The sequence below is a fragment of the Paenibacillus jamilae genome, assembly GCF_050482105.1.
Lineage (GTDB): Bacteria > Bacillota > Bacilli > Paenibacillales > Paenibacillaceae > Paenibacillus > Paenibacillus jamilae_B.
Genome location: NZ_JBCNHI010000018.1, coordinates 230685 through 345006 on the forward strand (window position 1 = coordinate 230685; position 114322 = coordinate 345006).

Consider the following 114322-nt stretch of genomic DNA (forward strand, 5'->3'; position numbering starts at 1 on the left):
AAGGACAGCTACCTTAATTTTACGAACCTGATGAGTGTTGCTACATTGACTGAATGTGATGCCATTCATCCAGGTTACGGATTTTTGGCGGAAAATGCAGACTTCGCTGAAATTTGCGAATCGTGCAATATTACGTTTATTGGCCCTTCTCCTGATGCAATTAACAAAATGGGAGATAAGGCTGTCGCCAAGCAGACCATGAAGAATGCCGGAGTTCCGGTTATTCCAGGTTCAGACGGACTGGTTGAGGATGTGCAGGATGCAATCAGCATCGCACGTGATATCGGATATCCGGTAATTATCAAGGCCACTGCAGGTGGTGGTGGTAAAGGTATTCGTATCGCTGAAGATGAGGATAACCTTATCCAGCAAATCACGACTGCTCAGCAGGAAGCGCAAAAGGCCTTTGGCAATGCGGGTGTGTATCTGGAAAAATATCTGACCGGTATGAAACACGTGGAAATACAGATCATTGCGGACAAGCATGGTAATGTTGCCTATTTGGGCGAACGGGACTGCTCTGTGCAGCGTCGTCGTCAGAAGTTATTGGAGGAAGCACCATGCCCAGTACTTTCGCAGGATGTTCGTGAAGAAATGGGACAGGCAGCTGTTCGTGCAGCTTTGGCGGTTCAATACTCTGGCGCAGGCACGCTTGAATTTTTGCTTGGTCCAGACAATAAATTCTATTTCATGGAAATGAACACACGTATTCAGGTAGAACATCCAGTCACAGAAATGATTACTGGTGTAGACCTGATTAAAGAGATGATTTCGGTCGCTGAAGGGCATCCGCTTTCCTTTACTCAGGAAGAAGTCACGATTAATGGGTGGGCAATAGAATGCCGCATTAACGCTGAGGACCCTGATCGTAATTTTATGCCTGCACCGGGAAAAATCGGATTTTATCTGCCTCCAGGCGGTCCTGGAGTACGGGTAGACAGCGCTGCTTATCCAGGTTATAGCATTCCTCCTTATTATGACTCTATGATTGCCAAGCTGATTGTATGGGCGCCTACACGGCAGGAGGCGATTGCCAAAATGAAGCGGGCTTTGGCTGAGTTTGCTATTGAGGGCATACCCACTACGATTTCTTTTCACCAGCGTTTGCTGGAGCATCCGACCTTTATTGAAGGCGATTTTGATATTAAATTTTTGGAGGAAAACGAAGTTTAATCGGTATATTTCCTCAGTTTGTCATAATGAACGCCAAATGATATAGTATGGATAATAAGTGAGCATGTCTGCTTTGATATCCAAAGCTGGAATGAAACTTATTTTGACCGAAAGGTGTTGAAGGTATGAGCACAGTGCCAACCGAATTCGAACGTACAGAAATTGGGGAAATTCAAATTGCCCCGGAAGTTATTGAAGTCATTGCCGGACTGGCTACCGTTGAGGTACCAGGCGTAGCGGGAATGAGTGGCGGATTTGCTGGCGGATTTGCCGAACTGCTAGGCCGCAAAAATTTATCTAAAGGTGTAAAAGTGGAAGTCGGACAGCGTGAAGCTGCTGTAGACGTATCCGTCATTATTGAGTATGGTAACCGTCTGCCTGAGGTGGCTGCTGCTATTCAGCATAATGTTAAGCGTTCCATTGAAAACATGACAGGTCTTAACGTGGTAGAAGTGAACGTGCAAATTCATGATGTTCAATTCAAAAATGCTGAAAAAGTAGAAGAGCCGGAAGTGCTGGGCGCCGGACGGGTTAAATAGAGTGATACTTTGTACAAACCCCCGACCCTTATGGGTCGAGGGTTTACTCTAATTTAAGGAGGCTGTGCGTTTCGTGGCTAAAGTTATGGACAGACTTCTGCTGTTCTTGTACAGCTTAAGTATCGGAATTATCTCCATTCTCGCCATCCTCCTTCTGAGCGGGGCCATTCCGTATGTTTTAAGTATTGAGGATGAGCGAGTGGTGTGGTTTACCAGCTTGATTATTGCGGGAGTTCTGTTGTTATTGAGCCTTCGGGTATTTTATATCTCAATTCGACGGAACCAAACCGTACAGCATTCTATTGATCAGCGAACCGAATACGGTGATATTCAGATTTCGGTGGATACCATCGAAAACCTGTGCCTCAAAGCGGCTTCCCGATTTCGCGGGATGCAGGATCTGAAAGCACGCGTTCGTGTGTTGGAATCGGGACTTGATATTACGATTCGGGCGATTGTTGACGGGGAAAGCTCCATTCCAGTGTTAACCTCCGAGGTACAAAAGGGGGTACATGACCATGTGGAAGAAATTACAGGAATTCCAGTGTCCAATGTGTCAGTGTACATCGCTAATGTTTCTCAGTCACCAAGCTTTAAGAGTCGTGTGGAATAGAGGTGATTTTCCCTGATGCCCTGGAAAGAAATATGGGGAAGTTACAAGGGCCGGATCATGGGGATCACGGCTGGTATTTTTTTCGGCTTTATTTATTTGTGGGCAGGCTTTTGGAATATGTTGTTCTTTGCATTGATGGTGTTCATCGGATATACGCTAGGAAGACGTAGCGATTCAGCGCTTGGTTCGTTCCTCCCTTGGAAAGAATGGAGCGAGTGGTTGTCGCAACGTTGGCGTCCTTTTAAATGAACCCTGTGATACGTGTTCTCCAAAATAGAGCTGTAGCTTATTTGCGCCCAACGGTTTTGGAGGATGCGTTCACAGGTTTTTTTGTGGAAATTGGTTAGAATGAAAAATAGATATAGGCAAGCGTAGGAGGCAGGGCATGAAAAGACGTCTGGCGAGGGAATTAGCGGTACAGAGTATGTACCATATGGAAATGAATGAAGTGGATGCAGCGGCAGCTGTAGACATGCTGCTTCAGGAAGCGGCTGAGGATAACGAAGCGGAAGTCGTGATTAAAAACGCAGCAGTGTTAAGAGCGTACGTTTTGGAGCATGTGCGTGGCACATGGGAGCACAAGGAAGCGATTGACGGGCTGCTGGCAGACTACCTGAAAGGCTGGCAGATCAGCCGACTTTCACGTGTGGATCGCCAAATTTTGAGACTTGCGGTATATGAAATGATTTTCCGCGAGGATGTTCCAGCCAAGGTAGCAGTCAATGAAGCAATTGAATTGTCGAAGCACTTTGGTACTGAGGAATCGGGTAAATTTGTCAATGGTGTACTGGGACGAGTTATACAAGAGCTGGAGCAATTGAAAGCACGTTTTTAATTAGAGACTACTGAATCAGGTTGGGGAGTGGATAAACATGTCAGCACCGATCATTGATGGTAAACAAATCTCTCAGGATATTCGGGCAAGCATTCAGCAAGAGGTCATTGGTTTGAAAGAACACCACTTTCAACCCGGACTGGCTGTTGTACTGGTAGGCGAAGATCCTGCTTCTCAGGTATACGTTAAAAATAAGGAAAAGGCGTGTCATGATCTCGGCTACTACTCTGAGGTTCATCGACTGGCGGCAGATACTTCACAAGAAGCATTACTGAAATTGGTGGATAAGCTAAATCATCAAAGTAATATCCATGGGATTTTGGTACAACTGCCGTTGCCAAAGCATATTCACGAAAAAGCTGTCATTGACGCGATTGCAGTGGAGAAAGATGTTGACGGATTTCATCCAGTAAATGTAGGGAATTTGGTCATCGGTGATGATAGCCTATTGCCATGTACTCCCGCTGGAGTCATTGAATTAGTCAAACGCGCTGGAGTAGAAATAGCTGGTAAACATGCAGTTGTTATTGGTCGCAGTAATATCGTGGGCAAGCCGGTATCATTATTGCTGCAGCGTGAAAATGCTACGGTTACGATGTGTCACTCTCGTACAGCGAATATTGCCGAGCTCAGTAAGCAAGCGGATATTTTGGTCGTTGCCATTGGTAAAGCCAATTTCATTGATGCTTCGTATGTAAAGCCGGGTGCAGTAGTTATCGATGTGGGAATGAACCGTCTGGAGAACGGAAAGCTGGCGGGTGACGTTGATTTTGAGAGCGTAAAGCAAGTATCCGGTCCGATTACGCCTGTTCCCGGCGGAGTAGGCCCAATGACGATTACAATGCTAATGCAAAATACGCTCGTAGCAGCCAAGCGCTCGCACGGTTTAGCATAAAGGCAGTTGCCTGTGGCAGAACAACAACGTATTTATTCTATAAAGGACCTGAATCGTTATATCCGGATGAAACTGGAATCCGATCAGGTGCTGTCAGATGTATGGATACGCGGGGAAATTTCTAACTTTACGCATCATTCGAGTGGTCATATGTACTTTACGCTCAAGGATGAGGGGAGCCGCATACGTTCGATTATGTTTGCGACCCATAATAGACGGCTCCCTTTCGTACCGAAAGAAGGTACGCGTGTTATCGCCCGGGGAAACGTATCCGTGTACGAACGGGATGGACAATATCAATTTTATGCGACTCAAATGCAGCCTGACGGTATAGGCAGCCTTTATCTGGCTTATGAACAACTCAAGCAAAAGCTTGATGCAGAAGGGTTGTTTGATACCGCTCGCAAACGTGACTTGCCAGCTCACCCGGCAACCATTGGCGTAATTACGTCACCGACCGGAGCAGCTGTGCGTGATATTATCACCACACTTCAACGGCGATACCCACAGGCCGGAATCGTATTGTATCCGGTTCTTGTGCAAGGAAAAGGTGCTGCCCCCTCGATCGTTAAGGCAATTGAAGCCATGAATCGTATGCAGGAGGTTCAGGTAATGATTGTCGGACGGGGCGGTGGCTCCTTGGAAGAACTGTGGGCGTTTAATGAGGAAGCGGTTGCGCGTGCCATTTACGCATCGGTCATTCCCGTGATTTCGGCAGTTGGACACGAAACGGATTTTACCATTGCTGACTTTGTGGCTGACTTGCGTGCAGCGACGCCGACCGCAGCAGCTGAGCTGGCCGTGCCTCATCAGGGAGAGCTTCGGGATCAACTACTTCAGCGGGAGCAGCGATTGCGCAATGCGCTCCGGCAGCGGTTGGAAACCAGCCGTGAACGCTTGATGAGGCTTCGGCGTTCGCCAGTACTGCTGCATCCGCGCCGCTACATGCTCCAGCATGCTGAGCGAATGGACATGCTGCATCAGCGTCTGATCCGGGCAGCGTCTAACCGTTCACGCTTAAACGCAGAGAAAAACGCGCGTATGTGGCAGGTACTAGAGCGATTTAATCCACGTGAGCAAATTCGTTCCGCGCGCAAGCAGACAGATATGGCACAACGTCAGCTGGAGTCTGCGATGCGTGCGATCGCCAAAACGGGACGGCAGCAGCTGCATACCGGAATTCGTCAGCTGGATGCGCTGAGTCCGCTCAAAGTCATGGCCCGAGGTTATAGCTTGGTATACGATGAGCAGGAGAAGCGGCTAATCAAATCGCTCAAAGACGTACAACCGGGAGATTCCATCAAGATAAAAGTGAGTGACGGGCAATTAGACTGTCAAGTATGGGGAATGAAGGAGGACGCGAAGCACGGTGGCGAATGAATCGGAATTGAATTTTGAAGCGGCGATGGCCGCTCTTGAAGAAATTGTCGGACAACTGGAGCATGGAGACGTTCCTCTGGAGCAAGCCATTGATTTGTTCCAGCGGGGGATGAAGCTGTCTCAGCTTTGCAGTCAGAAGCTGGAACAGGTCGAACGTAAAATTGAAATGATTGTGGAAGAAGATGGAGATTTGCGCAAGAAGCCTTTCGGCGGCGGATTGGATGAAAACGGCGGTGAAGGGCTTGAGTAGACCGTCGTTCAAGGAATATTTGACTGTGACAGCGGATGCGGTTTCGTCTGCATTGACCGAGCAGTTTCCAGCGCATTGGAACATTCCCGCTGTGCTTCTAGAATCTATGAATTATTCACTTACCGCAGGCGGAAAACGGCTGCGGCCTCTGCTTGTGATCGCCGCTGCTGAAGCATTTGGTGGAAGTAGGGAAGCTGCGTTGCCAGTAGCATGTGCGGTAGAAATGGTACATACGTATTCCCTCATTCACGACGATCTGCCAGCGATGGATGATGATGATTATCGGCGAGGAAAGCTGACGAATCACAAGGTATACGGTGAGGCGGTTGCTGTTCTTGCGGGCGATGCTTTGCTCACCCATGCGTTTTATAGTATCGTGCAAGCGGGACGCCGCCATGGTGTATCTTCCGATGCATTATTATCCATTGTTGAGGATTTATCCGAAATGAGCGGTGCTAGAGGCATGGTGGGTGGACAGGTCGCAGATATGTCAGGCGAGCAGGGAATGACGAGAATCGAGGAATTGGAATATATCCACCTTCATAAAACGGCTGATTTGATCATTTTCTCACTCTTAGCAGGTGGACGGATTGGTGGAGCGGACAAGGATCAACTAGAAGCACTTCGTCGTTTTGGACGAGATTTGGGCCTGGCTTTTCAAATTCAGGACGATATATTGGATCTTGTAGGCGATGAAAGCAAAATGGGTAAAAAAACGCAGAGCGATGTTGAACAGGAGAAGGTTACCTATCCTTATTTCATCGGTATGGACGCATCTCTGCGACAAGTGGAGGATCTCACTGCGTCTGCTAAAAAAGTGATTGCCGAAAGTGGTATTCCCGATTCTTCGCGTTTGCTGGAGATAGCGGATTACCTGATGAAGCGTGATCATTAATAGCATAAGAGCTAGTTTAACTTGTCTGCGTTTAAGCACAGCCCAAAAGTGTGATATAATATTTGTTAACTTTACACACAAACTTGAAGGAAAGCGGGGAGATATGCGTGCTGCTTCCACACATAAAGCAACCAGGCGATCTGAAATCACTGTCAGTTGAGGAGTTGGCTTCTCTGGCCGAGGAAATCAGGAGCTTTTTGATTGAGAAGCTGTCCGTGACTGGGGGGCATCTGGCATCGAATCTGGGAGTGGTTGAGCTCACGATCGCCCTGCATTATTGCTATAACAGTCCGAAGGACAAGATGATTTATGACGTTGGGCACCAAGCCTACGTACACAAAATATTGACAGGGCGAATGGATCGTTTTGATACACTTCGTCAGCGTGATGGACTTTGTGGGTTTGTAAAAAGAAGTGAGAGCGAGCATGATGTTTGGGAAGCTGGACACAGCAGCACTTCCCTTTCAGCTGCAATGGGAATGGCTTTGGCACGAGATTTGAAGGGCGAGGACAATAAAGTTATTGCGATGATCGGGGATGGAGCATTGACTGGAGGCATGGCCTTCGAAGCATTAAACCATATTGGTCATGAACGTAAAAACTTAATGGTCATTCTGAATGATAATGAAATGTCTATTGCTCCGAATGTAGGTGCCATGCATAATTATTTGAGCAAAATCCGCTCGGATCGCCACTATTTACGGGCAAAGGATGAGCTGGAAGTTTTGCTAAAAAAAATACCTGCCATAGGCGGTAAACTTGCCAAATCGGCTGGTCGTGTCAAGGACAGCCTTAAATATATGATGGTGCCAGGGGTCTTGTTTGAGGAACTGGGATTTACGTATCTCGGACCAGTGGACGGACATGACTTGTCCAAGTTAATCGAAACTTTCCAGCAGGCTGATAATGTTACTGGTCCCGTATTAGTGCATGTCGTCACCACTAAGGGTAAAGGCTATAAGCCTGCGGAGGCCGATTCGCACAAATGGCACGGCATCAGTCCCTATAAAATGGAATCAGGGCAGGTACTTAAAGCCGTAGGCAATCCGATGTATACGGAAATTTTCGGTAGAACACTGATTGAACTGGCTGAGAAGGACGAGCGTATCATTGCAGTCACACCTGCAATGCCTGGTGGATCAGGACTAGTGCCGTTTAGTAAAGAGTTTCCTACACGGATGATTGATGTCGGTATTGCTGAGCAGCATGCTGCAACCATGTGTGCAGCGTTAGCAATGGAAGGAATGAAGCCGATATTTGCGGTGTATTCCACTTTTATGCAGCGTGCATATGACCAAATTGTGCACGATATTTGCCGCCATAATGCCAACGTAATGTTCGCGATTGATCGTGCCGGTTTTGTTGGCGCTGACGGTGAAACTCATCATGGCGTATTTGATGTGGCATTCTTGCGACATATCCCAAATCTAGTACTGATGATGCCGAAGGATGAAAACGAGCTGCGCCATATGATGAAAACAGCACTCGACTACGAAGATGGTCCAATTGCTTATCGTTATCCACGTGTTAATGTGGTTGGTGTGCCGTTGGATAAAGAATTGCGGTCCATTCCTATCGGCAGCTGGGAGCTTCTCCGTAAGGGTGAGGGCTTTGCTGTTATTGCTTCGGGGCCGATGCTTCAGGTGGCGACAGAGGCGGCAGAGACAATGAAACGTGAGGGTATGCAAGTGGGTGTCGTGAATGCTCGTTTCCTCAAGCCTCTGGACGAGGAGATGTTGCGTGAGCTGGCTCGCCAGCATACGAAGCTGATTGTATTGGAAGAAGCTTCGGAAGCGGGAAGTATGGGTAGCGCTGTACTGGAATTTTACGCCAAAGAAGAAATACAAGATGCACAGGTGCGCTTAATGGGCATTCCCGATATGTTTGTGGAGCACGGCTCCATCAAAGAGCAACGCGCAGAAGTGGGGCTTACCGTTGAAGCAGTATGCTTAAAGCTGCGTAAATGGTCTGCTGAGCCAGCATATGGCATGGGCCAATCTGTATAGAGTAACTTAAAGTAATAACATGATATTATAAAAAGTATGACAAGAGCAGCCTGGCTGCCTAAAGGGAGATTAACATGTCTGTTCCGAAGGAACGCATTGATGTATTGCTGGTAGAACAAGGCTTTTTTGAAAGCCGTGAAAAGGCTAAAGCTGCGATCATGGCAGGTTTAGTGTTGGCAGATAGCGAACGGATCGAGAAAGCGGGAATGAAGGTACCACGCTCCAGCGAGCTTAAAGTTAAAGGTGCAGTGCATCCGTATGTAAGCCGTGGAGGGTTGAAGCTCGAAAAGGCCATCCGTCAATTTGAGCTAGACATGAAGGGTAGGACGATGTTGGACATCGGTTCATCAACCGGAGGTTTTACGGATTGTGCGCTTCAGCATGGAGTGGAGTATGTATATGCTATTGATGTGGGGTACAATCAGCTCGATTGGTCCCTTCGTAATGATGAACGTGTATGTGTGATGGAGAAAACGAATTTCAGATATATGACACCTGCGGATTTGAACGGTCCTGTACCTAATTTCGCAAGTATTGATGTTTCTTTTATTTCTTTACGAATTATTTTGCCACCGTTGCTTGCACTGTTGCATCAACCTGCTGATATTGTAGCTCTGATTAAGCCTCAATTTGAAGCCGGACGCGAAAAGGTTGGGAAATCTGGTGTGGTCCGAGATCCTGCTACGCATAAAGAAGTGCTGCAGACTATTTTGATGTTTGCTCATGAGCTTGGCTTGACGTTACAAGGACTGGCCTATTCCCCTATTACAGGTGGCGAAGGAAATATTGAGTTTTTAGCGCATTGGCGTTTAGATGGTCTTCCGTCTGCAGAATCGCAGCTGGAGAAGTTGGATTTCGGTCCATTAATTGAACGAACCGTTCAGGAAGCAAGTCAGACTTTCCATAACGGTCCATCGCGTAAGTGACATTCAGGGGTTCTCCTTGAGTTCTGTGAACTTAAGAGAACCTCTTTTTGGTGTGGGGGATTGCTTGTAGAACTCACGTTCGCCTATAATGAGATGTACAAATGAAAAGGAATTTTACTTCTTGTCCTAGAATATGTCCATGAGGTGATCGGTCCATGGATACTCGATACGATACGGTTATCATCACTGTAATCGGGGTGATATTAGGAGTGTGGGCTTTATATAGCTTACGTGCCTGGTTAAAGGAGCCGGGACCGCTTGTGCTAAAAACGATACCGATTAACGAAGATTTGAACGAGGGACCTGCTGTGGATCAACTAGAGGAAGCAGGATATGAAGTGGTGGGCGGGAAAATGAAAATACCGCTTGCTTTTAAAGTGAATGGACATATCGTGTATAGCCGTTTGTTTATAGACTACGTAGCTGTACGTAACGGTTCGACATATATGGTCAAAACGTCACGCCGCAAGCAACCCATGGAGTGGAACGGTCCAGCTTTACGGGACAGGCTGCTGCCTTATTTGTTGCTCTATCCCGGCTGTGCGGGGGTATTGTACGTCGATACGGACGAGAAGAGTATTCGCCTTATTACATTGGTGGAAGACCTCGAAGAAGAGGAATATGAAGATTAATCCATAGGAGAGATTATATGAAGGGTCAACGACATATTAAAATCAGGGAAATTATTTCACAACAAGAAATTGAAACTCAGGATGATCTCGTTGAAGCATTGCGTAAGGCTGGCTTCCAGGTCACGCAGGCAACTGTATCCCGTGATATCAAAGAACTGTTGCTCATAAAGGTTCCAATGGACGACGGCAGATATAAATATTCGATGCCTTCAGACCAGCGCTATAATCCGACGCAGAAACTGAAGCGTACATTGGTTGACAACTTCTTGCATATTGACTACACAACCAATCTGATTGTGATGAAGTGCCTGCCGGGAACAGCTAACTCGATTGCGGCTTTGTTAGATAATATTGAATGGCCCGAGGTTATGGGGACGATTAGTGGGGATGACACCATTTTAATTATTTGCCGTTCGGAAGAAAACAGCGAAACTATCGTGAATCGTCTTATGGGCTACATTTCCTAATTATAATGGCTACGCATAATAGGCGTTTTAATTTGTACATCATAGAGGTGAAAGAACGATGCTGGTCACATTGTCTATACGGAATTTGGCAGTCGTAGAGGCTGTTGATGTTCATTTTTATAAAGGGTTTCATGTGTTGAGCGGGGAAACAGGTGCTGGTAAGTCCATTATTATCGACGCACTTGGGCTGATTGCGGGCGGCAGGGGCTCTGCGGACCTCGTGCGGTACGGCTGTGATAAAGCAGAAATGGAAGCCTTGTTTGAACTGCCGGCCAAACATCCCGTTTGGATTACATTGGAGGAACAAGGAATTAAGGCTAATCCAGAAGAGCATTTGCTGATTCGTCGTGAACTTACGGTTCAGGGGAAAAGCTCATCTCGAATTAACGGTCAGATGGTTAATTTAACGATGTTGCGTGAGGTAGGTGAGCAACTCGTTAATATCCACGGGCAGCATGAGCATCAAAGCTTGTTACGCGCAGATCGCCATCTGGCGCTGCTGGATACGTTCGGTGATTCGGTCATTGGTCCAGTCAAAGCGCTTTATAGAGAGCGCTACAATGCCTTTGTGAAAGCGGAAAAAGAAGTAAGAGAATTGCAAAGCTCCAGTCAAAAGGCTTATCAGCTATTGGATATGTACCGATTCCAATTGGAAGAAATTGCAGCAGCGGAGTTAAAATTGGGTGAAGATGAATTATTGGCAGAGGAACGGGTCAAGCTATCCCATAGTGAGAAAATGATGGATGGAATATCAGGAGCATACGAGCTGTTAAGTGGCAGAGGTGGGCTGGATACGGTCAATAACGTGTTGTCCAGATTAAATGATGTTCAGAGCTACGATAGTAAAAGCCTTCAACCCATTGCAGAGCAGATTCAATCTGCTTTTTACCAGTTAGAGGATGCAGCATTTCAATTACGTTCTTATCGTGAGGATATTGAATTTAATCCAGGTAAGCTGCATGAGGTGGAGCAACGTTTAAATCAAATTACCGGTTTACAGCGAAAATATGGTGATAGTATAGAGCAGATTTTGGAATACTATAGCCGTATTGAGCAGGAAACTGATCTGTTGGAAAATAAAGATGAGCGGCTGGAGCAGCTCATTGCAAAACGGGATGAGTTGCTTTCGAGTTTGCTGGAGATTGCTGAAGAGCTTACAGAAGCGCGCGAAATTTGTGCTGAAGAACTTGCAGAGCAAGTAGAGCAGGAATTAAAAGATCTCCAAATGGAAAGAACGTCACTCAAGGTGCGCATTGATCCAATTGAAGATCCACGGGGATACGAATATAAAGGTCTAAAGGTACGACCTACCAAACAAGGGATAGATAATGCGGAATTTCTAATTTCACCCAATCCAGGTGAGCCACTTCGTCCACTCGGTAAGATCGCTTCCGGTGGTGAGTTATCACGCATCATGTTGGCCATGAAAAGTATCTTTGCGCGTCATGATCAAATTCCGGTACTCATTTTTGACGAGGTGGATACCGGGGTGAGTGGACGTGCAGCTCAGTCTATTGCCGAGAAGCTGTATCGTTTGTCTTCCGTTTGTCAGGTGTTTTCCATTACTCATTTGCCGCAGGTGGCATGTATGGCAGATCATCAGTACTTGATTGAGAAGAACGTTCATGATGGACGGACCATGACTCAAATTGAGGGATTAACGGAGGAAGGTCGCGTTAAGGAATTGGCACGGATGTTGGGCGGCGTGGAAATTACCGAAAAAACATTGCATCACGCACAGGAAATGTTGAATTTGGCGGAAGGAAAGAAAGCCTGAAAAGAGCGGCTGGCGTAATGATTAACAGTTATAAAAGCCTGGGGGCAAGGTTACCTTATAGGTACGCAATTGGCGACCACCTTTACTCGTCAAGCGAAAGAAGCAAAGGGAGCGTGACAGCCATTGAATTTTTACTCCAGGATCAAATTGCTCGGTCTTTTGCTTGTTTTTCTTATGTGTTCTCTCGGTAACGTTCAGCATGTGCAAGCAGCGCTGCCTCTACAAGCTTCTTTGGATTTGTTCGGCTCTAAAAGCGTGAAGACAGCCCAAGAAAGCGTGATTCCCGATTTAAAAGTATATCCGGGGGGGCAGACGATCGGGGTCAAGGTAAAATCTTCAGGTGTGCTTGTCGTTGGTCACCATATCATTCAGGAAACCAGTGATCGCAAGGTGTCACCTGGTGAGACAGCCGGTATTCGCCTAGGGGACCGGATTACACACATGAACGGCAAGCCCCTCAATAGTCTCGGCAAGGTAGCAGAAGCCGTAGACGAGGCAGGTAAAAACAAGAAGCCGCTTGACATTACGCTTTGTCGAGGCGAGCAGACGATTTCTACCAAGTTAACACCAGCATATGATAAGGATGATAAAGCATGGCGACTTGGGTTGTATATTAGAGACTCGGCTGCAGGTGTAGGAACATTAACATTTTATGCACCGGATCAGGGTGTGTATGGGGCCTTGGGCCATGTAATTACCGATATGAATACTCAAACGCCTATTGTCGTGGGAAGCGGAGAGATTGTGCAATCCAATGTGACGTCAATTGCGAAGAGCCAGAGTGGGGAACCAGGAGAAAAACGTGCTCACTTTCTCAAAGATCATCGGATCTTGGGAAATATTGAACGAAATACGAGCTTCGGAATATTTGGGAAAATGTCAGATGAGCCGCAAAATGGATTGTATTCGACGCCCATTCCGGTGGGCCTTGCGAATGAAGTAAAAGAAGGACCCGCAGAAATTTTGACTGTACTGGAAGGCCAACAAATTCAGCGTTTTCAAGCGGAAATTGTACACATCTCTCAACAGGATAAACCGGCAACCAAAGGGCTTGTGATTCGAGTTGTAGATCCAAAGCTATTAGAAAAGACTGGCGGAATCGTGCAAGGAATGAGCGGGAGTCCGATTATCCAAAATGGTAAGCTGATCGGAGCTGTAACACATGTATTTGTTAATGACCCTAAATCAGGTTACGGGTGTTTTATCGAATGGATGTTGCGTGATGCAGGAATCATGCATAATAAACTGAGCTTGGAGTCTTCCTCAAATCTTAAGGCGAGCTAGTGGCCTTAAGATTTTTTTGTCGAAAAGTAGAGGAATAACTCAGAACTGCAAGATAAAAATTCAATTATAATTGAATTTATAAAAAAAATAAATAAAAATAATTTTCGACAGAAGGAATTCATAATTCGATGTCGAAATCATATACTCCGACAAGAAATATTTATTAAATGCAAACAGATGTCCCAATGGAATAACACTCAATAAGGAGGAAGTACATTGCAAAAAATTGAGGTATTGTTGGCTGATGACAACCGGGAATTTACGAATTTGCTTGCTGAATATATTTCCGATCAGGAGGATATGGAAGTAACAGGAATCGCTTTCAATGGCGAAGAAGTGCTTCAACGCATCGCAGAATCCCGCAACATACCTGATGTACTTATTTTAGATATTATTATGCCTCATCTGGATGGTCTCGGTGTATTGGAGCGTTTGAGAGAAATGAACCTGACTCCACAGCCGAAAATCATTATGCTGACTGCATTCGGTCAAGAAAATATTACACAGAGGGCCGTTCAACTCGGGGCATCTTATTATATTTTGAAGCCGTTTGACATGGAAGTACTTGCTAACCGTATACGTCAATTGGTAGGACCGCAATTAGTCAGCAACAGCCCGGTGACCGTTTCGTCGATGCGATCCAACGTTGTGCCTATGGGCAAGACGAAAAACCTAGATGCCAGTATTACGGCCATCATCCATGAGATTGGTGTACCAGCCCATATCAAAGGCTATCAATATCTGCGCGAAGCGATTACGATGGTGTACAATAATATCGAAATTTTAGGAGCCATCACCAAAACTTTGTATCCAGCAATCGCCGAAAAATTCAAAACGACGGCATCTCGCGTAGAACGCGCCATTCGCCATGCTATTGAGGTAGCATGGACCCGTGGAAATATCGACAGCATCTCCCACCTGTTCGGTTACACTATTAATATTAGCAAGTCCAAACCAACCAACTCAGAATTCATTGCGATGGTTGCAGACAAGCTGCGGATTGAGAATAAAGTGTCCTGAAAAGGTTGGGAAAATTGATGTAACAAGGGATTTCGGGGATTGGAACCCATTTACAGCTAAAACAATTTTGGCGGTAAATATCCGAGATAGCCTGTTTTGAACCGATAAACTTATATGAAGCATACCAACTGATACCGTTATTTATTGGGTTTGTCCAAATCCAATGAAGGGCGGTATTTTTGTTATGACAGATTTTAAATTTCAACTAGATAATTTTATGCTTTATTGCCCCTCTAAAAATTTGTCACGTAAGACACTGGCAAGCTACGAACAAACGTTAAAACTTTTTGTTGCCCATCTTAAAAAGGAATTTCAAGTCGAAGAAGTTAAAAAAGTGCAATCTGGTCATTTGCGGCAATACATCAAACACTTGAAGGAGAGAGGAAAATATACAGTCGTCAACAAGGACGAATCAAGACAGATTAATCATCCTGAAAACAGGAAAGATTACAAGAAAGAAATTTCAACAACAACAATTGCTAATTACATTCGTAATATAAAAGTGTTCTTTAATTATCTGTATGAGGTTGAAAGGGAGATTCCTAAAAACCCCGTAGAAAAATTAGAAAACCCTAAAGTGGAACGGAAAATGAAGAAGACTTTAACTCCAGACGAGCTAAAAAGAGTTTTTAATCAATTTGAAACAAGTACATTCCACGGCTATAGAAATTATGTGATCTCTCGACTTCTTTTGGATACAGGAATGAGGATCGGTGAGTGTTTAAGCATCTACCAGAGAATATTGACTTCCAGCACAAAAGTATCCATATTATCAATGCAAAGAATAAGCAAGAGCGTTTTGTTTATTTCTCCTATAAATCAGCTAATGAACTAAAACAGTGGCTTCGATACAAGGACAGATACTCAGAAAGTCCATTTATGTTTCCAACAACTAAAGGAACACAACTTGATGTAAGGAATTACGAGCGTGCATTGCGTGTGGCTGGTGAGAATGTTGGTATCCATATTCACCCTCATCAGCTTCGAAATAATTTTACCAAATATTATATCTTAAATAATGGAGATTGGTTCTCTCTTTGTAGAATATTGGGGCATTCTTCCGTAGAGGTCACGCAAAAGGCTTATTTGGACTTTTCGGATGAGGAAATTGCTAAGAAGTATCAAAAGCATAGTCCTATAACGTTTATGGAGGGACTATGATATGACTGATATAACCGAAGAACAACAAAAATTATTTAAAGAGTTTCAGGAACTAAACGCTGATAGGAATATGCTGATACTTGAGCAGATGACCTACAATGTTCTTTTTGATGGCTTATTCGCAACAGTGCGTAGTAGGGGAGAGCATCTTAATCAAAGAACTTTAGCCAAAATTATTTTGGAATTGCAAGATACGGTGAATACAATAAATAGGCGGTTGGTATTAGTGGAACTTGACAAGGAAATCGCATCAAGCAAACTTGGTGATAGCTTATGGATTTTGTTAGAGAAAGCTGATTTGATATAAATTGAAAAGAATTATTTTCAATGGTCTTTATGTTTGTGAATGGCATATAATGCTCTGCAAAACATTTGTTATGATTTACCCTCCATCTAGCTCAGACGAGCTAGAGCATGTTGGTAAGGTAATTGAGTAGAAGACAGGAGTCCAATGGATGATTGAAAAGGAAACGTCTGAGGAAAGATACAACCGCTTAAAGAGGGAACGAGATAAATTAATGAGAGCACTTGAAGTATACACTGAAATAATTGAAATGGTAATTAAACACCACCAATATCATGCAGATAGCGCTCTGTATACTGTAGAGACAGAAAAAGCTCTTGCTTTGCTGAACGAATTAAGATATAAGACAAGTGCAGAACTAATTATAGTTAAGCTAAAACTTGGGAGGATGTTATACCAATTCAAAAAATTCAGTGATTCAGTAGATTAGTAAGGATGCAGAACTGAGAGCGTCTTTTCATTTCAAATCTCCTGAGAAGAGCTCATGTATAGTCGTACGCTTTGCTAGCTGTTGATGTATAAAATTGCTTCTTATGCAAACGAGCGCTTAAAGCGCCTCTGCACACGAATAATTCCATAATCCAAATAATTTAATTGAATATAAATTTTTGTCAATCAGTAAGCTACAGAGTATTTAACTAAAAATTTTTTAATCGAAGCGACTCTCAAGAGTCCCTTTTTTATTGTGTATAACTTTGTTCTATAAGCAGTACCAAAGAATCATTTTCCAAAATACTAATAAAATTATACAGACATTTCCTATTTTTGTGATATAATGGTTAAGTATTCCGCATATTATAGAAAAGGAAGTGCTTTTCGTTGAAGAAAACAGCAATCATTCTTACAAGTGCATTGGCTTTAATGGCAGTAGCTCCTTTAGCCGCATCTGCCGCACCAGCCGCACCAGCTATGGGGATTGAAGTACCGAAGACTCATGGGGGCATAGTTATCCAATCAACTGGTCAAGAGGTACATGAGCTTCTTGGTGGGACAAGTCCGACGATGAGCTTAATTGTTGAAAAAGGTTATGGACATGTAAGGATTAAAGTTCAGAATAGAGGAAAATCAGACCTCACTTGGAGCTTGCAAAGTAACGGGAAAGAGTATGTCTATAAAACTGTTGGCAAAGGGGACACATTAACGTGGACTAGCGTTAATTCATTCCCTAATGGGATGCCTTCAGGGAAATATATAGTTCAATTCAGAGCTAACGGTAACGAAGTTAGGGGCGATGCTTGGGGTACTACGGGTCAGTTCACAGGAGATATTAGCTAACCGTTACTAAAGCAGGGGAGCGTCTTGGATTTAAATCCAAGACGCTTTATATATTCAATACATATGTACAAAACTATAAAGTAAAAACGCTATGTAACAATATCTTAAAAATAGCTTTTTGCTGGTGACTCTTAAAGATGTGTTGGGAGCTACCAACATTATTTTTACAAAAACATCTTTTGATATACTTGTTTTGTCAATTTTGCTTCATATGATAATACATAAGACAAATACTTTAAGGAGGATTCATGACAAATTCTTTTTTATCAATATTGACATATAGCATACAAACAATCGCAATTTTACTAATTATCTATTATTTGTTGAGAAGAAACAAGCAAAAAATAGGTTGGGGTTCACTTTCGCTGCTGTTATCCCTTCTTGGTATAGCTGTTTCTTTTGAATTTGGAGATTACATACTTGGTGATCATTTTCTTTTCCTTTTAGGATTCTCCACATGGTCTAATGTTAACAATACTGGGTTTCACTACACCATTTTTCTATTCAGCATTTTCTTTATCCCTAGTTTAATCATTGGATACAAAAAGCCTAATGATTTTGGAGCTAAAATCCAGAATTCATTGCGATGGTTGCAGATAAGCTGCGGATTGAGAATAAGGTGTCCTGAAAGCCTGATGCGACTACGTGTAAAAATGAACATGAGTAAAACGCAAGTTTGCAATAATTTACCGATCGTTGCGAATAACGCTTATCTCTTTGGAGATGGGCGTTATTTTTTTGCAAGATGCCCAAATTTTCATATCCATCGATTAATAGTAACCAATAGAGTGACTCCTATATAAAAACTCATCGTATGAACGTTCAAAGAGGAATTACAGGTGAGCAATTAAAGATATCAAGTATTTGAGAATAAGCTTATAGGAAGGCTACGAAAGAGATAATTGCGAATCTCGCAATAGACCCTACGAATCATGCTGGCATTATATGTTCTCTGGACTATCGCATGACGCGCATCAGAATATGAATCTACCAGTATTATTATATTATTGACTTTACTTCCCATAAAAATGTAAGATATTAACATATACTACTAAGGAAGGTTGTTAGATGATGCGGGTGAAAATTTCAATAATTTTGTTAATGATTGTTTGGTTTTTCACTATTGGTGCTTCTGATCTACAAGCTAAACTGGATAGAGGAATAAAAAATACGGTTACATCTAATATGTTCGGTGCCAGTGGAGACGGGACTGATCAGACAAAAGCTATCCAGTCTGCGCTTGACTACCTCGAAAGAGTGGGAGGCGGCAAGCTTGTACTAGGCAAAGGGACGTATCTCCTTAGTATCGCTAAGAGTATTCACAGTAAAGCATGTATTGTAATACCCGCTGGAGTGATTATAGAAGGCTCTGGTATGGGTGTCACCATCCTCAAACGGATTAGTAGTGAACGGAAGCAAAACGGCGTATTGCTCGTAAATAAAGGCTACGACACAAAGGGAGGATATAAAGCAGCTGGCAATATCATGTTGCGAAATTTCACGATTACAGACGGTGATATCACCTCCAAGCCGAGGACTTACGGGGATTTGATTGCGCTGGGACATGCGGATAATGTACTTATTGAGCGTGTTCAATCGTTAAATCACGATCAACATTTCGTAGACATTTGCGGTTCGAGAAATATCACTGTGAGAGATTCTATCAGTAATAATCTTCAAGACACCTATGGGACATCCACAATTCAAGTTGATCGAGCTGAAAATCTAGGGATATGGGGATTGCTACTCGACGGGACTAATCCAAAGAATATAACTATAGAGAATAACAAAATTACCTCAATGTCCGAAATGGTGTTACAACTTGGGCATGATCAATCTATTGCAGAAGACATACGTGTAGTGAAAAACGCAATTAATTGCTTAAATAAGGCGAGAGCACAAATAGCAATCGGCAAGGACGAGGATACTTCAATATTGACTGCAAATATTAAAGACAATCAAATAAAACTCAATAATACAAATAGTGTAGGGATTAATTTGGTAACCAACACAGCCAACAAACTAGAAAATATCTTGATAGCTGGCAACACCATCACAAGTCAAAGGTCGTCAGCCACTATTGTAGGCAATTCTGTTGCATCTGCGGATTTTGAGGGCATTTTGTATTCACTTTACGTTGACTTGTCTTATGCAATAAAGGTACTCTATTAATATTATTTATTAATAAATACCTTTTGAAAAGGCGTTGAGTTGATTTTGCGTAGAAAGATAAACTTACTATTGGTGGCACTTATCCTGATTATGACTACATCCTTCGCTTATGCTAATATGGGGACCAATGAGTCGAACACATTTAAGCAGAATCTTATATCTGTTTATGGTATTCATTTGAATAGCGGCAAGTTACCGGATGCTCCTGAAATCCTCTATGGAGAACAAAAGAAGGTAGATGGGCTAGATGTAACAGATATAACCTTTTCTAGCTTTGATGGTCAAAAAATTCCTGGCGAAGTAATCTATCCAAAAGGCTTTAAAACAAATATTAAGTATCCTACGGTGCTAGTATTTTCTGGACATGGTGAAATGGAAGAACTTATTTCAAAGCGAGAGTCTTACCAACATGCAGGGGGAGTAGGGCTTGCTCAAAAGGGTTACCTTGTTTACACCATGGAGAATAGAGGTATGGGTAAGCTGGCAAAGATGGGAGATCACCTGGTATTAGATGCAGTATCGCGCTTACAAGGTGGTTCTTGGTATGGAGATATAACTACGGACGCCTTGTATCTTAGTGCTGCGGTAAACGCTATCCCCTACGTAGATAAACAAAAAATCGGGACCGCTGGCGTATCTACTGGCGGGGCGCTGAGTATGTTAGTTGCTGCGTTAGATGATCGAGTGAGCGCTGCGTACGTACAGGGTTATCTCGGTACATACGAAAAAACATTCACAGACGGTACGCATGATATCTGCAACAACATTAGCGGTATCCTTAACGTCGGGGAGATGTGGGACGTTGGTAATCTAATCGCGCCGCGTAAGGCTCTATATGTTAATGGTGAGATAGATCACTTCCATATCGCGGATGCACAGGTCTCTTACGCTAAAATAAAAGATCACTATACACAATTAGGTGCAGAAGGAAACGTATCTCTACTCTCACCACAAGGCGTAACGCATGAGTTTTCTACGCAAATTGCTGCGGATTTTTTCAAAAAATCTTTATAATATTACGTTAAGCGTGTCTCTATAGGTTATACTGTGGTTTTTGTACGGACTACTACGTTGCAGTTTTGTATTTAATATAACAATAAACGAAGCGCTCATCTCTTCAAAGGCAGGCGCTTTTTCTTTTTTATGAGCGTAACATCGTTCGAGCGGTAGCATACGCCGTCCAGGTAAGGTGGAACTGGTGGTATGTTCCTGACTTTGGACAAAAACAAAAGAATCAGGACAAATGCAGAACGATTTATGATTATGGCAAGGAAGTGAAATAGAAAGGGATACCCGTTTTGGGGTATCTCTTTTTTGCTTGCAATGTTTGAAAGATGAGTGGGATGGACGAAAAATAATTCTCAAGCGGTTTTAAAGTAAGTATGAATAGTTATTTAAACGATCACAAAGAAAAATTTACCTTTTGTAAACAGTTCTGATATTCTCTTTAAATTTGATATAAACAATGTGTCGATTCTTGTCGATATAATATCTAATCTATTATAAAGAGAACTGAGGAGCGAGTATATGAAATTTAACATTCGAACAAAATTGTTATTGGGTTTTCTTGCGGTAATAATCCTGTTGATCGGGATCAGTACAGTATCGATCTCAAAAATGAAAAATTTAGGCGATACTTCAATGGCAATTGATAGCCATTGGATGCCAAGCGTGACGATCCTCGGAACACTAAATGGGGATATATCTGATGTTGAGCGGCTTTCATTGAACATTATTGTAGAACGTGACCCCGAGGAAATGGAGAAGGTTCAGGCCGAATATGATAAGGTTTTAAAAAAAGTTGAAGAAGGACGAAAAACATACGAAAAATTAATTGCTACCCCTAAGGAACGTGAAATGTATGAAGAATTTTCTAAAACTTATACGGAGTATTTGGGTAAGTTACCAGAAGTGATTGCAGCTGGGCGAGCTAATGATTACGCTCAATCAAGCATTCTTCACCAAGAGTCCTATAAGTTATGGTATAGTTCAAACGATATGATCGCTCAGCTTATTAAGTTGAACGCAGATGGATCAAAACTGACTACGAAAGAGGCTGTTGATAACTTTATTTCAGGTAGACAATTAGTTATGGTTTTGAGCATTGCAGCCGTTGTACTAGCGTTGATCATGGCGATCATTATAGCTCAAATTATTTCTAAACCCATTTTACGCATCAGTCGTGCTGCTGAAAGCATTGCGTCCGGTGACCTTTCTGGGGAAGCCATTGTCGTAAAAGGCAAGGATGAGATTAGCACGCTGACCCATTCCTTTAATACGATGGTTGAAAACCTTCGTCAACTGATTCAGTCTGTTAGTAATACGACTGAACTGGTAACCACTTCCTCAGAGGAATTGACGGCCAGTGCAGAGCAAAATACCCAAGCAACTGCGCAAATTACCGAAACAGTCCAGGAAGTTGCTACAGGGACAGGCAATCAGGTGGATATGGTGACCAAATCGTCCCAGGCTATCGAGGAAATGTCCATTGGCGTCGAGCAAATTGCAATCCGTGCGCAAAATGTTTTTGCATCTGCTCAAGATGCGGCTCACAAATCCGCTGAGGGTAATCAGATGATCCAGCAGGCTGTTGTCCAAATGAATGGTGTGAATGACTCTATGAATAGCTTGGCTGAACTTATGGCTGGATTGGGAGAGCGTTCCGATGAAATCGGGAAGATTATTGACGTCATCACCAATATTTCGAGTCAAACTAATCTTCTAGCCTTGAACGCTGCCATTGAAGCGGCTCGTGCAGGAGAACATGGTAGCGGATTTGCTGTAGTTGCTGGTGAAGTTCGTAAGTTGGCTGAACAATCAGCTTATTCTGCTCAACAAATTACGGAACTGGTGGGATTGATACAAAAGGATACCTCGCATGCTATTGAGGCGGTGGCGTCCAATGGGCGAGATGTCATGACAGGTCGTGAAGTCGTGCAAAATGCAGGTGCATCCTTTGAACTCATTCAGGAAACCGTTAATAAAGTAGCCAGTGAAATTGAAGAGGTTTCTGCTGGATCGGAGCAAATGTCTGCAAGCACTGATGAGATTGTTGGCTTTGTTAGACAAATTTCAGCAATTGCAGAGGAGGCTGCAGCCGGGACACAGCACGTATCTGCTGCGACTCAAGAACAGCTGGCATCGATGGAGGAAATTGCTTCCTCCGCAAGAAATCTGTCCAAAATGGCAGAAGATTTGCAAGTGCAAATTGGTAAATTCAAAGTATAATTCGTATACTGCTTCTATCTTTCAGAGGAAAAAGCCGTTCTACTGTGAGCGGCTTTTTCTGATTTATTTTTAACTAATATTTTGAAATTAAAGGGTGGAAACATGAGGAGTCTATAGACTTGGAAAAATATGATATAATGGTGGGAAATTCTTGGATTGGAGTGACATCATGGACAATAAGACTGAACTTAAAGCAAGTGATCTACGTCAGTTAGCAATAGACAAAATCATAGCTACGCCGTTTTTGAATGATTTTAAATATCTGAAAAGCCGAAAAGTTTTGAAAAAAGAAAACAAGGAATTTGTATTTGAAATTTGTTTTGGCCCGACTAAATATAGTGCTTTAAAGGTTTACATTACCGTAGAATCTAAAAGAATAAAAAAGGAATATAATACAGGGGCTTGTTTTCACAGTGAGTTGATCGCCTTGACCAAGAAGTATACAGACAATAGGGATTACGTTGTGTCCACAAAAGCAGAAAGAGAACGAGTGATCCAAGAAATCATTGAAGATATCTATACTTTCGCGTTACCCTTTTTTAAGCGATTTGATCATGTTGAAACACTAGCAGAACAAGTACATAAGTCAGGCTTTTTACCCCATCGCAAACGCTTTGATAAGTTTAATCCGTTAACGAAAAGATTCATAGATGTTTATTATCAAGGGGAGTAATACAACCATCTTAGATATTTTTGTTCTTATCATCGGGAAGCAGACAAGCACTATATTAAGGAAAACGATTTCCATAGAGTGGATAGTGGATATTATCGTTTTTCAAAAGGATGATGTACAATTTGTAAAAAGGCTCAAAATTCATCTCAGGAATAAAGATGTTCTACCTAACATACTCAATTTTATTTGAATGAATAAAGTTATAGGCTGAGTCATTGCATCACACGGATTCGTATTAACGCTAAAGATTCTAAGCAAAGGCAGGGATGAGAGCATGTGGAATAGTCTGACTTGGGTAATCGTCGGCGTGTTATTGGTAGCGTTGGTTTGGATTGTTATGGCGCGGCGCGGACACAATAGCAATAAACAAGCGAATGAACATCAAGGCAGTAATGTCATTGAATTTCGTCCTCGTAAGCCCACCCGGCAATTCCGCACCGGAAATGAAATGAAGCCTAAAGTGTCTTCTGGTCCACGTGCGAATACAAAAGCAGCAGATCATAAGACTCAAGCTGGCTTTGGACTGTCTGACTCCATCCAAAACACAAGCAAGCAAAAATGCTCCTTTTGCAAAAAAGAAGAGAAGTTAACCTTTTACGCCGATGATAATGGCTCGCTGTATGGGGTATGTAAAGAATGTAAGCACAAGGCGGAAAGACAGGATATGTTGCCACTTTAATCTATACAGATTATGAAGAACCATCATTCAAGAAATTTTATAAATACAAACTCCCAACCGTATGTAAGTAAATTGGTTGGGAGTTTTTTGTTAGTATTTTACTACGCACTCTTGGGTTCTAACTGCATAATCAGCTCAGTTCCTGGGTATCCCGTACATATTCTGAGCCAGGCATAATTCAGTTTGCCGACCTTTCTAACTTACGAGTCGCAGTTCACTTTATGGGGAGGTATAAAGCATTTGCGACAACGAGGCTCATAGGCCTCAGAGTCGCCAATCATCACGATAGGTCCGACTGTGGAAGGCTTTCCATTGACCATACGTTGCGTAAATACTGCTTCCGAGCTGCCGCATACAGCGCAGAAGGAAGTCAGCTTCTCGATGTCATCTGCCATAGCGAGCAGACCGCCGATATAACCGAACTCCTTGCCTCGGTAATCCAGATTCAGCCCATCGGCAATGACATGCTTACCGCAATAAGCTAACTCTTGTATGAGCGCCATAATATGCCGACTGAAAAACTGGACTTCGTCAAAGGCAACTACATCGGCATCTTTCGTTTCTTGCAAAATACGCTGAACAAGCTCATCTGTAAGTTTTCTCGGAATAGAGATAGCGGGCAGCCGATATCCGATCCTGCTTACAATTTCATCCTCGGCATAACGGCTATCTTCAGCTGGTTTGTAAGCAACCACCTTGCGATGCCCGTATTGGATTAGTTTTTGACAACGGCGAATTAATTCGCCGGATTTTTCGCTGAACATGGGGCCTGTAATAATCGTAATTCGTCCTGTAGGCAAAGCGAATTCCCCTCTCTTAACATATACATAACGCTGTAAATCTTCATTACCGAAAGAAAACGCCATTATAGATTACCATAACGAGGCATATACAGACTAGAGAAAATATATTGTTTTTCGACATGTTTTTGTATGTCTATTCTTCAAACGTAAATGTGGTCGTCATTGCTCTGCCGCCGCGGGCATGATATGGTGAAGGGTAGTGGAATGAAGGGAAGAGTGGAAGGCATGGATGAAAAAAATACGGATTATAGTGCCAAAAAAAGAACATTACTGGAACAAGAACTGATTAGCCCCCAAGCTTTGCAGTTAATCACTGAGCTGGAGGCAGAGCTAAATCTTCTGTGCAAGCAAAATGAATCATTACGCAAGGCATTGCGATCCAAATCAGCACAAAGTCCAAGGATGTCTACCAAATTACGCGATGCGTTGTATGAATGATATGGGGAGATGTCTAGGTGGGAAAGATGAATCTAGCCTATGCCTAAACGCAATATTTTGTACAGTGAAATAAAGAGAGTACAATAAGCTATATATAATCAATGTTAATGGAGGAGAAACATGACTATACATTGTGATGTCGCTATTTTAGGTGGGGGAACTGGAGGGTATGTAGCAGCTATTCGCGCAGCCCAGCTCGGCAAGGAAGTCGTTATCATCGAAAAGGACAAGCTTGGCGGAACCTGTCTGCACCGTGGTTGTATTCCAAGCAAGGCTTTGCTGCGCAGTGCGGAAGTATACGCAACGATTAAAGAAAGTGCGCAATATGGTATCGAGACATCGGGAGCACAGCTTGTATTTCCCAAGGTTCAGGAGCGTAAGGAAGCTGTAGTGGAGCAACTACACCAAGGCGTTCAATTTTTGATGCGCAAAAATAAAATTACGGTGCTAAGCGGTAAGGGCCGCGTAATTGGACCATCTATATTTTCTCCTAAAAGTGGAGCAGTGGCTGTGGAATTAGAAGATGGCGAGATGGAGACGGTTGTGCCTGCACATCTCATTATAGCTACGGGTTCACGTCCGCGTGTGCTGTCTGGACTGGAGCCAGATGGCGAATTTATTCTCAGCAGCGACGAAGCGTTGACGATGGAGAAGCTGCCGGCATCTCTAATCATCGTGGGTGGTGGTGTCATTGGCGTGGAATGGGCTTCTATGTTAAATGATTTTGGCGTGGAGGTTACGGTGGTTGAGGCCGCGAATCGGCTTATTCCTACGGAGGATGAGGACGTCTCGCGTGAAATGCAGCGCTTGTTAACCAAGCGTGGTGTCAAGGTGCTGACGGGGGCGCAGGTATTGGCTGAAACTTACGGCAAGGACGAGGAGGGCGTACAGATTGACGTGCAAAAAGGGGAGGAAACCGAAACCCTCAGTGCTGCCAAACTGCTCATTTCTGTAGGTCGTCAGGCGAATGTGGAAAACATCGGGCTGGAAAATACAGATATCCGCGTAGAGCGTGGCTTTATCTCGGTTAATGAGCATTTGCAGACGAATGAGCCACATATCTACGCCATCGGGGATTGCATTGGCGGCTTGCAACTGGCCCATGCGGCGAGTCACGAAGGTTTGCAGGCGGTTCATCATCTGGCGGGTGAAGAGTTTCACAGTGTACCCAACCATTTGATCCCGCGGTGTATTTACACACGTCCTGAAGCGGCAAGCGTCGGCTTGACGGAGCATGAAGCTCGTGAACGTGGGCATCAGGTGAAGACAGGGAAATTCCCTTTTCAAGCTATTGGAAAATCGCTAGTGTACGGCAGTCGGGATGGCTTCGTTAAAGTGGTGGCTGACCAGAAGACTAATGATATTCTCGGTGTACATATGATCGGTACGCATGTAACGGATCTGATCAGCGAGGCCGCTCTTGCGCAATTGCTGGATGCTACACCATGGGAAGTCGGACAGCTTATTCATCCGCATCCAACGTTGTCGGAGATTTTGGGAGAAGCGATGCTGGCCGTTGATGGACAAGCGATAGGTATATAAACGTTTCGAATAATCGGTGCTTTTCTTTTTGGGGAGAAAAGGATTATAATGGGGTTAGTCAGAGTTTAGTACCAGGTTTTAAGACGAGATGGTACTAGGTGCTGAAAGTAGGATGTTTGACATTTAAGGAGGTGCCTCAATGAGTTCTAAAGGCGCTGTAGACGCTGGCTTCAGACATGAACAGCTGGGACTTACTCACGGACAAGTTATTGATATGTACAGATATATGTTGCTCGCAAGAAGATTTGACGAGCGCAATATGCTCCTGCAACGGGCAGGGAAAATTAATTTCCACGTTTCCGGCATTGGACAGGAAGCGGCACAAGTAGGTGCAGCTTTCGCCCTAGATCGGGAAAAGGACTATTTCCTTCCCTATTATCGGGATTACGGATTCGTGCTTGCAGTTGGCATGACGCCGCGCGAATTGATGCTGTCCGCCTTTGCCAAGGCAGATGACCCCAACAGCGGAGGTCGCCAGATGCCAGGGCATTTTGGTAGTAAACGGCTGCGTATTGTGACAGGCTCCAGCCCAGTGACGACGCAGGTGCCGCATGCAGTGGGCGTAGCGTTGGCTGCCAAGATGCAGAAGAAGGATTTTGTATCATTTGTTACATTTGGTGAGGGCTCCAGCAATCAGGGAGATTTCCATGAAGGCTGTAACTTTGCAGGAGTACAGAAGCTCCCAGTCATCATTATGTGCGAGAATAATCAATATGCGATATCGGTTCCAATCCACAAACAGTTGGCGGGTAAGGTAAGCGACCGTGCATTGGGTTATGGGTTCCCAGGGATTCGTGTCGATGGTAATGATGCGCTGGCCGTATACGCCGCTGTGAAGGAAGCGCGTGAACGTGCTGTACGCGGTGAAGGTCCTACGCTGATCGAAGCGATGATGTACCGTCTGTCTCCTCACTCTACCTCGGATAATGATCTGGCTTACCGGACCAAGGAGGAAGTGGATGAGAACTGGGCCAAGGACGGCGTAGCCCGTATGAAGAGCTATTTGATCGAATGCGGCATTTGGGATGAGGCCAAAGATGCGGATCTGTCGGCAGAGCTGCTGCTTGAAGTCAAGGAAGCGATTGAATATGCAGATAATGCGCCTTTTCCAAAGCCCGAAGATACGCTACTGCATGTGTATGCTGATAGCGATGGGGAGGGCCGGTAACGATGGCGATTATGGAATATATTGATGCGATACGTCTTGCTATGAAAGAAGAAATGGAGCAGGATGAAACGGTTTTTGTATTAGGTGAGGATGTCGGCGTGAAGGGCGGCGTCTTTACTACAACTAAGGGTCTTATGGACCAATTTGGTGAGCAGCGTGTCATGGATACGCCATTGGCAGAGTCGGCGATTGCAGGGGTTGCCATTGGTGCGGCGATGTACGGGATGAAGCCGATTGCCGAAATGCAATATTCGGATTTCATGCTGCCAGCGACGAATCAGATTATTAGTGAAGCGGCTAAAATCCGTTACCGGTCTAACAACGATTGGAATTGTCCTGTGGTGATCCGCGCACCTATCGGTGGCGGTATTTTCGGTGGTTTGTATCACTCTCAGTGTCCGGAATCTATCTTTTTTGGTACACCAGGTCTAAAGATTGTTGCTCCATTTACACCTTATGACGCCAAAGGATTGCTGAAAGCAGCCATTCGTGACCCTGATCCAGTGCTGTTTTTTGAAAATAAAAAATCCTACAAGCTGATTAAGGGCGAAGTGCCCGAGGATGATTATATCGTTCCGATCGGCAAGGCTAATCTATTACGTGAGGGTGACGATATTACGGTCATCGGATATAGTCAGCCGTTGCATTTTGTCATGCAGGCCGCTGAGGAATTGGAGAAGGAAGAGGGCATAACCGCACATGTTGTGGATTTGCGCACACTCCAGCCATTGGATCGTGAAGCTATTATTGAAGCTGCTCGACATACAGGCAAGGTATTAATTGTTCATGAGGACAACAAAACGGGCGGAATCGGTGCCGAGGTATCGGCCATTATCAATGAAGAGTGTTTGTTTGAGCTGGATGCACCGATTGAGCGCCTGTGCGCACCTGATGTGCCAGCTATGCCGATCAGTCCACCGATGGAGAAGTTTTATATGTTAAACAAGGATAAAGTGAAGGAAGCCATGCGCCGTCTCGCCATGTATTAATATGGAGCAGAATTCAGGCGAAAGCATTCCAAAAGTGTAGCAGGGCAGCGATAAAACGCGCCCTTCTATGATGTTAAGGAGTTGAAAAAAATGTCAGACCAAACACAATGGAACGACGTGACTATGCCGCAATTAGCTGAATCGCTTGTATCAGCGACAATTGCCAAATGGTTGAAGCAACCTGGTGATTCGGTAGAGCAATTCGAGCCAATTTGCGAGGTTATTACAGATAAAGTGAACGCAGAAATCCCATCCACATTGGATGGCATTATGGGTGACCTGTTGGCTGAGGAAGGCCAGACGGTAGCAGTAGGAGAATTGATTTGCCGGATTCAGACGAAGTCCGCTGCACCAGCGGCATCACCAGCGACAACTTCTGCACCAGCATCCCCAAGCAACGCACAAGCACAATCCCAACAGGGAACGACTTCGGATCAGTCCATGCGAGGACGTTTTTCTCCAGCAGTTCAAACCCTCGCTGCTGAGCACAATGTGGACCTAAGCAGAGTGCCAGGCACAGGCATGGGGGGGAGAATTACCCGTAAAGACGTGCTGAATTTTGTGCAGCAGGGCGGCTCCACTCCAACTGGAGTGACTGACCAAACGACTGGGACGACCCAAGGGCAAGGATCTCCTTTTGCAGGAATACAGCAGTCTGCCGCTCAGCATAGTGCGCCTGTTCAAAATATGGACCCTACAATTCCGGTGCGCAACAGCGGCATTCATTTAACGGAAGCACCGAAAGTTCCTATGATCGAAGTTGAAGGTAATAACAATAACAGATCGGAATATTTTATTGATGTTACACCTATTCGCAGTGCAATCGCCCGTAATATGCGGCAAAGTGTTTCGGAGATTCCTCATGCCTGGACGACGATTGAAGTGGATGTGACCAACCTGGTGATGCTCCGCAACAAGATCAAAAACGAGTTCAAGCAAAAAGAAGGCATTAACATTACGTACCTTGCTTTTCTCATGAAAGCAGTCGTGAATGCAATCAAGGAATATCCGATCATGAATTCGGTGTGGGCAGTGGATAAAATTATCATCAAAAGAGACATCAATATTTCATTGGCCGTAGGTACGGAGGATTCTGTTCTTACTCCTGTTATTAAGAAAGCCGACCAGAAAAATATTGCTGGCTTAGCTCGTGAAATTGACGATTTGGCACGTAAAACTCGCGAAGGTACACTCAAACTGGATGACATGCAAGGCGGAACATTCACTGTAAACAATACCGGTTCCTTTGGTTCAATCTTATCTTATCCGGTGATTAACTATCCGCAGGCTGCCATTCTTACATTTGAATCCATTGTCAAACGACCAGTCGTTATTGATGATATGATTGCCGTGCGCTCGATGGCAAATTTGTGTCTGTCGCTGGATCATCGCATTTTAGACGGAGTAATTTGCGGACGATTCCTGCAACGGGTTAAAGAAAATCTGGAAGGCTACACCTTGGATACGAAGCTGTACTAATCATCCGAACAGTTAGGTAAATGGACGGAGAGGAAGTGACAGGCCGTGAACAGACGACCGCTTGATGTAACCTATATGAATAGGATGGAATATGGCCATGCCTGGGAGGTCCAGAAGGAGATTGTGGGAAAGCTGGATGCGGGAGAAGCGAGAGAAACACTTATGCTTCTCCAGCATCCGCCCACCTACACCATTGGTTCCCAGCGGCATCCTGAGCATTTGCTCCTTACACCAGAGCAGCTGAAAGAGCAGGGCATCAGTGTCTTTCAGATTGATCGCGGGGGAGACATTACATACCATGGACCCGGGCAACTTGTTGGATATCCCCTGCTTGTGCTTGGCAACCGAGAGGCTTTAAATCTGCACGGATACCTTCGAAATCTGGAAGAAGTAATCATTCAGTTGCTAGCATCTTATGGGATTGAAGGGAGCCGTAAGCCTGAATATACGGGGGTATGGATCGGGAATCTTAAAATTGCGGCCATTGGTGTCAAATTTAACAAATGTAAGCACCGTCGGGGCTTCGTAACCAGCCATGGCTTTGCCTTTAACATCAAGTCAGGAATACAACATGAAGGCTTTGAAGGCATTGTTCCGTGTGGAATTCAGGAATACGGTGTGACCTCATTAGAGGACTGTACACAGCAGTCTTTTTCGGTGGAGCAAATTGCGAAGGAAATTGTACCGTACTTTGAACAGCAATTTTCATTTGCTGCGCAATGGCAAACGCACTCCTTCCAATAAAGGTCAGGCGGGCTATTGTGTGATTGACACGGGAGCCCGCCTGTTTGCTTGTGCAGCAGCTTGTCCACACTAGCTTTAACGGATCATGGAGCAGTCCAAACTTGTGCGGTGTAGTTATTATAGTGGCATAATAAACGGTTCAATCACCATGAACAGCGTAGAGCCAATCATAGCTGCAAGCATAACGTAGACGAAAAAACGAACCCATTTTTTGTTAGACATGTGTAACTCCTTTAGGATAGGTTTAAGTCATAGATAAGAACATCTATCCGTATTGTAGCGTAATCGGGAAAGAGAGGAAAGTTTAATGACAGTAAAAATAGTAAAAGACCGAATCGTACAGGAATTTATGGAACTCGTACAGGTGGATAGTGAAACAAAGTATGAGCAGGAAATATCACGTGTTCTGAAAGAGAAGTTTAATGCACTTGGACTGGAAGTCGTAGAAGACGATTCTCGCGAAAGAACGGGACATGGTTCAGGCAATTTGATTGTCACCTGGAAGGCGGAAGGTGTGGAGCAGGCACCCAAAATATTTTTTACCTGTCACATGGATACCGTGACTCCGGGCAAAGGCATTAAGCCACAGTTGGGTGAGGATGGCTGGATTCGCAGTGATGGTTCAACAATTTTGGGGTCGGATGACAAGGCTGGGATTGCTGCTTTGTTCGAGGCGATTCGTGTTGTGCGCGAGCAGAACATCCCCCATGGTCAGATTCAGTTCGTGATCACGGCTGGTGAGGAATCGGGTTTAATGGGTGCACGGGCGATGAAGCCGGAAGTGCTGGATTCTGACTTCGGATATGCTTTGGATTCGAATGGAGAAGTCGGTTCTATTTGTATAGCTGCTCCCACGCAGGCACGTATTGAAATGAGAATTACTGGAAAGTCCGCTCATGCAGGAGTCAATCCTGAAGATGGCATTAGTGCCATTCAAGTCGCTTCTAAAGCAATTTCTAAAATGAAATTGGGGCGGATTGATAAGGAGACGACCGCTAACATCGGCAGTTTTGAAGGCGGCGGCGCGACAAATGTGGTGTGCGATTTTGTACTGGTCCGTGCGGAGGCTCGCAGTATTATACAGGAAAAGGTTAATCATCAAATCCAACATATGCGTGAAGCGCTCGAGACCACTACGCGTGAATTTGGTGCTCAGGGAGAGTTCCGCAGTGAGGTCATCTATCCGGCATTCAGCTTTACGGAGCATGATGAAGTTGTACAGGTTGCACAGCGTGCCATTCAAGGACTAGGACTAGCAACATCAACTTTTCATTCCGGTGGTGGCTCAGATGCTAATGTGTTCAACGGGCTTGGAATACCAACGGTGAATTTGGCTGTAGGCTACCAGAACATCCACACAACAGAGGAAAAGATCAAGGCCGATGATCTAGTGAAGGTTGCTGAAGTAGTCGTAGCCCTGATTCAAGAAACTACAAAATAAAACTTTCTTTCTTACATTTGCGATATACCGAAAAAGGGTTCAGGTTAAAGATAGGAACGGTGTTCCTCCTTTAAGCCTGAACCTTTTTTGGAACAGCTAACGAAGCAATAGTCGTTGTTGGTCCATATTCCTTTTGCCATTGGCGCAGAAGAGCTTGAATCTGCCAAGCTTTGCCGACGATATGGAGGGCGGTTTCAGTACGATAGCTTTTCATGTTCTGAAATCTCCTTATTACTAAAAGTTTGGTATTCTACCCCAAGCATATGTTCGAAGTGGACAAGTTAGACTAATGTTGGACATAATTATTAATGAAAAGAAAAGATAGAGGACGAAGGAGGAAACATGCCTGATGAATAACCAAACGAACAAGCAAGGGAACAATACAACAAATAATGTACTTCGCAAGCCGTATTCCAATCCTGCGCTGGAGGAAAAGACAGTGTCCACACAGCCTATCTTTGAAGGAAAGGTCATTACGGTACAGGTAGACACGGTAGAGCTTCCCGACGGTTCCACTGGGAAACGTGAAATTGTAAAGCATCCAGGTGCAGTGGCAGTCTTGGCTCTGCATGAGGGGAAAATGCTGGTGGTGGACCAGTACAGACAAGCTATGGGGCGCTGTGAGGTTGAAATCCCTGCAGGCAAGCTGGAGCGTGGTGAAGACCCCATGGAAGCAGCGGGTCGTGAACTGAGAGAAGAGACAGGCTATACAGCCAAATCATTGAAGCTGCTGCATTCTTTTTATACATCTCCTGGCTTTGCGGATGAAATCATACATCTGTATGTGGCAGAAGAACTGGAGCGAGGTGAGATGGCACCGGATGAGGATGAATTTCTGGAGCTATTTGAGGTGACGCTGGAAGAAGCACACACGCTTATTCATGAAGGACGCATTAGTGATGCCAAAACGATTCTGGCCGTCTATGCATGGCAGCTCAGCCAACAAACTGGGAGCTTCTAAGCGGATGGATACAAACATAATGGAACTTAACAACTACTTTGCAGACCTGCATATTCATATCGGCAGAACGGAGAAAGGTGCTCCGATCAAAATTAGCGGTAGTCGTGACCTAACGTTTGCCAACATAGCCAAGGAGGCTTCTGGTCGTAAAGGGATTGGACTCATCGGTATTATTGACTGCCATGCACCTAATGTGCAAGAAGACATTCGCAGCCATTTGCATACAGGTGAAATGGAAGAAATCAGCGGGGGCGGCATCGCATATAGGGATACAGTTATTCTGCTTGGTACGGAGCTGGAGATACGGGCTGAAGGTCGTCCCGAGGCACACGTACTGGCCTATTTTCCTGATCTGGCGGCAATGGAGGATTTTACCCAATGGCTGGCCCGGCATATGAAAAATGTCAATCTCAGCTCGCAACGGATCTATGCGCCGCCACGGGAGCTACAGCAGCAAATTTACGGGCGTGGAGGCATTATGGTGCCTGCGCACGTATTCACTCCGCATAAGGGCATTTACGGCAGTTCTGCAGCCCGTATGGAGGAACTGCTGGATATGGAGCTTATTAGCGGGGTGGAACTGGGGCTGAGCGCAGATTCATCTATGGCTAGTTTGATTTCAGAGCTGGATCGTTTTAGCTTTCTTACGAACTCAGACGCCCATTCACTCGGAAAAATTGGACGAGAATATAACAAATTATCACTGGCACAGCCGAGTTTTGATGAATTCAGGATGGCTTTGGAGCGGTGTGAAGGACGACGAGTGAGTGCCAACTACGGTTTGAATCCCAGACTTGGGAAATATCATCGCTCTTACTGTCAAAGCTGCGGTACGATTATTGACGAGCAGCAGATGGCGGACGAACGTTGCCCTAACTGTGGCCATACGAAGCTGGTGCGGGGGGTGCTCGATCGAATCTGGAGCATTGCTGACCGTGAAGAGCCCGTAATTCCCGCTCATCGTCCTCCATACATTTACCAGATTCCGCTGGAATTTATTCCAGGCTTGGGTAAAGCGAAGCTGAACCAGCTGTTAGCAGCATTCGGAACAGAAATGAATATTTTACATGAGGTTGCGGAGGAGGAGCTGTCCACTGTCGTCGGTAAAGTGCTAGCGGAGCAGATTGTGCTTTCACGTGAAGGACGCTTGGCGCTTGTATCCGGTGGTGGTGGAACATACGGAAAAATAGCGAAATCCTAGTAAAATACCCTAGTAATGTCTTGTCTCTGTAAAAAGGCATATCAGCGTCTGCTTGTTCATAACCTTAAAATATCTCTGCCGTTGGCTTGGCGCATCATTCGTGATGTTTGATTTGCAGCGAAAGCTGCCCCATTTCTAAGCCATCAGCCGTCGGACTACGGTTGTTTTTTGGACAAACAAGCAGATGAAAGGGGCAGGACACTGATGCAATGGTTTCGTCATACGTTAAAGGATCAGACGCCGTATTATGTTTTCTTAGCTGTGCTGTTTCTGGTGGGAGTTGTCTTTGGCGCATTAATGGTAAATGCACTCTCATTGGAACAGTTACAGGATTTGTCCCGTTACCTGAAGGATTTTTTTGTGACGGTCAATCAAAACAAACAGGGCTTTGCTGATTCGCAGGCGGCCTCGACCTTTTGGGACAGCGTCTCTCTACATCTTAAATGGGTGGGACTCATTTGGGTATGCGGACTTTCCGTCATTGGACTCCCGGGTATTCTTGTATTGAATTTTCTCAAGGGTGTGCTGATCGGATTTTCTGTAGGTTATATGGTAGGGCAATATTCGTGGAAGGGACTATTATTTTCGTTGGTTTCGGTTGCACCACATAACCTGCTCGTGATTCCGGTACTGCTCGTTTGTAGTGTGGCCGCAATGACCTTTTCCATTCATATGATCAAAACTAAAATACTCGCTAACCGGCCGTCAGATGGGATGTTGCGTCCGTTGCTGTCTTACGCAGGATTGACTGCTGTGATGATGGTGCTGCTCATTGGCAGTGCGTCTTTTGAAACATGGGTTACCCCGGTTATGATGCAATGGGTCACTCCCATGCTGACGGCTTCCGTAACATCTTGATCTCATTTCAAAATGTTTGACTTTATTTGTATACACCCCCTATAATAATAGGAGTGAAAAAAAGTGCAGTAGGCAGTAGCTTTGCAGGGGGAGGGAGACACATGGAAGCACGGATCGAAAAAATTAAGCAGCAGCTGCAATCCCAGGGCTACAAACTAACGCCTCAGCGGGAAGCCACCGTTAGAGTTTTACTTGAGAACGAAGATGATCATCTGAGTGCGGAAGATGTATTTATGCTCGTCAAAGAGAAAGCTCCCGAAATCGGTCTGGCAACCGTATACCGTACCCTAGAACTGCTAAGTGAACTGCATGTCGTGGAGAAAATTAATTTTGGCGATGGCGTTGCGCGTTACGATTTGCGCGGCGATACAACCAAACATCACCACCACCATTTGATATGTGTGCAGTGCGGCAGTGTAGATGAAATACTGGAAGATTGGCTTGGGCCGTTAGAGGAGCGTTTGGAACGGGAATATAATTTTACTGTGGTAGACCATCGTTTGGATTTCCACGGTATTTGTTATCGTTGTAAGGCGAAGAATGATACAACCGCTCAGAAACCCACGGGCAAAACCAAGAAAAACAAATCACAGGATTAATAAGCTGACTACCCAAGCTCTCACCGACGAAGACGCGTTCGGGAGAGCTTTTTTGGTTCATAATTTGCTCTATAGAACCAAGTGGTATAAAACGGAATAGCTTGTCATACCCTTTTCATAGAGAGCCCTAAATAGGGACTATATTTTGGGAGGCGGCTGATTCACATGGTACTATCTTTGCGGAGAGGACTAAAATGGCTGCGCTTGCTGATATTGTTTGGGGTGTTGGCATGTATGTTCTTTTATAGTCTCAAGCTGTTTACAGATTGGATAACACCTGTAGATCATTACCGAATACCAGAAGGACATGCAGTTAAGGTATTTGGCGAGCAAACAGTGAATGAAGGGTCTGAGCAACGAATCGGGTTATTGGAACGGTTACGTTTCTTTTATTGGTACGGTGAATAGTCTACGTAATTTCCATGATGAGATGATGATATGAAGGCGGCACACGAAGAAGCATACGCAACAACTGAATCGCTCTATGCAGGACAAGGAGACTTTTGGAACTCATGAAAATGTATATTCAACCTTTCGTTCAATTTATGGAAGAGGAGAAAGGGTTGTCACGCAGTACATTGGAAGCGTATCAGCGGGACATACAGCAGTTTGCCGAGTTCGCAGAAGGTTGTGGACTTGAACAGCCGGACAATGTACAGCGCTCACATTTGGTACTATATCTGGGGCGTCTGAAGGAACAAGGAAAAGCTGCGGCGACCATCTCACGTAGCGTCGCTTCAATTCGCTCCTTTTTCCATTTTCTTATTCGGGAGGGAATCACGAACCATGATCCATCCGTTCTGGTGGAACTACCCAAAGCCGCAAAAAAGAAACCCTCGGTATTAATGCAGGATGAGATAGAGCGATTACTGGCAGCGCCGGATGTGAGTGCCCCGCAAGGGGGACGAGATAAGGCTATGCTAGAGTTGCTGTATGCGACGGGAATCCGCGTATCAGAGCTGATTGCCCTCAATGTGCGTGATGTGCACATTGATTTGCGCTTTGTACACTGTGGCGGTGAGGCGGGCAAGGAGCGTGTTGTACCGATCAGTCGTGAAGCTTCACAGTGGACACAAGTCTACTTGGACGAGCAGCGTCCAGCGTTGCTGCGACCCAGGAAGGGTGAAGAGGCTCAGACAAAGCAGGAAGCCTTGTTCTTGAATGTATCGGGACAGCGTCTTAGTAGACAAGGGTTCTGGAAAATAATTAAGAAATACGCTCAGGAAGCAGGTATAAATAAGGATATCACGCCTCATACGCTGCGGCACTCCTTTGCGGTACATATGCTGGAGGGCGGAGCGGACTTGCGCTCTGTGCAGGAAATGCTGGGTCATGCTGATCTGTCAACAACACAGGTATATGCGCAGACAGCTAGACGGAACATGAAGGAAGTATATGAAATGCATCACCCGCACGGCGGCAACCGTACTTCTCATGAAAGCAAGAATTGAATGTAACGTCGCCTTGCTATCCTAGAAAATGTGATAATGACTATAACTTTACGATTGTACAAGTCAGGAGAGATATTTATGTCAACAGCCAACCAAGCTACAATTCAGGAAGCAGCAGATTATATCCGTGCCAAGAGTGGGATAAGCCCTGAGATTGGTCTTATTCTGGGATCGGGTCTCGGTATTCTGGCCGATTTGATTCAGGATGGAGTGAGTATTCCTTATCAGGATATTCCCCATTTTCCTGTATCAACGGTGGAGGGTCACGAGGGAGAATTACTATTAGGCACTATTGAAGGTCGCGCTGTCGTTATGATGAAGGGACGCTTTCATATGTATGAAGGCTATGGTCCGCAGCTGACGGCTTTCCCCGTTCGGGTGATGAAGCAGCTGGGAATTCAAAGCCTGCTGGTGACGAACGCGGCAGGTGGGGTAAATACTTCCTACAAAGCGGGGGACCTGATGGTCATCTCGGATCATCTGAATTTGACTGGACAAAATCCGCTAATTGGACCGAATGATGCTGCTCTGGGTGTTCGTTTTCCGGACATGTCAGAGGCGTACAGTCGCCGCTTACGTGAAATTGCCAAGCAAACGGCAAATCAACAAGGCTTCAGCCTGCAGGAAGGTGTATATGCCGGATTGCTGGGACCTAACTATGAAACACCTGCTGAAATCGTCATGCTGCGTACACTGGGGGCAGATGCAGTAGGGATGTCCACTGTGTCTGAAGTTATTGTAGCTCGTCATGCGGGGATTGAGGTATTGGGCTTCTCCTGTATCACCAACATGGCTGCTGGCATTCTGGATCAGCCTTTGTCCCATGGTGAAGTGATGGAGACGGCAGAGAAGGTTCGTGAACAATTTTTGAAATTGGTACTGGCGATTATTCCACAAATGTAGCTGTAGTATCAGTTTCCGTCGAAACGGTAGGAATATCCAAAGCACCCCATATCCGAGCGCCTTCTGTGGCGTGGGATACGGGGTGTTTTTTTACACATCGCAGTTGACTTGAGTATGATCGCCTAAGTGAAGAGAGCGTGTGCTCGATGCAGCTGTATTCACCTGTTCTGCTACACTCAGTCTATGACGCTCTTGCACCTTGATCACAATAACCATAAAAATAATCCAGTAAATGGCCAATGAATTCAGAAAACGGCTATCCGTTATATTGTTCAATACGATGAACAGGAAAAATACGACTGCCGTCAGCCATGTATACATATCTGTTTTGCCAATTTTGAATTTAATTAAGGTTGTTACGACGAGTATCACTGTTGCGAGTAATCCTACAAGCCCCACATCAATCCACAAATCCCGGAAGCCACTATGACTGCTTGTCAGATCAAAGCGAATGCCATTCGCATAGATGCTCGGTCGGGCGGCCCAGAAGGAGCCGTAGCCATGGCCGAACCAGTAGTGGCTCTGAATGGCACCTCCAATTCCCTGCCAGATTTCCGTTCTGCCAGTTAAGGTTGTTGTTTTTCCGAATTCTGATGCGATTGCATCTCCATAAGTAAAGATGAATGCCAAACCCAAAAGAACGAGTAAGCAAGAACAGCTAAGGAAGAAGCCGCGCAACGCGATGCTTCGAATTCTTTTGAATAGCAATATAAACAAAATAAATACGAAAAGTGAAGATGTCAGCACCAATGAGGTGGTAGACTGGCATTTGATGAGCAACAAGGCATTGAGTAAGATGAAGCCAATATGCCATGCCTTGTGTGTGCCCCTGAAAAAGTAAATGACATGTGAAACAAAGCTTAACAGTGAGAGGGTTCCGAGTGTATTTTTATGACCAGAGATTCCCTTCCACAGTCCAGTATGTTCAACACCGCCATGAATAGCAAAGGAAGGAACGAGTATAACGGCCAGTAGATTGAGTACGCTTAATATACTTAATGTAGCAACTAAGAGCCGTATGCAGCCCTGAGCTGTATAATGGGTGACCAGATAGAGCCCGAAGGTAGAAAAAGCAAGAAATTTGAGAACCATCAGCACGGAAGAGGTCTGCTCTTGTTCAGCCCACAAACAGGAGGCGGCGATGTACAGCATGAGTAAAGTAAGCAACGGGTTATCAGCCAGGATTGCAATTAATGACTTGAGTGAAGGCAGAAGCATGGTGTAGCTGAACAACAAGATAAGCAGAGAAATTGTGATAACTCTGGGAGACAAACCCTGACAGGCAAAGGGGATCGAGAAAGCCAGTAGACCGGCTACTGTGAGTATGTGTTTCACGGTTTCACCGCCTAGATACATTATGTATCTATAATATACAAAATGTATCTCCTTGTACAATCATAATAAAATATTTATATTTCTTGAGCCTAGAGCAAGCCCTATTGTGCATATACTCAGTTCAGCTAAGAGAATGAAGAATTCTTTGGCATTGTCTGAAGTATTTTTTATGCTTTTAAACATGGGGGTGTTTGGGTGGCCGATCATTTTACAGACCGTTTGAAGTTGAACTTGAGTGGTGCGGGCAAAGGTTTAACGCCTCAACAATTGAATGACAATTTCGAAGCCATTGAAAAAGAATTTATGGAGCGAAGTGTAAATGTAAGCTGGTTTGGGGCTGCTGGTGATGGTATTCAGGATGATACGGCAGCGTTGCAAGAATTAATTAACAAAACCCCCGATTACTCCATTCTTCACATCCCCAGTGGCCGATACAAAATAACATCTACCCTACAGATTCGCAAGCAGGGTGTGCGCATTTTTGGTATTCATAAGGGTAGATACCGACAGGGTAAGGGAGTTACGTCGATTGAATATTATGGCACGGGCCCTTGTTTTCAAATTGGAGACGAAAGCCTGCCATCGTTTAGTGGCTTTCAAAATGTGCAGTTCCATGACTTAGCAATCCGATACGAAGGGACTGATAGAGCCACCTTAAATAATCCGTTCTCGCAGTCTGTGAAGCGCGGGTATTATGGCAAGGGTACTGTGGGAATTCAGGATTGGAAAGGCGGCGGCGTTGTCCTGGATAACGTGCTGATTGAACATTTTGAAACAGCTTTTTGGGGCTATGAAAGTGATGTGAACTTATTAAAATGCACGGAAATAAATTACAACAAAATAGGGATTCACTTGCAGAATAGAAGTTCACAGTTTACAAGCATTGCGCTTTTTACGCTCGGGAACGATACAGCACTAGACCTGAATAGCTCTAACGGAGCGAGATTTATAGCTAGCCAGCACATTAAGGATGGAAGCCCGAGTGATATTCCCATTCTAATAGATGATTTTATGAATGCAGAATTTTTAGGCTGCTGGTTCGAGGGACTAAGCAGAGAACACAAGACGACAGTACCTTCTTTTATTCAAATTGGTGCTACCAAAGAAACCAAAAATGTCGCCCTGCGCGACTCTATTTTGGCGATAGCAGACAAATACGATGATACTCAATCTGTGTGCAATTATTTTGTGGATGTGGTGATTGGCAAAAAAGTTTTGGTGGACGAGGTAGGCGGATATCCCCGTAATCTAAAACAGCTTATTTGTTTCTCTGGCAGTTCCTCCACACAGCAGGTAACGCTTCGTTCACATCTGGATTTTAGCTATAGCAATAATCGTTATGACGAGAATAATGGGACAGGTCAGGCACTGTTGCTCGTCGAAAAATATTCGAATAACGGCATAGAGCATTTAAATGAAACCTTTGTCAAAGCCTACCTTGGGTCAAGGAAAAATATCCCTGCTGGTAGCTGGCAGAAAGTAAGGTTCGATCAAATCAACCAGGATGAGTTGACCGAATTCGACGCATCAAATAGTCGATGGCGAGCCAAGCGTGCTGGGAAATACAGAATACAAGTCTACATCTCGACTGATCCCCAAGTGGATGGCAATCGTACGCGACTGGCAATTCACCTGAACGATGAGCAACTCACTGGCAGTTCTGCCTATGCTTACCTCGATGACAGGGTCATAGGCGGACGGAACTATGGTGCATTGAGTGGAGCAATGGAACTTAGACTTGAGGCGAATTCTTTTATTGATATACGGGTGTTTAGTCAAAATGCAGTCGATATTTTACCAGGTGGAGGTATCACATATCTCACCGTTAGTCGAATCTAAACGATTTCTATAGATCATTATTTAGATGATAGATGTTTTATATATTGGGAAATAGCACCCTGCTGACTCAGCTTGGTGCTATTTGACGTTTTTATTCATATGGAATATTTTTCTTTCATTCTGACGACAATGGTTAGCAGCACGCGAATAGGCCGGAGAGGTAAGTAAATGGGCTCCGGTGCTTTACGCTAATATGTTGAGGAGGGAACCGATTGTGAAGAAAAAAGTGGTGGCGTTCATCCTGGCTTGTCTGGTGGCCTTGACTGCCGTCCCTGCCAGCGGTTGGGCCGAAGAAAGCAGACCTGAAAGCAAAACCAAAGAAGGATCAGCAGCTGAGCTGGCTCCCCAGGCTCTTTCGGCGATCTTGATGGATGCAGATACAGGCACAGTCATCTATGAAAAAAACAGTCGTGAAAAGCTTCCGCCAGCAAGCATCACCAAGGTTATGACGATGCTGCTGACCATGGAGGCCATTCATGAGGGCAAGCTCAAGCTGACCGATAAAGTGCGGGCCAGTGAGTATGCTTCTTCAATGGGAGGCTCGCAAATTTTCTTGGAGCCGGGAGAAGAAATGACGGTCGATGAGATGCTGAAGGGAATTGCGATGGCTTCTGGCAACGACGCTTCTGTAGCGATGGCGGAGAAAATTGCAGGGTCTGAACAAGCTTTTGTCGAGATGATGAACGCCAAGGTGCAGCAACTTGGACTCAAAGACACGCATTTTGCCAATTGCAACGGTTTACCTGTAAAAAACCACTATTCCTCTGCGCATGATATTGCGGTTATGAGCCGGGAACTGTTGAAATACCCGCAAATTACGAAATATACGGGAGCCTATCAGGACTATTTGCGCAAATCCTCGGCCAAGCCCTTTTGGCTGGTCAATACCAATAAGCTCGTTCGCTTCTATACCGGAGCAGACGGGCTCAAAACAGGCTATACATCAGAAGCAAAGTTCTGTCTTACCGCTACGGCAAAGCGTGAGGGCTTACGTGTTGTAGCTGTCGTGCTCGGTGAGCCGAACACGAAGATACGCAACAATGAAGTTTCTTCCATGTTCGACTACGCATTTTCTCAATACACAATGAAATCCATATATAAGGTAGGTGAAAAGCTGGGCAGTGTAAAAGTTGAAAAAGGTGCATTGCCAGAGCTGGAAATTCAGGCTGACCGTCCTTACAGTGTGCTGGTGAAAAAAGGCGGCAACAAACAAACGCTGCGTCACGAGCTGCAATTGACCCCAAGCCTTAAAGCTCCTGTCCGGGTGGGTGACCCCGTTGGTAAGCTGGTTGTGTATCAGGATGGACAACGTCTTAAGGAGTTTAATATCACTTCGCCTGTAGCGATCGAAAAGGCAGGTTGGTGGAAATTGTTTAAACGTACCATGTCGAACCTATTTTCTTTGTAGATTTTACGGGGTTTTCTTCTAGTTTTGTCGGAGGGCAGGAATCGTCTGCGACTACGTAGAAATCCTTGTCCAAGACCGGGAGGAGAGTGAGTAAGCATGAACCTGCAAATTGAAATGGAGCATCACCGGGGAGTACTTATTGTAAGGCTATCTGGTGAACTTGATCACCATACGTCGGATATGGTCCGTATGCAAATGGATGAGGCGATTCAGCGTCGGCAATGCGAGCATATCGTGCTCAGCCTGAAAAATCTTCAGTTTATGGATAGTTCCGGCCTTGGCGTTATATTGGGACGATACAAACTGATTAAGCAAAAGGGTGGGAAAATGGCAGTGTGTGATGTCAATCCGCCGGTTCATCGACTGCTGGATATGTCAGGCTTGTTTAAAATCATGCCCATATTTGACAACGAGGGAAATGCGCTCACGGAACTGGAGGTTGTGTCATGAGAGAAGGCACGGGGAACAATTTCATGAGCTTACAGTTTGCTGCCAAATCGGAAAATGAAGCCTTTGCCCGCGTGGCTGTGGCGGCCTTTATTTCCAGGCTTGATCCCACAATGGATGAGCTTAGCGATTTGAAGACCGTTGTGTCCGAAGCAGTAACAAACAGTATTATTCACGGCTATGACAGCGATCCGTCAGGTGTCGTAACGATTAAAGTTGGGATTGAAGCGGACGTGATCACGTTGGTCGTTGAGGATGCAGGGCGGGGCATTGAGGATTTGGAGCTGGCCAAGCAGCCCCTCTATACGTCCAAGCCTGAATTGGAACGATCCGGTATGGGCTTTACGATTATGGAAAATTTCATGGATGAGTTCGAAGCAGTCAGTGAGCCGGGCGGAGGCACGTCGGTCCGGATGAAGAAAAGGATTGAATCCAAGAAAGCTTTATATAATTAGGAGTTGATCCTATGGAAGCAGGAGGAAAAAAAACTTCGCACAACTATTTGGAGGATACAGAGGTCAAGCGGCTTATTGCCCTGAGCCAATCTGGTGATAATGATGCCCGTGAGACACTGGTCAATAGTAATATCCGGCTCGTCTGGTCTGTCGTGCAGCGCTTTATGAACCGGGGGTATGAACCTGACGATCTTTTTCAAATTGGTTGCATCGGATTGTTAAAATCGGTGGATAAATTCGATCTCAGCTACGAAGTCAAATTTTCAACATACGCCGTCCCCATGATTATCGGTGAGATTCAACGGTTTCTTCGAGATGACGGCACACTCAAGGTTAGCCGCTCCTTGAAGGAAACTGCCAATAAGGTCCGCAAAATGAAGGACGAGCTATCCAAACGGCTTAATCGCCTGCCTACCGTCAAGGAGGTTGCTGATGAGCTGGGCGTGACACCGGAGGATGTTGTTTTTGCGCAGGAGGCCAATAAGCCTCCTACCTCGATTCACGAAACGGTGTTTGAAAATGACGGGGACCCGATTACATTGATGGATCAGATTGCTGACGAATCGCAGGAAAGATGGTTCGACAAGCTGGCACTGAATGAGGCCATTGACGGACTATCTGAGCGGGAGCGGCTAATTGTGTATCTGCGTTATTACCGGGATCAGACCCAGTCAGAGGTTGCAAGTCGCCTTGGTATTTCACAAGTGCAGGTATCGCGCTTGGAAAAAAAGATTTTACAACTGATTCGCGATCAGATTGCTCAATAATGAAGGCAGAATTTTAGAGCGTGAAATCCTTGTGCATACGCACTCTAAAGGGTATTCCAAAGCCATTACAATGGCCAGGAGTACTCTTTTTTACGTGTGTCAAAAGACAATACACAGAATAGGTTTGCTGGCTTCGTTCCATACTAATCGGTAATTACGAGGATAAGGAGGGAATCGGATGACTCATAGTCCGGCTCCTACAGTAGCGCCTGTTGTCTACTTGCGGCTCCGTAGTCGTGTGCGCATGATCCAAGGTCAGGATTTACATTTGGGCGATGTAGCCCATCTGCTGGCGGATCCTGAATGGGAAAAGGATCTGCTTGAGCTTGTTCTCAAGCGGCCGCAGAAGCAGGACGGTAATCTGATACTGGTAGACATGCTACAGATCATATCAAAAATTAGAGACCATATTCCGGGAGTCGTAGTTGAATCTCTCGGGAAACCGCATGTCCTTGTAGAACTTGTGGAGAGACCCCGTAAGCCATCCAAAATACTGTTTGTGTTGGTATGGTTGCTTCTGTTTTTTGGCTCTGCGCTGACAATTATGAATTTTCATGCTGACGTTAGCATGATGGAGGTACAGGTTCGGATTGTGGAAATGATTACAGGACAAAAGGATGAGCATCCGTACTTGTTCCAAATAGCTTACTCGATCGGCATCGGCTTTGGCATGATCGTATTTTTTAATCACTTGTTCAAGAAAAAATGGAACGAGGAGCCGACGCCACTGGAGGTGGAAATGTATCTGTATCAGGAGAATGTGGATCAGTATGTTGTGGCAGAGGAATATGAAAAGATGGCTCTGCAGACAAAGGATAAGAAACCATGATATTTGTACAGGCTGCACTTCAGATTATTTTAGGTATTGCTGGAGGGCTGGCGGTAGGCAGCGGTGTGATTGCCTTTTTTATTGTGCTGGATATCATGCCGCGATTAGCGCAAATTACCCGATCGTACAAAAAATCACGTGCATACGAAAAGGCGATGATTTTAGGTTCAGTAGTGGGAACCGTGACCGATTTCTGGGATATTTTCTTGACGTTGCCGGGCATATTTACATGGATACCTGGGTTGTTTTGCGGCGTGTTTATTGGCTTGCTCGCTGCGGCTTTGACAGAGGTACTGAATCTCCTGCCCATACTGGCCAAGCGACTCCATATGAGCGTATACATGTTCGGCCTGTTAATGGCAATGGTGCTTGGCAAGGTGACAGGTTCCTTATTTGATTGGTTTGTATACAACCGATAATAACGAAAGTGAGGGGGGCAAGGGATATGGATCACAGAATGGATCAGGATCATCATCATGGTGACGAAGCAATTGGAAAGGCAAATGATGCTGATAGGGAAAAATTGGGCTCCTGGAAGCAAAAGCAGGAGCAGGAAGCAGCCCACCTTAAGCACAAAAAAGAAAGCGAACGTTCTGACAATGTAGAGGAATCCATTCGTTATTGGCAGATAGAGGACGATATTTCGCCAAAGATGAAGGAAAATCGCGAAACCCTTAAAATGGTATTGGGCTTGGGAGAGACCTTTGATGTTGTACTCAGGGAAATGCAAACAGGTGGTCGCCATATCGGATATCTGTTTTTGAATTCCTTTGCCAAGGATCAGATCATGCTCGAGGTGCTAAAGCGGCTCACCTATCTGACACCGGATGACATGACGTCAGACGGACTTCAGGCGTATTTTGAAAATTATATTCCACATATACAGGTGGAGAAGACGGATAAAATGTCTGTTGTCGTAAATAAGGTGCTGGCGGGATATAGTGCGTTCTTCATGGAAGGCGAACGTATTTCGGTTATTCTGGATACTCGTAATTACCCAGTACGGAATCCAGAGGAACCTTCCTTGGAGAGAGTCGTGCGAGGTGCACGCGACGGGTTTACTGAAACAATGCTTACAAATGTAGGTCTGGTGCGTCGCCGCTTGCGCGATCCCGGACTTAAATTTGAGGCTATGCAGGTCGGACGTCGAACTCGAACAGATGTATGCTTGGGATACATTGATGATATTGTGGATAAGGTCATGGTGGATACCGTACGAAACAAAATTAAAAATGTTAATCTGGATGGTATTCCATTAGCCGATAAGCAATTGGAGGAGACAATAATCAATAAAGGCTGGAATCCATATCCATTAGTGAGATATTCGGAGCGACCAGATGTCGTGGCTTCGCATATTATGGAAGGAAGACTCGTTATTTTCGTTGATACCTCACCCAGCGTGATGATTTTGCCGACTACCTTTTTTGACCTATGTCAGCATGCAGAAGAAAATAGGCAAACCGCTTTTATGGGAAGCTACTTGCGTTGGGTGCGTTTTTTAGGCATATTTGCCTCGATGTTTCTACTTCCAATGTGGCTGCTAATGGTTATTAATCCCGAATTAAAACCGGCGTTTCTTGATTTTATCGGTCCTCAAAAGCAAGCACATCTTCCGTTGATTGCCCAGTTTATCATTGTAGAACTAGGGGTCGATCTTATGCGAATGGCAGCTGTGCATACTCCGACACCACTGGCTTCCGCTATGGGTTTGATCGCAGCCATTCTGGTGGGGGATATCGCGGTTAAGACGGGGCTTTTTGTAAATGAGGTCGTGCTGTACATGGCTGTTGCTGCCATAGGAATGTTCGCAACACCGAGCTATGAGCTGGGGCTGGCGAATAGACTGATTCGACTGTTCCTGCTGGTTGCTGTTGCTATCTTTCACGTACCGGGCTTTGTCGTGGGTACAACACTGATTATTTTGATGCTGACGCTGCATCGGTCATATAATTCTTCTTATTTGTGGCCTTTCATCCCCTTTAATGCCAAAGCGTTAGCTTCCATTTTGTTCCGTATGCCTGTACTTGAAGCGCCTAACCGCCCGTCATTTAATAAAACAAGGGACAATACGCGTATGCCCCATACGGATGCCGACACAGATTCAAACTCAGGCAATGGACAGGAACATTAATATAAATGATCTGCATAAAAATCCATTGTTCTTGATGTTTTTTTTGCTATACTGGTGTAAACATTCGATGGAATATGACTAACTTGTTCCAGAAAGAGAGGCGCCAGAACATGTATTTGCATGGAAGCAGTAAAATTAACAGCAACGGACATTTGGAGATTGGCGGATGCGATACCACGCTTTTGAAAGAGCGTTTTGGCACTCCGCTATATATTGTAGACGAACAGTTAGTCCGCCGGCGCTGCCGGGAATTTATAGAAGCATTTCGTGAGACTGGTTTGAAGTTTCAAGTGGCTTATGCAAGCAAAGCATTTTGTGTTATGGCGATGTGTGCTTTAGCTGCTGAAGAAGGAATGTCGCTTGACGTTGTTTCCAGTGGAGAGTTATTTACAGCACTACAAGCAGGATTCCCGGCCGAGCGGATCCATTTTCATGGCAATAACAAGACGCCGGAAGAAATTGAAATGGCGTTAGAAGCGCAAATTGGATGCTTTGTTGTTGATAGCGAGATGGAACTACATTTGTTGCAGGCTCTCGCCTCTGAGAGAGGACAGCAGGTGAATATTTTACTGCGAGTTACACCAGGGGTTGAAGCGCATACGCATGAATATATGGCTACTGGTCAAGAAGATTCAAAATTTGGTTTTGACATTGCGAACGGTACAGCACGTCAGGCGGTAGAACAGGCTATCAAGCTGGGTCATCTTAATCTGCTGGGAGTACATTCTCATATCGGTTCGCAAATCTTCGAAGTCAATGGCTTTCAGATGGCTGCCGAGCGGGTCGCAGCTTTTTGTAGGGAGATTAAGGAACAGCTTCAGTTCTCATTCAAGGTGATTAATCTCGGTGGCGGATTTGGCATCCGTTACACAGAGGAGGACACACCGCTGAAACTGTCCACCTATGTACAGGCCATCGCCGAAGCGGTGAAAGTTCATTTTTCAGGGCTCTACGATGAACTCCCAGAAATTTGGATCGAGCCGGGACGCAGTATTGTAGGGGATTCGGGTACGACCTTGTATACGGTAGGAAGTATCAAGGATATTCCGCAGGTTCGTAAATATGTTTCCGTAGACGGCGGAATGACAGATAATCCACGTCCTGCACTATATCAGGCCAAGTATGAAGCGATGCTGGCTAATCGAGCGCAAGATGCGAACGAAGAGACAGTATCCATTGCAGGCAAGTGCTGTGAAAGCGGCGATATGCTTATTTGGGATGTGGAACTGCCTCGTCCGAATAGCGGGGATTTGCTCGCTGTTGCCTCAACCGGAGCTTACAATTACTCCATGGCGAGCAATTATAACCGGATACGTCGCCCAGCAGTTGTATTTGTCAACAACGGTGAGGCCGAGCTAGTTGTGCGTCGGGAAACCTACGAGGATATCGTTCGCAACGACGTTTTGCCACAGCGCTTGGTTCGTGATCAAGCCATTTCAGTGGTTCAACCCAACGCCAAAATTACAGTTTCGTCCTGATTGTGCAATTCTAAAATCAAGCGGGCCATTGTGTCGGTAATCATAGACCGGGGACAATGGTCCCTTTTTTTGGACAAGGCTTTGCTAAGCGCGCCAATTCATAGTAAACTGGAACTTGATGTTATTTCTCAAAACAGGTTGAAAAGGAGATACAAACAATGAAAAAAGGTAGAATAGATCTTGAAAACGGCGGCATCGTCGAAATTGACTTTTTCCCGGAAGAAGCTCCAAACACCGTTGCCAACTTTGAAAAGCTGGCAAACAGCGGTTATTACAACGGTTTGAGCTTTCACCGCGTCATCCCAGGCTTTGTAGCTCAAGGTGGTTGTCCAATCGGGAACGGTACAGGCGGTCCTGGCTATACCATTGATTGTGAAACAGCTACGAATACAACAAAGCATGCCAAAGGCGTTCTGTCCATGGCTCATGCAGGCCGCAACACAGGTGGCAGCCAATTCTTTATTTGCTACGCTCCACAGCCGCATTTAGATGGAGTACATACTGTATTTGGTAAAGTAACCAAAGGTATGGAATTCATTGATGCTGTAAAACAAGGCGACAAAATGAAAGAAGTTAAAGTATTTGACGCATAATATGCCGTCACATACATGATTTCCTTTAAATAGTGTAGTACCTAAGCCGTTCTGTCTCTGGACAGGGCGGCTTTGTTGTCTTTTGTTTGACGGTTTGCTGATTTTTGCAATCGCGTTGGTAATACAGTGCGTAAGATCACATTCGAAAAGTAAGTGTTGTGATAGCCTTTTCAGAAGAATGCATTTTCCATTTATTTTATATGAGTATTCAATCTCAGTAAGAGTTGGAAAAGAAGGGGGCTTATCACATTGTCTATTTTAACGCGCACAAATCGACTCGGATTTTTTGAAATCCGACTGGAATCCATTGGCGGACTCGGCGCAAATCTGGCTGGCAAAATGTTGGCCGAAACCGGGGTGCTTGGTCTGGGACTGAATGCTTCAAATTTCTCATCCTACGGTTCGGAAAAGAAGGGAACTCCGGTTAAAAGTTTTGTTCGTTTCTGTGAGCCGGAGGTGGATATTCGGGATCATAGTCCGATCGAGCAACCGCATGTGGTAGGCATTTTCCATGAAGCGTTATACAAAACGGTAAATGTAATCAGCGGATTGCCGGCGGATGGGATTGTAGTGGTAAATTCCACGCGCCCGGTAGAAGAAATACGGGCTGATTTGGGATTGGTATCCGGTACATTAGCAGTGGTAGATGCGATGGGCATCGCACTGGAGGAGCGAACCAAATTAAATACATCCATGCTGGGGGCCTTGTTCCGTGTCTGTGATTTCTTAGATCCAGAAGCGATGAGATCGGTTATACGCAGTACCTTTGAAAAGAAAAATCCGCAGTTAGTAGAACCTAATCTGCGTACATTTAACCGTGGGTTTGAAGAAATGGAATTACACGTATATCCGGTTACGGAAGACGCGCAGGATCGGGTTTTTGAACGTCCGCAGCCTTTGCTGGGGTACGAAACACAATCACTGGGGGGCGTTATTGCGACTCAGGGAAACAGCATGACGAAAGATGTTAGTGGTTCACGTCAGGGTTATGTACCTGCGTATGAAGCTGAGAAATGTACTCACTGTGCCAAATGTGATTCGATTTGCCCGGATTACTGTTTTGTATGGGAAGAGCAAGCAGACAAACGCGGAAGAATGATGCCGTTTTTGCAAGGAATCGATTACCAATATTGCAAAGGATGTCTGAAGTGTGTAGATATTTGTCCGTCGGGGGCATTAAGCTCGCTTCGCGAGCAATGGGGCTGGGCGGAGCAGCATCGGGTTGCCCACCAATTTCCGGTATATGAAGGAGGGCGTGCGTAATGGCAAAGCTGGAGGAAGAGCTCAAACAGACGGGTGCCGCACAAGTGACAACGTTCGAATCCGGTAATGAAATGGCAGCTACGGCGGCCGCACAGATCAATTATCACATGATGGGATATTTCCCGATTACGCCATCGACCGAGGTAGCACAGTATCTGGATCAAATGAAAACGCGTGGTCAGCATAATATTAAGCTGGTTGCAGCAGATGGAGAACACGGATCGGCTGGGATTTGTTATGGAGCTGCGGCAGCAGGAGCGCGGGTTGTGAACGCTACCAGTTCGCAAGGCTTCCTCTACATGCTGGAGCAGTTGCCTGTTCAGTCAGGTACCCGTTTCCCTATGGTTATGAACCTGGTGACACGCGCTGTCAGTGGTCCCCTGGACATTAGAGGGGACCATTCGGATCTGTATTATGGTTTGAATACAGGCTGGGTCATTTTGACGGCAAGTACGCCACAGGCTGTATATGATATGAACATTATGGCCCTGAAAATCGCAGAGCATAGCGATGTACGGTTGCCTGTAATGGTCGCATATGACGGTTTTTATACGTCCCATCAAAAACGGAAAGTGCAATATTTTGCTGATGCGGAGACCGTGCGCGATTTTGTAGGTCCCAACCCGAACCTAAATTATCCGAATATTACGGATTTTGATCATCCTGTCACTGTGGGTGCACATATGAACGGCGATGATCTGACGAATAATCACGTTCAACTGTCCGAAGCATTGAAGCTTTCAGAAGGAGTATATGATCAGGTAGCCGCAGAATATGCCGCTTTATCCGGTCGGGAATATCCGATTTTGGATCTGTACCATATGGAGGATGCTGAGGTTGCGGTATTTCTGCTGAATTCGGCGGCCGAATCGGCCAAGGATGTGGCAGACCAACTTCGCGCACGTGGTATTAAAGCCGGTGTGGTTCGTCCGAATATTATCCGCCCGTTCCCTGCCGCACAACTGCGGGAGGCACTGCGCCATGTCAAGGCGCTGCTGGTGGGTGAACGTGCAGATTCATACGGATCGGATGGCGGTAATTTGACGCACGAAATCAAGGCGGCGTTGCAGGAGGACCCGCTGAACCAAACACTCGTATTGAGCCGTATCTTTGGTTTGGGTGGTAAGGATTTTTATGCGGAAGATGCAGAGGCGTTCTTCCAGCTTGCGATTCAGGCGGCAGAGGCTGGACGAGTGGAGAAGCCCTTTGATTATTACGGAATTAATCCAGGGTCACCGGACAAGGTAATGCCGCAAGTCATGCAGCCACCACGTGGCGATGCATACCGTACAGGTCTGATTCAGGTTACGCCGGACGAGGCGACTGGTAAGCTCAAAGTCAAGGTACCACCTCTGCGTTCGTTGACAACCAAACCACGCCGTCTTACACCGGGTCACGGGGCTTGCCCTGGTTGTGGAGCTTTGTCTGCGCTGGAACTGTTTTTTAAAGGGATTGAGGGCGATATTGTCGTTCTATTCCAAACTGGCTGCGTATATGTAGTGACGACAGGGTACCCATATACATCACACAAGCAACCGATGATCCATAATCTTTTTCAAAACGGGGCTGCTACACTTTCGGGAGCGCTGGAAGCTTACATGGAGATGAAGCGTCGTAATGAAATTGAGATGTCGGATGATCCGACCTTTATCATGATTAGTGGTGACGGCGGCATGGATATTGGTATGGGTTCTGCAATTGGGGCGGCTCTGCGTAACCATAAGCTGATCATGCTGGAATATGATAACGAGGGGTACATGAATACAGGCTCACAGCAATCGTACTCCACTCCGGTCGGTCACATGACGAGTACGTCGGGTGTAGGGAAAATGCAAAAAGGGAAGCAAGGACATCATAAGGACACCGTGCAAATTATGGCCGCCTGTAACATCCCATATGCCTTTACAGCAGCCGAAAGTCATCCGCAGGATATGCTGCGCAAAGCCGCCAAGGCTCAATGGTATGCCAACAACGTGGGGACGGCATATGGTAAAATTCTATGCGCCTGCCCGCTCAACTGGAAATCCGAAGACAGACTGGGTACTAGCATCGTGGGTGCCGCAGTCGAGTCTTGCTTCTTTCCTTTGTACGAAATCGAGCAAGGGAGCACGACGATCACGTACAATCCAGAAGACAAGGGAAAACGGATTCCAGCCGCAGAATGGCTAAAATTAATGGGTAAAACGAAGCATCTTCTCAAAGAGGAAGCGACACTGGCCACCTTTGAGCAGGAGATTGAGCGACGTTGGACTATTCTGAAAAAGAAACATGAAATCTCGGAGTTATAATTCTGTTTTTTTTGCATAATAATCGTGTAACATTGTTAGCCGCTGTTTCGGCACCGGTTCGATTGAGATTCCTAGCGCTTGCTGCGCCAGGAATCTTTTTTTGCGTTTATGGGTTGAAACATAAAAAAACAGGTAATGATTTCCGATATAGGAGTGGAGGCCTATAGAAGACAGGTTAAAAAGTTTACTTCTGAATTTTAAGATGCAATGAGGTGTAGGTAATGATTAAGCTGAACACAGTTGAAATAATTGAAATTATAAAAAAGCAAATCCCTAAGGTTATGAACATCACGCCAGTAGAACTCAGGTTTACAGATGATTTTGGACGGGCATCGTTGGCGGCAACAGAGCACAAATTCACGCTGACGAACCAGCATTATTCTGCCAAGGTGATGGATTGCGTGTTAGCAACACAGGTGCGCCCTATTTTAATGTGTGAAATTATTTATTTTCTAAAATGCGAGTTTATTGATGGGCATGTGGATGTACGACTGGATTATGAAGCATGTTCTGAGGGAGAGAGAGGACCTGTCGCTTCAGCCGTCATTACATTTGATCATGATACACAGCTTGGGGTCGACGAACTGGCCGATCTGATTGATCTGGCGCTTCATATGAATGATAAAACCTGGTTCGAAGAACTCTCCAGCCAATATGTCAAAACCAAGGCAGGAGCTATTATTAGATAACTTGCTTTTTTTAGAAGTCAGTGCTAATATACGTAACAAGTTTAATGTTAATTCAATTAAATAAGAGCAAGATCCTTCGGGGCGGGGCGAAATTCCCCACCGGCGGTGATGACATGTTTGTGAATCGCTTTTGCGAGAACAACATGTCTTAGTCCGTGACCCGGATGCTGAAATAATCAGCAGAAGGTGGACCTGGTGCAATTCCGGGACCGACAGTATAGTCTGGATGGGAGAAGGATACGAAGCGCATGTGATTGACGTGACATGTGCCATTTTTTAGCATACGTAAATACGCGTACGGCTTATTTCGTTGTAGGACAGTATCAGATCGACAGCTTTTTAAGCTTTCTTTTGGATAGGCGTTCTGAGCGTTATTAGCTGTATCGTCAGTCATGCTTTCAACTGGCAACCTATGATTTCATGTCATTTTAAGAAGTAATGGACTGCGCTTGTATACTACATATGTGACTCTCATCACCCCCATGACGGATTGAATTCCGACTGGGGGTTATTTGCGCTTACAGCTGATGAATTAGGGATAAACTGAAATAATAGTGGAAAGGAGTGAAAGCATGTTTACCGGTTTGGTCGAGGAAGTGGGTCGCATTCAAAGCATCTCCAAAAGCGGTGAAGCGATGGTGCTGGGGATTTCGGGTTCCGTGGTATTAGGCGACTTGAAAATAGGTGACAGTGTCTCAGTGAATGGTGTTTGCCTGACGGCAATACAGATTGGTACTAAAGATTTTAAGGTCGATGTGATGCCGGAGACTTTTCGCAGCAGTAATCTCAGGGAACTCAGACCCGGCAGCCGAGTCAATCTGGAGCGGGCGATGGCGGCGAGTGGAAGATTCGGAGGACATATCGTACAGGGGCATGTGGATGGGACCGGTACGATTCGTGGAGTAGCATCAGACCAGAATGCGGTTGTGTTCGAAGTTGAGCCTTCTGATCAAGCATTATTTAAATATATCCTCCTTAAAGGGTCAATTGCAATTGATGGTATTAGCCTCACAGTCGCACAGCGTACGAGAAATAGCTTTGCCGTATCCATTATCCCCCACACCTTAGCCGAAACGGCCTTACAAGCCAAACGTGAGGGGGACACCGTGAATATTGAATGTGACATATTGGGCAAATATGTAGACCAACTTTTAAATTACAGAGGTTCAGCGTCAATGGAGAGAGTAGATCAGGCTCCTCTTAGTTTGGATTATCTGGCGAAACACGGATTTGCTTGATACAGCCTGATACAGAATGAGAGAAAAATTGGTTCAGGTGCATTCGTGGCACAAGACATAAGGAGGAGAGGATTATGGATAGAGACATCCGAACCAGTGCAACGGCAAACGTCATCGAGCAGGGCGAGTTGGAGCATGACGAAGAGATTCGATTGGATTCCATCGAAGAAGCATTGGAGGATTTAAAAAACGGAAAAGTCGTTATTGTAGTGGATGATGAACAGCGGGAAAATGAAGGCGATTTTATTGCTTTGGCTGAAAAAGCAACGCCCGAGGTCATCAATTTCATGATTACAGAAGGTCGCGGCTTGGTCTGTGCGCCGATCACACAGCATAGAGCCGAGGCATTGGAATTGCATCCTATGGTCGAGCAAAATACAGATTTTCACGGTACCGCCTTTACGGTATCAGTAGATCATATGAAGACGACAACCGGGATTTCAGCGGCCGAGCGTTCTTTGACTGTTCGAGCTTTGGCCGATGAAACAATCACAGGAAGCGATTTCCGCAAGCCTGGTCACATGTTTCCGCTAATTGCTCGCGATGGTGGAGTCTTGCAGCGTGCTGGTCATACTGAAGCGGCTATCGATCTGGCCCGGCTTAGCGGCTGCAAGCCTGCCGGAGTCATTTGCGAAATTATAAAGGAAGATGGCTCAATGGCCCGTCTGCCTGATTTGGCCGTGATCGCCAAGAGACACCAATTGAAGCTGATTAGCATTCAGCATTTAATCAACTACCGTCGTCGTTCGTCATTGTAAATAATCCAAAAAAGAGAGGTTGATCAACATGGCACGTTTTCTAGAAGGTAATCTCGTATCGAGTGGTTTAAAATATGGTATTGTGGTGGGCAGATTTAATGAGTTTATTACAAGCAAACTGTTAAGCGGAGCGCTTGACGCACTTCAACGACATGGTGCACAGGAAAATGAAATTGATGTAGCATGGGTGCCGGGTGCATTTGAAATCTCGCTTATTGCACAAAAAATGGCCGCAAGTGGAAAATATGATGCCGTCATTACGCTTGGTACGGTTATCCGCGGTTCTACTTCACACTATGATATCGTCTGCAATGAAGTTGCTAAGGGTGTGGCGGCAAGCAGTCTGAAAACGGGCGTCCCTATTATTTTTGGCGTAGTGACCACGGAAAATATTGAGCAAGCCATTGAGCGGGCAGGTACAAAGGCTGGGAATAAAGGTTGGGATTCTGCGCTGGCTGCAATTGAAATGGCCAATCTCGGCAAGCAACTCTAATTATATAAATGCCTGAAAGAACAGCATAAACAGCCAAGTGGAAAAGGGATTGGATTGTTAAGCAAGGCGATGACGTATATACTACAGAAAGAGGGATTGATAACGTAGAGCATAAGTGCTGATGGGGAAAGGTATTGTTGAATGATGATTGGAGTAAGGCAGGGGGAAGCACATTGACAGTCGTAAATTACAAGCTGGAAACATTCGAGGGTCCGCTGGATCTACTGTTGCATCTGATTGATAAAGCCGAGATCGACATTCAGGATATCCCGATTAGCGATATTACTGATCAGTACATGGCTTTTTTGCACAGTATGCAGGAGCTGGAGCTGGACATTACAAGCGAGTTTCTAGTGATGGCAGCGACGCTCTTATCCATTAAGAGTAAATTGTTGCTTCCCAAGCCACCTGTGATGGAATATGACGATTTGGATTTTTATGAAGAAGAGGATTATGATCCACGCGAGGAACTGGTTCGCAAGCTGGTAGAGTATCGTAAATACAAAGGGATTGCTCGCCATCTGAGTGAACGGGAGTGGGAGCGGAGTCTGATTTATGGCAAAGAGCCGGAAGATCTGAGCGCATACCTGCCAACAGAACCCGCAAACCCGGTGCATGGGCTGCATGCAAGCGATTTGGTCGCAGCCTTTCAGCGTGCACTGCGCAAAGCAGAACGACGTACAACGGTAACCCGTGTTCATCGGGATGAAATTTCAGTCAAGGACCGTATCCGGCAAGTTATCGGGGCGTTAGAGAAGGTGGGCAATGGAGGACGGCTGCTGTTCTCTAAGCTGATGCATGAGGATATGTATCGGCATGAAGTGGTTGTGACCTTTTTGGCTATCCTTGAATTGATGAAAATGAAGCAAATCTTCTGTTATCAGGAGAAGCTTTTCGATGATATTGTAATGGAGTGGAGAGGGGATTTACGGGTTAATGGATTATCTGAAGCTGAAATCAATTATTGAGGGGCTGCTATTCCTCGCAGGAGAGGAAGGGTTGTCCACCAAGCAGATCGCCGACATTGTAGAGCAGCAGCTTGAGCTGGTTGAAAAATGTCTGGAGGATATGAAACAGGACATGGAGCAGGGAGGAAGAGGTCTGCAGCTTGTCCGTATTGCCGGTCACTATCAGCTTGCAACTTTATCCGAACATGCACCTTATTTTGAAAAGCTCGCCTACTCTCCGGCACGTGCCTCATTGTCTCAGGCTGCTTTGGAGACACTGGCCATTGTGGCCTACCGCCAGCCCATTACAAGAGTTGAAATCGAAGAGATTCGGGGTGTCAAATCCGAGCGGGCCATACATACTCTGGTCAACAAGGAGCTCATTGAAGAGAAAGGTCGAGCTGAAGCTATCGGACGACCGATATTGTACGGAACGACGAAATCATTCTTAGATTATTTTGGTCTAGGCTCTCTCGGAGACCTGCCACAACCGGAGTTGTTCGAAGATTCGGACAACTTGGAGGAAGAGACACAGCTATTGTTCGAGCGTCTGGAGAGCAATCAACCAGTAGAGAGCGATTCAGGCTTGGAGTCCTGAGTTCAAAATTCAAAAAACAGCCAGTCCTTAGGTCATTGGGGGCTGGCTGTTTGGCATTTTAAGATGCATGATTTTCCGCCGAAGGGTCATACTATTTTTGCCATGATATTCTATAGCAAAAAGGTAGGGAGGGCTCGTCAGTGTGGAAATGGATCGGTATCGCCATCATCTTCGTTATATTCATTGTACTGGCTATTCTGCTCTCCCAAATTCGATTGAAGCTGGAAATTGCCAAGCATGACAATGATGACCGGGCGCATTTAGAGGTCAGATTTCTATTTGGGCTGATCAAAATGAATTACGATATTCCGGCCCTTCTCATAGCAGGTTTGAAAAAAGGGATTCTTTATCGGCTTGACCGCCATAAAAATATACATAAAACGGATGCTTCTGTGGATAGCGGAAATATTGATACTGAAAAGATCAAGCGATTTATACATGATATACAGGTTTTGCTTAAAGGAACGAAATCTTTACGGCGATGGATGCGACATACATTGGCCCATGTATCGGTGTCGAAAATGGAATGGTCTACCAATATTAGCCTTGCTGATGCTGCTTATACAGCGACCTCAACCGGTATACTGTGGGGGGTAAAAACGACCTTAATCGGTTTTGCTTCCAGCATTGTGCGCATGGATTGTACCCCGAAGGTGTTTGTTGTGCCTTATTGGGTGGATCGCCTACGTTTTACTACTATTTTGAACTGTGAAGCAAAAGTGTCGCTCGGTTATTTAATCTTTTCCATGCTCATATTAGCTTTCCGTATATGGCGCGTTCCAGGAGGGCCTGAGGCTTGGAAACGGGTTATTTCTAAAAATCCTGAGAATCATCAAGCCAGCAGTGAGGAATAAACAGGTTAGAGGACTGACATACATATTTCCTTGAACCAATGCACACAATAGCGAAAGAAAAGCAGTCTACGCTTGATATAAGCAGAGGAGGAATAAAACATGTCAGATCATCCGATTCAAGGGCTCATGCAAACCGCGATGGAGAACATTAAAGCCATGGTGGACGTAAATACGATTGTGGGGGACGCGGTGGAAACACCCGATGGTTCCGTTATTTTGCCGATCAGTAAGGTAGGGTTTGGTTTTGCTGCTGGGGGAAGTGACTTTAACGTAGATGAAGAGGCGCTTCATACTTCCTCAGGATCAGGTAATCATAGCGGGAAGGAAGGACACCCTTTTGGTGGGGGTAGCGGTGGTGGTGTATCTATTCATCCCATTGCCTTTTTAGTTGTCGGCAAACAAGGAGCACAAATCGTTCCACTGGACAATCAAACGCATTTGTTTGAGAAAATCATCGACTCCACACCATACCTGATTGATAAGGTTCAGTCTATCTTCCAGAATGTAGGTGGCAACTTCCAGAATACAGGTGGCAACATGCAAACTCCACCCCCACAGGTACCTGTAAATGTTAATACTGATCAAAGTCAATCGGGTCCGGCTTACTTGTAAAAGTTATTGAAAATAAAGGGTTTTCTCAGGAAGGTATCCCAAAGCCAAGTTAGGCCTAGGAATACCTTCTTTTCAGTATTCACTCTCTCCTATTCCTGAATATACTGCCTTCCGCCAATGACAGCATGTATACAGTGACTAAATTCATGTTGATAAAATGTATTCCCTGATAATTCAATTCCTCGGTTTTCTTCGGGTGCGAACTGCGATAGATAAACGAAATCAGGGTAAACCACTTCATCCGTCAAATAGGCAGAAACTGTGGCATCCGGCCGGCGATGTCGATTAAGAGAATCGATAATGCCTTGAGCTGGCAAAATGCCAATTCCATGACCATAATATAAATCCTCCTTCAGTTTAACGACGTTTTCTCCCTTCCATTCCAATGTATCCGGCGACACATCCGGATTGTTGAAATACAGGATGTCCCCAGGAACTGCTTTATGAATGCCTTGCTGTTGTATGAGCTTGAGATCACTGTCATATTGCCAATCATACAACAGCATATCTGCAAAAATCCGATTAAACTCACTTTCCAGAATGGAATCCAATACTCCTTTGTACAACACAATAACCATAGCTGTTGCACACTCAAAAGCGTATTGGTGACCGTTCGCAAAAATGTCTCTGATCCCTTGCGCTGGAGTGACTCCTGCTTTAATCCGACAACCGCCCTTTTTCGTTAATTTCCAAAATTCCGGGTTGCAACGCGTAGTATCGAAAGTGGCAAAGGATACACCACTTTGATGCAATGCTTGGGCGGATTCTACAATCCGCGATCTTAAAATCATTTCAAACTGTTGACGCTGCATGTTGTACCCCCGATCACATAATTAACGTTTAGTAACTAATATATATGTGTTGAGGAGTGCAAGTTGCATACTTAACGTAAAGAAAGCAAAAAAGGAACGGCTAACGACTGTCCCGTATAAGGAATTTTCTGTTATAAAGGTGGACATACTTTGAACAGCTTGGACATAGAATGGTACAAGACTTGTTCAAAACCGGAGGAATCCATATGTTTAAAAAAAAACAGCATATTCATGCGGATCACAGCCATTTAAGGAATAAGGCACGCGCATTTGTTTTGCCGCTAGTGTTTATGTTTATTTTGTCATGGCCGCTCACATTGCTGAGTCCACAGCCTGCTCTGGGAGCGATGGGAACAGAAGCAACTCCGCCCGCGTTAAAAACTCATGCACAGGCTGCTTCATTGATTGATGTTACGTCAGGACGGATCATATATTCAGCCGAAGGTGACCAGGAGCTCCGTATAGCCAGCTTAACCAAAATTATGACTGCGATCGTAGCCATTGAACATGGACGATTGCAGGACCGTGTAAAGGTGAGTTCATCGGCATATGCCAAAGAAGGATCATCGCTTTTTCTGAAAATGGGCGAACAAATGACGCTGGAAAATATGCTGTACGGCTTAATGCTCCGCTCTGGTAATGATGCAGCTTCTGCTATTGCCGAGCATGTAGGGGGGACAGAAGAAGGATTTGTCCATTTAATGAATGATAAGGCGGTGCAGCTTGGGCTAAACCATACGCATTTTGCTAACCCTCATGGGCTGGATGCCGAGGGACATTATTCCTCAGCCAACGATATGGCCCGCCTTACTGCTTATGCGCTACATAATCCAACTTTTGCCCGTATCGTAAAAACTGAACTGAAAAAAGCTCCGAATCCCAACGATTCCTGGGACTACTCATGGCATAACAAAAACAAAATGCTGCGGCTGTATGAGGGAGCTGACGGTGTAAAAACAGGGTTTACTAAAAAAGCGTTTCGTTGTCTGGTCAGCTCGGCCACACGTGAGGGGCGTCAGCTCGCTGCCGTTACGTTGAATGATGGGGACGATTGGAATGACCATGCCCGTATGCTTGACTACGGCTTCCGCTATTATCCCCTCATTCCGATTACGGACAAGCAACAGCCTATTGATGGGTATCCCCTCTTGACAGGTGCGAGCTTTTCCTATCCTTTACATGATGGCGAGAAGACCCAGTTGCACAAAAGACTGGTGTTGTTTAGAAAATCCGCTTCGGCAGATAGAAATGACGTTTCTTTTGGTTTACGAGGACGAGTCGAATTCATACTGGAAGGTAAATTGGTCGGTTCCGTTCCTGTGTATGAAAAAGGCAGTAAGCTGCCTGCTCAAACTAACGTACAGCCACGGCAGGAGGCTCCGACTGCACAAGTTCCTGAATACCATACTCAGCAACAAGGTTGGACGAGCAAATGGAATGAAATCCTTAAAAATCTGTTCGGAGCTTAAAACAAGTAGGCTAGAGGCTTTAAAGCTGTAGTGTCACATCATTGGGAAAAGGGGGGATCAGTATGATTCATCTCATATGGGTGGCTTTGATCTGTATAGGATTTGTATTTGCAGCTGCACAGGGGAATATTGAGGTGGTGACGAAGGCGGCTTTTGACGGGGCAACTACGGGGGTTACAGTATGCTTTGGATTGATAAGTGTGCTGGTATTCTGGATGGGCATGATGAAGCTGGCTGAAGATGCCGGACTCCTGCAGAAAATATCCAAGTTGCTTTCTCCTTTGGTCGCCTATCTCTTTCCTGATGTTCCCCGCAATCATCCCGCTATGGGCTATATTTTGTCCAATATGAGCGCCAATCTGCTTGGACTGGGAAATGCAGCGACACCGATGGGGATTAAGGCGATGCAAGAGTTACAAACGCTCAATCCTGACAAGCAATCCGCCACACCTGCCATGTGTACGCTGCTGGCACTGAATACAGCCAGCATTACGCTTATTCCTACAACATTGATCGCTATTCGCCTAAATTTCCATTCCGCACACCCGGCAGAAATCGTCGGAACGACATTGGTGGCGACCGCAATAGCCACCTTTGCCGCCATTGCGGCGGATCGTTGGTATCGTAATCGAGAATTGCGCCGCCGTCCTCCTTTGAAACCGCCAACCCAGACCTCCTTGCCGCCATCTACCTCGTCAGCACCAACATCTGTGGCTTCTTCATCGGCACCACCCGTATCTACACCTGCCGTACCGAGAACGGGAATCACAGCTACCAAGGGCAGGGACATCACTTGGAAAGGATGAGGAGGCATGCTGAATTTTATTAACCTCGTATCGACTTGGGCCATCCCGGTGATTCTCGCTTTCATTCCTTTATATGCATATGTCAAAAAGGTCCCTGTCTACGATTCTTTTGTAGATGGAGCCAAAGACGGATTTTCTACTGCTATCGGTATTATTCCTCATCTTGTAGGTATGATGGTGGCGATTAGCATTTTTCGAGCATCCGGTGCTTTGGACTATGTAATATCCTGGGTAACCCCGTGGATTAAAAACTGGGGCGTACCCGGCGAGGTGCTGCCTTTAGGTTTGCTCCGCCCACTGACAGGCACGGGTTCACTTGCGTTTACAACGGATTTAATTCGCATTTATGGTCCTGATTCCATGATCGGTCGGATTGCTTCAACAATTCAAGGCAGCACCGATACGACGCTGTATGTATTAACTGTATATTTTGGTGCGGTAGGTATCCGCAATGGACGATATGCATTGAAGGTGGGACTTTTTTCAGATGTGGTTGGTTTTGTAGCAGCAATTGCCATTTGTTTGCTTGTATTTTGAATTTTGCATCGTTTTATGAACGGGGGTTGTGATTTTGCTCATGGATGGGTATCATTAGCATGAGGTGAATTAGCGAACATGGAAAGATTGCAGAAAATATTGGCCCAGGCCGGTGTAGCTTCCAGACGTAAATGTGAGGAGCTCATTCAGGCGGGCAGTGTGGAAGTAAACGGGGTTACCGTAACTGAACTGGGAACGAAAGCAGACCCTGATCAAGATATGATTACAGTAAAGGGACGCCCGATTAAAACGGAGAAAAAAATCTACTTGATGATGAACAAGCCCAAAGGGGTCATTACGAGCGCTTCCGATCCAGAAGGCCGCAAAATTGTGTCTGACTATCTGAAAGGCGTCAAGGAACGGGTATATCCGGTCGGACGTCTCGATTACGACACTGAAGGGCTGCTGTTGCTCACCAATGACGGAGAGTTCGCCAATCTGCTCACCCATCCCAAGCATCATGTGCCAAAGACGTATGTGGCTACAGTCAAAGGCGTTCCGCACGGTACTGAGCTGGACAAGCTGAAAAAAGGAATCGTGCTGGAGGATGGCATTACTGCACCGGCTGAAGTAGAATATAAGGATGTAGATCCGGACGGCAAGGAATCGGTGATCCAGATTACCATTTATGAAGGCAGAAATCGCCAGGTAAGACGGATGTTTGAGGCCATTTCGCACCCAGTCATCAGACTGAAGCGGGTTGCTTTTGGCGATCTATTGCTGCAAAACTTGAAGCGTGGTCTCACCAGACCTCTAACCAAGGACGAAATTAACCGTCTCATTCAGCTTGCCAAATCAGACAACACGAAAAAGAAACGGACAGGACGGGGGTCATAACCCCGGCCTTTTTGGTGTAAAGAGACTGTTGGATGAGAGTAAAGTTTGACCAACCACGGGAAAATAGTAAAATAGAGAGAATGCTTTTTTTAGCGAAGGGGCTGGGAATATGTCAGAACAAAGCAACCGCATATTAATTGTAGATGATGAAGAACGCATTCGCCGCCTTCTGCGAATGTATCTGGAAAAAGAAGGATACGTGATTGAAGAAGCTGAGGACGGTGAGATTGCTCTCCAAAAAGCGACTGCAAGCGATTACAGCATTATTTTGCTCGATGTGATGCTTCCGGGTATGGACGGGATTGAAGTGTGTACACGGCTGCGTCAAACCAAATCTACACCCGTGATTATGCTGACAGCTAAAGGCGAGGAAGTGAACCGCGTGCAAGGCTTCGAAGTCGGAGCTGATGACTATGTGGTCAAGCCCTTCAGCCCGCGAGAGGTTATCTACCGAGTAAAGGCAATTTTACGGCGGTCGTCGGAGACTGCTTTCTTAACGAAAGAGGCCGTGCCGAGCAATAGTATTGTTTTTCCAAATCTTATTATTGAGCATGATGCACACCGGGTAACTGCGGGTGGAATTGAAATCAGTCTAACGCCTAAAGAGTACGAGCTATTGCATTATTTGGCGGTATCACCAGATAAAGTATTCTCGCGCGAGGAACTGCTAAAAGACGTTTGGAATTACGAATTTTTTGGTGATCTGCGCACCGTGGATACGCATGTGAAACGGCTTCGTGAAAAGCTGAATAAGGTATCGCCAGAGGCAGCGGCTATGATTACGACCGTATGGGGCGTAGGTTATAAGCTGGAGGTTCCAAAATAACGTGAACTTCTGGAGATCGCTGGTAGGCAAGCTGTGGATCACCATCATATGTCTTGTAGGTTCTGTGCTTATTTTTCTGGGGCTTTTTTTATTGCCATATATCAATAGAAATTTTGCGGCACATGAATCGACGGAAATCAAGCATTTATTCACCTATACTTGTATCGTCGGATTTTTATTGACAACCTTTTTTGCCCTGTTTCTTTTTACTAAAATCACACAGCCTATGCAGCTGTTGATTCAGGCGGCGAATGCCATCCGTGAGGGAAGGTATGATACTCGGCTTTCGCTGGTGACCAGTGATGAGATTGGAGAGCTGGCGAAAACTTTTAACCATATGTCTACGGAGCTGGAAGCAACGATCCGCAGTCTGAATGAGGAAAAAAACCATTTATCCAGCATACTGCGAAGCATGTCTGATGCCGTAATTACCTTCGACAGAGGTGGACAAATCATCTTGATGAATCCGCCTGCACAAAATTTGCTGGATGTTTGGAAAAAGCTGGAGTGGCAAGGGCGTGATCTGGAAGAATTCGGAGCTTCTGTGCCTGAGCCTTTGCTGCCTCTGTTCCATACGGTTATGGACAGAGGGGAGGATGTCGGAGACTATATTCATGTCAAGAAAGGCTCCTGGTCAGTGCAAATGGCGCCGCTGTATACGGATAATGCTATTCGTGGTGCAGTAGCTGTACTTAGAGATATTACGGAAGAAGTAAAACTTGAGAAGATGCGTAGCGATTTTGTGGCCAACGTATCTCATGAAATCCGTACACCCTTATCTATGATGCAGGGATACAGTGAGGCTTTGCTGGACGGCATGGCAGGTTCACCAGAAGAGTCCGAGGAGCTAGTACAGGTCATCCATGATGAATCATTGCGTATGGGAAGGTTAGTCAAGGATCTGCTTGATCTGGCCCGAATGGAGGCAGGTCATACAGACATGTATCGTCAGCAAGTGGATGTGAACGAACTGATCGAGCGTGTCCACCGGAAATTTACGGTCCGTTCCAAGGAACGGGGACTGATCCTCGATTATTGTGAACCAGAACAACGCTTGCTGTTGCCTGAGGCAGATGAAGACCGACTGGAACAGGTCTTGACCAATTTACTCGATAATGCGTTCAGGCATACGCCCTCTGGTAAAAAAGTGACCATTGCGGCGGATCAGATTCTGGGAGAACGGAATGAGTTAATCCAGATTCGAATTAAGGATGAAGGCGTGGGTATTGCCAGCGAGGATCTACCTTATATTTTTGATCGTTTTTACAAGGCAGACAAGGCCAGAGTACGTGGTGAGGACAAAGGAACTGGACTAGGGCTTGCTATTGTCAAAAATATAATAGAGGCTCATGGAGGCTCTGTCTCAGCTGCCAGCGTACTGGGAGAAGGAACGGAATTTACTATTTTGTTGCCGATTTCCAACAAGACAAGATTGGCGCTGTAACAAGCACATAAGCGACGGCTTATACCCCCAGTCTCCAGGCATCCTCGGAAGAGGGTGCTTTTTGTTGAAAAATCAACATTTATCTTGTTCAACGTGGAACAATCTGTTTCAAGATTACTGCTTCTATGTTAGATAACCGTATAAGAAAAGGCGCCTCGGTAGCCGGGCGCCTTTCTTTATTAATAAAAAGCCAAAGGGTTTTCAACACTCACTGGAGCTAATCCAGCACTACTTCCTGGGCTGTATTAAGTTCTGGCAATCCTACAAGTTGAATCAGCACATCTTTAGGAACAGCTTTATCGACGGTCAGGATCATGATAGCTTCACCGCCAACAATTTTACGTCCTACTTGCATGGAAGCGATATTAACGCCGTTCTCCCCAAGCAAGGTGCCGACACGACCGATAATGCCTGGCTTATCATTGTGGGAAATGAGCAGGAAATGAGCCTCTGGTGCCACATCTACTGGGAACTGGTTCAATCCAACAATACGTTCACCATAGCCAGCAAGCAGCGTACCAGATACACGTTGTTCTTCGCCGCTTTGTGTTTTGAGCGTAACGGTGATCAGGTTGGTAAAGCCCTTCGTGGCAGGCGCCTGAGATACGACAAGATGAATATCACGTGTTTTGGCGAGATGTACAGAGTTTACGATGTTCACATCGCTGCCCAGATGGCGGCTAAGTACACCTTTTAAAATGTAACGTGTAAGAGGCTGTGTATCTACAGAAGACAAATCGCCCGCGTAATCTACCTGAATTTCACGTACAGCCTGGTTGGTGATCTGAGCAGCAAAGCTGCCGAGCTTCTCTCCGAGCGTGAAATATGGCTGCAATTGCGTCATGACGTTAGAAGGTACTGGTGGCATGTTGACAGCATTTTTGAATGGCTCATCACGCAAAATATGCAGCACCTGCTCAGACACGTCGATTGCTACGTTCTCCTGAGCTTCGACGGTCGAAGCACCCAGATGCGGTGTAACGATAATTTTAGGATGGCTCAGGAACGGATGATCCTGTGCTGGTGGTTCTGACTCGAATACGTCAAAGGCTGCGCCTGCAACGATTCCTTCATCAATGGCTTCAACGAGAGCACGTTCATCGATAACTCCGCCTCGGGCACAGTTGATGATGCGCATTCCTTTTTTCATCACTTCAAACTGCGGACGAGCTATCATATGCTTTGTTTCTGGTGTTAGTGGTGTGTGTACGGTCATGAAATCTGCGTTGCGGATAATTTCGTCCACGCTGGCCAGCTTGATGCCCAGCTTCTCAGCGCGTTCTTCGGTCAAAAACGGATCATAGCCCAGGATGCTCATGCCAAATGCTTTGGCGCGTTTAGCCACCTCACTGCCGATACGGCCCATACCGAGGACTCCCAGGGTTTTGTTACGCAGTTCGACACCGAGGAATGTTTTACGGTCCCATGTACCACCGATGGTTTTAGCGTAAGCCTGTGGAATATGACGAGCTAGTGCCATCATCATGGCAAAAGTGTGTTCACATGTCGTAATTGTATTACCGTCAGGAGCATTAATAACAATAATTCCGCGTTGTGTTGCTGCTTCAAGGTCGATGTTGTCCACTCCGACCCCGGCACGTCCGACAACCTTGAGGTTTTTACCTGCCGTCATGATGCGTTCGGTTACCCGGGTTTGGCTACGGACGAGTAATGCGTCATAATCACCAATAATTTGAACCAATTCATCTTCGCTTAGACCTGTGTTCTTGTCCACTGTGACATCGGCTGCATCCATCAGCTGCTGAATGCCCAGGTCACTGATAGGATCGGATACTAACACTTTAAACATTTGGTTTCCTCCTCAAAGTTAACTTCTTTTATGGACAGGATGTATTTCGAATTGAAATACATTCCATAAAGAACATGAAAAAACTTGAAATACTTCTAAAAGTACAGGAGAACGGTCTGAATACTAGCGTGATAACGCATTGACGCAGAAAAGGAATAAAATAGTATTATGCACTAAACTGACAACCAAAAGACTTATGTGGAGCCATTTTACGGTTTTCGGGCATCAAAAAAACTCCCGAATCACATACTATCTCCATAGTAAGGGACGAGAGTTATCGTGGTACCACCCTAATTCGCAGCCATTTCGCAATGGACTGCCTTCAGCGGTCATAAAATGACCGAAAGGATAACGGTTTTCTGCCGATTGCATCTAATGTCGGAAAATGATTCCCTGGACCTCGGTGCAATAACTCAGGAGCGCTGAAAGTAATTAGTTCGCCACCGGCTTCCACCCAAACACCGGTTCTCTGAGGACGAAATCAATACCTTTTCTCCATCATTGTTGTTGTCGCTAATAATTTTTTCATAATGTATCATGGCTTACATGGGCATGTCAATAGGACATGCGACATGTGTGGATAGACGACTAGATACATAGCTACAGAATGCGGAAAAATTAAGATTTAAGTCTTCTTGAATCCGCCCGACTTTTTGGCTATGATGCTAAAGAAGACTAAGCAGAGGACTAACTAACTATGAAAAAGCTTAAAGTGAAATGGAAAAGAGCGCAAATTCATGAATTGAATGACCGCTTGCTGCTTTACAATTTGTATTTAACTCAGGGGCTGACCCTGCTGATTGGCGTAATTTGGATCCTACTTCAGAAAAGAAATGTGTTTGAATTATTTGCATTGCCGAGCACATTACACGTCTTATGGTGGGGATTAGGACTCGCGGCCGCTATGCTATTGGTGGATTTGCTGCTATCCCGAATCATGCCCGAGGATGCCATGGATGACGGTGGCATTAACCAAATGCTGTTTCAAAATCGCCCGGTTTGGCATATTATTTGTATAGCTGCTATCGTCTCCATCTGTGAGGAGCTCCTGTTTAGAGGTGCGATTCAGTACAGCTTTGGTCCTTATTGGACAAGCATTTTGTTTGCGGTTATTCATATCCGATATTTACGGCACTGGATTCCTACGGGCTGGGTGTTCCTTAGCAGTTATGGATTAGGATATATATATGTGCAGACAGGCAGCCTGTGGGCACCGATCATTTGTCATTTTGTGATTGACCTTATTTCTGGCTTAGCGTTACGTTTTCGGAGGTATGAAGAATGAATCAGGAACTTAGCAGAGTGCAGACCTATGGTAGCCGCCGAAATGGTCGCAAAGGCAAGGAGGAGGACAGGTCAAAGCCAAAACCAAAACCGGTTCGCTCCCGCGCTTCACGGCCCATGCCAGAATTGGCTGACGTTGCCGCTGCACCAGAAGTTGCTGTGACAATGGAGGAGGACACTCCTGCCAGTGAGTACCGAACACGGACAGAAATGTTTCCGTCTCGCCGTATTCGGGTAAGTAAGTGGTTTTTAAATTTTTTGAGCACTCTTTTTGTGCTTATCACAGCAGCATTGCTATGGTGGGGAATTAAGGGAGCACCACCCATTAGTGAAATGCTCTGGTGATATAAAGGCATAGTTACAGTTTGCGTCTAATACGTGCATACAATGTTACGGTCAAAAGGTCAAAAGGCCTCATCTCCAACCAAATATGTGGAGATAGAGGCCTTTTGACATTATCTGCATTGATCATACGAGCATGTATGCAAATTATTTATGAACTGGGAGGGGTCTCAATGCTTTGTGGATCGACAAATTGGTAACCCTTCTGCTCCAGGCGCGTCAATAGACTGTCCAACGCCTCCGCTGTCCATGGCAGTTCATGCATCAAAATATTGCTGCCCGGATGCAGTTGTTCTGTAACGTTTTTAAGAAGTGTCTCCGTTTTATGAGGTTGACTCTTTTTCATGGTCCAGTCCAGAGAACCGACGGACCAAGTCATATACAAGAGCCCATTTTCCTTAGCAACTTTACGACCTACGTCTCCACCAGCACCATGTGGGGGACGGAAGAACACTGGTGCTTGACCTGTAGTATCTTTAACGATTTTTTGTACCGTTTCAATTTGTTTTTTGACCTCAGCCTCAGATTTATTCTTGAGAATGATGTGGTCCCAGCTATGGTTACCAATAGGCTGTCCACGGTCATGAATAAGCTTAAGCAACTCAGGATGTTCTTTTACACGATAGCCGTTTACAAAGAAAATTGCTTTTGCTTTGTGCTTCTCCAATACATCTATGATTTTGTTAATCATGGCTGCTTCCTTAGGACCATCATCAAAAGTCAGCAACACTACCTTTTTTTCGGCACCTTTTTGATTAGGAATGACGTTGTAAGCCTTGTCCAAGTGATACATTTTGTTAGTGGTAACTGTAGTTGTTGATACTGTAGTTTCATTATTCTCGACGGCGGATTTGTCATTTTGTGTATTTGATTTACTTACTGCTGTTTGCTCATCACTAACTGCTTGCTTACTGCTTTCTTTTGTGGAAGAGACACTGCTCTGATCTTTGGCACTGTTACTTGTATTTGCAGATTCCGACTTAGTCGCAGTGCAAGCACTAAGCAGCAGACATGCGGTTAGCAAAATGGCTGCTGTTTTTGTACCCATTAATTCATCTCACCTTCCTGTATTTATACCGTATGAGTTTGTCCTTGCTGACGAACACTAAGCTTGATTCTAACACAAAGGGAGGTTCTAATAGTGAAAACATCTTCATTTTTCCTGGGAATCGTCTTGGGAGCTGTCGCAAGCTCTTTGATCTCTCGTAACCGTAATATGTTGGGCTTATCCATGGACATGGGCGGAAAAAAAGGCGGGAATTTGGTACAGAAAGCCCGTACAAAAATGATGGACGCCGCATTTCCGGGCATGGGTGATATTGCGCTTAATACACAAGACACCCATAAGAGCCATGATCATCGTTCAGAAGCAGATAAAACTGTTTATAATGCCCAGACTGCCAAGAGCAAAGAAGACAATATGAGGTTGATTAAAGAGTTTATTAGCTCAAGTCCCGATGTTAAACGTGAGGTCGAGCAAATATTGAAAGAAACTCATACAGCCGTACCGGGATTGTAACCCGAAACCTCTATTCCGAATCATTTTGCGGCTTTTTTGTTAAAGCCGTTCAAATGATTCTTTTTTTTATCATTTTTATTCGTGCATTTACGATTATAAAATGATAACATGATTACATAGAACCATTTTCATCACAGGCATCATATTTGAATCATAATCTGCTAATAACACTCGGCTGCCAGGAGGAGGGTCCAGTATGAAAATAGAAAGATTAAGTCAGGACAAGATACGGATTTTCCTTACCTTTGACGATTTGAGCGAACGGGGTATCCAAAAAGATGATATGTGGCAAGAAATTCCAAGAGTTCATGAGCTGTTTACTGAAATGATGGATCAGGCATACAGCGAACTGGGCTTCGACGCCACGGGACCGTTAGCGGTTGAAGTCTTTGCGCTTCCTGCTCAGGGGATGGTTGTTATCGTCACTCGGGGAAAATACGATCACCAGCAGTACGGCTCGGGTCCCGATGAGGAGCTTCCAGAGGAAGTCTACGAAATGGAAGTCACCATGGAGCACAGTGATTCCATCGTTTACGCGTTTAGCGATTTCGAGGTACTCATAGAAGCGGCTCATATGCTCCGTAGCAATACTACGGAAGCAGGTAAGCTGTATCATTATAGAGGAAAATGGGTTCTGCATTTGGAGCCAGAAGAAGTAGAAGAGTCCAAGCTCGCAGCTTTAATTGCCATTCTGGCCGAATTTGGGGAAGGTTCATCCGTAACACCAGCTATGCTGGAAGAGTACGGTAAGCTAATTATTCCTGAACAGGCAGTTGCTGTCATCTGCACTCATTTTGACAGCCGTTCATGATTTGGTTTAGAAAGTGATAATGAAGTTAATTTGTCGGCTCTGCGCTGAAAGCAGGGCCGACTCATTTTTTTGGAGGGATGATCGGTGCTCGTGTTTTCGGTTTTAGCGGCAGCTACAGCGCCGGATCTCGCCTTATTAATGTATTTTTACTTAAAGGACCGATATGATTCAGAGCCCCTGCACATGGTTATCAAAGTATTTTTGCTCGGTTTTTTGGTGGTGCTGCCGGTCATGATCTTCCAACGCGGGCTGTTGCTGTGGTTAGGGGATCACACGTTAATTCAGGTGTTTGGTATTTCCGCTGGTGTGGAAGAGTTTTTTAAATGGTTCTTGCTGTATCACATCATCTATAACCATACAGAGTTCGACGAGCCTTATGACGGAATATTATATGCAGCCGCAGTTTCGCTAGGATTTGCCACGGTTGAAAATTTATTATATGCCTGGGCGGGGCATGCTTCGATCAGCATGCTGCTAATGAGATCATTGCTACCGGTATCCGGTCATGCGATGTTTGGCGTTATGATGGGCTATTATATGGGGAAAGCCAAGTTTTCAGAAGGTATGAAAAGTAAATATATGCTGCTTCTGTCATTAATGCTTCCATGGTTTTGGCACGGAGTATATGATTTGATTTTGACAAAGTTTTCGCACGATTGGATCTGGTTTATCATTCCATTGATGGCATTTCTATGGTATGGAGGAATGGCAAAAATCAGTCGAGCAAATAACCGTTCTCCCTTTCGGATGCTGAAACGGGAAGAAAAGGTTAATATGTAATGAAATAGGACACACTGATCTGACAAACCCTGTTAGAGAAAGAGGTGTCTTTTTTTGCGTATAAAAGTAAGAATTCATTGTAAAAGATGTGGGGAGCGCTTTGTTCTGAGAGGACGAATGGAGCAAGGACAGATTCAAACCGGTTTTAAACGCTGTATTTGCGATAACTGTGAGTTTATTGTTGAAGTCATGGAAAACCATGCATAAGAGAGCTTTCTTCTTGTCACACTATCGGTAGTGTATTTGAAGAAAGGAGACTCCCAATATGTATAAGCGACTTAGTGCCGTAATGTTCCCGGTGGTTACCCTGATTATGATAGGAGCGTTTGTATGGGGTTATCAGCAAAGCCAGATGAGAAAAGAGGTGTCTGCTCAGGCTAATAGCATGTCAATTAAAGCGGAAAATCAATACCAGCGTGCATTTCACGATTTGTCATTCCATATGGACCAGCTGCATTCCCAACTTGGTAACGCGGTTGCTGTCCATAATACTTCACACGCGATGCACCGCAAATGTTTGATGAACGTGTGGAGGATTACAAGTGAAGCCCAAAGTGAGGTCAATCAGTTGCCTCTCAATGTAATGCCTTTTAATCATGCTAAAGATTTGCTGTCACATCTATCTGCATTCTCGTACCAGACCGCTGTTCGCGATCTGGATCACGAACCTTTAAGCGAGAAAGAAATATCAAATCTGAAAACGTTATATAACAACTCCAAGGAAATTTCAAAAAACATGCATGAGGTGCGGCAGAAAGTCCTAAGCAAAAACTTGCGCTGGATGGATGTTGATGTGGCGGCAGGTTCTCAAACTGGACCGAAGGACAACACCATTATTGATGGCTTTAAAACCGTGGACAAAAAAGTAGAGAACTACAAAGAACTGGATTGGGGACCATCTGTCGCAAGCATCTATAATAAGCGATCAGTTAAAAAGTTGAGTCTCCCGGTAGTAGATGCAGGGCAAATTAAGCGGAATGCCGCTGAATTTACAGGAAAACCAGAGAGTCAGATTCGTGTGAACGAAAACGGCAAAGGAACAGAATGGGCGTCTTATACAGCTACGTTGCTGAATAAGCAGCAACCTGTGGCCACGATGGACTTTACGAAAAAGGGCGGCAAGCTCATTTCTTATCATGACATGAGAGAAATAGGTCCTAAAAAAGCAACTCGCACTGAGGCGCTTCGATATGCAAGTCAATATCTTGAACAAAAGGGCTACAAAGGGATGAAGCCCGTCGCGTATGATGAAAGAGGGAATCTAGCCAACATTACATTTGCAACCCAGCAAGGGGATGTGATTATCTATCCAGAAAAAATCACGGTTAGATCAGGCTTAGATAATGGACACGTGATTGGTTTTCAAGCCAGCGATTATGTCTATGAACACAATCACCTTCGTCGTATTCCTCAGGCAAAATTGGATTTGAAAGCAGCACGCGCGAAGTTGAATCCTGAGTTTCGCGAAACTTACCACCGAAAAGCACTAATCGAAAATGAACTGTCGAATGAAGTTCTGTGCTATGAATTTGGCGGTAAAATCAACGGTTCCATTTATCGAATTTACATTAACGCAAACACGGGAATGGAAGAAACGATTGAGCAGGTAAAAGATTCAGATGAACCACAAGCTACGGCAAGTAATGCCTAGTTGATTACACTAAAATGAATCTATAGCCACTTTAAACCTCCTTTTTAAGGAGGTTTTTTGTGCTTTAGTCATGGTTATAGCAAATATAATGCTTAATATAGGCACAAAGTCGTGGTATTATATACCTTAATTATAGCTTTAAATGGACAAGGATGGTGAATCGTTTGTTTCCGAAAATTAATGATGTGTTATACATACAAGTTGCTAGTAGCGATCAGAAGGAAGAATCTTTTGAATTTAAGTCGCGTATTGCGGAAGAGGATTCACAGAACTTTCTAATTGAAATTCCCATGTCACAAACAAACGGACGCTTGAAAAAGTTGTTTCTGGGGGAAGAACTATCTATATTTTTTATGAGTGAGGGTGGGATAAAAAACTATTTTAATACCCACGTTACAGGCTTTAAAGAAGATGTACTCCGAATGGTTCGCATTCACAAGCCTGTTCCTGATAGTATCAGCAAGGTTCAGCGTCGAAACTTTCTCAGGGTGCAGGCTAATCTGGAAATTGCGGTTAAGCATGGTACAGGCGAATCCAGATTTGTAGCAGTGACGCATGATGTTGGAGGGGGAGGCGTGTCTTTTCAGACTCAGGGTTCACATCATCTTGAAGAAGGAGAATCATTATCCTGCTGGATTTTGGTTCCATGTAAAAATGGCACTCAGGAGCATGTTCCGTTCCAATCTGAAATTGTGCGCATTCAGCAGATGGAAAACGGTCGTAAACTCATTATGCTGAAATATGAGAAAATCGCTGATCAGGAGCGCCAAAAACTGATTAAATATTGCTTTGAAAGACAGTTGGAATTCCGAGAGAGAGCGTAAGCATCAGAAGGTTTTCTTTTTTAGTAAACCTGCCGCTTATTTTGCATCGCCTATAAATGTGTGGTATAATTTTCACGTCGCAGGCAATGCCTGCTTTTTTCTTGAGGTTAGGTTAGGAGGAAATCCCTGTTGGCAAGGCATCATGTATCTTCAATTAACAAAATAAATGTAGCCATTGATGGACCTGCTGGCGCAGGGAAAAGTACAGTGGCCCGCTTGGTGGCGAAAGCACTTTCTTATGTATATGTAGATACTGGAGCCATGTATCGAGCTGCAACGTGGTACATGATGCGCAAAGAAATTCCTGCAGAAAATGTACAAAAAGTGCTTCAACATGTACCTGAGCTGGTGATTGAATTAGTACCAGACCCCACAGGCCAAAAGGTTTATTGTAACGGGGAAGATGTAACCACTGTGATTCGTTCGATGGAAGTGACTAGCAATGTGTCACAGTATTCGAGTATTGCTGGTTTACGTGCTCGCTTGACTGAGAACCAGCGTGAAATGGCTGCGCGTAAGGGTGTCGTCATGGACGGACGCGATATTGGAACCACTGTGCTGCCCGATGCGGAAGTTAAGGTATTCATGACCGCAAGTGTTCAGGAACGAGCCTCTCGTCGTTTTAAAGAACTGAGCGAAACTGATAATATCACTCTGGAACAGCTTGAACGTGACATTGCGGCACGTGATAAGCTTGATGAGGAGAGGGAAGTATCCCCGCTTCGTTGCAGTGAGGACGCCATCGTGCTTGATACGACCCATATGGGCATTCAAGATGTCGTTGATACAATCGTATCTTATTGCTTAACGGAGAAGGATGGAGAGATCAGCCAATGATATATACTGTATGCGCCAGTATTTTGCGTCTCATTTACCGCGTTCTGTTTAGGCTTGAGGCGGTAGGCAGGGAAAATGTTCCTGCTGAGGGTGGAGTGCTGTTGTGTTCTAATCATATTAGTAATCTTGACCCTCCTACAGTTGGTATCTTGCTGAAGCGAAAGGTTCACTTTATGGCTAAAGCAGAGCTGTTTAATGTTCCTGTATTGGGACCGCTGATCGACAAATTGGGAGCTTTCCCAGTCAAACGCGGGGGCGTGAGTAAGGAGTCCATTAAACTGGCTTTGAACATTTTGCGTGACGGTAAGGTTATGGGGATTTTCCCCGAAGGCTCCAGAGGAGCTGGAGGAATTGGTAAAAAGGGTGCTGCCAGTTTTGCACTACGTAGTGGAGCGGCTGCCGTTCCGGTCGCCATTGTTGGTGATTACAAGCTTTTCCGTAAAACGAAAGTGATATACGGTAAACCTGTTAATTTGGACGCTTACCAAAAGGGTGCCGATATCGAAGGAGATCCTCTAGAACTGGCAACAGAAGCAATTATGTCACGTATTCGCACGATGAGGGAAACTGGTAAGCCTACGAATGATTGAAAGGCTTGCATGAATTGTGTCTAAGCTCGGAAAACTAGAACAATAATATATTTTGTTTTGAACTCTGCCACGCGCAGGTTTAAATAAATGGTTTTTTTGAATTGAGGAGGGTATTGACATGTCGGAAGAAATTAAAAATCAAGAAGCTGCTGAAGCGGCAAATCAAGACGAGCTCGATCAAATCGTCTCCCTGAAAAAAGGTGACACTGTTAAGGGAACAATTGTGAAATTGGAAGATAACCAAGCGGTAGTAAGCATTGGATATAAATACGATGGAGTTATTCCAATTCGCGAATTGTCTTCTGGTCTGGACAATGCAGAAGAAGCAGTACAAGTAGGCCAAGAAGTTGAAGCTAGAATTATCAGCATCGATGACGGCAAGGAAAAACTTGTTCTCTCCAAACGTGCAATCGACAGTGAAAATGCTTGGGAAAAGCTGGAGAAACTGTTCGAAAGCAAAGAAGTATTTGAAGTTGTTGTGAATGATGTTGTTAAAGGCGGCATCGTAGTAGACGTAGGTCTGCGCGGATTTATCCCTGCATCTATGGTAGAACGTCATTTTGTTGAAGATTTCAGTGATTACAAAGGCCGCACATTGCGCGTTGTTGTAAAAGAACTGGATCGTGAAAACAACAAAGTGATCCTTTCCCAAAAAGACGTGCTGGAAGCAGAATTCGAAGCTAACAAACTTAAAGTAATGGCTGAGCTGAAAGAAGGACAAGAAATCGTTGGTACGGTTCAACGTCTCACTCAGTTTGGTGCTTTCGTAGATGTTGGTGGAGTGGACGGTCTGGTTCACGTATCTGAAATTGCTTGGACTCATGTTGATAAGCCTTCTGATGCTGTTTCTGAAGGAGATCAAGTGAAAGTGAAAGTCTTGAAAGTAGATCCTGAAAAAGGAAAAATCAGCCTGAGCATGAAAGCTGCACAGCCTGGTCCTTGGGAATCGGCTGCTGGACAATTCAACAACAATGACATCGTAACTGGTGTTGTTAAACGCTTGGTTAATTTCGGTGCATTTGTTGAGATCGCTCCTGGTGTGGAAGGTTTGGTTCATATTTCTCAAATTTCCCACAAACACATTGGAACTCCACAAGAAGTTCTGGAAGAAGGACAAGAAGTTAAAGTTAAAATTCTTGAAATGAACCCTTCTGAAAAACGTGTTAGCCTGAGCATTAAAGAAACTGAGGAAGCTCCTGAAGCTGCTCCAAAAGCAGAAAGAGCACCACGTGCATCTCGCGCACCTCGTGAGGAATTGAATAATCCTAATGTTTCCCTCAACAATTCCGGGCTGAGCATTACGCTTGGTGAGCGTTTTGGTGATAAGCTGAACAAATTTAAATGAGTTTAAATCAATATATTTTATAATAAGCATAACGTACACCATCGGCGGACCCAGAGGGTTCGCCGATTGTTGTTACGCGACTATATCGCCAATAGGTATGTTTTTTGCTATGATGATAGCGGAAGAATTGACAGGAGGAGTGAATTTATGGCAAGACCCGTTGTGGCTATCGTTGGTCGTCCGAATGTGGGTAAGTCCACAATTTTTAATCGGATTATCGGGGATCGTTTGTCCATCGTGGAAGATAAACCAGGAATCACTCGTGACCGTATATACGGTATATCGGAGTGGAATGGTAAATCCTTCAGTATTATTGACACCGGCGGCATTGAGATTGATGGCGAGGATGTTATCTTGAAATCCATCCGTATGCAGGCCGAACTTGCAATAGAAGAAGCAGATGTTATTGTATTCATGAGCGATGCGAAAGCAGGAATAACGCAAGCGGATGAAGAGGTAGCTCAAATGCTATATCGTTCGGGGAAACCGATCATTGTAGCAGTAAACAAGGTGGACAATCTCAGTCGTGCCGATCTGATCTATGAGTTTTATTCTTATGGATTTGGTGATCCAATTGCTGTTTCTGGCAGTCATGGCACAGGGATCGGTGATCTTTTGGATGCAATTACGTCCAATTTGCCTGAGCTAGAAGAAGACCATTATGATGAGGACGTTATACGTGTCGCTTTGATCGGACGTCCGAATGTAGGTAAATCTTCACTCGTCAATGCCATTCTAGGAGAAGAACGGGTTATCGTCAGTGATATTGCAGGCACAACGCGTGATGCAATTGACACCCCTTTTGAAAAAGACGGTCAAAAGTATGTGCTGATTGATACGGCAGGTATGCGTAAACGTGGTAAAGTGTACGAAACGACAGAAAAATATAGTGTAATGCGTGCGATGCGTGCCATCGAGCGTGCAGATGTTGTACTGGTCGTTATTAACGGCGAGGAAGGCATTATTGAGCAGGATAAACACATTGCTGGCTATGCTTATGAAGCGGGTAAAGCATCATTGTTTGTCGTTAATAAATGGGATGTCGTAGATAAAGACGATAAAACGATGCACCAGTTTGAGACGAAAATTCGTGACCACTTTCTGTTCATGACCTATGCTCCGATTGTGTTCTTATCTGCAAAAACAAAACAACGCCTGCAAAAGCTGCTTCCTGTTGTACAGCATGTAGCACAGCAACATGTTCTGCGTATTCAGACACATCTACTGAATGATGTAATTTCCGATGCGGTTGCCATCAATCCACCACCAACAGACAAGGGCCGTCGTCTGCGTATTAACTATGTGACTCAGGTTGCTGTTAAACCGCCTACAATGGTTGTATTCGTAAATGACCCAGAAATAATGCACTTCTCTTATGAGCGTTATCTGGAGAACAAAATTCGCGCCGCCTTTAATTTTGAAGGAACTCCAATTCGTATATTTACACGGCGCAAGTCTGACGAAAGTTAGGAGCGAATAGGTTGATTTTACAGATCGTTGCCATCGTACTCAGTTACTTGCTTGGCTCTGTCAGCTTTAGTTTGCTGTATGGAAAATTAAAAGGAATCGACATTCGCCAGCATGGAAGCGGCAATGCTGGAGCGACGAATACGTTGCGTGTGCTTGGAAAAGGCCCAGCTATTCTGGTACTGCTGCTGGACGTACTTAAAGGGGTTATTGCGGTGCTGATAGGGCACTGGTTGGGTGGAGAATCATCCTGGTTACCGGGTTTGTGTGGCATTGCTGCGATTGCAGGCCATAACTGGCCGGTATATTTTCACTTTCGCGGAGGCAAAGGGATTGCGACTGCGATTGGTGTATTGGCATCGCTTGCCTTTCTACCGGCATTATATGCCGGAATCATTGCGATACTTGCCATCGTAATGACGCGTTATGTATCTCTGGGATCTCTAATTTTTGTTATTTTGACCCCTTGGATATTACTCGTACTTGGTTTTGCTTGGCCGTTATTTTGGACGGCTCTAATCATTTGTCTGTTCGCTGTGTGGAGACACCGCACTAACATAGTCAAGTTGGTACGAGGAAATGAGAATAAGCTTGGCTCCAAAGGAGGAGATCGTCTTGTCTGAGAAAATAGCTGTGCTGGTCGCAGGGAGTTGGGGAACAGCCCTTGCTTCCGTACTTGCGACCAATAACAACGATGTCTCTGTCTGGACGAGAAGCGAACAACAAGCTGCTGAGATCAATGAGAAGCATACGAATGAGCATTATTTACCGGGTTCTATTTTATCTGATCGCATTTCAGCTACAACGGATATGCAGACTGCGGTATCTGGAGCTAAAGCGGTGATCATTGTATCTCCTTCGTCTGCTGCTCGGCAGGTTGCACGCAGTTTGAAGGCTCATTTTACCAAAGATATGTTGGTAGTACATGCCATTAAAGGCTTTGAAACAGAGACACTCAAGCGTATGTCCACGGTGATTTCGGAGGAACTAGAAATCGCGGAGGATGATATTGCTGTGCTGTCAGGTCCGAGCCATGCGGAGGAAGTAGTAAAGAAATGCCCGACAACGGTTGTTGTAGCTTCTTCCAATGAGAAGGCTGCACAGGCTGCTCAGGGGCTTTTCATGAATTCCTATTTCCGCGTCTATACAAACCGTGATTTGCTCGGTGTAGAACTGTCCGGTGCGCTTAAAAACATTATCGCTCTAGGCGCGGGAATGTCCGATGGACTTGGCTTCGGTGATAATGCCAAAGCGGCTTTATTGACCCGCGGCTTGGCTGAGATTACCCGTGCTGGAGTTGAGATGGGTGCTAATCCGCTAACCTTTGCCGGACTTGCTGGTATAGGCGATTTAGTTGTCACTGCAACAAGCCGTCACAGCCGTAACTGGCGTGCAGGATCACTATTGGGACAGGGCCAGCAGCTTGACGCCGTACTGGAATCTATGGGTATGGTCGTAGAGGGGATTCGTACGACAAAAGCAGCATACGCTATCTCGCAAAAATTGGGTGTTCAAATGCCTATTACAGAAGTGCTGTATGGAGTGCTTTTTGAAGGGCGCGATGTTCGCAAGGCCGTTGAGGCATTAATGGGTCGCGATCCAAAAACTGAGATGGAAGTCATGCCACTTCAAACGTGGGAGCAATGGCATTCCTAAGGGTACAATGGATCTTTTAAAGTAAAAGGTTGTCTCATGAGTAGATTTTTCTACGATGAGACAGCCTTTTTAGTTAGGCGTGAGGCATGTCTTTTGCATGCTCAATCACCTTTTGTCTCACCCCCTCATAGACTGAGTTGAGCAATGGCGGAGGAGGGGAGATTGTGAGTAAAAACTTTCCGAAAGATGCATTGAAGGCCATTAACAAAAAAGGCGGCAAAAACATATCTGAAAATGCAGTAAAAAAGCTGGCAAGCACAGTAAAGCCGGACACGCTTCAAAGTGAGGCGCAGTTGCGTCAGCTTATCAAACAGGTGTCTGCGATGGCTAACATTCCAGTATCGGAAGATACCGTCAGAGATATTGTCGGAGCCGTCAAAAAAAGCGGAATGAGTCCTTCCAACATGGAAGCGTTAATGAAAATGATGATGAAAAAATAATACGCTGGCCGCATGAGGATTGGTTTTGTTTACCGTGAACCGAAAAGGTTCGCGGTTTTTTTTATATTTTGAGGCAGTGAAGTGACTGTTCAGTACACAAAATGTCGAACTGCCATGTCGAACATGTTATAATGATGCCCATCAGGAAACGGGAGAAAAGACGGCAAAGGGGGGAACGATGTTGAAGGAGGCAATATCATCAGTGTTAGTGAATAGGCTGCCGCATAATTTGGCCGTTGCGCTGGATACCTTGACAGAGAACTGGTCAGCAGTATCGGTTCCGTGGATGCTGGGGGGTAGCTGTGCTTTACTTGTGCAAGAAGTTGAACTGGACCGCCTACCTCGGGACATTGATATTTATGCAGATATTCATGCTGCAAAACAGTTACATGCGCACTCGCCGGATGTGAGTATAGACCAACAGCAGGTTGACCGTAGCGGATCTTATGTTTCTTTGCTAAGCCACTATGAGCTGGAGGGATTTCCAGTCGAATTGGTGGGAGGGTTTGAGATTTTATGTAATGGGGCTTTATATCGCTTAGAGGTTGAGCGTCTACTCTGGTCAGCGGGGATACAGCTTGATCTGGAAAATACCTCACTGCGTCTGATGCCTCTCAGTCATGAGCTGCTATTCAATCTGTTGCGAAATCGTCCCGACCGCTATCAAGCGATTGCAGAGGTCATGAAGCGAGACCCGCAACGGCACATAGGAATACTCACACAGTTATTGATCAGTAACATTTGGAATAAGGAGCAGCTGTACAAGCTCGGAGAACTTCTGCCTTGGCCAGAACTACACTCCTTAATTCAGATGAGTAACAAAATATAAGTTGATTACATGTTAAGAGGAAAAGGAAATGGAGGACCGTTTATGAATGTGCAAATTACGTTCAAGCCGTCAGGCAGGCGTGTACAGGTCGGACAAGGCACGTCATTGCTTCAGGCTGCTCGTAAAGCAGGTGTGTATATTCCTACTCGTTGTGATGGAAAAGCAGCCTGTCTGATGTGTAAGGTGCAGATAGCACCGGAACAGTCTGAGCTCGCAGGTCGTCCTAATGGTGCAGAACAGCGTAAGCTAGGGTCTTTACTGGATGAAGGAATGCGTTTATCCTGTCAGGCTCGCGTTCAAGGGGATATGGAGGTAACTATACCTGAGGATCGACTCAAGGCGGCTATTAGACGGCAACTGGAACGTCAGGCGCTTGATGACGAGCTGTGGTAATGACTGTTATATCAGTAGAACAAAAAACAAAGGATATTTCTCGACGCTTAGAAACGGTCAAAGAAATATCCTTTTTTTATTTAAGTCTAGCAACCATGTCATGGAGGATGCTTGCTACGCATATATTAGATGAGTGGACCCAAACGTAAAATATTTTCCCTGCCATGATTACTATGACGTAATCTATTTTAAAAAATCTAAACATATTTTACGGAGGGGATACATATGATGGTATCAGTCCAAATGCATGTACGAGTTTACGCCGTTTCGCCGATTCCATCAGTCTCCTGAATCTCGGCGGCGGACGACTTCCGGGCATTTTAAAGGCTGTTCTGCCGCATCTGGGATCAAGCAGTTGGTTGAACACGAAGCGGATGCTCTTTAAGCATTTTTCCTTCGGAGACTTTTGAGGAGGGGATTTCATTGGAGAAAGTGGACATTTTTAAAGACATTGCCGAACGCACCGGAGGAGACATCTATCTTGGGGTCGTCGGCGCAGTCCGAACAGGAAAATCAACGTTTATCAAGCGGTTTATGGAAACGATCGTACTGCCCAACATTACGAGTGAGGCCGATCGTGCCCGCGCCGTAGACGAGTTGCCGCAAAGTGCGGCAGGGAAGACGATCATGACGACGGAACCTAAATTCGTACCGAATAATGCCGTCCAGATCAAAGTAACGGAAGGACTGGACGTGAATGTACGTCTGGTTGACTGTGTGGGATACGCCGTAGAAGGTGCAAAAGGCTATGAGGACGAAAATGGTCCAAGGATGATCTCTACACCATGGTTTGAAGAACCCATTCCTTTTCAGGAAGCGGCAGAAATTGGTACACGCAAGGTTATTCAGGAGCATTCAACACTCGGTGTGGTGGTTACCACAGACGGCACCATTGCTGAAATCCCGCGCAGCTCTTATGTAGAGTCGGAGGAACGCGTCATTGAAGAGTTGAAGGAAGTTGGCAAGCCATTTGTTCTGGTTATCAACTCCACGCATCCACGCAGTGATGAAACACTCCAACTGCGTAGTGAACTGGCTGCCAAGTACGATATTCCAGTCATGACACTCAGCGCAGCGACTATGACGGAAGATGATGTTACAGGTGTGCTTCGTGAAGTATTATATGAATTCCCAGTGCATGAGGTGAATGTGAATCTACCAAGCTGGGTTATGGTATTGAACGAAAATCACTGGCTGCGTAGCAACTATGAAAATTCCGTTCGTGATACAGTTAAAGATATTCGACGCCTGCGCGATGTAGATCGGGTGGTCGGCCAGTTTATGGAATATGAGTTCATCGACAGAGCCGGATTAAGCGGAATGAATATGGGGCAGGGCGTAGCTGAAATCGATTTGTATGCGCCTGATGAGCTGTATGACCAAATTCTGGTTGAAGTCGTCGGAGTAGAGATTCGCGGCAAGGATCATTTGCTGCAAATGATGCAGGATTTTGCCCACGCTAAACGGGAATATGACCGCTTTGCCGAGGCACTGGAAATGGTCAAGACTACGGGATATGGTATTGCTGCACCGTCATTGGCCGAGATGGCACTGGATGAACCGCAGTTGATTCGACAGGGCACAAGATTTGGAGTGAGGCTTAAAGCGACAGCTCCTTCCATTCACATGATCCGTGTCGATGTAGAATCGGAATTTGCTCCGATTATCGGAACAGAGAAGCAAAGTGAGGAACTTGTGCGTTACCTGATGCAGGATTTTGAGAATGATCCAATCAAAATTTGGGAGTCAGACATATTCGGACGTTCGCTGCATTCCATTGTGCGTGAAGGCATTCAGGGCAAGATTGCCATGATGCCAGACAATGCACGCTACAAACTTCAGGAAACGCTGGGTCGCATTATTAACGAAGGCTCTGGTGGTCTTATTGCTATCATTCTTTAAGGCTAAGTTATAACCAAATATGTGTAAAAGAAATACCGTAGAGAGCTGGCTGCTCTTTACGGTATTTTTGTTGTTGAATTGTTATTTTTTGTTATGTGATATCGTGAATTTTTCTATATTTAATAAAACCTATTTACATACTTGGTTTAACGCGATATATTAAGTATCAAATTTGAAACAAATTAGTGGATGGAACGAGGGGGAAACAAGTCATGTATATCCAAAAAGGGCTCCAAAAAAACAAGAAGCTAGGGCTCGGAGCCATCATGTTGCTGGTGCTGGTTATATTGGTCACAGCATGTGGTGCGCCAAAAACAGAGAGCGGCGCTCAAGGGACAGGCACTGCAGGAACGAGTACGGGTGACGGAAAAACAGATAGTTTAAATCTAAAGGGTAAACGGGTTGCTTTGATCATGGAGTTTAACACGGGTACGTTCTCACAGCAGTATGTTCAAGGTGTGGAGGATGAAGTTAAAAAATTTGGTGGTACGCTGACCAAGTTTGTTGCAAATAACGATAAGGCTAAAATGGCTTCTTTGCTAGATAGTGCAATTAACCAGCAGTTTGATGTCATTTTGACTGATCACGGTGACGCATTGCTGGAGCCAGGACTTAAAAAAGCAATTTCCCGCAATATCCCGGTTATCGTGTTCGATGCCGCGGTCAATGTTCCGGGTGCGGTAGTGCTCTCACAGGATGACCAAAGCATGGCGGAGCTGACGTTGGAGCAAATGAAAAAGGACATTGGTGGCAAAGGAAACATTGTGAAGGTATGGGTTGCAGGATTTGCACCAATGGAGCGCCGTCAGGTTGCTTATGATGCATTTTTGAAATCCAATCCAGATATTAAAGAGATTGCAGCTTTTGGTTCAGCTCAGAATCCTGCTTTGGATACGCAAGCCAAAATGGAAGCTGTGCTAAAGCAATACCCTAAAGGAAAAATCACAGCAGTGTGGGCGGCTTGGGATGAATTTGCCAAAGGTGCAGCTCGTGCGATACAACAAGCTGGGCGTACCGAAATTAAAGTTTACGGGATTGATATGAGTGATGAAGATTTACAAATGATCCAGGACCCGAAAAACCCATGGGTGGCTTCAGCAGCCGTAGATCCAACAGATATTGGACGCGTACAAGTGCGCTATGCATACCAGAAGTTGCATGGGGATAACCCTGAGGAAAAAGTTGTTCTGAAGGCAGTATATGTGCAACGCGAAGAATTGCCAGATAAGCAAATTTCCACATCCGAGTTGTCTCAATATGTGAAAGGATGGGGCAAGAGTGAGCAGGGCTACAAGGATTGGATGAAGGATTATGAAACGTCCAAATAAAATGGATGCATAAAGCAAATACAAAGGCGCGCTTCGGCGCGCTTTTATTATAAGCGGGAGTGAGGGGGCACCATGAGTTTACCAGTATATACATTGGAGATGAAGAACATCAGCAAACGGTTTGCTGGTGTAGATGCGCTGCGAGCCGTGGATTTTACGGTGCAGGGTGGCGAAATTCACGCTCTGCTAGGTGCCAACGGGGCAGGGAAAAGCACATTAATGAAAATCTTGTCCGGTGCGTATCGTTTCGATCAAGGAGCGATCGTTGTCGATGGCAAGGAACTAATTATTCGTTCACCGTGGGAAGCCAAAAGAGCTGGAATTCACTGTGTGTATCAAGAAGTCGATTCGGCGCTTGTGCCCCAATTAACCGTCGCTGAAAACATTGTAATGGACGATTTGTCTGCACCTGATGGTCGATGGTGGGCTGCACCAGCGACCATGCGCAGGCGAGCGCGTGAGGCATTAGCACGCTTGGAGGTTGATATAGATGTACGGCGATACGTGTCTGAATTGACGCTGGCAGAGAAGCAGCTTGTACTCATCGCGCGGATTTTGACACAACAGGCGAAAACAATCATTTTTGACGAGCCAACGGCACCGCTGAGCGAGGAAGAAACGAGCCGTTTGTTCCGCACCATTCATACCCTCAAGGATGAGGGAGTAGCATGTATTCTCATCACACACCGATTGCCGGAGGTCATCGAGCACAGTGATCGTATTACGGTGATGCGTGATGGAGAGCGCGTATTTACGGGGTCTGCCTCTGATTTAAGTGTAGGTGACATTGTTACGTATATGCTTGGGAAAACATTTGAGGAGGAATTTCCGAAAACAGAGACACCTATTGGTGAAACGGTACTCGAAGCAAAAGGGTTCCGCAAAGGTTTGCGGGTTCGCGGTGTTGATTTACAGGTCAGACGCGGTGAAATCCTGTCTATTGTGGGTTTGGTCGGTGCCGGCAAGACGGAGCTGTCACGACTTCTTACAGGAGCGGACAAGCCGGATGAGGGGGAACTGACCTTCAAGGGGCGCTTCATTCGTTTGCGAGAGCCTGCGGACGCAGTAGCTCAAGGGATTGTGTCCATACCCGAGGAGCGGCGTAAGCAGGGGGTGCTGATTGAGGAGAGTGTGGAACGAAACCTCAGTCTTCCGCTCTTGGGCAAGCTGAGTGTCCTTGGTTTCATCCGTCGACATAAAGAACGTAATAACGGTCATGAGGTTGTCGCCTCTCTTGGTATTAAGACGCCTTCCCTGCGCCAGCATGTTAAGTATTTGAGTGGCGGGAATCAACAAAAGGTTGCAATAGGTAAATGGCTTCATTCCGGGGCGGATGTATTTGTTTTTGACGAACCAACCAAGGGTGTGGATATAGGGGCAAAAAGCGATATCTTCCGTATCATCGGACAATTGGCTGCACAAGGAAAAGCAATCATTTATCTTACCTGTGAATTTGCGGAAGGAATTGGCATTGGTGATCGGATAGCAGTCATGTATGACGGCAAAATAATAAGGGAATTTGCGCGAGGCGAAGTCGAACAGGAACAGCTTCTGTTGTACGCCAGCGGCGGTGAAGAGGTGCATTCATGAAGGAAAAATGGTTAAATGTCTCGTTTCGTTACGGTGCTGTAGTAGTCATTATAGGTGTGTTAGCGTTTTTCTCAGCCACTTTACCTTATTTTTGGACGTATGATAATTTAATGGATATTCTTGGCTCCATAGCGATTGTTACTTTCGTGGCCATTGGTGTGACGTTATCACTGATCGTAGACGGTTTTGACCTGTCGGTGGGTGCAACGGTATCTTTGACGACGGTCGTCTCGGCTTCATTGATGGTTTGGTATGAACAGCCTGTTGCAGTGGTTATTATTGCATCTCTGATTGTTGGAGCCTTGGTTGGGCTGTTGAATTCACTTTTGATTATTAAACTGCGGATCCCCGATCTGCTCGCAACTCTAGCCATTATGTATATTATAAGTGGGATTCACCAAACGTACGCCCAGGGCTATACCATCTACAATCATATGCAGTTTCCTGATGGCAGCAAGGCCCCAGGCGAGATATCTCCAGCATTTCTTTTTCTAGGACAAGGTAAATGGCTGGGCATCCCGATTTCGGTTATTTTACTGTTGCTAGCTGTGGCGGCAGTGCATGTTTTCTTGACCTACACGAAGCATGGTCGTCAAATGTATGTAACTGGCGGCAATGAGGAGGCGGCTCGTTTGTCAGGCATCCGTGTAAAAAAGGTCCGTACACTGGCTTATGTTGCTTCAGGCGTATTTGCGGCCATTGCTGGTATTTTGTATACCTCGCGCGTAGGCTCGGGTCAAATTGACGCTGGCTCTCCCTTGCTCATGGAGGCGGTAGCTGCAGTATTTGTCGGTTTTTCAGTGTTTGGTGCGGGTAAACCCAATGTCATTGGTACATTTATGGGTGCGGTGTTAATCGGCGTACTGGTTAATGGACTGACCATGATGAATGTGCAATATTTTGCCCATGACATTGTTAAAGGAGTAGTGCTGGTGCTTGCGCTGGCTGTTACTTTTTACGTGCTGAACCGTCGTCGTACTTGAAATTGTCTGTAGACTGTATTACTATAAACCTTGTTCCACGCAAGAAGGGTGCCATAAAACGCCAGTTTCGGCCTATATGGCGGTGGTTAGGTATATTATATGTATATTTAACGACGAAACGGAAACAGATGATAACATTATGGAAGGCAGTATGCCGCCCGGGTTATTTTATACAGGCGACTTCATTATTGGTGGATCACACCGATAACCTTAATGCTGGACTACACTTGGATTGGGAGGTGAATATGTTGAATAAAACGGATTTGATCAATCAGGTTTCTGAAAGCACTGAATTGTCCAAAAAGGACGTAACGAAAGCAATCGATGCAGTATTTGAAGCGATCGCTGGAGCACTGCAAAACGGAGACAAGGTACAACTGGTAGGTTTCGGGAACTTTGAGGTTCGTGAACGTTCTGCACGTAAAGGACGTAACCCGCAAACAGGAGAAGAAATCGAAATCCCTGCGAGCAAAATTCCGGCATTCAAACCGGGTAAAGCGCTCAAAGACGGAATTAAATAAGATTTCTTACATATTCCCAATGCGCTGAAAGGACCGTGAATTTGATTCACGGCCTTTTCTTTTTGTCCTATTTACTTTTTGGTAGAGAAGCCGTGGACTGAAGAAGAGGAAGTTGTCCTGCCGTTTTGCGAGGCATAGGCGATCAATACTAGCGGTTCACCTGTCAGCTCGGCAAATTCGTGTTCCATTCGTTGAAGCTGTTCGATCTGAGCAGGACTGAGATTAGCGGGACGATAGTTTTCCATCAGATCAGTTCCTTTCGTTAGTAGATGAGACTGCGTACATAGTATGGCACAGGACGCACTAATTGTTGCAGGCAGCGAGGGAAGCATGTAGTTGACAAAATAAGCTTAAATCTCCATCATAAAAAGTATAGCTCGGCTTTCAGGGAGGAAAAGGACATGGAAGATAATGTAACGGGTAGCAGTGAGTATGTCGTAATTAAAGCAAAAAGCAACGGATGTCAGGTTTTTGGTCTGACCAGAGGTCAGGATACCCGCCTGCATCACTCGGAAAAATTGGACAAGGGTGAGGTACTGATCGTCCAATTTACGGATCATACCTCTGCCATCAAAATTCGCGGCAAGGCCGTTGTAATGACTAAGCACGGGGTTGTAGATACGGAGGAGTAAAATGCAGGCATAGCCTGCTTTTTTTTGTTGTACAATGAGAGTGAGGACCTTTACCGTAGCAAACCCACATTCAGGGGTAGGGGTCAGGGGAGGCTCTGATGAAACCTTGGATTGTAGTCGGCGGTTCTATTCTCATCACCACTGCAGCGGCAATATTGCTGCCGTCTTTACAGATGCTGGACTCGGGAACTGCAGCAGTGCGTGAAACACAGGCGACAATCTCGCCCCAGCAACGAGTACTGCTGACGGATGACAATCTGGTAGATACACTGAATGGGCTTCCTTTGACCACACCGATTGCCAGCGTAAGCTGGGAACATTCAGTTCTCTCCCTGGATGTAAAGCTGTCCAAGGAAGAAACCACACCACTGGAGATCTATCAAAACATGGCGGAGCTTGCCGCCTTTAGCTTTTACGGAACGACGAATGTACGGCAATTGCTATTGCGGGTGGTGACGCAGGACGAATGGTCAGGAGAACGCCATTTGTTGCTGGCCTCCGATATACGCCGGAACGAGTGGACGAACGAGGCATTGGAGCAACTTAGAAATCGGGAAGGCGCTGAGCTGCCGGAAGATTTGAAATCTCGTTTCCGTATTACAGTAACGCCGATGTGGCAAAACAGGTTTAGCGGTGTATATACAAACTAGATGTTTCTACCGCTGGACCTACAGTACTTTAGTCGCGAATCATTTTAAATTGTGATATAATATAAGGCATTGCAATTATTTGAGTATACCAGAAAGTCATGGCTCGGAGGCTTAGGATGAAACCGTATCGCGTACCTCAATTAGCAAGGAAATATGTGGAATACGACATGATTCAACAACATACGGAAATGCCGGCTTTTCCTGACAGCCGTACCCGTTTGCTGTTTGAGTTTTTGAACCGGAATGTACAAGGGCTGCATGCCAGTGAGGATGAACTGTACGCTTTAGTTACCTCACTTGTGCAGATGGGGCTGGATACGCATGATATGATTGATACTTTGTCCGGTATACGAAGCCCGGAAGAGATGCGCTCCAGACAGCTGAAAGTGTTAGCCGGTGACTACTTCAGCAGCCGTTTTTATCAGCTACTTGCACTGGCAGGTCGAATTGAGGCCATCTCAAAGCTGAGTGATGCTGTATGTGAAGTGAACGCAGGGAAAATGAGCTTGTACTGGGAAATGAAACATTTTCGTTTGGATGGCGCTCAGTATTTATCTCAAATGGTTTATTTCAAACAGGAGCTTTTTTTATCATTTACGCCGCTTATTGCAGAACAGGATCAGGCAATTTGGAAGCAGCTTCTCAATAAGTTCGCTCTCTGTGATACGTTGGTGGAGGAATGGGAGAAGCGGGCAGAACCGGACAAGTCCCGTTTCGGATATATGTTTTGGCATATTTATGGTAGCGGAGACCAGCATGAGAAGATGCTGCTGTCAGAGGGCGGTACTGAGACAGAAGTTTGGCGTAAGCTTCTTCTGAAATACAAAGCCGAGAATGCGATACTGGACAAGCTTCGCACGGCTGTTACACACATCCGGCAGATCCTGTCAGATGAACAAAATACGGGGATTGAGGAATTTGAATGCATGCTTGAGCCTTTCCTAAAGCTGCTACATAGTTCGCACCCGGTCGTGAGGGAAGGTTAGGTGAACGTCATGGGATCAAGCGACACCAAGCCGAAAGAGCAATTCGTTCATGGCGTGTTTGAAAGTATAGCCGGTAAATACGATTTGATGAACGATATACTGAGCTTTCGTAGACATAAGGCTTGGCGGAAATTTACAATGAAAAAAATGGATATGCATCGTGGCGATACGGCAATCGATCTTTGCTGTGGGACATGTGACTGGACGCTTGCGATGGCGCGTGCAAGTGAAAGTGGTCACATCATAGGACTGGATTTTAGCCAGAACATGCTAAATGTTGGCGAGCGTAAGATTACATCTGAATCCCGTGAAAAGCAAATTAAGCTGGTTCAAGGCAACGCGATGGATCTGCCTTTTGAAGACAATTCATTTGATTATGCGACGATTGGTTTCGGTCTACGCAATGTGCCTGATCTGCGCCGTGTGTTGCAGGAAATGCAACGAGTCGTCAAACCTGGCGGGCAGGTCGTATGTCTGGAGTTGTCCAAGCCTACTTGGCAGCCGTTCAAGGGAATTTACTACGCATATTTTCAACACATCTTGCCCATGCTCGGCAAATTGTTCGCCAAACGTTATGAGCAGTACAAATGGCTCCCTGATTCGTTGGCGCTTTTTCCAGGAAGGGATGAGCTGGCTGACATCTTTCGTGAAGTCGGATTGAAGGATGTTCAGGCTCATTCTCTCACCGGAGGCATTGCGGCATTGCATATTGGAATCAAGGAGAGTCAGCATGTTTAAGAAAATTGCTATTTTTTTGGAAATGATTAAAATTGAACATACCTTATTTGCGCTCCCATTTGCATTTATGGGGGCTGTATTGGGGTCAGTTGTCGTGACAGGCAACCTTCCCTCCTGGCCGCAGATTGGTTGGATTCTGCTGGCTATGGTTGGCGCGCGTAGCGCGGCCTTCGGCTTTAATCGTATGATTGACCGCGTGATTGACGGGAAAAATCCGCGTACAGCAGGACGCGCTATCCCGGCAGGGCTGCTCAAATCGAGCGAAGTGGTGATTTTCATTATCGTTAGCTTGTTGTTGTTATTCTGGGCATCATTCAAGTTAAGCCCGCTGGCGTTCAAGTTGTTCCCGCTGGCCTTTTTTATGCTTGTTTTTTACTCTTACACGAAGCGTTTCACTTGGCTGTGCCATATTGTACTTGGTTTGACCATTGGTTTGGCACCACTAGGTGCGTGGGTTGCAGTGACGGGACAAATGGATTTGAATGCTATCGTACTTTATCTCACGATTGCGTTTTGGACCGCAGGATTTGATGTGATTTATGCTTGTCAGGATGTTGACTTTGATCAGAGTGAGGGGGTTTATTCTATTCCTGCTCGTTTTGGTGTAGCAGGTGCTCTGAACATCGCCCGGGTGTTCCATGTTATTACGGCGATCGGATTTATTGTGCTGTTCTTTATTGCAGATTTAAGCTGGTGGTATCTGGCTGGCATGATTATTTCATACATTATTTTGTTTTATGAGCACTATATCGTATCTCCAAAGGATCTAAGTCGTTTGCAGACAGCATTCTTTACAATGAACGGTGTACTTAGTATTGTCGTATTTGCTTTTACACTGATTGATTTGGTGGTGCGTTTATACTAATGAATAATCAGGTGAGCGACCATCAAGGCAAACGAATCGTTATTGGTATTACAGGTGCGAGCGGAAGCATTTATGGTGTACGACTGGTAGAGACACTACTGGATTTGCAATACACAGTTCACCTGATCGTTTCCAATGCTGGCTGGCGGGTATTGAAAGAGGAACTGGGGTGGAATGTGACCGACCGGGAAGGGGCTTTGAATGAACAATTCGGAGACCGTCCCGGTTCTCTTGTATACCATCCGTTTACAGATATTGGAGCTTCGATTGCGAGTGGCTCTTATCTAGTAGATGCCATGATTATCATGCCGTGCTCGATGGGGACGTTATCTGCAGTAGCCCACGGTTCGTCTGATAATCTCATGGCACGTGCAGCAGATGTGATGATGAAGGAAGGCCGTCCGCTGATCCTTGTACCTCGTGAGACACCGCTGCACGCCATCCATCTGGAGAATATGCTTAAGCTTGCGAGACTCGGCGTCAAAATGATTCCGGCTATGCCAGCTTTTTATTTTCATCCGAAGACGCTGGATGATATTGTACTGTTCCTCGTAGGCAAAGTATTAGATAGCTTGCGTATAGAACATCAACTGTTTACGAGATGGGGGGATTCCGATGCCGACACCGGACACCAAGACAATCACAATCGGAAAAATTAAATATACAAACGCTTGGCCTATTTTTCATTACTTTAATCCCTCAGAGCTTCTTCATTCGGTGGAGATGGTTTCCAGAGTTCCGGCTGAATTGAATCGAGGCATGCTAAATGGGAGCTTGGATATGAGTGCGATGTCCTCCTTTGCATATGCATCAGGTGCTGAGGAAATGGTGTTGTTACCAGAGTTATCCGTCAGTGCAGACGGTCCGGTCCAATCCATTTTACTATTTTCACGCAAGCCGCTAAATGAAATCATTAACGGAACCATTGCTCTGACGAATACCTCGGCCACATCGGTGAATTTGTTGAAAATTTTGATGCAAAAGGCATGGGAAGGCCAGCCTACTTACTTTGACTGTGAACCGGATCTGGATTTGATGCTGGAACGGGCAGATGCAGGGCTGTTGATTGGAGATCACGCAATCAAGGCATCCTGGCGGAGTGAGGGCCTGTATGTAACCGACCTTGGGGAAGCGTGGAAACGCTGGACGGGCTACAGTATGACTTTTGCTGTATGGGCAGTACGACGTGTTGTAGCTGCTCAGAATCCCGCTGCGGTGGCTGAAATTGCAAGTGCGTTCCGTGTAAGCAAGCAGCGTAGTCTGTCTGACCTGACATCTGTTATTGCTGAAGCTTGCAAGGAAATTGGAGGTTCGGAAGATTATTGGGAGCGCTACTTTACGAATCTGTGTTATGATTTTGGAGAGAAGCAACAGCAAGGTTTAGAGCTTTATTTTCAATATGCCTATGAACTGGGGCTGCTTGACCGACGAGTGAAGCCGCTTCTCTGGAGTGACAATACGCTGACACGGGTGAAAGAATGAAACGATTGGATTTGTTCGGTTTATTAAAAAAGGATATGAACTTCATAGAAGAAGAGCTGTACCGCAGCATTGACAGTAGGGAGCCGTTAATTAATGATACGTCGCTTCATCTGCTTAAAGCAGGCGGCAAGCGTTTGCGTCCCGTATTTGTATTGCTGGGAGGCAAGTTTGGAGAATATGATCTGGACAAGCTCAAGCGCATTGCGGTACCTCTGGAACTGATTCATTCTGCCTCTCTCGTTCACGACGATGTGATTGACGATGCGGAGATGAGACGCGGCCAACCCACCGTGAAGTCCAAATGGGACAATCGGGTGGCTATGTACACCGGAGACTACATATATGCACGCGCACTATCTATTGCTGCTGGATTGCCGAATCCCGATATTCACCGGGTGCTGTCTAAGGCTTTAGTACAGATGTCGATTGGTGAAATGGAACAAATACGTGATTTTTTTAATGTGGATCAGAGTGTGCGCAATTATTTACTTCGTATACGGCGCAAAACAGCATTGTTGATTGCGGTTAGTTGCCAGTTGGGAGCTATGGCTGCAGGAGCACAGGAAAGAGTCAATTCTCTACTGTATAGCTACGGTTATAACGTAGGTATGGCTTTTCAAATTCAGGATGACTTGCTTGATCTGTGTGGAACAGAAAAGAAGATTGGCAAGCCACCAGGCAGCGACATGAGGCAGGGCAATATTACGCTTCCGGTCATTTATGCGCTTGAACAACCCGAACTGCGGGAGGATCTGTTGGCTGAAATCCGGCGAATCCAGGATGGGGACGGGCAAGGAGACGCACGCAAAGCGGTGGATATGATCAAAAAAAGTGAAGGAATCACTAAAGCTGAAATTCTCGCCGACCGATATATTAATAAAGCGCTGAACGCGCTGGACTTACTACCAGATGTCAAAACAAAAAAGACGCTGCGCGATATTGCTCATTTTGTAACACGCCGCTCCTACTAAAGTTGTATTTTAGGTTTGCTGTGACAAAATACTTTAACCGTTTCCAATCTTTCTGTTACAATACAGATTAGTACTGTATAAATACATTAGATTGGATTGGGAGTGAGCCGATGGATCGTACGTTTTTGATGGTTAAACCGGATGGTGTACAACGCGGACTGATTGGACGTATTGTCAGTCGTTTGGAAGACAAGGGCTTCAAAATGGCGGCTGGCAAGCTTGTGCAGGTATCTAGAGAACAGGCAGAACGGCATTATGCAGAGCATGTGGGCAAGCCTTTTTTTGAAGAGCTTGTAGGTTTTATCACATCAGGTCCTGTATTTGCCATGGTTTGGGAAGGAGATAACATTGTTACGCTTTCCCGTATGCTGATTGGTAAAACACAAGTAACCGAAGCTCTACCAGGCACTATTCGTGGAGACTTTGCCGCGCATACACCGTTTAACCTCATTCATGGTTCAGATTCACCGGAGAGTGCAGAGCGCGAAATCGCAAATTTTTTCACACCGGAAGAATCGGTTCGTTATGAAAAAACTGTAGCGACCTGGGTGTAAGTTTAATTACGTATGAAGAAGGATGGTAGCATGACGGATCTGGAACTGGGTCAGACGGACCCCGATTACACAGCGTTTATCCGCAAAATCAAGGACAGCACAGGTATTGATCTTGCACAATACAAAGAAGCACAGATGAAAAGGCGGTTAACGACGCTTCGCAACAAAAACGGGTTTCCCAGTTTTGTTTCTTTTTATGATGCCATGATGAAGGAAAAACCCCTATTCTATGAATTCCTGGATCGTATGACGATCAATGTCTCTGAGTTTTGGCGAAATCCCAATCGGTGGGAAGTGCTGCGGGATATCATTTTGCCACAGCTGCTTGTAGGAAAACAAAAGCTTAAGCTGTGGAGTGCAGCCTGCTCGACTGGTGAAGAGCCCTATAGTTTGGCTATGATTCTCGACGGTAAAGGGATTTTAGGAAATTGCTCTATTACAGCTTCTGACATTGATGATGGTGCATTGGCTAAAGCCAAGGAAGGTAAATATTTGGAGCGCTCGCTCAAGGATGTACCTGAGCAGGTAGCTAGCAAATATTTTAAACCAGACGGTGCCATGTATCGGATTGATGACCGTTTAAAACAGGCTGTGAAGTTTCAAAAGCAAAACTTGCTGCTGGATCGATTTGAGGAGGGGTATGATCTCATTATCTGTCGAAATGTTATGATTTATTTCACAGAAGAGGCCAAACATACGTTGTATCAAAAGTTTGCTGCCAGTCTTCGCCCCGGCGGTGTTTTATTTGTCGGCAGTACCGAGCAAATCTTTTCTCCTAACCAATACGGGCTGGAATCGAATGAAACCTTTTTTTATCGCAAAAAAGCGTAAGCCTGCTCATATCATCCATCGTTCGTAAGAACTTATTTTTATTCTTTAGTAGCGGATGAGCTGGCTTATCAACAGCGCACGTCCTTTAGCCCTTCTGGCTGAGGGACGTGTTTTTGTTTATGGGCAACACACGTGGCTTTTCTTGTCAAAGAAAGGTGCGTATACTATAATGAAGCAAAGTTAAAGATTTTAGCGATGCACAGTTTAACAGTTTAAAGGGGGAACGCGTCATGAGTTTACGTTATTTAACCGCGGGGGAAACGCATGGTCCCCAGCTAACTGCCATTGTAGAGGGTATGCCAAGTAATCTAAAATTGGATTTTGAAGAATTGAATTTTCAGTTGCACCGTCGTCAGAAAGGATATGGACGGGGACGGCGTATGCAGATTGAAAAAGATACGGCGAAGATTGCTGGTGGCGTACGTCACGGTTATACCACAGGTGCACCGATTGCGCTAGTTGTGGAAAATAACGATTGGAAGCACTGGCAGAATATTATGAATATTGAGCCTATTGAAGGCAGTGATGAAGAAAAGCGTCGGGTTCATCGACCGCGTCCGGGCCATGCGGATTTGAATGGCGGAATGAAATACAACCTGAAGGATCTTCGCAACGTGTTGGAACGCTCTAGTGCACGGGAAACAGCAATTCGTGTGGCATGTGGCGGGTTGGCTCGTCAATTGCTGGCTGAGTTCGGAATCAAGGTGGCAGGTCAGGTCATCCGAATTGGTGAAATCGAAGCTCCTTATCGCGACTTGCCGATTGATGAACTGATTGCTGTAACAGAAGCTTCTTCGGTGAGAGTGACCGATCCGGAAACGGAGGAAAAAATGGAAGCCTATATTGATCTGATCAAGCAAGAAGGCGACTCCGTCGGCGGGGTAGTGGAATGTATCGTGGAAGGTGTCCCGATTGGTCTGGGCAGTCACGTACAGTATGATCGGAAGTTGGACGCACGTATCGCACAAGGAGTCATGTCGATAAATGCGTTTAAAGGTGTGGAAATCGGCATCGGGTTTGAAGCAGGAGAATTACGCGGCTCACAGGTGCATGACGAGATTTTATATGATGAGGAACGTGGGTATCACCGGCGTACGAATCGTTTGGGTGGTTTTGAAGGTGGCATGACCAATGGAATGCCCGTGGTGGTTCGTGGCGTAATGAAGCCGATTCCCACACTCTATAAGCCGCTGCAAAGCGTTGACATTGATACGAAGGAAGCGTTCACTGCGCAGGTTGAGCGTTCGGATGCATGTGCGGTACCCGCGGCAAGCGTAGTCATGGAGCATGTGGTTGCTTGGGAGATAGCCAAAGCTTTACTAGAGAAATTCGGCGGGGATTCGATTGAGGAAATCCGTGCGAATATTGCATCCTATGAACAACAACTGGAGCAGTACTAAGATGAGTACGCTGACGGTACAGCTTGGCGAGCGTTCATATCCTATTCATATCGGACGTGGGTTGTTGCATCAAGCCGGAGAGACGTTGAAGGAACGAGGAATTGTACAAAAAAGCCCATTGTTGATTGTTTCTGACGACAATGTAGCAGGATTCTATCTGGCAGCATTGGAGAGCAATCTTCAAGAGTCGGGATACAAAACGGTATCATTTGTCGTTAAGCCAGGTGAAACATCCAAGTCGCTTGCTGTATTTGAGCAGGTTATAACAGCAGCCATTGAGGGTGGCCTGGATCGTAATTCAGCAGTTATTGCTCTTGGTGGTGGTGTGGTGGGTGATTTGGCTGGATTTGTGGCTGCTTCTTATATGAGAGGTATCAAATTCGTACAGATTCCCACTACAATCCTTGCCCATGACAGCAGCGTGGGCGGTAAGGTCGGTATTAATCATCCTTTGGCGAAAAATATGATAGGAGCCTTTCACCAGCCGGAACTCGTACTGTATGACGTAGATACGTTGGCAACATTACCTCCTCGCGAGGTATCTGCGGGACTAGCTGAAATGATCAAGCATGGCTTGATCTGGGATGCCAGTTTCGCCCAGTGGTGCCGTGAGCATGCGACGGATTTGCTCGCACTGGATGCGACGACACTGGAGTACGGGCTGGAGAAGGGATGTTCCATTAAAGCCGAAGTCGTGTCGCGCGATGAACGAGAAAACGATTTGCGCGCTATTCTAAACTTGGGCCATACGATTGGTCATGCGATTGAAGCTATTGCGGGATATGGTGAGTTTTTACACGGGGAAGCCATTTCTATTGGTATGGTCGGCTCCGCACTTCTGGGTGTGAAGCTGGGGGCAGATCCATCTTTGGTAAATGAAACGAAGGAGATGCTGTCTTCGCTGCGCTTACCCACTTCTCTTCCGTCACATCTCGATACAGATCGATTGCTTGAAGCAATGATGCATGACAAAAAGTTCAAAGAAGGCAGCATTACTTTCGTTGTCCCACGCAGTATTGGGCGTGTGGAGGTTGTGAAGGATATTTCCGTCTCTTACATCCGGGAAGTCATTGAACAGTTAAAAGAGGAGGCGTAACGATGTACAATCGTGGAATTCGTGGCGCGACGACCGTGGCGAATAATGAAGCAAACAAAATTTTGGAAGCAACAAGCCAACTGCTGGAGGAAATTGTATCCTACAATGAAATTCAGCCAGAGGATATTAGCAATGTATGGATAACGGTGACCCATGACCTGGATGCTGCCTTTCCAGCCATGGCCATCCGTCAGCTTGACGGCTGGGATATGGTGCCGCTCATGTGTGCACTAGAAATTCCTGTGGCTGGTAGCTTGCCCAAGTGCATCCGTTTGATGGTACAGGTGAATACCGATAAATCTCAGCGTGAAATGAAACATGTATATTTGAACGGAGCACAGACGTTAAGACCGGATTTGGCTTCCCAAGGGAAATAATCGTCTATTTTTTAAGTTGATGGTTGCCAAAGTAACATCCCATGAGATATAGTGTGTGTAGCAGAGTAGAGTAGAGTAGAGTAGAGTTAGCCAGAGCCAGAGTTGAGATGAGAAGAGTGTAGCCTTAGCCAATTCCATATGAGATTACAGAGACCGGCGGTAGCAGGTAAGCTTTTGTCCATGAAGAGACCTTCTTCTAAAGTAAGGCTTATTTGAGGTAACCTGCGTGGTTATGCAAAAGGCATAAGTGTATGCTTTTCTATTTGCTGTAATCATTTTACATATGGAGCATTCTTATAATTTCAATAACTGACAGCCTCTACCTTACGGGTAGAGGTTTTTTTATTCTCTCCATTGAGTTCTGCGCCAATTTGGAAAGGAAGTGATCTCATGTTAACGCCGCATGTGGAGCAAGTGATAGCAATGGCGAATGAATTTAATCTGATTCCTGTGTACAAAAAAGTGCTGGCTGATATGGAGACGCCGATTCGGATTTTCCGTCGGTATGCTGAGCGGGACCGTGCCTTTCTGCTGGAGAGCGTAGAGGGTGGGGAGCAATGGGCGCGACACTCCTTCATCGGAACAGACCCGTTTCTAATGGTTTCGGGAAAAAAAGGTCGGTTGATTTTGGAGCAACATGGAAAACGTCAAATATTAAGCGATAAGCCACTGGAAGCGCTCAAAGCATTGCTTCGTAAATACCGTAGCCCGAAACTAAAAGACATGCCTCCATTTACAGGCGGGGCTATAGGGTTTTTTGGATATGACCTGCTTCAATACTATGAAAAGCTGCCAGATCACTCGGTAGATGATTTGAATATGGATGATATTCGTTTTATGTTCTGTGACCAAGTTATTGTTTTTGATCATGTGAAACAGCAAATTTTGCTGGTTGGTAATGTTCATATAGGTGAAGGGTTCCGCGATGAAGATATTCGTGCTGCTTATGCAGATGTGGAACGCAAGTTAGAGGAAACAGCGCAGTATCTGCGCAAGCAGTCCCCACCAGAGCGGTTAGGATCAGCTTCCATTCCTGATGATGTGGAGCTGGGTGAGATTCAATCCAATGTGACGAAGGAACAGTTTATATCAAACGTAGAGCAGGCAAAGGAGTATATCCGCTCCGGTGATATTTTTCAGGTTGTATTGTCCCAGCGTTTTCACATCGATACAGAGGCCTCTCCACTACAGGTATACCGCGTACTGCGCACGATGAACCCGTCGCCATATATGTATTATTTGAAAATGGATGACGAGATCATCGTAGGCACTTCGCCGGAGGCACTCGTCAAGGTGGAAAACGGCCGCGTAGAGACCCGACCGATTGCAGGAACGAGACCACGTGGCGTAACGGAAACCGAAGATGCGGCGCTTGCTGAAGAACTGTTGAAGGATGAAAAAGAACGTGCAGAGCATCTGATGCTGGTCGATTTGGGAAGAAATGACCTGGGCCGTGTATCCCAGTTTGGCACTGTAAAATGCGATACATTTATGGAGATTGAGCGCTATTCCCACGTCATGCACATTGTATCCAATGTGTCGGGTGAGCTGCGTGAGGACAAAGATTTCTTTGATGCTTTCCTGTCCTGTCTGCCAGCAGGCACAGTCTCGGGGGCCCCAAAGCTACGGGCTATGGAGATTATTGCTGAGCTGGAGCGGGAAGCACGCGGCACCTATGCAGGAGCGATTGGATATTTGGGCTTCTCCGGCAATATGGATGCTTGCATAACGATTCGCACGATTGTGTTTAAAAAGAACCGAGCCTATGTCCAGGCAGGGGCTGGAATTGTATGGGATTCCGTACCGGAAAGCGAGTATCAGGAGACGGTGAACAAAGCTAAGGCATTGCTGAAAGCAATCCGCACGGCCGAAGCGATGTTCCCAGCAACGACACAGCCTTATAACAGCGTCATCAACCAAGATTATTTGTACACTCCGTAACACATAAAAATCTGATTCTGAGGAGGAAACGACAATGGAACGACATGACATGATGCAAGTAGGGTTAAGCCGGATCATTGAGGGACAGCATCTTTCGCGTACGGAGGCTCGTAGCGTGATGGAACAGATTATGAGTGGGAGTGCTACACAGGCGCAAATCGGTGGGCTGCTGACGGCTCTTCGTCTCAAGGGAGAGACGGTAGATGAAATCACCGGTTTTGCCGAAGCAATGCGCAATTACGCTAGTCCAGTACAAGCTGAAGAAGGCAACAGTCATCTGCTGGATACATGCGGCACCGGAGGTTCGGGTATTCACAAGTTTAATATTTCCACCATATCCGCTATTATCGCGGCTTCGGTTTCTGTACGGGTAGCCAAGCACGGCAACCGCTCAGCAAGTGGCCGTGCAGGTAGCGCTGATGTCCTGGAGGCATTGGGAGTTAACATTCATTTGACAAGTGATCAGGCTCGCTCGTGTCTGGACCGCATTGGCATCTGCTTTTTGTTCGCACAGCTGTATCATCCGTCCATGAAGCATGCCGCTGCACCGCGCCGTGAGCTAGGTGTGCGGACGGTATTCAATATGCTCGGTCCGTTGACGAATCCGGCTGGTGCGGATCGGCAGTTGCTGGGCATTTATGACGCTGGCAAAACGGAAGTGATTGCCGAGGTATTGAACCAGCTCGGTTCCAAACGAGCCATGGTTGTCAGCAGTTTGGATGGACTAGATGAAATTAGTATTTCGGCAGCGACACGAGTATCCGAGCTCAAGGACGGCAAGGTTCACACGTTCGAGCTACATCCGTCGGATCTAGGCTTGCAGACACATTCTCTCGACCAGGTGTTGGGCGGCGATGCCCAGCTTAACGCAGACATCATACGGCGAATTTTGAACGGAGAGTATGGTGCTTATCGGGATGTTGTGCTAGCGAATGCAGGAGCGTGTATTTATGTATCAGGCGCAGCAGCTACTTTGACAGACGGAGTAAAGCGAGCTGCCGAAGCCATTGACTCTGGACTGGCGCTTTCCAAGCTGGATCAATTAATACAGGCAACGGGGGAATATCAATATGTATCTTGATAAAATTGTAGTGACGAAGCGACAAGAAGTGGAGCAGCTTAAGCAGCATTTTGAGATTAATAAAGCTGAACGCATAATTGCAGATTTACCTGTAACGAGAGGATTTGAAAATGCGATCGCAACCGGACGCAACCGTCCACTTGGACTGATTGCTGAAGTGAAAAAGGCTTCCCCGTCCAAAGGATTGATTCGGCCCAATTTCCATCCGGTGGATATCGCGCGTGCATATGAGGGATCGGGAGCCGATTGCATTTCTGTACTGACGGATGTGACGTATTTTCAGGGGAGCCCTGAATATTTGCAGCAAATTCGCGATGAAGTGAAAATTCCACTGCTGCGAAAAGATTTTATCATTGATGAACGACAAATATATGAAGCCCGCCTGTTAGGAGCGGATGCAGTACTGTTGATTGCCGCGATATTGGAATCGAATGTATTAGGTTCATTCTTACAAATCGCCAAGGATCTTGGGCTGGACGCGCTGGTAGAGGTGCACGACAGTGAGGAACTTAAAGCAGTGCTGGATCTAGGTACAGCTACCTTAGTTGGTGTGAACAATCGCAATCTCCGGACATTTGAGACCCGTCTCCAGACGACAGAGGAGCTGATCTCGCTGATCCCTAAAGGGATTACATTTATCAGTGAAAGTGGCATTGCAGGACCGGACGATGTGAAGTATCTGCATTCGGTAGGTGCGCACGGCATTCTGGTAGGGGAGCATCTGATGCGTAAGGAAGATGTAGGACAGGCTGTAGCTGAATTGATGGACGGGGTTAATGCATGAATAATACGGGCTTAAAAATTTGTGGACTTCAAAGCGTTGAAGTGCTAAAATCTATGGTAAACTTACCGGTCGATTATATAGGTTTTGTGTTTGCCGACAGCAAGCGTCGAATTGATGGCACACATGCTGGGGAATTGCTTCGCGTATTGGATGAATGGGCTCCAGGCAGCAGACCACGCAGCGTGGGTGTTTTTGTGAACCCTGATGATGCACTGTTACATGATGTGATGGAGAAAGCACCATTGGATGTTATTCAGCTGCATGGACAGGAAAGCCCACAGCGCTGTCGAGAGCTTAAGGAACGTTTTGGCATACAGATATTCAAGGCTTGGTCTGTGGACAGCCAAGGGCAGACAGTGCAGGGGAAGACCGAACACCGAGCGGACGAATTAGAGGCTTATGTCGGAACAATTGATGCTTTACTGCTGGATACATACGATCCCCTGTATGGCGGCGGTTCTGGAAAAACGTTTGCGTGGGATCGAATTCCCGCCTATCAGGCTTGGACTCATCAACACGGAATCCCTCTATTTGTAGCTGGGGGGCTGACTGCCGATAACGCAGAAAAGCTGATTAGCGAGTATCATCCTGACGGGCTGGATGTTTCCAGCGGTGTAGAGACGAACGGAGTCAAGGACATTGCAAAAATCACAGCATTCGTAGAAAGGGTGAAGCAGGCATGACACAATTACCTGATAACAACGGACGTTTTGGAACATTTGGCGGACGTTTTGTACCGGAAACATTGATGAACGCACTGATTGAATTAGAGGAATCCTACCGAAAATACGCGGATGATCCTGAATTTAAAGCAGAGTTGAACGGGCTCCTGAAGGACTATTCGGGTCGGGAAACTCCGCTTTATCATGCGGAGCGTCTGAGCGAACATCTGGGCGGGGCTAAAATTTACTTGAAACGCGAAGATTTAAACCATACTGGCGCCCACAAAATTAATAATGCATTGGCTCAGGGATTGCTGGCAAAGCGTATGGGTAAACAGAAGGTCATTGCCGAAACAGGTGCAGGACAGCACGGTGTTGCGACAGCTACCGTAGCTGCATTGCTTGGATTGGAATGCAAGGTGTTTATGGGCGAAGAGGATACGGTTCGCCAGCAGTTGAACGTATTTCGGATGCAGCTTTTGGGTGCAGAAGTGATTCCGGTGACATCTGGTACGCGTACACTTAAGGATGCCGGGAATGAAGCTTTGCGTTATTGGGTGAGCCATGTCCATGATACGTTTTATATTTTAGGTTCGGCTGTCGGCCCACATCCGTATCCGATGATGGTGCGGGATTTCCAACGTGTGATAGGCGATGAAACACGCCGTCAAATCTTGGAAAAGGAAGGCAGACTTCCGGATGTTGTTGTGGCAGCGATCGGTGGCGGAAGTAATGCTATCGGTATGTTTTATCCGTTCATAGAGGATCAAGGTGTTGCTTTGATTGGCGTGGAGGCTGCTGGAAAAGGCGTCGAGACGCAATTCCATGCAGCTACCATGAGCAAGGGAACACAAGGTGTTTTCCAAGGCTCTATGAGCTACTTGCTTCAGGATGAGTACGGACAAGTGCAGCCTGCGCATTCCATCTCGGCCGGACTGGATTATCCTGGTGTTGGACCAGAGCATTCATACTTAAAAGATATTAAGAGGGCCGAATATGTTCCGATTACTGATCAGGAAGCGCTGGATGCACTTCAACTCCTTTGTCGTACCGAAGGAATACTTCCTGCATTAGAGTCGGCACATGCCGTTGCACAGGTCGCCAAGCTGGCACCTACGTTGACCGCAGACGATATTATTGTTATTTGTTTGTCTGGTCGCGGGGATAAAGATGTGGATTCCATTATCAAGTATTTGGGAGGAAATCCGTCATGAATTTAATTGATCAGGCGTTTGAACGCCTTAAAAATGAAGGCAAAACGGCATTAATTCCTTTTCTGACGGTAGGCGACCCGGATGTGGATACTACGATAGAGATCATTCGGCAGTTAGAGTCGGCCGGAGCCGATATATTGGAACTAGGCGTACCTTATTCGGACCCGTTGGCTGACGGCCCTGTCATTCAGCGTGCGTCTGAACGTGCATTAAAACGGCAAATTTCGATCCGCACCTGTATGGAGACCGCGTCTCTGGCTAGGGCAGCAGGTTCAAGCCTGCCTTTTATACTGTTCACGTATTATAATCCTGTATTGCAGATGGGGATGGATGCTTTCTTCGCAGGCTTGCAGGAGCACGGTATCAGTGGTCTGATTATTCCGGATCTTCCGCTTGAAGAAGCAGAGGAGCTGGGAGGACGTGCAGCAGAGGTGGGTGTGCATCTGATCCCGCTGGTAGCTCCAACGTCTGAACAGCGGATTGAGCGAATTGCCCGTCAGGCCCGTGGATTTGTATACTGTGTATCTTCGCTGGGTGTAACCGGAGAAAGAGCTTCTTTTTTTGAAGGTATTGAAGGCTTTATCACGCAGGTCAAACGGCATACAAGTGTTCCGGTGGCGATAGGCTTTGGTATTTCAAATCGTGAGCAGGTTGTCCGGTTTTCGGACATTTGCGATGGAGTTGTGGTTGGCAGTGCTATCGTGCGTCAGGTGGAGGAAGCCATTCCATTGCTGGAGGATTCTGCACGTAGAGAAGAAGGGCTTTTGCAAATTCATGATTTTGTGGCACAATTAAAGCAGTAACAGGTGTCAAAGTAGAAATTTTAATATAGTTCTGATGGGATCGAGGAGGTAGGGGCATGCAACCTAAACCGCATATTGTACATTTGCCAGTATATCAGCCCGGTAAACCGATTGAGGATGTGAAGCGTGAGCTGGGACTCGATGAAGTGATCAAGCTCGCCTCAAACGAGAATCCGTATGGCAGCTCTCCTAAAGTGTTGCAGGCCATTCAGCAGGAGTTTGCTAACATCAGTGTGTATCCTGACGGAAGTGCAGTTGCTCTGACACAAGCACTAGCTAAACAGACGGGTTTAAAAGAAGAACAATTTATCTATGGCTGTGGCTCTGACGAAATTATTGCGTTGATTACGCGTGCATTTCTCCTTCCAGGGGAAGAAAGCATTATGGCTGATCAGACATTTTCTGTTTATAAAAGTAACGTGGAAATTGAGGGAGCCGTTGCAGTTGAGGTGCCTTTGCGTGATGGTGTACATGATTTGGATGCCATGCTGTCTCATATCAATGACCGTACAAAAATTATTTGGGTCTGCAATCCAAATAATCCGACGGGCACGATTGTACCCGAAGCCGAATTGATAGCGTTTCTGAATCAAGTACCCAAGCATATCATGGTGGTACTGGATGAAGCCTACGCTGAGTTTGTAATAGATCGTTCGTATCCAGACGGCATTCGTTTGTTGTCAGCTTATGAAAATTTGGTTGTACTGCGCACCTTCTCCAAAATCTATGGTCTGGCTTCGTTACGTATCGGCTATGGTATGGGATCTGAGGCAACCATTCGCTTGATCAACCAGGTTCGTGAGCCGTTTAATACTTCACGGGTAGCCCAGGCTGCGGCTATTGCTGCCTTGGAAGACCAGGAATTTGTTCAGGAATGTCGGGATCGCAATGCAGAGGGTAGAGCTTATTTGCAAAATGAGTTGAAACGTCTGGGCCTGGAGTCTTTCCCGGCACATGGTAATTTTATTATGCTGGACGTACGTCGTCCATCTGGTGAGGTATTTCAGGAGTTGCTTCGTAAAGGTGTGATTATTCGCGCAGGTCATCACAAATATCCGACATACATTAGGGTGTCGGTTGGATCACAGCCGCAAAATGAATTGTTTATTCGCGCGCTGGAGCAGGTCCTAGGGGCGGAAGCGGCGAACGTACGCCTATAATTTCCGCAGATGGGATTTGATATTAGATGAAGATTGCTATTTTCGGCGTGGGACTGATTGGCGGGTCCCTCGCACTTTGTTTTAAAGGGAAGCCGGATATCACTGTAGTCGGCCACGCTCATCTCCCTGAACTGATGGAACCGATGTTAAGCCGTGGTGTCGTGGACACTGTGACTCTTTCGGTTGAAGAGGCAGCAGAGGATGCCGATTTTATTTTTTTATGCGTACCGGTTGGTTTACTGGAGCATTATCTTGAGCTGTTAAGTCAGCTGCCGCTTAAAGCAGGTTGTATTATTACTGATGTAGGCAGCACGAAAGCGGCGATTGCCAAAAAGGCATCAGAAATTTCTTTGCGCAACGCTTACTTTATCGGGGGACATCCGATGGCCGGCTCAGAGCGCTCCGGTGTCAAGGCTGCTTCTGCGCTGCTGTTTGAAAACGCATATTATGTGCTTTCCCCAGCAGCAGGTGTGCCTGAGGAAGCATATAGCTCGCTGGAGCGTTTGTTAAAATATACCGGTGCTCATGTTGTGCGTGTCCAACCTGATATGCATGATGATATTGTCGGTGCAATTAGCCATCTTCCACACATTATTGCAGCAGCGCTGGTGAATCAGGTACGAAAGCACAATGATGAAAATCCGTTGTACCGTACACTGGCCGCTGGTGGGTTTCGTGATATTACGCGGATAGCCTCTAGTGACCCGATTGTGTGGCGGGACATTCTGCTGAGTAATCGTGATGTTTTACTAGGCTTACTGGAAGAATGGAACGGGCAGATTGAGCGATTTACCCACTTGCTGAGAACACAAGACGGAGAGGGGATTGCTGACGAATTTTTGGCAGCTGGGCATTTCCGCAGTGAGCTGCCGGAGCGCCGCAAAGGAGTCATCGTCTCTACGTTTGATCTGTATATTGATGTACCGGATACCCCAGGGATTATCGGAAGAATTGCAATGGAGCTAGGAAATCACAGTATTAACCTGAGCAATATGCGAATCATTGAAAGCCGGGAGGATGTTCCAGGCATCATGAGGCTTTCCTTCCGTCAAGAACAGGATTGGGAACGTGCCAAAGCCTTGCTGGATTCGATGGGCTATAAAGTGGTGGTGTGAAGGTTGGGGAAAGTGTGTGTTTGTTAAGGAGACACTGCTTCACGATTCATTTGATCTTACGATCGCTGTTGCCTGCGGATTTTCTGAATATATGTTCAAAGGTGGAAATCCGCAGACAAAGGCGAACGCTACGCTTCTCCAGAATTCAAATGAATCTCTCCGCTACAAGCCGCCGCCTTAAAAGCACCATGCTTTCTGATGGTGAAGAAGTAAGAAAAGATCTAAAGCGATCGAAGGTTCTCTTCGCTCGCTTTTTTGTTATTTGAAGAGATAGTGGAGCTACGCGTTATTTTGTAAGCACTATCTTTCTATACATACCGTTGAACATTATAGGTGCATTTTCTTTGATCCGCAGTTTTATTTTTTGGGTTTCAAGCAGTTCTTCAAAATTCAATCCTATATCGGTTCCTAACACTCTAATAAGGGGTCTTATTGTTTTTTTGAATAATGAGGGCTTTTTTCCTTTAGGAGAAAACTTATCGAAAATGATAATTTCCCCGTCTTTTTTCAAAACTCGCACCATCTCATCGAAGCATTTATTTGCGTTAGGTACTACCGAGAGAATTAGACTTCCTACTACTATATCAAAATGATCATCCATAAAATTCATTTGTTGAGCATCCATTTCCAAGAATTGTATGGATGTATTGATAAATTTATTTTTTGCTTTGTTAAGCATTTCAGGTGAATAATCTATAGCAGTAATATCTAACTCATAGTGATTTATTAATTCTAAATCTGCTCCAGTTCCTACACCTACAAAAAGTATTTTTTGCTCGCTATTAAATGGCTTTTCGTGAAATATGATCTTTCTAGAATTAAGGAAGCTACCTGAATTGAAAAACTTATCATAAATTGGAGACCAAATCTTATATATTACCTTATTCCACTTATTATTCATTCCTTGCCCCCTACCTATTGAAAAATTTATTATATAATAATGTGCTTTAATAAGATAATCAACTAATTGGTAAATTATTGATGTATTTTTCAACCCTCATATGGGGATATGAGTAAGGTAAAGAGGAGTATTGGAAAACAAAAAAAAGACCACCCGGGTAAAGCCCCGGGTGGTAGCTACTTTTCTTAAGTAGCTGAGTAGGATAGGAGTGGAGAGAAACCATACTGTACTTTTATTATATGTATACGTTTTCATTTTGTCAATATTTTTTTAAAGCGTTTTCTTTTTTGTGTAATTTCCTTATAGGTGCTTTAAATGAAACACTTTGATTGGGTTTGTCATTTATTTTGAATAAACTTAAAATCCATTGAAAAGCTGTTTAAATGAATTAGCTGCCAGCGTTAGGGAGCCTTTGATGGAAATCGTGGGGATTTTGGACTTTTTTACTGGCGACCATTTTGTGGTACAATGATTAAGTCCATTTTGGATGTTGAATATTGTTGGGGATAGCACCGTTAATGTTGGCACTACATAGGGTAAGAAAATAACAAATGTTCCATGATGCTGTTTCATCCATTTGCGCAGAGGGCGCAACTTTTTTTGACCTGTTCGGTATATATAGACAGAATCGGACGGGAAAACAGCACATGTATGGGCGAGGAGGGTCTCACTCGGATGATGACAGATTCCCAGATGATTCAGGAAATCAAACAAGGTAATGTTGAGGTATATTCAGAATTAATGAGGCGGCACCAACGTAAAATTTTAGCTTTTGTTTATCATATGCTGAAAAGTTCGAACCTGGAAATGATTGCTGAGGACTTATGCTCGGAGACGTTTTATAAAGCGTATCGGAGCCTGCATTCTTTTCGCGAGGTAGATGCATCGTTCTCCACTTGGCTATATACAATTGCACGCAATACGGTGCTAAGCGAGCTTCGCAAACACCGTAGTGGTCAGGTTCCATTGGAAGAGAGCGGTTATGTACCGGTAGCTCCATCGGATGTAATTCCGGAGCAGGCTGTTCTTCGCGGTGAGAAGGTAGAGATGGTTCGTGAAGCAATCAACAGATTGCCTGAGAAGCAGCGATCTGCGCTGATTTTGCGTGAATATGAGCAATTAGATTATCAGGAGATTGCGACTATTTTAGGACAGACAGTCAGTGCCGTGAAGTCATTGCTTTTTCGGGCAAGAACCAGTGTGAAGACGCAGTTGGAGCCTTATTTTTTTGAGCCTCTCTATGAGGAAAACGAAGGGATGAGCAGCCAATGAAATCCAGGGACGCTGAGGATTTGTTCGCTACAGGCAAAAATGTATCGAAACAAGACTCGGAGCGCAGACGGGCCAAGGGCTCGTCTGCCGGGTGGGAGCATGGTTCGGAAGAGAATGATTGGAATTTGTCAAAAGAAAGTCGATCGGCTATTCGTGATATTTCCTTTGAAATAACAGATGACAAGCTAGAGGCAATGAATCGTAGAGTCATGGATCGCATTTATGAAGAATCACCGTGGCTTGTTCCGGGCGAGCATCGACGTGCGCGTGTGAACCCAGCAGCCCGTAAGTATATGTCTGTATGGATTGCTGGCTTCTTGGCCGTATTTTTGTGCAGCTTTTTGTTTTTGAATTGGAATGGAAGCTCCTCTCAGGAAAATCCCCCCCAAGCGGCTCCTGTCATGGACACGGGTATTTTACCGACAGGCTTGCTGGAAACTACAAGTACATCTCCACAGTATCAATACCACATTAAAGATGTGAATAGTGGGATTATGGACCCGCTCGTTGCAAGCATTGTTCCTACGTACCCGCAATACTGGATGTTGTTGTCTGTATTGGCACTTGCGCTTGCTTTATTTTCTCTGGGCTGGATCCATCGGACAAGAAGGGTTAGAAATTAGCTGACAGCTGAGCTCCATATACAATTTATTATAATGCCTGAATAACACAACAGCGGAGGATCGGACACAATGCTTATTGGCTTGATCAGACATGGATTGACGGATTGGAATGCGGTAGGGAGAATCCAGGGGCACAGTGATATTCCGTTGAATGAGGAAGGGCGTCAGCAGGCACGTTTGCTTGCAGAACGATTGAAGGAAGAGCCTTACCACTGGGACGGGCTTATTACAAGTAGTCTCTCCAGAGCGAAAGAGACGGGGGATATTATTGCCTCTGCTCTGCATCTGCCGTTGCTGGAACCTGATGATCGATTAAGAGAACGGGCTTATGGTCAGGTCGAGGGGATGACACAGGCTGAACGCGAAGAGAAATGGGGAGTCGACTGGCATCTGCTGGATTTGGGGCAGGAGAGCGATGCGGATCTTCAGCTTCGCGCCCTAGCTTTTATGGAGGCTATCTGGACGGAAAATCGGGACAAGAATCTGCTAGTCGTTTCCCATGGTGGTTTTTTGGCTAATTTGTATAAGGCTCTGTATCAGGAAAAATTTACAGAACGAATTGGAAATTTGTCACTAAGCGTACTCCAGCGTGAGGATGCGGACTGGGAACCACTTTTGTATAATTGCACGAAGCATCTGCACGAGAAAAAGTAACAGCAACTAAAATAATTATGAAAGATCATGGTTTCTACTCATTGTAGAACCGTGGTCTTTTTTGTTTTTAATTATACCTTTGCAAAAAAAGAGGTTTAGAGTCTGAAGATTCCGTCAAAGCTGTGGGTACAACAGGTAAGAATCATTTCTGGATGACAGTCCAGTGGCGAGGCGATGGAACGATGAATCTGGCGGATATGCTGACATTTGCGGATATTGTGCATTTGAACAGGATCGCAGTGTATTACGATTGTGACTGTAAACCTAATTCCAAGCATGAATTGATCCAAGGGATTTTGACAAAGCTTGGCAGCAGTAGTTTCTTTGAGACGCAGGTCAAGGAGCTGAAGTTGTCTGAGGTAAGGTTTTTGAACGCATTATTGTTTGATGACCGACCTTATTTCAGTATGGAGGAATTAATTGCGATGGCCAAACAGTCTGTCGAGACTGACGGGGATGCTGGTGAGCGACCACGGGATATTGTAACTCGCCTGCGTTCTAGCGGCTGGTTGTTCAACGGTTCAACGCACAATACGAGGTATTTGTACCAAATTCCGCTGGATATGAAGGAGCGCTTTCGGCGTGTTATGGTACGTGACTTTCAAAACGGAATGATTCGGGTAAGCGAACCATCGTCGTACCGGGATGAAGGACATCTACTGGGCGAGGATTTACGGCTTTTCCTTCAATACATGAGGCAGCATGAGGTTCCGCTTAATCCTGAGGGAGCCTGGTACCGTCGCAATCAACAGCAGCTAATGGAGCATTTGCACATAGCGGAGCCGTTATTGGGTAAAGGAGGATGGCGTTTTGGCTATGGTTCTTCTTTTAAGTTTTACCCAGATCGGATGGCACTGCTGTATGATTACGCTCGTTACTCCAAGTATATTGAGGAGAAGGGGGACCGGGTTAAGCTGACCGCAAAGGGGGAGGCACAGCAGGAACTCGCAATCGAGGAAGAAATGATACAGCTATTCAGGTTTTGGTTAAGATTGTATAAAGGAGCCGTACCCAATCTGCTTTCACTAGTCTACTGGATTGGAGAATGTGCCAGGCCATGGACATCTTCAGAGTCGCTTTTTGTGCATATCGGTCCACTGATTCGACCGTTTTACTATGATACCCCTCGTTCGGTCTTTGATCAGAGGATTATACGAATGATGCTTCACTTGGGGATGCTTCGACAAGGCGAGCATTCGACGGGACCCTCTGTGCAAATGACGGCTTGGGGGCAGAAGCTGGTGAGTGAATGCCGCCTTGGGCGAAACGACTCGGGTGTACGGCTCCATTGACAAGCAGTACACATGTTGATAGAATTTCACCCAAAATATGAGAGGGTGAAATTGATGCTAATTCACTACAACGGAAATATGCCACAGCTCCATTCATCTGTCTACGTGGCAGAAGGAGCCAAAATTGTCGGAAAAGTAACGATCGGCCAAGATTCCTCTGTATGGTTTAATGCCGTACTGCGCGGGGATATGGCGCCTATCATCATCGGTGAACGCTGCAATATTCAGGACGGTGTCGTGGGACATGTGAACACGGATCAGCCTCTGCTGCTGGCGGATGATGTTTCGATAGGACATGCTGCTATTATCCACGGTTGTACGATAGGCAAAGGCACTTTAATTGGTATGGGGGCCATTGTACTCAACGGTGCAGAGCTTGGTGAATATGCTTTAATAGGAGCAGGGTCGGTCGTTACGGAAAATACCAAAATACCACCCTATACTCTTTCTATCGGTACACCTGCCAAAGTAGTGCGCGAATTGACAGATGCAGATTTGCAGCGGATGTCACGAACGACACTCAGCTATGTGGCGAAAGGAAAAGAATATAGGATCTCTTAAACTCATGTTGGAGGTGCATCCTATGGATAAAATGAAGGTTACTTATGAGGTAATGTTGGGCCTGTCTGCTGAAATGGTTTTGGACGAGGCATTACGTAAACACCGGAGTGAAAAACTTTACAAGGATATTGATGAGGCGTTAGCCTCCGGAGATGAAGTAGCTTTTCGTCATCTTACGGATGAACTGAAAGCAATGAGTTAGAACGCTTTTGGAAAGCTTAAGTTGGTCATTTTAGATCAGGCGCCAGTTCGAGATTATAT

General features: G+C 45.5%; 124 protein-coding genes, 1 pseudogene, 1 riboswitch and 1 other annotated feature (1 of these 127 running past the window's edge). Of the genes and pseudogenes, 116 read left to right on the plus strand and 9 right to left on the minus strand.

Annotated features, from left to right (window positions below; all coding sequences use genetic code 11):
* From accC to ABEW32_RS16280, 26 genes and pseudogenes are all read left to right on the plus strand, one after another.
* Positions 1 to 1173, plus strand: partial view of an acetyl-CoA carboxylase biotin carboxylase subunit gene (gene accC / locus ABEW32_RS16155; protein WP_430189256.1) — the 3' portion only. The gene continues 171 nt to the left of window position 1, outside the view; 1173 of the gene's 1344 nt are visible here — the last part of the coding sequence; its start codon lies off the left edge, out of view; the stop codon is at positions 1171 to 1173.
* Between the two features lie 125 nt (positions 1174 to 1298).
* Positions 1299 to 1712, plus strand: coding sequence for an Asp23/Gls24 family envelope stress response protein (locus tag ABEW32_RS16160; RefSeq protein WP_013310820.1), 414 nt, complete (start codon positions 1299 to 1301; stop codon positions 1710 to 1712).
* A gap of 73 nt (positions 1713 to 1785) precedes the next feature.
* Positions 1786 to 2325, plus strand: a complete 540-nt coding sequence (gene amaP / locus ABEW32_RS16165) for an alkaline shock response membrane anchor protein AmaP (protein ID WP_013371778.1) — start codon at positions 1786 to 1788, stop codon at positions 2323 to 2325.
* Positions 2326 to 2340: 15 nt separating this feature from the next.
* A complete protein-coding gene (locus ABEW32_RS16170) occupies positions 2341 to 2574 on the plus strand; it encodes a DUF2273 domain-containing protein (protein WP_013371777.1) in 234 nt (77 codons plus the stop codon).
* A gap of 136 nt (positions 2575 to 2710) precedes the next feature.
* The gene (gene nusB, locus ABEW32_RS16175) at positions 2711 to 3160 is read left to right on the plus strand and encodes a transcription antitermination factor NusB (protein ID WP_430189259.1); all 450 of its coding nucleotides are present in this window, start codon (positions 2711 to 2713) and stop codon (positions 3158 to 3160) included.
* A gap of 37 nt (positions 3161 to 3197) precedes the next feature.
* Entirely contained in the window at positions 3198 to 4055 is an 858-nt protein-coding gene (gene folD, locus ABEW32_RS16180; protein WP_430189263.1) for a bifunctional methylenetetrahydrofolate dehydrogenase/methenyltetrahydrofolate cyclohydrolase FolD, read from the plus strand.
* 66 nt (positions 4056 to 4121) lie between these two features.
* On the plus strand, positions 4122 to 5435 hold the full coding sequence (xseA, locus tag ABEW32_RS16185; RefSeq protein WP_430190405.1) for an exodeoxyribonuclease VII large subunit: 1314 nt from the start codon (positions 4122 to 4124) through the stop codon (positions 5433 to 5435).
* Complete coding sequence (xseB, locus tag ABEW32_RS16190) at positions 5425 to 5685, plus strand: exodeoxyribonuclease VII small subunit (RefSeq protein ID WP_430189266.1); 261 nt, start codon at positions 5425 to 5427, stop codon at positions 5683 to 5685. Before xseA ends, xseB begins: the two co-directional genes overlap by 11 nt.
* Positions 5657 to 6580, plus strand: coding sequence for a polyprenyl synthetase family protein (locus ABEW32_RS16195; RefSeq protein WP_430189269.1), 924 nt, complete (start codon positions 5657 to 5659; stop codon positions 6578 to 6580). The genes xseB and ABEW32_RS16195 overlap by 29 nt, the downstream gene beginning before the upstream one ends.
* 107 nt (positions 6581 to 6687) lie before the next feature.
* Positions 6688 to 8586 (plus strand): 1-deoxy-D-xylulose-5-phosphate synthase, encoded by a 1899-nt coding sequence (gene dxs / locus ABEW32_RS16200; protein WP_430190408.1) that lies wholly within the window; start codon positions 6688 to 6690, stop codon positions 8584 to 8586.
* Positions 8587 to 8660: 74 nt separating this feature from the next.
* Entirely contained in the window at positions 8661 to 9512 is an 852-nt protein-coding gene (locus ABEW32_RS16205; RefSeq protein ID WP_430189272.1) for a TlyA family RNA methyltransferase, read from the plus strand.
* Between the two features lie 155 nt (positions 9513 to 9667).
* Positions 9668 to 10144: a hypothetical protein gene (locus ABEW32_RS16210; RefSeq protein WP_430189275.1), complete on the plus strand. Its 477-nt coding sequence runs from the start codon at positions 9668 to 9670 to the stop codon at positions 10142 to 10144.
* Between the two features lie 17 nt (positions 10145 to 10161).
* Complete coding sequence (gene ahrC / locus ABEW32_RS16215; RefSeq protein WP_430189278.1) at positions 10162 to 10611, plus strand: transcriptional regulator AhrC/ArgR; 450 nt, start codon at positions 10162 to 10164, stop codon at positions 10609 to 10611.
* A 58-nt stretch (positions 10612 to 10669) separates the two neighbouring features.
* Positions 10670 to 12388, plus strand: a complete 1719-nt coding sequence (gene recN, locus ABEW32_RS16220) for a DNA repair protein RecN (RefSeq protein ID WP_430189281.1) — start codon at positions 10670 to 10672, stop codon at positions 12386 to 12388.
* Positions 12389 to 12511: 123 nt separating this feature from the next.
* Positions 12512 to 13672 carry a SpoIVB peptidase gene (spoIVB, locus tag ABEW32_RS16225; protein WP_430189284.1) on the plus strand — a complete coding sequence of 387 codons (1161 nt, stop codon included), beginning with the start codon at positions 12512 to 12514 and terminating at the stop codon, positions 13670 to 13672.
* A 216-nt stretch (positions 13673 to 13888) separates the two neighbouring features.
* Positions 13889 to 14692: a sporulation transcription factor Spo0A gene (spo0A, locus tag ABEW32_RS16230; RefSeq protein ID WP_013371763.1), complete on the plus strand. Its 804-nt coding sequence runs from the start codon at positions 13889 to 13891 to the stop codon at positions 14690 to 14692.
* Between the two features lie 184 nt (positions 14693 to 14876).
* Positions 14877 to 15853 (plus strand): annotated as a pseudogene (locus tag ABEW32_RS16235) (tyrosine-type recombinase/integrase).
* A 1-nt stretch (position 15854) separates the two neighbouring features.
* Positions 15855 to 16160 (plus strand): hypothetical protein, encoded by a 306-nt coding sequence (locus ABEW32_RS16240; protein ID WP_430189287.1) that lies wholly within the window; start codon positions 15855 to 15857, stop codon positions 16158 to 16160.
* A gap of 148 nt (positions 16161 to 16308) precedes the next feature.
* Complete coding sequence (locus ABEW32_RS16245; protein ID WP_430189290.1) at positions 16309 to 16587, plus strand: hypothetical protein; 279 nt, start codon at positions 16309 to 16311, stop codon at positions 16585 to 16587.
* Positions 16588 to 16976: 389 nt separating this feature from the next.
* Positions 16977 to 17432 (plus strand): hypothetical protein, encoded by a 456-nt coding sequence (locus tag ABEW32_RS16250; RefSeq protein WP_430189293.1) that lies wholly within the window; start codon positions 16977 to 16979, stop codon positions 17430 to 17432.
* Positions 17433 to 17680: 248 nt separating this feature from the next.
* On the plus strand, positions 17681 to 18235 hold the full coding sequence (locus tag ABEW32_RS16255; protein WP_430189296.1) for a hypothetical protein: 555 nt from the start codon (positions 17681 to 17683) through the stop codon (positions 18233 to 18235).
* 265 nt (positions 18236 to 18500) lie between these two features.
* The gene (locus tag ABEW32_RS16260; RefSeq protein WP_430189299.1) at positions 18501 to 19604 is read left to right on the plus strand and encodes a hypothetical protein; all 1104 of its coding nucleotides are present in this window, start codon (positions 18501 to 18503) and stop codon (positions 19602 to 19604) included.
* Positions 19605 to 19649: 45 nt separating this feature from the next.
* Positions 19650 to 20618, plus strand: a complete 969-nt coding sequence (locus ABEW32_RS16265; RefSeq protein WP_430189302.1) for an acetylxylan esterase — start codon at positions 19650 to 19652, stop codon at positions 20616 to 20618.
* 513 nt (positions 20619 to 21131) lie between these two features.
* A complete protein-coding gene (locus ABEW32_RS16270; protein WP_430189305.1) occupies positions 21132 to 22832 on the plus strand; it encodes a methyl-accepting chemotaxis protein in 1701 nt (566 codons plus the stop codon).
* A 169-nt stretch (positions 22833 to 23001) separates the two neighbouring features.
* Positions 23002 to 23505 (plus strand): hypothetical protein, encoded by a 504-nt coding sequence (locus tag ABEW32_RS16275; RefSeq protein ID WP_430189308.1) that lies wholly within the window; start codon positions 23002 to 23004, stop codon positions 23503 to 23505.
* A 274-nt stretch (positions 23506 to 23779) separates the two neighbouring features.
* Complete coding sequence (locus ABEW32_RS16280) at positions 23780 to 24184, plus strand: hypothetical protein (protein ID WP_430189311.1); 405 nt, start codon at positions 23780 to 23782, stop codon at positions 24182 to 24184.
* 200 nt (positions 24185 to 24384) lie between these two features.
* On the opposite strand, the gene ABEW32_RS16285 is transcribed toward ABEW32_RS16280, so the two are convergent.
* Positions 24385 to 24984 carry a thymidine kinase gene (locus ABEW32_RS16285; protein WP_430189314.1) on the minus strand — a complete coding sequence of 200 codons (600 nt, stop codon included), beginning with the start codon at positions 24982 to 24984 and terminating at the stop codon, positions 24385 to 24387.
* 207 nt (positions 24985 to 25191) lie between these two features.
* Here ABEW32_RS16285 and ABEW32_RS16290 point away from each other — a divergent pair, with 207 nt between their 5' ends.
* The 6 genes from ABEW32_RS16290 (at position 25192) to lipB (ending at position 31347) form a co-directional block, all read left to right on the plus strand.
* On the plus strand, positions 25192 to 25425 hold the full coding sequence (locus ABEW32_RS16290) for a hypothetical protein (protein ID WP_430189317.1): 234 nt from the start codon (positions 25192 to 25194) through the stop codon (positions 25423 to 25425).
* A gap of 120 nt (positions 25426 to 25545) precedes the next feature.
* Complete coding sequence (gene lpdA / locus ABEW32_RS16295) at positions 25546 to 26967, plus strand: dihydrolipoyl dehydrogenase (RefSeq protein WP_430189320.1); 1422 nt, start codon at positions 25546 to 25548, stop codon at positions 26965 to 26967.
* Positions 26968 to 27106: 139 nt separating this feature from the next.
* Positions 27107 to 28135: a thiamine pyrophosphate-dependent dehydrogenase E1 component subunit alpha gene (locus ABEW32_RS16300; RefSeq protein WP_013371751.1), complete on the plus strand. Its 1029-nt coding sequence runs from the start codon at positions 27107 to 27109 to the stop codon at positions 28133 to 28135.
* Positions 28136 to 28137: 2 nt separating this feature from the next.
* The gene (locus ABEW32_RS16305) at positions 28138 to 29124 is read left to right on the plus strand and encodes an alpha-ketoacid dehydrogenase subunit beta (protein ID WP_013310796.1); all 987 of its coding nucleotides are present in this window, start codon (positions 28138 to 28140) and stop codon (positions 29122 to 29124) included.
* 90 nt (positions 29125 to 29214) lie between these two features.
* Complete coding sequence (locus ABEW32_RS16310; RefSeq protein ID WP_430189324.1) at positions 29215 to 30603, plus strand: dihydrolipoamide acetyltransferase family protein; 1389 nt, start codon at positions 29215 to 29217, stop codon at positions 30601 to 30603.
* 45 nt (positions 30604 to 30648) lie between these two features.
* Entirely contained in the window at positions 30649 to 31347 is a 699-nt protein-coding gene (gene lipB / locus ABEW32_RS16315) for a lipoyl(octanoyl) transferase LipB (RefSeq protein ID WP_430189327.1), read from the plus strand.
* A 117-nt stretch (positions 31348 to 31464) separates the two neighbouring features.
* Here lipB and prli42 read toward each other — a convergent pair whose 3' ends face one another.
* Positions 31465 to 31569, minus strand: coding sequence for a stressosome-associated protein Prli42 (gene prli42 / locus ABEW32_RS16320; protein ID WP_016822268.1), 105 nt, complete (start codon positions 31567 to 31569; stop codon positions 31465 to 31467).
* An 85-nt stretch (positions 31570 to 31654) separates the two neighbouring features.
* Between prli42 and ABEW32_RS16325 the strand changes: the two genes are divergently transcribed.
* Positions 31655 to 32788 carry a tripeptidase T gene (locus ABEW32_RS16325; protein WP_430189330.1) on the plus strand — a complete coding sequence of 378 codons (1134 nt, stop codon included), beginning with the start codon at positions 31655 to 31657 and terminating at the stop codon, positions 32786 to 32788.
* 70 nt (positions 32789 to 32858) lie between these two features.
* Here the strand turns inward: ABEW32_RS16325 and mciZ are convergent, their stop codons facing one another.
* Entirely contained in the window at positions 32859 to 33002 is a 144-nt protein-coding gene (gene mciZ / locus ABEW32_RS16330; protein ID WP_430189333.1) for a Z-ring formation inhibitor MciZ, read from the minus strand.
* A gap of 135 nt (positions 33003 to 33137) precedes the next feature.
* Between mciZ and ABEW32_RS16335 the strand changes: the two genes are divergently transcribed.
* The 7 genes from ABEW32_RS16335 (at position 33138) to ABEW32_RS16365 (ending at position 38761) form a co-directional block, all read left to right on the plus strand.
* A complete protein-coding gene (locus tag ABEW32_RS16335) occupies positions 33138 to 33749 on the plus strand; it encodes an NUDIX domain-containing protein (RefSeq protein ID WP_430189337.1) in 612 nt (203 codons plus the stop codon).
* 4 nt (positions 33750 to 33753) lie between these two features.
* Positions 33754 to 34950, plus strand: coding sequence for an endonuclease Q family protein (locus tag ABEW32_RS16340; RefSeq protein WP_430189340.1), 1197 nt, complete (start codon positions 33754 to 33756; stop codon positions 34948 to 34950).
* Positions 34951 to 35154: 204 nt separating this feature from the next.
* A complete protein-coding gene (gene spoIIM, locus ABEW32_RS16345; RefSeq protein WP_430189343.1) occupies positions 35155 to 35808 on the plus strand; it encodes a stage II sporulation protein M in 654 nt (217 codons plus the stop codon).
* Between the two features lie 101 nt (positions 35809 to 35909).
* Positions 35910 to 36407, plus strand: coding sequence for a ferric iron uptake transcriptional regulator (gene fur, locus ABEW32_RS16350; protein ID WP_430189345.1), 498 nt, complete (start codon positions 35910 to 35912; stop codon positions 36405 to 36407).
* Positions 36408 to 36572: 165 nt separating this feature from the next.
* Positions 36573 to 36815 carry a YqzK family protein gene (locus tag ABEW32_RS16355; RefSeq protein WP_430189347.1) on the plus strand — a complete coding sequence of 81 codons (243 nt, stop codon included), beginning with the start codon at positions 36573 to 36575 and terminating at the stop codon, positions 36813 to 36815.
* Positions 36816 to 36919: 104 nt separating this feature from the next.
* Entirely contained in the window at positions 36920 to 37858 is a 939-nt protein-coding gene (xerD, locus tag ABEW32_RS16360) for a site-specific tyrosine recombinase XerD (RefSeq protein ID WP_430189350.1), read from the plus strand.
* A 78-nt stretch (positions 37859 to 37936) separates the two neighbouring features.
* Positions 37937 to 38761 (plus strand): purine-nucleoside phosphorylase, encoded by an 825-nt coding sequence (locus ABEW32_RS16365; protein ID WP_430189353.1) that lies wholly within the window; start codon positions 37937 to 37939, stop codon positions 38759 to 38761.
* Positions 38762 to 38851: 90 nt separating this feature from the next.
* Here the strand turns inward: ABEW32_RS16365 and ABEW32_RS16370 are convergent, their stop codons facing one another.
* Positions 38852 to 40096, minus strand: a complete 1245-nt coding sequence (locus tag ABEW32_RS16370) for an O-antigen ligase family protein (RefSeq protein ID WP_430189356.1) — start codon at positions 40094 to 40096, stop codon at positions 38852 to 38854.
* Positions 40097 to 40291: 195 nt separating this feature from the next.
* On the opposite strand from ABEW32_RS16370, the gene ABEW32_RS16375 reads away from it, so the two are divergent.
* The 20 genes from ABEW32_RS16375 (at position 40292) to ytfJ (ending at position 59783) form a co-directional block, all read left to right on the plus strand.
* A complete protein-coding gene (locus ABEW32_RS16375) occupies positions 40292 to 41935 on the plus strand; it encodes a glycosyl hydrolase family 28-related protein (RefSeq protein ID WP_430189359.1) in 1644 nt (547 codons plus the stop codon).
* A 214-nt stretch (positions 41936 to 42149) separates the two neighbouring features.
* Positions 42150 to 43343 (plus strand): D-alanyl-D-alanine carboxypeptidase family protein, encoded by a 1194-nt coding sequence (locus ABEW32_RS16380; protein WP_430189361.1) that lies wholly within the window; start codon positions 42150 to 42152, stop codon positions 43341 to 43343.
* 96 nt (positions 43344 to 43439) lie between these two features.
* Positions 43440 to 43793 carry an anti-sigma F factor antagonist gene (gene spoIIAA, locus ABEW32_RS16385; protein ID WP_430189363.1) on the plus strand — a complete coding sequence of 118 codons (354 nt, stop codon included), beginning with the start codon at positions 43440 to 43442 and terminating at the stop codon, positions 43791 to 43793.
* A complete protein-coding gene (gene spoIIAB / locus ABEW32_RS16390) occupies positions 43790 to 44245 on the plus strand; it encodes an anti-sigma F factor (RefSeq protein WP_013310781.1) in 456 nt (151 codons plus the stop codon). Before spoIIAA ends, spoIIAB begins: the two co-directional genes overlap by 4 nt.
* Positions 44246 to 44256: 11 nt before the next feature.
* Positions 44257 to 45012 (plus strand): RNA polymerase sporulation sigma factor SigF, encoded by a 756-nt coding sequence (gene sigF, locus ABEW32_RS16395; RefSeq protein ID WP_430189365.1) that lies wholly within the window; start codon positions 44257 to 44259, stop codon positions 45010 to 45012.
* Positions 45013 to 45190: 178 nt separating this feature from the next.
* Positions 45191 to 45841 (plus strand): stage V sporulation protein AA, encoded by a 651-nt coding sequence (locus ABEW32_RS16400; RefSeq protein WP_430189368.1) that lies wholly within the window; start codon positions 45191 to 45193, stop codon positions 45839 to 45841.
* Positions 45838 to 46260: a stage V sporulation protein AB gene (locus ABEW32_RS16405; protein ID WP_430189370.1), complete on the plus strand. Its 423-nt coding sequence runs from the start codon at positions 45838 to 45840 to the stop codon at positions 46258 to 46260. Before ABEW32_RS16400 ends, ABEW32_RS16405 begins: the two co-directional genes overlap by 4 nt.
* Positions 46261 to 46286: 26 nt before the next feature.
* Positions 46287 to 47972: a spore germination protein gene (locus tag ABEW32_RS16410; RefSeq protein ID WP_430189372.1), complete on the plus strand. Its 1686-nt coding sequence runs from the start codon at positions 46287 to 46289 to the stop codon at positions 47970 to 47972.
* 110 nt (positions 47973 to 48082) lie between these two features.
* On the plus strand, positions 48083 to 49450 hold the full coding sequence (lysA, locus tag ABEW32_RS16415) for a diaminopimelate decarboxylase (protein ID WP_430189374.1): 1368 nt from the start codon (positions 48083 to 48085) through the stop codon (positions 49448 to 49450).
* A gap of 158 nt (positions 49451 to 49608) precedes the next feature.
* Positions 49609 to 50043: a peptidylprolyl isomerase gene (locus ABEW32_RS16420; protein WP_068499419.1), complete on the plus strand. Its 435-nt coding sequence runs from the start codon at positions 49609 to 49611 to the stop codon at positions 50041 to 50043.
* Positions 50044 to 50292: 249 nt separating this feature from the next.
* Positions 50293 to 51306: a 2-oxoacid:acceptor oxidoreductase family protein gene (locus ABEW32_RS16425; protein ID WP_430189377.1), complete on the plus strand. Its 1014-nt coding sequence runs from the start codon at positions 50293 to 50295 to the stop codon at positions 51304 to 51306.
* Entirely contained in the window at positions 51306 to 53594 is a 2289-nt protein-coding gene (locus tag ABEW32_RS16430) for a thiamine pyrophosphate-dependent enzyme (protein ID WP_430189380.1), read from the plus strand. Before ABEW32_RS16425 ends, ABEW32_RS16430 begins: the two co-directional genes overlap by 1 nt.
* Before the next feature lie 221 nt (positions 53595 to 53815).
* Positions 53816 to 54283, plus strand: a complete 468-nt coding sequence (locus ABEW32_RS16435) for an IDEAL domain-containing protein (RefSeq protein ID WP_430189382.1) — start codon at positions 53816 to 53818, stop codon at positions 54281 to 54283.
* A gap of 68 nt (positions 54284 to 54351) precedes the next feature.
* Positions 54352 to 54525: riboswitch (FMN riboswitch) on the plus strand.
* Between the two features lie 330 nt (positions 54526 to 54855).
* Positions 54856 to 55521, plus strand: a complete 666-nt coding sequence (ribE, locus tag ABEW32_RS16440; protein WP_430189384.1) for a riboflavin synthase — start codon at positions 54856 to 54858, stop codon at positions 55519 to 55521.
* A 74-nt stretch (positions 55522 to 55595) separates the two neighbouring features.
* On the plus strand, positions 55596 to 56279 hold the full coding sequence (gene ribB / locus ABEW32_RS16445) for a 3,4-dihydroxy-2-butanone-4-phosphate synthase (protein ID WP_430189387.1): 684 nt from the start codon (positions 55596 to 55598) through the stop codon (positions 56277 to 56279).
* 28 nt (positions 56280 to 56307) lie between these two features.
* Positions 56308 to 56772, plus strand: a complete 465-nt coding sequence (gene ribH, locus ABEW32_RS16450) for a 6,7-dimethyl-8-ribityllumazine synthase (RefSeq protein WP_430189389.1) — start codon at positions 56308 to 56310, stop codon at positions 56770 to 56772.
* A 173-nt stretch (positions 56773 to 56945) separates the two neighbouring features.
* Positions 56946 to 57740, plus strand: coding sequence for a segregation and condensation protein A (locus ABEW32_RS16455; RefSeq protein ID WP_290402710.1), 795 nt, complete (start codon positions 56946 to 56948; stop codon positions 57738 to 57740).
* Positions 57709 to 58317: an SMC-Scp complex subunit ScpB gene (gene scpB / locus ABEW32_RS16460; protein WP_430189392.1), complete on the plus strand. Its 609-nt coding sequence runs from the start codon at positions 57709 to 57711 to the stop codon at positions 58315 to 58317. The genes ABEW32_RS16455 and scpB overlap by 32 nt, the downstream gene beginning before the upstream one ends.
* Before the next feature lie 140 nt (positions 58318 to 58457).
* Positions 58458 to 59171: a DUF2953 domain-containing protein gene (locus tag ABEW32_RS16465; RefSeq protein WP_430189395.1), complete on the plus strand. Its 714-nt coding sequence runs from the start codon at positions 58458 to 58460 to the stop codon at positions 59169 to 59171.
* A gap of 99 nt (positions 59172 to 59270) precedes the next feature.
* Positions 59271 to 59783: a GerW family sporulation protein gene (gene ytfJ / locus ABEW32_RS16470; protein WP_430189398.1), complete on the plus strand. Its 513-nt coding sequence runs from the start codon at positions 59271 to 59273 to the stop codon at positions 59781 to 59783.
* Between the two features lie 89 nt (positions 59784 to 59872).
* Here ytfJ and ABEW32_RS16475 read toward each other — a convergent pair whose 3' ends face one another.
* Positions 59873 to 60595: a protein-glutamine gamma-glutamyltransferase gene (locus ABEW32_RS16475; protein ID WP_430189400.1), complete on the minus strand. Its 723-nt coding sequence runs from the start codon at positions 60593 to 60595 to the stop codon at positions 59873 to 59875.
* Positions 60596 to 60801: 206 nt separating this feature from the next.
* On the opposite strand from ABEW32_RS16475, the gene ABEW32_RS16480 reads away from it, so the two are divergent.
* The 6 genes from ABEW32_RS16480 (at position 60802) to ABEW32_RS16505 (ending at position 66514) form a co-directional block, all read left to right on the plus strand.
* Positions 60802 to 62064, plus strand: coding sequence for a D-alanyl-D-alanine carboxypeptidase family protein (locus tag ABEW32_RS16480; protein ID WP_430189402.1), 1263 nt, complete (start codon positions 60802 to 60804; stop codon positions 62062 to 62064).
* A gap of 62 nt (positions 62065 to 62126) precedes the next feature.
* Positions 62127 to 62870: a nucleoside recognition domain-containing protein gene (locus tag ABEW32_RS16485; protein WP_430189405.1), complete on the plus strand. Its 744-nt coding sequence runs from the start codon at positions 62127 to 62129 to the stop codon at positions 62868 to 62870.
* A gap of 6 nt (positions 62871 to 62876) precedes the next feature.
* Positions 62877 to 63407, plus strand: coding sequence for a spore maturation protein (locus tag ABEW32_RS16490; RefSeq protein ID WP_430189407.1), 531 nt, complete (start codon positions 62877 to 62879; stop codon positions 63405 to 63407).
* A 78-nt stretch (positions 63408 to 63485) separates the two neighbouring features.
* On the plus strand, positions 63486 to 64244 hold the full coding sequence (locus tag ABEW32_RS16495; protein ID WP_430189409.1) for a pseudouridine synthase: 759 nt from the start codon (positions 63486 to 63488) through the stop codon (positions 64242 to 64244).
* A 109-nt stretch (positions 64245 to 64353) separates the two neighbouring features.
* Positions 64354 to 65070 carry a response regulator transcription factor gene (locus ABEW32_RS16500; protein WP_430189411.1) on the plus strand — a complete coding sequence of 239 codons (717 nt, stop codon included), beginning with the start codon at positions 64354 to 64356 and terminating at the stop codon, positions 65068 to 65070.
* Between the two features lies 1 nt (position 65071).
* Entirely contained in the window at positions 65072 to 66514 is a 1443-nt protein-coding gene (locus ABEW32_RS16505) for an ATP-binding protein (protein ID WP_430189413.1), read from the plus strand.
* A 217-nt stretch (positions 66515 to 66731) separates the two neighbouring features.
* On the opposite strand, the gene serA is transcribed toward ABEW32_RS16505, so the two are convergent.
* Positions 66732 to 68324, minus strand: coding sequence for a phosphoglycerate dehydrogenase (serA, locus tag ABEW32_RS16510; protein WP_430189416.1), 1593 nt, complete (start codon positions 68322 to 68324; stop codon positions 66732 to 66734).
* 260 nt (positions 68325 to 68584) lie between these two features.
* Positions 68585 to 68835, minus strand: a binding site (T-box leader).
* Between the two features lie 186 nt (positions 68836 to 69021).
* Here serA and ABEW32_RS16515 point away from each other — a divergent pair.
* Positions 69022 to 69609 carry a CPBP family glutamic-type intramembrane protease gene (locus tag ABEW32_RS16515; protein WP_430189419.1) on the plus strand — a complete coding sequence of 196 codons (588 nt, stop codon included), beginning with the start codon at positions 69022 to 69024 and terminating at the stop codon, positions 69607 to 69609.
* Positions 69606 to 69953, plus strand: coding sequence for a hypothetical protein (locus ABEW32_RS16520; RefSeq protein ID WP_430189422.1), 348 nt, complete (start codon positions 69606 to 69608; stop codon positions 69951 to 69953). Before ABEW32_RS16515 ends, ABEW32_RS16520 begins: the two co-directional genes overlap by 4 nt.
* A gap of 148 nt (positions 69954 to 70101) precedes the next feature.
* On the opposite strand, the gene ABEW32_RS16525 is transcribed toward ABEW32_RS16520, so the two are convergent.
* Positions 70102 to 70998, minus strand: a complete 897-nt coding sequence (locus ABEW32_RS16525) for a polysaccharide deacetylase family protein (RefSeq protein ID WP_430189425.1) — start codon at positions 70996 to 70998, stop codon at positions 70102 to 70104.
* A gap of 93 nt (positions 70999 to 71091) precedes the next feature.
* On the opposite strand from ABEW32_RS16525, the gene ABEW32_RS16530 reads away from it, so the two are divergent.
* From ABEW32_RS16530 to ABEW32_RS16630, 21 genes are all read left to right on the plus strand, one after another.
* Positions 71092 to 71469, plus strand: a complete 378-nt coding sequence (locus ABEW32_RS16530; RefSeq protein ID WP_430189427.1) for a hypothetical protein — start codon at positions 71092 to 71094, stop codon at positions 71467 to 71469.
* A gap of 196 nt (positions 71470 to 71665) precedes the next feature.
* Positions 71666 to 72280: a genetic competence negative regulator gene (locus tag ABEW32_RS16535; RefSeq protein WP_430189429.1), complete on the plus strand. Its 615-nt coding sequence runs from the start codon at positions 71666 to 71668 to the stop codon at positions 72278 to 72280.
* 84 nt (positions 72281 to 72364) lie between these two features.
* Positions 72365 to 73060: a glutamic-type intramembrane protease PrsW gene (prsW, locus tag ABEW32_RS16540; protein WP_430189431.1), complete on the plus strand. Its 696-nt coding sequence runs from the start codon at positions 72365 to 72367 to the stop codon at positions 73058 to 73060.
* A 265-nt stretch (positions 73061 to 73325) separates the two neighbouring features.
* Positions 73326 to 74711 carry a germination protein YpeB gene (gene ypeB, locus ABEW32_RS16545; RefSeq protein WP_430189433.1) on the plus strand — a complete coding sequence of 462 codons (1386 nt, stop codon included), beginning with the start codon at positions 73326 to 73328 and terminating at the stop codon, positions 74709 to 74711.
* 164 nt (positions 74712 to 74875) lie between these two features.
* Complete coding sequence (locus ABEW32_RS16550; protein ID WP_430189435.1) at positions 74876 to 75535, plus strand: flagellar brake protein; 660 nt, start codon at positions 74876 to 74878, stop codon at positions 75533 to 75535.
* A gap of 129 nt (positions 75536 to 75664) precedes the next feature.
* Positions 75665 to 76372: a (d)CMP kinase gene (gene cmk / locus ABEW32_RS16555; protein WP_430189437.1), complete on the plus strand. Its 708-nt coding sequence runs from the start codon at positions 75665 to 75667 to the stop codon at positions 76370 to 76372.
* Positions 76369 to 76962, plus strand: coding sequence for a lysophospholipid acyltransferase family protein (locus ABEW32_RS16560; protein WP_430189440.1), 594 nt, complete (start codon positions 76369 to 76371; stop codon positions 76960 to 76962). The genes cmk and ABEW32_RS16560 overlap by 4 nt, the downstream gene beginning before the upstream one ends.
* Before the next feature lie 118 nt (positions 76963 to 77080).
* Positions 77081 to 78307: a 30S ribosomal protein S1 gene (rpsA, locus tag ABEW32_RS16565; RefSeq protein WP_430189443.1), complete on the plus strand. Its 1227-nt coding sequence runs from the start codon at positions 77081 to 77083 to the stop codon at positions 78305 to 78307.
* 147 nt (positions 78308 to 78454) lie between these two features.
* Entirely contained in the window at positions 78455 to 79777 is a 1323-nt protein-coding gene (gene der, locus ABEW32_RS16570) for a ribosome biogenesis GTPase Der (RefSeq protein ID WP_430189445.1), read from the plus strand.
* 11 nt (positions 79778 to 79788) lie between these two features.
* Entirely contained in the window at positions 79789 to 80397 is a 609-nt protein-coding gene (gene plsY / locus ABEW32_RS16575; protein WP_430189448.1) for a glycerol-3-phosphate 1-O-acyltransferase PlsY, read from the plus strand.
* A complete protein-coding gene (locus tag ABEW32_RS16580) occupies positions 80390 to 81430 on the plus strand; it encodes an NAD(P)H-dependent glycerol-3-phosphate dehydrogenase (protein WP_013371696.1) in 1041 nt (346 codons plus the stop codon). The genes plsY and ABEW32_RS16580 overlap by 8 nt, the downstream gene beginning before the upstream one ends.
* A 164-nt stretch (positions 81431 to 81594) precedes the next feature.
* A complete protein-coding gene (locus tag ABEW32_RS16585; RefSeq protein WP_430189451.1) occupies positions 81595 to 81870 on the plus strand; it encodes a stage VI sporulation protein F in 276 nt (91 codons plus the stop codon).
* A gap of 178 nt (positions 81871 to 82048) precedes the next feature.
* Positions 82049 to 82699 (plus strand): hypothetical protein, encoded by a 651-nt coding sequence (locus ABEW32_RS16590; RefSeq protein WP_430189453.1) that lies wholly within the window; start codon positions 82049 to 82051, stop codon positions 82697 to 82699.
* A 42-nt stretch (positions 82700 to 82741) separates the two neighbouring features.
* The gene (locus tag ABEW32_RS16595) at positions 82742 to 83092 is read left to right on the plus strand and encodes a 2Fe-2S iron-sulfur cluster-binding protein (protein ID WP_430189456.1); all 351 of its coding nucleotides are present in this window, start codon (positions 82742 to 82744) and stop codon (positions 83090 to 83092) included.
* 247 nt (positions 83093 to 83339) lie between these two features.
* Positions 83340 to 83477, plus strand: coding sequence for a hypothetical protein (locus ABEW32_RS16600; RefSeq protein WP_013371690.1), 138 nt, complete (start codon positions 83340 to 83342; stop codon positions 83475 to 83477).
* Between the two features lie 38 nt (positions 83478 to 83515).
* Positions 83516 to 84994 (plus strand): stage IV sporulation protein A, encoded by a 1479-nt coding sequence (spoIVA, locus tag ABEW32_RS16605; RefSeq protein WP_013371689.1) that lies wholly within the window; start codon positions 83516 to 83518, stop codon positions 84992 to 84994.
* A gap of 212 nt (positions 84995 to 85206) precedes the next feature.
* Positions 85207 to 86322: a sugar ABC transporter substrate-binding protein gene (locus ABEW32_RS16610; RefSeq protein WP_430189459.1), complete on the plus strand. Its 1116-nt coding sequence runs from the start codon at positions 85207 to 85209 to the stop codon at positions 86320 to 86322.
* 72 nt (positions 86323 to 86394) lie between these two features.
* Positions 86395 to 87912: a sugar ABC transporter ATP-binding protein gene (locus ABEW32_RS16615; RefSeq protein ID WP_430189462.1), complete on the plus strand. Its 1518-nt coding sequence runs from the start codon at positions 86395 to 86397 to the stop codon at positions 87910 to 87912.
* Positions 87909 to 88895 (plus strand): ABC transporter permease, encoded by a 987-nt coding sequence (locus ABEW32_RS16620; RefSeq protein ID WP_430189465.1) that lies wholly within the window; start codon positions 87909 to 87911, stop codon positions 88893 to 88895. The genes ABEW32_RS16615 and ABEW32_RS16620 overlap by 4 nt, the downstream gene beginning before the upstream one ends.
* Before the next feature lie 76 nt (positions 88896 to 88971).
* Entirely contained in the window at positions 88972 to 89103 is a 132-nt protein-coding gene (locus ABEW32_RS16625) for a hypothetical protein (protein ID WP_430189468.1), read from the plus strand.
* Positions 89104 to 89143: 40 nt separating this feature from the next.
* The gene (locus tag ABEW32_RS16630; protein ID WP_014599981.1) at positions 89144 to 89416 is read left to right on the plus strand and encodes an HU family DNA-binding protein; all 273 of its coding nucleotides are present in this window, start codon (positions 89144 to 89146) and stop codon (positions 89414 to 89416) included.
* A 71-nt stretch (positions 89417 to 89487) separates the two neighbouring features.
* Here ABEW32_RS16630 and ABEW32_RS16635 read toward each other — a convergent pair whose 3' ends face one another.
* Positions 89488 to 89661: a hypothetical protein gene (locus ABEW32_RS16635; protein ID WP_430189470.1), complete on the minus strand. Its 174-nt coding sequence runs from the start codon at positions 89659 to 89661 to the stop codon at positions 89488 to 89490.
* A 156-nt stretch (positions 89662 to 89817) separates the two neighbouring features.
* On the opposite strand from ABEW32_RS16635, the gene mtrB reads away from it, so the two are divergent.
* The 21 genes from mtrB (at position 89818) to ABEW32_RS16740 (ending at position 108758) form a co-directional block, all read left to right on the plus strand.
* A complete protein-coding gene (mtrB, locus tag ABEW32_RS16640) occupies positions 89818 to 90048 on the plus strand; it encodes a trp RNA-binding attenuation protein MtrB (RefSeq protein ID WP_063213495.1) in 231 nt (76 codons plus the stop codon).
* Between the two features lie 98 nt (positions 90049 to 90146).
* The gene (locus tag ABEW32_RS16645) at positions 90147 to 90698 is read left to right on the plus strand and encodes a hypothetical protein (RefSeq protein ID WP_430189472.1); all 552 of its coding nucleotides are present in this window, start codon (positions 90147 to 90149) and stop codon (positions 90696 to 90698) included.
* Positions 90699 to 90814: 116 nt separating this feature from the next.
* Positions 90815 to 91684: a heptaprenyl diphosphate synthase component 1 gene (locus ABEW32_RS16650; RefSeq protein ID WP_430189474.1), complete on the plus strand. Its 870-nt coding sequence runs from the start codon at positions 90815 to 90817 to the stop codon at positions 91682 to 91684.
* Positions 91685 to 91693: 9 nt separating this feature from the next.
* Positions 91694 to 92422, plus strand: coding sequence for a demethylmenaquinone methyltransferase (locus ABEW32_RS16655; RefSeq protein WP_430189476.1), 729 nt, complete (start codon positions 91694 to 91696; stop codon positions 92420 to 92422).
* Complete coding sequence (locus ABEW32_RS16660) at positions 92415 to 93287, plus strand: UbiA-like polyprenyltransferase (protein WP_430189478.1); 873 nt, start codon at positions 92415 to 92417, stop codon at positions 93285 to 93287. Before ABEW32_RS16655 ends, ABEW32_RS16660 begins: the two co-directional genes overlap by 8 nt.
* A complete protein-coding gene (locus ABEW32_RS16665; protein ID WP_430189481.1) occupies positions 93287 to 93946 on the plus strand; it encodes a UbiX family flavin prenyltransferase in 660 nt (219 codons plus the stop codon). Before ABEW32_RS16660 ends, ABEW32_RS16665 begins: the two co-directional genes overlap by 1 nt.
* Positions 93903 to 94769, plus strand: coding sequence for a menaquinone biosynthetic enzyme MqnA/MqnD family protein (locus ABEW32_RS16670; protein WP_430189484.1), 867 nt, complete (start codon positions 93903 to 93905; stop codon positions 94767 to 94769). The genes ABEW32_RS16665 and ABEW32_RS16670 overlap by 44 nt, the downstream gene beginning before the upstream one ends.
* Positions 94766 to 95740, plus strand: a complete 975-nt coding sequence (locus ABEW32_RS16675; RefSeq protein WP_430189486.1) for a polyprenyl synthetase family protein — start codon at positions 94766 to 94768, stop codon at positions 95738 to 95740. The genes ABEW32_RS16670 and ABEW32_RS16675 overlap by 4 nt, the downstream gene beginning before the upstream one ends.
* 110 nt (positions 95741 to 95850) lie before the next feature.
* Entirely contained in the window at positions 95851 to 96294 is a 444-nt protein-coding gene (gene ndk / locus ABEW32_RS16680; protein ID WP_430189489.1) for a nucleoside-diphosphate kinase, read from the plus strand.
* 30 nt (positions 96295 to 96324) lie between these two features.
* Positions 96325 to 97125: a CheR family methyltransferase gene (locus ABEW32_RS16685; RefSeq protein WP_430190412.1), complete on the plus strand. Its 801-nt coding sequence runs from the start codon at positions 96325 to 96327 to the stop codon at positions 97123 to 97125.
* Between the two features lie 230 nt (positions 97126 to 97355).
* Positions 97356 to 98525, plus strand: a complete 1170-nt coding sequence (gene aroC, locus ABEW32_RS16690; protein WP_430189491.1) for a chorismate synthase — start codon at positions 97356 to 97358, stop codon at positions 98523 to 98525.
* 1 nt (position 98526) lies between these two features.
* On the plus strand, positions 98527 to 99621 hold the full coding sequence (aroB, locus tag ABEW32_RS16695; RefSeq protein ID WP_430190415.1) for a 3-dehydroquinate synthase: 1095 nt from the start codon (positions 98527 to 98529) through the stop codon (positions 99619 to 99621).
* A 2-nt stretch (positions 99622 to 99623) separates the two neighbouring features.
* A complete protein-coding gene (gene aroH / locus ABEW32_RS16700) occupies positions 99624 to 99998 on the plus strand; it encodes a chorismate mutase (protein WP_430189493.1) in 375 nt (124 codons plus the stop codon).
* 390 nt (positions 99999 to 100388) lie between these two features.
* Positions 100389 to 101939: an anthranilate synthase component I gene (gene trpE / locus ABEW32_RS16705; RefSeq protein WP_430189495.1), complete on the plus strand. Its 1551-nt coding sequence runs from the start codon at positions 100389 to 100391 to the stop codon at positions 101937 to 101939.
* Positions 101940 to 101973: 34 nt separating this feature from the next.
* Positions 101974 to 103020 (plus strand): anthranilate phosphoribosyltransferase, encoded by a 1047-nt coding sequence (gene trpD / locus ABEW32_RS16710; protein WP_430189497.1) that lies wholly within the window; start codon positions 101974 to 101976, stop codon positions 103018 to 103020.
* Entirely contained in the window at positions 103010 to 103804 is a 795-nt protein-coding gene (gene trpC / locus ABEW32_RS16715; RefSeq protein ID WP_430189499.1) for an indole-3-glycerol phosphate synthase TrpC, read from the plus strand. Before trpD ends, trpC begins: the two co-directional genes overlap by 11 nt.
* Positions 103801 to 104487: a phosphoribosylanthranilate isomerase gene (locus tag ABEW32_RS16720; protein WP_430189501.1), complete on the plus strand. Its 687-nt coding sequence runs from the start codon at positions 103801 to 103803 to the stop codon at positions 104485 to 104487. Before trpC ends, ABEW32_RS16720 begins: the two co-directional genes overlap by 4 nt.
* Complete coding sequence (gene trpB, locus ABEW32_RS16725; RefSeq protein ID WP_430189504.1) at positions 104484 to 105680, plus strand: tryptophan synthase subunit beta; 1197 nt, start codon at positions 104484 to 104486, stop codon at positions 105678 to 105680. Before ABEW32_RS16720 ends, trpB begins: the two co-directional genes overlap by 4 nt.
* A complete protein-coding gene (trpA, locus tag ABEW32_RS16730; RefSeq protein ID WP_430189506.1) occupies positions 105677 to 106483 on the plus strand; it encodes a tryptophan synthase subunit alpha in 807 nt (268 codons plus the stop codon). Before trpB ends, trpA begins: the two co-directional genes overlap by 4 nt.
* 56 nt (positions 106484 to 106539) lie before the next feature.
* Positions 106540 to 107643 carry a histidinol-phosphate transaminase gene (hisC, locus tag ABEW32_RS16735; RefSeq protein ID WP_430189509.1) on the plus strand — a complete coding sequence of 368 codons (1104 nt, stop codon included), beginning with the start codon at positions 106540 to 106542 and terminating at the stop codon, positions 107641 to 107643.
* Between the two features lie 26 nt (positions 107644 to 107669).
* The gene (locus ABEW32_RS16740) at positions 107670 to 108758 is read left to right on the plus strand and encodes a prephenate dehydrogenase (protein ID WP_430189511.1); all 1089 of its coding nucleotides are present in this window, start codon (positions 107670 to 107672) and stop codon (positions 108756 to 108758) included.
* Positions 108759 to 109044: 286 nt separating this feature from the next.
* Here ABEW32_RS16740 and ABEW32_RS16745 read toward each other — a convergent pair whose 3' ends face one another.
* Entirely contained in the window at positions 109045 to 109659 is a 615-nt protein-coding gene (locus ABEW32_RS16745) for a class I SAM-dependent methyltransferase (protein ID WP_430189513.1), read from the minus strand.
* Between the two features lie 675 nt (positions 109660 to 110334).
* Here ABEW32_RS16745 and ABEW32_RS16750 point away from each other — a divergent pair.
* The 6 genes from ABEW32_RS16750 (at position 110335) to ABEW32_RS16775 (ending at position 114263) form a co-directional block, all read left to right on the plus strand.
* The gene (locus tag ABEW32_RS16750) at positions 110335 to 110931 is read left to right on the plus strand and encodes an RNA polymerase sigma factor (protein ID WP_013310707.1); all 597 of its coding nucleotides are present in this window, start codon (positions 110335 to 110337) and stop codon (positions 110929 to 110931) included.
* On the plus strand, positions 110928 to 111554 hold the full coding sequence (locus tag ABEW32_RS16755) for an anti-sigma factor (protein ID WP_430189515.1): 627 nt from the start codon (positions 110928 to 110930) through the stop codon (positions 111552 to 111554). The genes ABEW32_RS16750 and ABEW32_RS16755 overlap by 4 nt, the downstream gene beginning before the upstream one ends.
* Before the next feature lie 69 nt (positions 111555 to 111623).
* Positions 111624 to 112208 (plus strand): histidine phosphatase family protein, encoded by a 585-nt coding sequence (locus ABEW32_RS16760; protein ID WP_430189517.1) that lies wholly within the window; start codon positions 111624 to 111626, stop codon positions 112206 to 112208.
* Between the two features lie 182 nt (positions 112209 to 112390).
* Positions 112391 to 113500 (plus strand): hypothetical protein, encoded by a 1110-nt coding sequence (locus ABEW32_RS16765; RefSeq protein ID WP_430190418.1) that lies wholly within the window; start codon positions 112391 to 112393, stop codon positions 113498 to 113500.
* A gap of 54 nt (positions 113501 to 113554) precedes the next feature.
* Complete coding sequence (locus ABEW32_RS16770; protein ID WP_430189519.1) at positions 113555 to 114061, plus strand: gamma carbonic anhydrase family protein; 507 nt, start codon at positions 113555 to 113557, stop codon at positions 114059 to 114061.
* 22 nt (positions 114062 to 114083) lie between these two features.
* The gene (locus tag ABEW32_RS16775; RefSeq protein WP_013371655.1) at positions 114084 to 114263 is read left to right on the plus strand and encodes an IDEAL domain-containing protein; all 180 of its coding nucleotides are present in this window, start codon (positions 114084 to 114086) and stop codon (positions 114261 to 114263) included.
* Positions 114264 to 114322 lie beyond the last annotated feature (59 nt).

What these genes read in the sequence shown, in the direction of transcription:
- mciZ (WP_430189333.1), bottom strand. Translation starts at nt 33,002, where the DNA reads ATGAAAAGCTATCGTACTGAAACCGCCCTCCATATCGTCGGCAAAGCT.
- ABEW32_RS16685 (WP_430190412.1), top strand. Translation starts at nt 96,325, where the DNA reads ATGACGGATCTGGAACTGGGTCAGACGGACCCCGATTACACAGCGTTT.
- aroB (WP_430190415.1), top strand. Translation starts at nt 98,527, where the DNA reads ATGAGTACGCTGACGGTACAGCTTGGCGAGCGTTCATATCCTATTCAT.
- ABEW32_RS16340 (WP_430189340.1), top strand. Translation starts at nt 33,754, where the DNA reads ATGGATACAAACATAATGGAACTTAACAACTACTTTGCAGACCTGCAT.
- trpB (WP_430189504.1), top strand. Translation starts at nt 104,484, where the DNA reads ATGACACAATTACCTGATAACAACGGACGTTTTGGAACATTTGGCGGA.
- ABEW32_RS16280 (WP_430189311.1), top strand. Translation starts at nt 23,780, where the DNA reads ATGTGGAATAGTCTGACTTGGGTAATCGTCGGCGTGTTATTGGTAGCG.
- ABEW32_RS16515 (WP_430189419.1), top strand. Translation starts at nt 69,022, where the DNA reads ATGAAAAAGCTTAAAGTGAAATGGAAAAGAGCGCAAATTCATGAATTG.
- ABEW32_RS16595 (WP_430189456.1), top strand. Translation starts at nt 82,742, where the DNA reads ATGAATGTGCAAATTACGTTCAAGCCGTCAGGCAGGCGTGTACAGGTC.
- ABEW32_RS16600 (WP_013371690.1), top strand. Translation starts at nt 83,340, where the DNA reads ATGTACGAGTTTACGCCGTTTCGCCGATTCCATCAGTCTCCTGAATCT.
- lpdA (WP_430189320.1), top strand. Translation starts at nt 25,546, where the DNA reads ATGACTATACATTGTGATGTCGCTATTTTAGGTGGGGGAACTGGAGGG.
- spoIIAA (WP_430189363.1), top strand. Translation starts at nt 43,440, where the DNA reads ATGAACCTGCAAATTGAAATGGAGCATCACCGGGGAGTACTTATTGTA.
- ABEW32_RS16255 (WP_430189296.1), top strand. Translation starts at nt 17,681, where the DNA reads ATGACAAATTCTTTTTTATCAATATTGACATATAGCATACAAACAATC.
- ytfJ (WP_430189398.1), top strand. Translation starts at nt 59,271, where the DNA reads ATGTCAGATCATCCGATTCAAGGGCTCATGCAAACCGCGATGGAGAAC.
- ABEW32_RS16210 (WP_430189275.1), top strand. Translation starts at nt 9,668, where the DNA reads ATGGATACTCGATACGATACGGTTATCATCACTGTAATCGGGGTGATA.
- lysA (WP_430189374.1), top strand. Translation starts at nt 48,083, where the DNA reads ATGTATTTGCATGGAAGCAGTAAAATTAACAGCAACGGACATTTGGAG.
- ABEW32_RS16435 (WP_430189382.1), top strand. Translation starts at nt 53,816, where the DNA reads ATGATTAAGCTGAACACAGTTGAAATAATTGAAATTATAAAAAAGCAA.
- trpA (WP_430189506.1), top strand. Translation starts at nt 105,677, where the DNA reads ATGAATTTAATTGATCAGGCGTTTGAACGCCTTAAAAATGAAGGCAAA.
- ABEW32_RS16745 (WP_430189513.1), bottom strand. Translation starts at nt 109,659, where the DNA reads ATGAATAATAAGTGGAATAAGGTAATATATAAGATTTGGTCTCCAATT.
- ndk (WP_430189489.1), top strand. Translation starts at nt 95,851, where the DNA reads ATGGATCGTACGTTTTTGATGGTTAAACCGGATGGTGTACAACGCGGA.
- ypeB (WP_430189433.1), top strand. Translation starts at nt 73,326, where the DNA reads ATGTATAAGCGACTTAGTGCCGTAATGTTCCCGGTGGTTACCCTGATT.
- rpsA (WP_430189443.1), top strand. Translation starts at nt 77,081, where the DNA reads ATGTCGGAAGAAATTAAAAATCAAGAAGCTGCTGAAGCGGCAAATCAA.
- ABEW32_RS16325 (WP_430189330.1), top strand. Translation starts at nt 31,655, where the DNA reads ATGACAGTAAAAATAGTAAAAGACCGAATCGTACAGGAATTTATGGAA.
- ahrC (WP_430189278.1), top strand. Translation starts at nt 10,162, where the DNA reads ATGAAGGGTCAACGACATATTAAAATCAGGGAAATTATTTCACAACAA.
- ABEW32_RS16490 (WP_430189407.1), top strand. Translation starts at nt 62,877, where the DNA reads ATGCTGAATTTTATTAACCTCGTATCGACTTGGGCCATCCCGGTGATT.
- ABEW32_RS16620 (WP_430189465.1), top strand. Translation starts at nt 87,909, where the DNA reads ATGAAGGAAAAATGGTTAAATGTCTCGTTTCGTTACGGTGCTGTAGTA.
- aroH (WP_430189493.1), top strand. Translation starts at nt 99,624, where the DNA reads ATGTACAATCGTGGAATTCGTGGCGCGACGACCGTGGCGAATAATGAA.
- ABEW32_RS16485 (WP_430189405.1), top strand. Translation starts at nt 62,127, where the DNA reads ATGATTCATCTCATATGGGTGGCTTTGATCTGTATAGGATTTGTATTT.
- hisC (WP_430189509.1), top strand. Translation starts at nt 106,540, where the DNA reads ATGCAACCTAAACCGCATATTGTACATTTGCCAGTATATCAGCCCGGT.
- ABEW32_RS16645 (WP_430189472.1), top strand. Translation starts at nt 90,147, where the DNA reads ATGAAACCTTGGATTGTAGTCGGCGGTTCTATTCTCATCACCACTGCA.
- ABEW32_RS16245 (WP_430189290.1), top strand. Translation starts at nt 16,309, where the DNA reads ATGATTGAAAAGGAAACGTCTGAGGAAAGATACAACCGCTTAAAGAGG.
- ABEW32_RS16740 (WP_430189511.1), top strand. Translation starts at nt 107,670, where the DNA reads ATGAAGATTGCTATTTTCGGCGTGGGACTGATTGGCGGGTCCCTCGCA.
- ABEW32_RS16275 (WP_430189308.1), top strand. Translation starts at nt 23,002, where the DNA reads ATGGACAATAAGACTGAACTTAAAGCAAGTGATCTACGTCAGTTAGCA.
- ABEW32_RS16520 (WP_430189422.1), top strand. Translation starts at nt 69,606, where the DNA reads ATGAATCAGGAACTTAGCAGAGTGCAGACCTATGGTAGCCGCCGAAAT.
- ABEW32_RS16615 (WP_430189462.1), top strand. Translation starts at nt 86,395, where the DNA reads ATGAGTTTACCAGTATATACATTGGAGATGAAGAACATCAGCAAACGG.
- ABEW32_RS16300 (WP_013371751.1), top strand. Translation starts at nt 27,107, where the DNA reads ATGAGTTCTAAAGGCGCTGTAGACGCTGGCTTCAGACATGAACAGCTG.
- ribH (WP_430189389.1), top strand. Translation starts at nt 56,308, where the DNA reads ATGGCACGTTTTCTAGAAGGTAATCTCGTATCGAGTGGTTTAAAATAT.
- ABEW32_RS16305 (WP_013310796.1), top strand. Translation starts at nt 28,138, where the DNA reads ATGGCGATTATGGAATATATTGATGCGATACGTCTTGCTATGAAAGAA.
- ABEW32_RS16410 (WP_430189372.1), top strand. Translation starts at nt 46,287, where the DNA reads ATGGATCACAGAATGGATCAGGATCATCATCATGGTGACGAAGCAATT.
- ABEW32_RS16420 (WP_068499419.1), top strand. Translation starts at nt 49,609, where the DNA reads ATGAAAAAAGGTAGAATAGATCTTGAAAACGGCGGCATCGTCGAAATT.
- ABEW32_RS16270 (WP_430189305.1), top strand. Translation starts at nt 21,132, where the DNA reads ATGAAATTTAACATTCGAACAAAATTGTTATTGGGTTTTCTTGCGGTA.
- ABEW32_RS16610 (WP_430189459.1), top strand. Translation starts at nt 85,207, where the DNA reads ATGTATATCCAAAAAGGGCTCCAAAAAAACAAGAAGCTAGGGCTCGGA.
- ABEW32_RS16335 (WP_430189337.1), top strand. Translation starts at nt 33,138, where the DNA reads ATGAATAACCAAACGAACAAGCAAGGGAACAATACAACAAATAATGTA.
- ABEW32_RS16405 (WP_430189370.1), top strand. Translation starts at nt 45,838, where the DNA reads ATGATATTTGTACAGGCTGCACTTCAGATTATTTTAGGTATTGCTGGA.
- nusB (WP_430189259.1), top strand. Translation starts at nt 2,711, where the DNA reads ATGAAAAGACGTCTGGCGAGGGAATTAGCGGTACAGAGTATGTACCAT.
- fur (WP_430189345.1), top strand. Translation starts at nt 35,910, where the DNA reads ATGGAAGCACGGATCGAAAAAATTAAGCAGCAGCTGCAATCCCAGGGC.
- spoIIM (WP_430189343.1), top strand. Translation starts at nt 35,155, where the DNA reads ATGCAATGGTTTCGTCATACGTTAAAGGATCAGACGCCGTATTATGTT.
- ABEW32_RS16635 (WP_430189470.1), bottom strand. Translation starts at nt 89,661, where the DNA reads ATGGAAAACTATCGTCCCGCTAATCTCAGTCCTGCTCAGATCGAACAG.
- trpE (WP_430189495.1), top strand. Translation starts at nt 100,389, where the DNA reads ATGTTAACGCCGCATGTGGAGCAAGTGATAGCAATGGCGAATGAATTT.
- ABEW32_RS16170 (WP_013371777.1), top strand. Translation starts at nt 2,341, where the DNA reads ATGCCCTGGAAAGAAATATGGGGAAGTTACAAGGGCCGGATCATGGGG.
- trpC (WP_430189499.1), top strand. Translation starts at nt 103,010, where the DNA reads ATGTATCTTGATAAAATTGTAGTGACGAAGCGACAAGAAGTGGAGCAG.
- ABEW32_RS16205 (WP_430189272.1), top strand. Translation starts at nt 8,661, where the DNA reads ATGTCTGTTCCGAAGGAACGCATTGATGTATTGCTGGTAGAACAAGGC.
- ABEW32_RS16720 (WP_430189501.1), top strand. Translation starts at nt 103,801, where the DNA reads ATGAATAATACGGGCTTAAAAATTTGTGGACTTCAAAGCGTTGAAGTG.
- ABEW32_RS16755 (WP_430189515.1), top strand. Translation starts at nt 110,928, where the DNA reads ATGAAATCCAGGGACGCTGAGGATTTGTTCGCTACAGGCAAAAATGTA.
- scpB (WP_430189392.1), top strand. Translation starts at nt 57,709, where the DNA reads ATGGATTATCTGAAGCTGAAATCAATTATTGAGGGGCTGCTATTCCTC.
- aroC (WP_430189491.1), top strand. Translation starts at nt 97,356, where the DNA reads ATGAGTTTACGTTATTTAACCGCGGGGGAAACGCATGGTCCCCAGCTA.
- ABEW32_RS16560 (WP_430189440.1), top strand. Translation starts at nt 76,369, where the DNA reads ATGATATATACTGTATGCGCCAGTATTTTGCGTCTCATTTACCGCGTT.
- ABEW32_RS16475 (WP_430189400.1), bottom strand. Translation starts at nt 60,595, where the DNA reads ATGCAGCGTCAACAGTTTGAAATGATTTTAAGATCGCGGATTGTAGAA.
- ribE (WP_430189384.1), top strand. Translation starts at nt 54,856, where the DNA reads ATGTTTACCGGTTTGGTCGAGGAAGTGGGTCGCATTCAAAGCATCTCC.
- ABEW32_RS16160 (WP_013310820.1), top strand. Translation starts at nt 1,299, where the DNA reads ATGAGCACAGTGCCAACCGAATTCGAACGTACAGAAATTGGGGAAATT.
- ABEW32_RS16240 (WP_430189287.1), top strand. Translation starts at nt 15,855, where the DNA reads ATGACTGATATAACCGAAGAACAACAAAAATTATTTAAAGAGTTTCAG.
- ABEW32_RS16625 (WP_430189468.1), top strand. Translation starts at nt 88,972, where the DNA reads ATGGCGGTGGTTAGGTATATTATATGTATATTTAACGACGAAACGGAA.
- ABEW32_RS16365 (WP_430189353.1), top strand. Translation starts at nt 37,937, where the DNA reads ATGTCAACAGCCAACCAAGCTACAATTCAGGAAGCAGCAGATTATATC.
- ABEW32_RS16590 (WP_430189453.1), top strand. Translation starts at nt 82,049, where the DNA reads ATGTTGAAGGAGGCAATATCATCAGTGTTAGTGAATAGGCTGCCGCAT.
- trpD (WP_430189497.1), top strand. Translation starts at nt 101,974, where the DNA reads ATGGAACGACATGACATGATGCAAGTAGGGTTAAGCCGGATCATTGAG.
- ABEW32_RS16500 (WP_430189411.1), top strand. Translation starts at nt 64,354, where the DNA reads ATGTCAGAACAAAGCAACCGCATATTAATTGTAGATGATGAAGAACGC.
- ABEW32_RS16195 (WP_430189269.1), top strand. Translation starts at nt 5,657, where the DNA reads ATGAAAACGGCGGTGAAGGGCTTGAGTAGACCGTCGTTCAAGGAATAT.
- xseA (WP_430190405.1), top strand. Translation starts at nt 4,122, where the DNA reads ATGAAACTGGAATCCGATCAGGTGCTGTCAGATGTATGGATACGCGGG.
- serA (WP_430189416.1), bottom strand. Translation starts at nt 68,324, where the DNA reads ATGTTTAAAGTGTTAGTATCCGATCCTATCAGTGACCTGGGCATTCAG.
- ABEW32_RS16495 (WP_430189409.1), top strand. Translation starts at nt 63,486, where the DNA reads ATGGAAAGATTGCAGAAAATATTGGCCCAGGCCGGTGTAGCTTCCAGA.
- ABEW32_RS16290 (WP_430189317.1), top strand. Translation starts at nt 25,192, where the DNA reads ATGAAGGGAAGAGTGGAAGGCATGGATGAAAAAAATACGGATTATAGT.
- ribB (WP_430189387.1), top strand. Translation starts at nt 55,596, where the DNA reads ATGGATAGAGACATCCGAACCAGTGCAACGGCAAACGTCATCGAGCAG.
- sigF (WP_430189365.1), top strand. Translation starts at nt 44,257, where the DNA reads ATGGAAGCAGGAGGAAAAAAAACTTCGCACAACTATTTGGAGGATACA.
- ABEW32_RS16535 (WP_430189429.1), top strand. Translation starts at nt 71,666, where the DNA reads ATGAAAATAGAAAGATTAAGTCAGGACAAGATACGGATTTTCCTTACC.
- recN (WP_430189281.1), top strand. Translation starts at nt 10,670, where the DNA reads ATGCTGGTCACATTGTCTATACGGAATTTGGCAGTCGTAGAGGCTGTT.
- ABEW32_RS16480 (WP_430189402.1), top strand. Translation starts at nt 60,802, where the DNA reads ATGTTTAAAAAAAAACAGCATATTCATGCGGATCACAGCCATTTAAGG.
- ABEW32_RS16775 (WP_013371655.1), top strand. Translation starts at nt 114,084, where the DNA reads ATGGATAAAATGAAGGTTACTTATGAGGTAATGTTGGGCCTGTCTGCT.
- ABEW32_RS16310 (WP_430189324.1), top strand. Translation starts at nt 29,215, where the DNA reads ATGTCAGACCAAACACAATGGAACGACGTGACTATGCCGCAATTAGCT.
- spoIIAB (WP_013310781.1), top strand. Translation starts at nt 43,790, where the DNA reads ATGAGAGAAGGCACGGGGAACAATTTCATGAGCTTACAGTTTGCTGCC.
- ABEW32_RS16660 (WP_430189478.1), top strand. Translation starts at nt 92,415, where the DNA reads ATGTTTAAGAAAATTGCTATTTTTTTGGAAATGATTAAAATTGAACAT.
- ABEW32_RS16400 (WP_430189368.1), top strand. Translation starts at nt 45,191, where the DNA reads ATGACTCATAGTCCGGCTCCTACAGTAGCGCCTGTTGTCTACTTGCGG.
- ABEW32_RS16675 (WP_430189486.1), top strand. Translation starts at nt 94,766, where the DNA reads ATGAAACGATTGGATTTGTTCGGTTTATTAAAAAAGGATATGAACTTC.
- ABEW32_RS16355 (WP_430189347.1), top strand. Translation starts at nt 36,573, where the DNA reads ATGGTACTATCTTTGCGGAGAGGACTAAAATGGCTGCGCTTGCTGATA.
- ABEW32_RS16260 (WP_430189299.1), top strand. Translation starts at nt 18,501, where the DNA reads ATGATGCGGGTGAAAATTTCAATAATTTTGTTAATGATTGTTTGGTTT.
- ABEW32_RS16655 (WP_430189476.1), top strand. Translation starts at nt 91,694, where the DNA reads ATGGGATCAAGCGACACCAAGCCGAAAGAGCAATTCGTTCATGGCGTG.
- ABEW32_RS16765 (WP_430190418.1), top strand. Translation starts at nt 112,391, where the DNA reads ATGAATCTGGCGGATATGCTGACATTTGCGGATATTGTGCATTTGAAC.
- prli42 (WP_016822268.1), bottom strand. Translation starts at nt 31,569, where the DNA reads ATGTCTAACAAAAAATGGGTTCGTTTTTTCGTCTACGTTATGCTTGCA.
- xerD (WP_430189350.1), top strand. Translation starts at nt 36,920, where the DNA reads ATGAAAATGTATATTCAACCTTTCGTTCAATTTATGGAAGAGGAGAAA.
- ABEW32_RS16750 (WP_013310707.1), top strand. Translation starts at nt 110,335, where the DNA reads ATGATGACAGATTCCCAGATGATTCAGGAAATCAAACAAGGTAATGTT.
- ABEW32_RS16760 (WP_430189517.1), top strand. Translation starts at nt 111,624, where the DNA reads ATGCTTATTGGCTTGATCAGACATGGATTGACGGATTGGAATGCGGTA.
- der (WP_430189445.1), top strand. Translation starts at nt 78,455, where the DNA reads ATGGCAAGACCCGTTGTGGCTATCGTTGGTCGTCCGAATGTGGGTAAG.
- ABEW32_RS16670 (WP_430189484.1), top strand. Translation starts at nt 93,903, where the DNA reads ATGCCGACACCGGACACCAAGACAATCACAATCGGAAAAATTAAATAT.
- ABEW32_RS16665 (WP_430189481.1), top strand. Translation starts at nt 93,287, where the DNA reads ATGAATAATCAGGTGAGCGACCATCAAGGCAAACGAATCGTTATTGGT.
- ABEW32_RS16770 (WP_430189519.1), top strand. Translation starts at nt 113,555, where the DNA reads ATGCTAATTCACTACAACGGAAATATGCCACAGCTCCATTCATCTGTC.
- ABEW32_RS16430 (WP_430189380.1), top strand. Translation starts at nt 51,306, where the DNA reads ATGGCAAAGCTGGAGGAAGAGCTCAAACAGACGGGTGCCGCACAAGTG.
- mtrB (WP_063213495.1), top strand. Translation starts at nt 89,818, where the DNA reads ATGGAAGATAATGTAACGGGTAGCAGTGAGTATGTCGTAATTAAAGCA.
- ABEW32_RS16650 (WP_430189474.1), top strand. Translation starts at nt 90,815, where the DNA reads ATGAAACCGTATCGCGTACCTCAATTAGCAAGGAAATATGTGGAATAC.
- folD (WP_430189263.1), top strand. Translation starts at nt 3,198, where the DNA reads ATGTCAGCACCGATCATTGATGGTAAACAAATCTCTCAGGATATTCGG.
- ABEW32_RS16525 (WP_430189425.1), bottom strand. Translation starts at nt 70,998, where the DNA reads ATGGGTACAAAAACAGCAGCCATTTTGCTAACCGCATGTCTGCTGCTT.